Origin of the sequence: Brevibacillus borstelensis (genome assembly GCF_003710865.1) — a bacterium.
In the GTDB taxonomy this organism is placed as follows: domain Bacteria; phylum Bacillota; class Bacilli; order Brevibacillales; family Brevibacillaceae; genus Brevibacillus; species Brevibacillus borstelensis.
This window is the reverse complement of sequence record NZ_RHHO01000038.1, coordinates 57,672-173,014: the sequence shown is the minus strand read 5'-3', so window position 1 is coordinate 173,014 and position 115,343 is coordinate 57,672. Positions and strand designations below refer to the sequence as shown.

The 115,343-nt window shown below is 53.9% G+C and carries 106 protein-coding genes, 1 pseudogene, 1 riboswitch and 1 other annotated feature (1 of these 109 only partly in view); of the genes and pseudogenes, 24 read left to right on the top strand and 83 right to left on the bottom strand.

Annotated elements, in window-relative coordinates; all coding sequences use genetic code 11:
• Positions 1-45: 45 nt before the first annotated feature.
• Together icd and citZ are read right to left on the bottom strand one after the other, a co-directional pair.
• Positions 46-1,329 carry an NADP-dependent isocitrate dehydrogenase gene (gene icd / locus EDM54_RS19290; protein WP_003387989.1) on the bottom strand — a complete coding sequence of 428 codons (1,284 nt, stop codon included), beginning with the start codon at positions 1,327-1,329 and terminating at the stop codon, positions 46-48.
• Between the two features lie 152 nt (positions 1,330-1,481).
• Positions 1,482-2,594: a citrate synthase gene (citZ, locus tag EDM54_RS19285; RefSeq protein ID WP_003387990.1), complete on the bottom strand. Its 1,113-nt coding sequence runs from the start codon at positions 2,592-2,594 to the stop codon at positions 1,482-1,484.
• Between the two features lie 423 nt (positions 2,595-3,017).
• Here citZ and ytvI point away from each other — a divergent pair, with 423 nt between their 5' ends.
• Entirely contained in the window at positions 3,018-4,148 is a 1,131-nt protein-coding gene (gene ytvI, locus EDM54_RS19280; protein ID WP_003387992.1) for a sporulation integral membrane protein YtvI, read from the top strand.
• Between the two features lie 44 nt (positions 4,149-4,192).
• Here the strand turns inward: ytvI and EDM54_RS19275 are convergent, their stop codons facing one another.
• Positions 4,193-4,591, bottom strand: a complete 399-nt coding sequence (locus tag EDM54_RS19275) for an FxsA family protein (RefSeq protein WP_003387993.1) — start codon at positions 4,589-4,591, stop codon at positions 4,193-4,195.
• Positions 4,592-4,593: 2 nt separating this feature from the next.
• A complete protein-coding gene (locus EDM54_RS19270) occupies positions 4,594-5,025 on the bottom strand; it encodes an acyl-CoA thioesterase (protein ID WP_003387995.1) in 432 nt (143 codons plus the stop codon).
• A gap of 194 nt (positions 5,026-5,219) precedes the next feature.
• Here EDM54_RS19270 and EDM54_RS27065 point away from each other — a divergent pair.
• Positions 5,220-5,456: pseudogene (locus EDM54_RS27065) on the top strand (NIPSNAP family protein); the annotation flags it as partial.
• Positions 5,457-5,507: 51 nt separating this feature from the next.
• Positions 5,508-5,996: an NUDIX hydrolase gene (locus EDM54_RS19265; protein ID WP_031932235.1), complete on the top strand. Its 489-nt coding sequence runs from the start codon at positions 5,508-5,510 to the stop codon at positions 5,994-5,996.
• Between the two features lie 63 nt (positions 5,997-6,059).
• Here the strand turns inward: EDM54_RS19265 and nrdJ are convergent, their stop codons facing one another.
• From nrdJ to EDM54_RS26780, 10 genes are all read right to left on the bottom strand, one after another.
• Positions 6,060-8,315 (bottom strand): ribonucleoside-triphosphate reductase, adenosylcobalamin-dependent, encoded by a 2,256-nt coding sequence (gene nrdJ / locus EDM54_RS19260; RefSeq protein ID WP_031932234.1) that lies wholly within the window; start codon positions 8,313-8,315, stop codon positions 6,060-6,062.
• A 460-nt stretch (positions 8,316-8,775) separates the two neighbouring features.
• On the bottom strand, positions 8,776-10,530 hold the full coding sequence (gene pyk / locus EDM54_RS19250; RefSeq protein ID WP_003387999.1) for a pyruvate kinase: 1,755 nt from the start codon (positions 10,528-10,530) through the stop codon (positions 8,776-8,778).
• A 31-nt stretch (positions 10,531-10,561) separates the two neighbouring features.
• Positions 10,562-11,521 carry a 6-phosphofructokinase gene (gene pfkA, locus EDM54_RS19245; RefSeq protein ID WP_003388000.1) on the bottom strand — a complete coding sequence of 320 codons (960 nt, stop codon included), beginning with the start codon at positions 11,519-11,521 and terminating at the stop codon, positions 10,562-10,564.
• Positions 11,522-11,741: 220 nt separating this feature from the next.
• On the bottom strand, positions 11,742-12,698 hold the full coding sequence (accA, locus tag EDM54_RS19240) for an acetyl-CoA carboxylase carboxyl transferase subunit alpha (RefSeq protein ID WP_024983173.1): 957 nt from the start codon (positions 12,696-12,698) through the stop codon (positions 11,742-11,744).
• A 2-nt stretch (positions 12,699-12,700) separates the two neighbouring features.
• A complete protein-coding gene (gene accD / locus EDM54_RS19235) occupies positions 12,701-13,609 on the bottom strand; it encodes an acetyl-CoA carboxylase, carboxyltransferase subunit beta (RefSeq protein ID WP_003388003.1) in 909 nt (302 codons plus the stop codon).
• Positions 13,610-13,630: 21 nt separating this feature from the next.
• Complete coding sequence (locus tag EDM54_RS19230) at positions 13,631-13,813, bottom strand: hypothetical protein (protein ID WP_003388005.1); 183 nt, start codon at positions 13,811-13,813, stop codon at positions 13,631-13,633.
• 85 nt (positions 13,814-13,898) lie between these two features.
• On the bottom strand, positions 13,899-14,570 hold the full coding sequence (locus EDM54_RS19225; protein WP_003388006.1) for a FadR/GntR family transcriptional regulator: 672 nt from the start codon (positions 14,568-14,570) through the stop codon (positions 13,899-13,901).
• 91 nt (positions 14,571-14,661) lie between these two features.
• A complete protein-coding gene (gene ystJ / locus EDM54_RS19220) occupies positions 14,662-15,906 on the bottom strand; it encodes an NADP-dependent malic enzyme (protein WP_003388007.1) in 1,245 nt (414 codons plus the stop codon).
• A gap of 156 nt (positions 15,907-16,062) precedes the next feature.
• The gene (locus EDM54_RS19215) at positions 16,063-19,491 is read right to left on the bottom strand and encodes a DNA polymerase III subunit alpha (protein ID WP_024983171.1); all 3,429 of its coding nucleotides are present in this window, start codon (positions 19,489-19,491) and stop codon (positions 16,063-16,065) included.
• Between the two features lie 255 nt (positions 19,492-19,746).
• Complete coding sequence (locus EDM54_RS26780; protein WP_221175480.1) at positions 19,747-19,839, bottom strand: putative holin-like toxin; 93 nt, start codon at positions 19,837-19,839, stop codon at positions 19,747-19,749.
• Between the two features lie 181 nt (positions 19,840-20,020).
• On the opposite strand from EDM54_RS26780, the gene EDM54_RS19210 reads away from it, so the two are divergent.
• Positions 20,021-20,332, top strand: a complete 312-nt coding sequence (locus EDM54_RS19210; protein ID WP_003388009.1) for a YtpI family protein — start codon at positions 20,021-20,023, stop codon at positions 20,330-20,332.
• A gap of 443 nt (positions 20,333-20,775) precedes the next feature.
• Here the strand turns inward: EDM54_RS19210 and EDM54_RS19205 are convergent, their stop codons facing one another.
• Both EDM54_RS19205 and EDM54_RS19200 read right to left on the bottom strand, forming a co-directional pair.
• Complete coding sequence (locus EDM54_RS19205) at positions 20,776-22,086, bottom strand: DRTGG domain-containing protein (protein ID WP_003388010.1); 1,311 nt, start codon at positions 22,084-22,086, stop codon at positions 20,776-20,778.
• Positions 22,087-22,293: 207 nt separating this feature from the next.
• Positions 22,294-23,451: a DUF445 domain-containing protein gene (locus tag EDM54_RS19200; RefSeq protein ID WP_003388011.1), complete on the bottom strand. Its 1,158-nt coding sequence runs from the start codon at positions 23,449-23,451 to the stop codon at positions 22,294-22,296.
• Positions 23,452-23,544: 93 nt separating this feature from the next.
• On the opposite strand from EDM54_RS19200, the gene EDM54_RS19195 reads away from it, so the two are divergent.
• The 6 genes from EDM54_RS19195 to EDM54_RS19170 all read left to right on the top strand — a co-directional run bounded on the left by EDM54_RS19195 (position 23,545) and on the right by EDM54_RS19170 (position 30,161).
• Positions 23,545-24,960: a YheC/YheD family endospore coat-associated protein gene (locus EDM54_RS19195; RefSeq protein ID WP_122958642.1), complete on the top strand. Its 1,416-nt coding sequence runs from the start codon at positions 23,545-23,547 to the stop codon at positions 24,958-24,960.
• Positions 24,961-24,964: 4 nt separating this feature from the next.
• Positions 24,965-26,044, top strand: coding sequence for a YheC/YheD family endospore coat-associated protein (locus EDM54_RS19190; protein ID WP_039071185.1), 1,080 nt, complete (start codon positions 24,965-24,967; stop codon positions 26,042-26,044).
• A 15-nt stretch (positions 26,045-26,059) separates the two neighbouring features.
• Positions 26,060-27,433 carry a YheC/YheD family endospore coat-associated protein gene (locus tag EDM54_RS19185; RefSeq protein ID WP_024983170.1) on the top strand — a complete coding sequence of 458 codons (1,374 nt, stop codon included), beginning with the start codon at positions 26,060-26,062 and terminating at the stop codon, positions 27,431-27,433.
• A gap of 38 nt (positions 27,434-27,471) precedes the next feature.
• Entirely contained in the window at positions 27,472-28,785 is a 1,314-nt protein-coding gene (locus EDM54_RS19180; RefSeq protein ID WP_003388015.1) for a YheC/YheD family endospore coat-associated protein, read from the top strand.
• A gap of 6 nt (positions 28,786-28,791) precedes the next feature.
• Complete coding sequence (locus EDM54_RS19175; RefSeq protein WP_003388016.1) at positions 28,792-29,262, top strand: GNAT family N-acetyltransferase; 471 nt, start codon at positions 28,792-28,794, stop codon at positions 29,260-29,262.
• A 170-nt stretch (positions 29,263-29,432) separates the two neighbouring features.
• Positions 29,433-30,161, top strand: a complete 729-nt coding sequence (locus EDM54_RS19170; RefSeq protein ID WP_122958641.1) for a hypothetical protein — start codon at positions 29,433-29,435, stop codon at positions 30,159-30,161.
• A 72-nt stretch (positions 30,162-30,233) separates the two neighbouring features.
• Here EDM54_RS19170 and EDM54_RS19165 read toward each other — a convergent pair whose 3' ends face one another.
• From EDM54_RS19165 to EDM54_RS19150, 4 genes are all read right to left on the bottom strand, one after another.
• The gene (locus EDM54_RS19165) at positions 30,234-30,782 is read right to left on the bottom strand and encodes a hypothetical protein (RefSeq protein ID WP_024983168.1); all 549 of its coding nucleotides are present in this window, start codon (positions 30,780-30,782) and stop codon (positions 30,234-30,236) included.
• 132 nt (positions 30,783-30,914) lie between these two features.
• Positions 30,915-31,463, bottom strand: coding sequence for a peroxiredoxin (locus EDM54_RS19160; protein ID WP_024983167.1), 549 nt, complete (start codon positions 31,461-31,463; stop codon positions 30,915-30,917).
• A gap of 42 nt (positions 31,464-31,505) precedes the next feature.
• Positions 31,506-31,751: a glutaredoxin family protein gene (locus EDM54_RS19155; protein ID WP_003388021.1), complete on the bottom strand. Its 246-nt coding sequence runs from the start codon at positions 31,749-31,751 to the stop codon at positions 31,506-31,508.
• Positions 31,752-31,776: 25 nt separating this feature from the next.
• Positions 31,777-32,700 (bottom strand): NAD(P)/FAD-dependent oxidoreductase, encoded by a 924-nt coding sequence (locus tag EDM54_RS19150; RefSeq protein WP_003388022.1) that lies wholly within the window; start codon positions 32,698-32,700, stop codon positions 31,777-31,779.
• A 289-nt stretch (positions 32,701-32,989) separates the two neighbouring features.
• Between EDM54_RS19150 and EDM54_RS19145 the strand changes: the two genes are divergently transcribed.
• On the top strand, positions 32,990-33,940 hold the full coding sequence (locus tag EDM54_RS19145; protein ID WP_122958640.1) for a cation diffusion facilitator family transporter: 951 nt from the start codon (positions 32,990-32,992) through the stop codon (positions 33,938-33,940).
• 198 nt (positions 33,941-34,138) lie between these two features.
• Here the strand turns inward: EDM54_RS19145 and EDM54_RS19140 are convergent, their stop codons facing one another.
• Complete coding sequence (locus EDM54_RS19140; protein WP_122958639.1) at positions 34,139-34,555, bottom strand: VOC family protein; 417 nt, start codon at positions 34,553-34,555, stop codon at positions 34,139-34,141.
• A gap of 323 nt (positions 34,556-34,878) precedes the next feature.
• Here EDM54_RS19140 and nhaC point away from each other — a divergent pair, with 323 nt between their 5' ends.
• Positions 34,879-36,225, top strand: a complete 1,347-nt coding sequence (gene nhaC, locus EDM54_RS19135; RefSeq protein ID WP_031932227.1) for a Na+/H+ antiporter NhaC — start codon at positions 34,879-34,881, stop codon at positions 36,223-36,225.
• A gap of 1 nt (position 36,226) precedes the next feature.
• Here nhaC and EDM54_RS19130 read toward each other — a convergent pair whose 3' ends face one another.
• The 10 genes from EDM54_RS19130 to EDM54_RS19085 form a co-directional block, all read right to left on the bottom strand.
• Positions 36,227-37,441 (bottom strand): sensor domain-containing diguanylate cyclase, encoded by a 1,215-nt coding sequence (locus EDM54_RS19130; RefSeq protein ID WP_003388026.1) that lies wholly within the window; start codon positions 37,439-37,441, stop codon positions 36,227-36,229.
• A gap of 63 nt (positions 37,442-37,504) precedes the next feature.
• The gene (locus EDM54_RS19125) at positions 37,505-37,837 is read right to left on the bottom strand and encodes a DUF3870 domain-containing protein (protein ID WP_003388027.1); all 333 of its coding nucleotides are present in this window, start codon (positions 37,835-37,837) and stop codon (positions 37,505-37,507) included.
• A 332-nt stretch (positions 37,838-38,169) separates the two neighbouring features.
• Positions 38,170-39,072: an N-acetylmuramic acid 6-phosphate etherase gene (gene murQ, locus EDM54_RS19120; RefSeq protein ID WP_003388029.1), complete on the bottom strand. Its 903-nt coding sequence runs from the start codon at positions 39,070-39,072 to the stop codon at positions 38,170-38,172.
• Positions 39,065-40,051: an N-acetylglucosamine kinase gene (locus EDM54_RS19115; protein ID WP_024983163.1), complete on the bottom strand. Its 987-nt coding sequence runs from the start codon at positions 40,049-40,051 to the stop codon at positions 39,065-39,067. Before EDM54_RS19115 ends, murQ begins: the two co-directional genes overlap by 8 nt.
• Positions 40,038-40,862: a carbohydrate ABC transporter permease gene (locus EDM54_RS19110; RefSeq protein ID WP_122958638.1), complete on the bottom strand. Its 825-nt coding sequence runs from the start codon at positions 40,860-40,862 to the stop codon at positions 40,038-40,040. The genes EDM54_RS19115 and EDM54_RS19110 overlap by 14 nt, the downstream gene beginning before the upstream one ends.
• A 95-nt stretch (positions 40,863-40,957) precedes the next feature.
• Entirely contained in the window at positions 40,958-41,905 is a 948-nt protein-coding gene (locus EDM54_RS19105) for a carbohydrate ABC transporter permease (protein WP_024983162.1), read from the bottom strand.
• A gap of 75 nt (positions 41,906-41,980) precedes the next feature.
• Positions 41,981-43,303: an ABC transporter substrate-binding protein gene (locus tag EDM54_RS19100; protein WP_122958637.1), complete on the bottom strand. Its 1,323-nt coding sequence runs from the start codon at positions 43,301-43,303 to the stop codon at positions 41,981-41,983.
• A gap of 38 nt (positions 43,304-43,341) precedes the next feature.
• A complete protein-coding gene (locus tag EDM54_RS19095; RefSeq protein WP_031932223.1) occupies positions 43,342-44,388 on the bottom strand; it encodes a serine hydrolase domain-containing protein in 1,047 nt (348 codons plus the stop codon).
• 17 nt (positions 44,389-44,405) lie between these two features.
• Positions 44,406-45,257, bottom strand: coding sequence for a MurR/RpiR family transcriptional regulator (locus EDM54_RS19090; protein ID WP_024983159.1), 852 nt, complete (start codon positions 45,255-45,257; stop codon positions 44,406-44,408).
• Between the two features lie 145 nt (positions 45,258-45,402).
• Complete coding sequence (locus EDM54_RS19085) at positions 45,403-46,662, bottom strand: outer membrane protein assembly factor BamB family protein (protein ID WP_024983158.1); 1,260 nt, start codon at positions 46,660-46,662, stop codon at positions 45,403-45,405.
• Between the two features lie 297 nt (positions 46,663-46,959).
• On the opposite strand from EDM54_RS19085, the gene EDM54_RS19080 reads away from it, so the two are divergent.
• Complete coding sequence (locus EDM54_RS19080) at positions 46,960-48,252, top strand: amidohydrolase (RefSeq protein ID WP_122958636.1); 1,293 nt, start codon at positions 46,960-46,962, stop codon at positions 48,250-48,252.
• 202 nt (positions 48,253-48,454) lie between these two features.
• Here the strand turns inward: EDM54_RS19080 and EDM54_RS19075 are convergent, their stop codons facing one another.
• Positions 48,455-49,717 (bottom strand): MFS transporter, encoded by a 1,263-nt coding sequence (locus tag EDM54_RS19075; protein WP_003388040.1) that lies wholly within the window; start codon positions 49,715-49,717, stop codon positions 48,455-48,457.
• Between the two features lie 161 nt (positions 49,718-49,878).
• On the opposite strand from EDM54_RS19075, the gene EDM54_RS19070 reads away from it, so the two are divergent.
• The gene (locus EDM54_RS19070) at positions 49,879-50,658 is read left to right on the top strand and encodes a MerR family transcriptional regulator (RefSeq protein ID WP_122958664.1); all 780 of its coding nucleotides are present in this window, start codon (positions 49,879-49,881) and stop codon (positions 50,656-50,658) included.
• Between the two features lie 131 nt (positions 50,659-50,789).
• On the opposite strand, the gene EDM54_RS19065 is transcribed toward EDM54_RS19070, so the two are convergent.
• Positions 50,790-51,248, bottom strand: a complete 459-nt coding sequence (locus EDM54_RS19065; protein WP_003388042.1) for a TspO/MBR family protein — start codon at positions 51,246-51,248, stop codon at positions 50,790-50,792.
• A gap of 86 nt (positions 51,249-51,334) precedes the next feature.
• On the bottom strand, positions 51,335-52,066 hold the full coding sequence (locus EDM54_RS19060; RefSeq protein WP_227277591.1) for an ankyrin repeat domain-containing protein: 732 nt from the start codon (positions 52,064-52,066) through the stop codon (positions 51,335-51,337).
• Between the two features lie 122 nt (positions 52,067-52,188).
• Between EDM54_RS19060 and EDM54_RS19055 the strand changes: the two genes are divergently transcribed.
• Complete coding sequence (locus EDM54_RS19055) at positions 52,189-53,058, top strand: LysR family transcriptional regulator (RefSeq protein WP_122958635.1); 870 nt, start codon at positions 52,189-52,191, stop codon at positions 53,056-53,058.
• A gap of 4 nt (positions 53,059-53,062) precedes the next feature.
• Here the strand turns inward: EDM54_RS19055 and EDM54_RS19050 are convergent, their stop codons facing one another.
• The 4 genes from EDM54_RS19050 to EDM54_RS19035 form a co-directional block, all read right to left on the bottom strand.
• Complete coding sequence (locus EDM54_RS19050) at positions 53,063-53,755, bottom strand: metal-dependent hydrolase (protein ID WP_031932216.1); 693 nt, start codon at positions 53,753-53,755, stop codon at positions 53,063-53,065.
• 106 nt (positions 53,756-53,861) lie between these two features.
• Positions 53,862-54,497 (bottom strand): cyclase family protein, encoded by a 636-nt coding sequence (locus EDM54_RS19045; RefSeq protein WP_039071193.1) that lies wholly within the window; start codon positions 54,495-54,497, stop codon positions 53,862-53,864.
• A 223-nt stretch (positions 54,498-54,720) separates the two neighbouring features.
• On the bottom strand, positions 54,721-54,933 hold the full coding sequence (locus EDM54_RS19040) for a hypothetical protein (protein WP_039071194.1): 213 nt from the start codon (positions 54,931-54,933) through the stop codon (positions 54,721-54,723).
• Between the two features lie 150 nt (positions 54,934-55,083).
• Complete coding sequence (locus EDM54_RS19035; RefSeq protein WP_122958634.1) at positions 55,084-55,917, bottom strand: sugar nucleotide-binding protein; 834 nt, start codon at positions 55,915-55,917, stop codon at positions 55,084-55,086.
• Between the two features lie 157 nt (positions 55,918-56,074).
• On the opposite strand from EDM54_RS19035, the gene EDM54_RS19030 reads away from it, so the two are divergent.
• Entirely contained in the window at positions 56,075-56,749 is a 675-nt protein-coding gene (locus EDM54_RS19030) for a MerR family transcriptional regulator (protein WP_003388050.1), read from the top strand.
• 131 nt (positions 56,750-56,880) lie between these two features.
• Here EDM54_RS19030 and EDM54_RS19025 read toward each other — a convergent pair whose 3' ends face one another.
• The 10 genes from EDM54_RS19025 to EDM54_RS18980 form a co-directional block, all read right to left on the bottom strand.
• Positions 56,881-58,356 (bottom strand): sodium:solute symporter family protein, encoded by a 1,476-nt coding sequence (locus EDM54_RS19025; protein ID WP_003388051.1) that lies wholly within the window; start codon positions 58,354-58,356, stop codon positions 56,881-56,883.
• The gene (locus EDM54_RS19020) at positions 58,357-58,554 is read right to left on the bottom strand and encodes a DUF3311 domain-containing protein (protein WP_003388052.1); all 198 of its coding nucleotides are present in this window, start codon (positions 58,552-58,554) and stop codon (positions 58,357-58,359) included.
• A 76-nt stretch (positions 58,555-58,630) separates the two neighbouring features.
• Positions 58,631-59,812, bottom strand: coding sequence for a M20 family metallopeptidase (locus tag EDM54_RS19015; RefSeq protein WP_003388053.1), 1,182 nt, complete (start codon positions 59,810-59,812; stop codon positions 58,631-58,633).
• Positions 59,813-59,846: 34 nt separating this feature from the next.
• Positions 59,847-61,076 carry a Zn-dependent hydrolase gene (locus EDM54_RS19010; protein ID WP_024983146.1) on the bottom strand — a complete coding sequence of 410 codons (1,230 nt, stop codon included), beginning with the start codon at positions 61,074-61,076 and terminating at the stop codon, positions 59,847-59,849.
• A 314-nt stretch (positions 61,077-61,390) separates the two neighbouring features.
• Positions 61,391-62,185, bottom strand: coding sequence for a CPBP family intramembrane glutamic endopeptidase (locus tag EDM54_RS19005; RefSeq protein ID WP_031932214.1), 795 nt, complete (start codon positions 62,183-62,185; stop codon positions 61,391-61,393).
• Complete coding sequence (locus EDM54_RS19000; protein WP_003388056.1) at positions 62,182-62,829, bottom strand: SdpI family protein; 648 nt, start codon at positions 62,827-62,829, stop codon at positions 62,182-62,184. Before EDM54_RS19000 ends, EDM54_RS19005 begins: the two co-directional genes overlap by 4 nt.
• A gap of 5 nt (positions 62,830-62,834) precedes the next feature.
• Entirely contained in the window at positions 62,835-63,110 is a 276-nt protein-coding gene (locus tag EDM54_RS18995; RefSeq protein WP_003388057.1) for an autorepressor SdpR family transcription factor, read from the bottom strand.
• Positions 63,111-63,254: 144 nt separating this feature from the next.
• A complete protein-coding gene (locus tag EDM54_RS18990) occupies positions 63,255-63,725 on the bottom strand; it encodes a hypothetical protein (protein ID WP_122958633.1) in 471 nt (156 codons plus the stop codon).
• Positions 63,726-63,797: 72 nt separating this feature from the next.
• Entirely contained in the window at positions 63,798-65,096 is a 1,299-nt protein-coding gene (locus EDM54_RS18985; protein ID WP_003388059.1) for a helix-turn-helix domain-containing protein, read from the bottom strand.
• Positions 65,097-65,224: 128 nt separating this feature from the next.
• Complete coding sequence (locus EDM54_RS18980; RefSeq protein WP_003388061.1) at positions 65,225-65,773, bottom strand: HXXEE domain-containing protein; 549 nt, start codon at positions 65,771-65,773, stop codon at positions 65,225-65,227.
• A 142-nt stretch (positions 65,774-65,915) separates the two neighbouring features.
• Positions 65,916-66,178 (top strand) — a binding site (T-box leader).
• Positions 66,179-66,237: 59 nt separating this feature from the next.
• Between EDM54_RS18980 and trpS the strand changes: the two genes are divergently transcribed.
• Positions 66,238-67,224, top strand: a complete 987-nt coding sequence (trpS, locus tag EDM54_RS18975; protein ID WP_003388062.1) for a tryptophan--tRNA ligase — start codon at positions 66,238-66,240, stop codon at positions 67,222-67,224.
• A 299-nt stretch (positions 67,225-67,523) separates the two neighbouring features.
• The gene (locus tag EDM54_RS18970) at positions 67,524-69,236 is read left to right on the top strand and encodes a glycoside hydrolase family protein (protein WP_122958632.1); all 1,713 of its coding nucleotides are present in this window, start codon (positions 67,524-67,526) and stop codon (positions 69,234-69,236) included.
• A 332-nt stretch (positions 69,237-69,568) separates the two neighbouring features.
• On the opposite strand, the gene EDM54_RS18965 is transcribed toward EDM54_RS18970, so the two are convergent.
• From EDM54_RS18965 to EDM54_RS18935, 7 genes are all read right to left on the bottom strand, one after another.
• Positions 69,569-70,405, bottom strand: coding sequence for a helix-turn-helix transcriptional regulator (locus EDM54_RS18965; RefSeq protein WP_031932209.1), 837 nt, complete (start codon positions 70,403-70,405; stop codon positions 69,569-69,571).
• Between the two features lie 185 nt (positions 70,406-70,590).
• Complete coding sequence (locus EDM54_RS18960) at positions 70,591-75,009, bottom strand: DUF8508 domain-containing protein (protein WP_122958631.1); 4,419 nt, start codon at positions 75,007-75,009, stop codon at positions 70,591-70,593.
• 306 nt (positions 75,010-75,315) lie between these two features.
• Positions 75,316-75,804, bottom strand: coding sequence for a ferritin-like domain-containing protein (locus EDM54_RS18955; RefSeq protein WP_024983139.1), 489 nt, complete (start codon positions 75,802-75,804; stop codon positions 75,316-75,318).
• Between the two features lie 83 nt (positions 75,805-75,887).
• Positions 75,888-77,261, bottom strand: coding sequence for a class II fumarate hydratase (locus EDM54_RS18950; protein ID WP_024983138.1), 1,374 nt, complete (start codon positions 77,259-77,261; stop codon positions 75,888-75,890).
• A gap of 198 nt (positions 77,262-77,459) precedes the next feature.
• Complete coding sequence (locus EDM54_RS18945) at positions 77,460-77,774, bottom strand: antibiotic biosynthesis monooxygenase family protein (protein ID WP_024983137.1); 315 nt, start codon at positions 77,772-77,774, stop codon at positions 77,460-77,462.
• A gap of 120 nt (positions 77,775-77,894) precedes the next feature.
• A complete protein-coding gene (locus tag EDM54_RS18940) occupies positions 77,895-78,197 on the bottom strand; it encodes a hypothetical protein (RefSeq protein ID WP_003388068.1) in 303 nt (100 codons plus the stop codon).
• A gap of 156 nt (positions 78,198-78,353) precedes the next feature.
• Positions 78,354-79,649: an NCS2 family permease gene (locus EDM54_RS18935; RefSeq protein ID WP_024983136.1), complete on the bottom strand. Its 1,296-nt coding sequence runs from the start codon at positions 79,647-79,649 to the stop codon at positions 78,354-78,356.
• Between the two features lie 133 nt (positions 79,650-79,782).
• Between EDM54_RS18935 and EDM54_RS18930 the strand changes: the two genes are divergently transcribed.
• The gene (locus EDM54_RS18930) at positions 79,783-80,667 is read left to right on the top strand and encodes a LysR family transcriptional regulator (RefSeq protein ID WP_003388071.1); all 885 of its coding nucleotides are present in this window, start codon (positions 79,783-79,785) and stop codon (positions 80,665-80,667) included.
• A 154-nt stretch (positions 80,668-80,821) separates the two neighbouring features.
• Positions 80,822-82,345, top strand: coding sequence for a glycine betaine uptake BCCT transporter (locus EDM54_RS18925; protein ID WP_024983135.1), 1,524 nt, complete (start codon positions 80,822-80,824; stop codon positions 82,343-82,345).
• Positions 82,346-82,433: 88 nt separating this feature from the next.
• On the opposite strand, the gene EDM54_RS18920 is transcribed toward EDM54_RS18925, so the two are convergent.
• From EDM54_RS18920 to EDM54_RS18885, 9 genes are all read right to left on the bottom strand, one after another.
• The gene (locus tag EDM54_RS18920; protein WP_039071197.1) at positions 82,434-82,883 is read right to left on the bottom strand and encodes a 2-thiouracil desulfurase family protein; all 450 of its coding nucleotides are present in this window, start codon (positions 82,881-82,883) and stop codon (positions 82,434-82,436) included.
• A 23-nt stretch (positions 82,884-82,906) separates the two neighbouring features.
• Positions 82,907-83,842, bottom strand: coding sequence for a type I pantothenate kinase (coaA, locus tag EDM54_RS18915; RefSeq protein WP_003388075.1), 936 nt, complete (start codon positions 83,840-83,842; stop codon positions 82,907-82,909).
• A gap of 598 nt (positions 83,843-84,440) precedes the next feature.
• On the bottom strand, positions 84,441-84,881 hold the full coding sequence (locus tag EDM54_RS18910) for a Dps family protein (RefSeq protein ID WP_024983133.1): 441 nt from the start codon (positions 84,879-84,881) through the stop codon (positions 84,441-84,443).
• Positions 84,882-85,001: 120 nt separating this feature from the next.
• Entirely contained in the window at positions 85,002-85,931 is a 930-nt protein-coding gene (locus EDM54_RS18905) for a S66 peptidase family protein (RefSeq protein ID WP_039071199.1), read from the bottom strand.
• 144 nt (positions 85,932-86,075) lie between these two features.
• Positions 86,076-87,779, bottom strand: a complete 1,704-nt coding sequence (locus EDM54_RS18900; RefSeq protein WP_122958630.1) for a peptide ABC transporter substrate-binding protein — start codon at positions 87,777-87,779, stop codon at positions 86,076-86,078.
• Between the two features lie 160 nt (positions 87,780-87,939).
• On the bottom strand, positions 87,940-88,311 hold the full coding sequence (locus EDM54_RS27060) for an AAA-type ATPase lid domain-containing protein (protein WP_443092634.1): 372 nt from the start codon (positions 88,309-88,311) through the stop codon (positions 87,940-87,942).
• On the bottom strand, positions 88,206-89,306 hold the full coding sequence (locus EDM54_RS18895) for a sigma-54 interaction domain-containing protein (RefSeq protein ID WP_255320277.1): 1,101 nt from the start codon (positions 89,304-89,306) through the stop codon (positions 88,206-88,208). The genes EDM54_RS27060 and EDM54_RS18895 overlap by 106 nt, the downstream gene beginning before the upstream one ends.
• 28 nt (positions 89,307-89,334) lie before the next feature.
• Positions 89,335-90,093: a response regulator gene (locus tag EDM54_RS18890; RefSeq protein WP_024983129.1), complete on the bottom strand. Its 759-nt coding sequence runs from the start codon at positions 90,091-90,093 to the stop codon at positions 89,335-89,337.
• Between the two features lie 6 nt (positions 90,094-90,099).
• Positions 90,100-91,578 carry an ATP-binding protein gene (locus EDM54_RS18885; RefSeq protein ID WP_003388083.1) on the bottom strand — a complete coding sequence of 493 codons (1,479 nt, stop codon included), beginning with the start codon at positions 91,576-91,578 and terminating at the stop codon, positions 90,100-90,102.
• Positions 91,579-91,813: 235 nt separating this feature from the next.
• Here EDM54_RS18885 and EDM54_RS18880 point away from each other — a divergent pair, with 235 nt between their 5' ends.
• Positions 91,814-93,019, top strand: coding sequence for a TRAP transporter substrate-binding protein (locus EDM54_RS18880; protein WP_039071202.1), 1,206 nt, complete (start codon positions 91,814-91,816; stop codon positions 93,017-93,019).
• 68 nt (positions 93,020-93,087) lie between these two features.
• On the opposite strand, the gene EDM54_RS18875 is transcribed toward EDM54_RS18880, so the two are convergent.
• From EDM54_RS18875 to EDM54_RS18825, 10 genes are all read right to left on the bottom strand, one after another.
• A complete protein-coding gene (locus EDM54_RS18875) occupies positions 93,088-95,196 on the bottom strand; it encodes an ABC transporter ATP-binding protein (protein ID WP_122958629.1) in 2,109 nt (702 codons plus the stop codon).
• A gap of 5 nt (positions 95,197-95,201) precedes the next feature.
• Positions 95,202-96,953 (bottom strand): ABC transporter ATP-binding protein, encoded by a 1,752-nt coding sequence (locus tag EDM54_RS18870; RefSeq protein ID WP_122958628.1) that lies wholly within the window; start codon positions 96,951-96,953, stop codon positions 95,202-95,204.
• A gap of 283 nt (positions 96,954-97,236) precedes the next feature.
• A complete protein-coding gene (locus EDM54_RS18865) occupies positions 97,237-98,205 on the bottom strand; it encodes an MraY family glycosyltransferase (RefSeq protein ID WP_024983124.1) in 969 nt (322 codons plus the stop codon).
• A 155-nt stretch (positions 98,206-98,360) separates the two neighbouring features.
• Positions 98,361-98,675, bottom strand: coding sequence for a DMT family transporter (locus EDM54_RS18860; RefSeq protein ID WP_003388089.1), 315 nt, complete (start codon positions 98,673-98,675; stop codon positions 98,361-98,363).
• Positions 98,675-99,022 carry a DMT family transporter gene (locus tag EDM54_RS18855; protein ID WP_003388091.1) on the bottom strand — a complete coding sequence of 116 codons (348 nt, stop codon included), beginning with the start codon at positions 99,020-99,022 and terminating at the stop codon, positions 98,675-98,677. The genes EDM54_RS18860 and EDM54_RS18855 overlap by 1 nt, the downstream gene beginning before the upstream one ends.
• 85 nt (positions 99,023-99,107) lie before the next feature.
• Positions 99,108-99,206: riboswitch (guanidine-I (ykkC/yxkD leader) on the bottom strand.
• Positions 99,207-99,357: 151 nt separating this feature from the next.
• Entirely contained in the window at positions 99,358-100,632 is a 1,275-nt protein-coding gene (locus EDM54_RS18850; protein ID WP_003388093.1) for a TRAP transporter large permease, read from the bottom strand.
• Entirely contained in the window at positions 100,620-101,111 is a 492-nt protein-coding gene (locus tag EDM54_RS18845; RefSeq protein ID WP_003388095.1) for a TRAP transporter small permease, read from the bottom strand. The genes EDM54_RS18850 and EDM54_RS18845 overlap by 13 nt, the downstream gene beginning before the upstream one ends.
• A 92-nt stretch (positions 101,112-101,203) precedes the next feature.
• Positions 101,204-102,223 carry a TRAP transporter substrate-binding protein gene (locus EDM54_RS18840; protein WP_003388096.1) on the bottom strand — a complete coding sequence of 340 codons (1,020 nt, stop codon included), beginning with the start codon at positions 102,221-102,223 and terminating at the stop codon, positions 101,204-101,206.
• A gap of 288 nt (positions 102,224-102,511) precedes the next feature.
• Positions 102,512-104,047: an SLC13 family permease gene (locus EDM54_RS18830; RefSeq protein WP_122958627.1), complete on the bottom strand. Its 1,536-nt coding sequence runs from the start codon at positions 104,045-104,047 to the stop codon at positions 102,512-102,514.
• 57 nt (positions 104,048-104,104) lie between these two features.
• Complete coding sequence (locus EDM54_RS18825; RefSeq protein ID WP_255320276.1) at positions 104,105-104,377, bottom strand: cupin domain-containing protein; 273 nt, start codon at positions 104,375-104,377, stop codon at positions 104,105-104,107.
• Between the two features lie 91 nt (positions 104,378-104,468).
• Here EDM54_RS18825 and EDM54_RS18820 point away from each other — a divergent pair, with 91 nt between their 5' ends.
• The 3 genes from EDM54_RS18820 to EDM54_RS26240 all read left to right on the top strand — a co-directional run bounded on the left by EDM54_RS18820 (position 104,469) and on the right by EDM54_RS26240 (position 106,461).
• Positions 104,469-104,744 (top strand): L-lactate permease, encoded by a 276-nt coding sequence (locus EDM54_RS18820; protein WP_024983463.1) that lies wholly within the window; start codon positions 104,469-104,471, stop codon positions 104,742-104,744.
• 453 nt (positions 104,745-105,197) lie between these two features.
• Entirely contained in the window at positions 105,198-105,686 is a 489-nt protein-coding gene (locus EDM54_RS18815) for a hypothetical protein (RefSeq protein ID WP_024983464.1), read from the top strand.
• Positions 105,687-105,747: 61 nt separating this feature from the next.
• Positions 105,748-106,461: a hypothetical protein gene (locus EDM54_RS26240; protein WP_141334143.1), complete on the top strand. Its 714-nt coding sequence runs from the start codon at positions 105,748-105,750 to the stop codon at positions 106,459-106,461.
• 337 nt (positions 106,462-106,798) lie between these two features.
• Here the strand turns inward: EDM54_RS26240 and EDM54_RS18810 are convergent, their stop codons facing one another.
• From EDM54_RS18810 to cobI, 9 genes are all read right to left on the bottom strand, one after another.
• Complete coding sequence (locus EDM54_RS18810) at positions 106,799-107,245, bottom strand: hypothetical protein (RefSeq protein WP_024983466.1); 447 nt, start codon at positions 107,243-107,245, stop codon at positions 106,799-106,801.
• 108 nt (positions 107,246-107,353) lie between these two features.
• Positions 107,354-107,998 carry a precorrin-2 dehydrogenase/sirohydrochlorin ferrochelatase family protein gene (locus tag EDM54_RS18805; protein WP_024983467.1) on the bottom strand — a complete coding sequence of 215 codons (645 nt, stop codon included), beginning with the start codon at positions 107,996-107,998 and terminating at the stop codon, positions 107,354-107,356.
• A gap of 5 nt (positions 107,999-108,003) precedes the next feature.
• Positions 108,004-108,795 carry a uroporphyrinogen-III C-methyltransferase gene (gene cobA, locus EDM54_RS18800; protein WP_003388100.1) on the bottom strand — a complete coding sequence of 264 codons (792 nt, stop codon included), beginning with the start codon at positions 108,793-108,795 and terminating at the stop codon, positions 108,004-108,006.
• A complete protein-coding gene (gene cobT / locus EDM54_RS18795; RefSeq protein ID WP_051567343.1) occupies positions 108,792-109,847 on the bottom strand; it encodes a nicotinate-nucleotide--dimethylbenzimidazole phosphoribosyltransferase in 1,056 nt (351 codons plus the stop codon). The genes cobA and cobT overlap by 4 nt, the downstream gene beginning before the upstream one ends.
• On the bottom strand, positions 109,795-111,339 hold the full coding sequence (locus EDM54_RS18790) for a cobyric acid synthase (protein ID WP_238986209.1): 1,545 nt from the start codon (positions 111,337-111,339) through the stop codon (positions 109,795-109,797). The genes cobT and EDM54_RS18790 overlap by 53 nt, the downstream gene beginning before the upstream one ends.
• Before the next feature lie 175 nt (positions 111,340-111,514).
• Positions 111,515-112,894, bottom strand: coding sequence for a cobyrinic acid a,c-diamide synthase CobB (locus EDM54_RS18785; protein WP_031932194.1), 1,380 nt, complete (start codon positions 112,892-112,894; stop codon positions 111,515-111,517).
• On the bottom strand, positions 112,891-114,033 hold the full coding sequence (locus EDM54_RS18780; RefSeq protein ID WP_122958625.1) for a cobalt-precorrin 5A hydrolase: 1,143 nt from the start codon (positions 114,031-114,033) through the stop codon (positions 112,891-112,893). Before EDM54_RS18780 ends, EDM54_RS18785 begins: the two co-directional genes overlap by 4 nt.
• A complete protein-coding gene (cobM, locus tag EDM54_RS18775; protein WP_003388106.1) occupies positions 114,030-114,812 on the bottom strand; it encodes a precorrin-4 C(11)-methyltransferase in 783 nt (260 codons plus the stop codon). The genes EDM54_RS18780 and cobM overlap by 4 nt, the downstream gene beginning before the upstream one ends.
• Positions 114,809-115,343, bottom strand: the 3' portion of a protein-coding gene (gene cobI, locus EDM54_RS18770) for a precorrin-2 C(20)-methyltransferase (RefSeq protein WP_003388108.1). Its footprint extends 182 nt past the window's final position; the window shows 535 of its 717 coding nt (coding positions 183-717); its start codon lies beyond the right edge, outside the window; its stop codon occupies positions 114,809-114,811. The genes cobM and cobI overlap by 4 nt, the downstream gene beginning before the upstream one ends.

Sequence of the window (115,343 nt, the reverse complement as noted above, 5' to 3'; positions counted from 1 at the left end):
GTTTGCTAATGGTCCCAGAAAGCCTTTTTGCTCGGTACTTTACACTTACATGTTTTTGATCAGGGCGTCAGCGAACTCGGAGCATTTCAGCTCGGTTGCGCCTTCCATCAGACGTGCGAAATCGTAGGTTACGGTTTTCGCGGAAATTGTTTTTTCCATGGAGTTGATGATCAGATCTGCCGCTTCGTTCCAGCCCAGGTGACGGAGCATCATTTCGCCGGAGAGGATGACGGAAGACGGGTTCACTTTGTCCAGACCGGCATATTTCGGAGCAGTACCGTGAGTCGCTTCGAAGATTGCGTGTCCAGTCAGGTAGTTGATGTTTGCGCCAGGAGCGATACCGATACCGCCTACTTGTGCAGCCAGCGCGTCGGAGATGTAGTCGCCGTTCAGGTTCAGTGTAGCTACTACGTCGTACTCAGCCGGACGAGTCAGGATTTGCTGCAGGAATGCATCGGCAATCACGTCTTTTACGATGATTTTGCCTGCTGCTTCTGCTTCTTTTTGCGCTTTGTCAGCGTCGCCGCCTTCTGCTTTGATGCGGTCGTATTGCGCCCATGTGAATACTTTGTCGCCGAATTCGGCTTCAGCTACTGCATAGCCCCAGTTTTTGAACGCGCCTTCGGTGAATTTCATGATGTTGCCTTTGTGTACGAGGGTTACGGATTTGCGCTTGTTGTCGATCGCGTAGTTGATCGCTGCGCGAACCAGACGCTCGGTACCTTCTTTGGAAACAGGCTTGATGCCGATACCGGATGTTTCCGGGAAGCGGATTTTCTTCACGCCCATTTCGTTTTGCAGGAAGTCGATTACTTTTTTCACTTCCGGTGTACCTTCAGCCCACTCTACGCCAGCGTAGATGTCCTCGGTGTTTTCGCGGAAGATCACCATATCTGTCAATTCAGGATGTTTTACCGGAGAAGGAACGCCATCGAAGTATTGAACAGGACGTACGCAAGCGTACAGATCGAGCTCCTGGCGCAGCGCCACGTTGATGGAACGGATTCCGCCGCCGACTGGTGTAGTCAGAGGGCCTTTGATTGCGATCAGGTATTCGCGAACAGCAGTGAGGGTATCCTCAGGCAGCCACTCGCCGTATTGGTTGAAGGATTTTTCACCTGCGAATACTTCGAACCAAGCGATTTTCTTTTCGCCTTTGTATGCTTTTTCTACGGCTGCATCCAACACGCGAACAGATGCATTCCAAATATCAGGACCCGTACCGTCCCCTTCGATGAACGGGATGATCGGGTTGTTCGGTACTACCAGTTTGCCGTTATCTACTGTGATCTTTTGGCCAGAAGTTGGCTGCGACAAGTTTTTAAACACAAGAAATCCCTCCAGTATATGGAAAATAATGGTAGAAAAATATTTCCAGACGTAGGAGAACTACCACACTCGGTGGTAGTTCTCAAGCAGGTGCTTAGGAGTGTGGGCCCGCTATGGTGCCGCCTCCTCCACGATCGGAATAGCAAGGGTCATTAGCGGCGGTCGATTGGCACGTAGTGCTGGTTGACCGGTCCAGTGTAGTCGGCGCGCGGACGGATCAGGCGATTGTTTTCGTACTGCTCCATGATATGCGCAGTCCAGCCGGACATTCGGCTAATCGCAAAAATCGGCGTGAACAGATCGCTTTCCAGTCCGAGAGCGGTGTAAACGGAAGCGGAATAGAAATCGACGTTTGGCTTGAGGCCTTTTTCGCCAGTCACCATTTCTTCCACCTTGACGGACATCTCATACAGCTCTGGACGTCCGATTTGAGCGGTGAGCGCTTTGGACATTTGCTTCAGCCATTTCGCGCGCGGGTCTCCGTCTTTGTACACGCGGTGTCCGAAGCCCATGATTTTGTCCTTGTTGTCCAGCTTTTGACGGATGTAGGATTCCACATTGTCCATGGAACCGATTTCTGCCAGCATGGCTGCTACAGCTTCGTTGGCTCCGCCGTGCAGAGGGCCCTTCAATGTGCCGATCGCCGAAACGATACCGGAATAGATATCGGTCAAGGTCGCTACAGTCACACGCGCTGCGAACGTAGAAGCGTTGAACTCGTGGTCCGCATGCAGAATCAATGCTACGTCAAATGCTTTTTCTGCGGTTTCGGTAGGCTCTGCACCAGTCAGCATGTACAGGAAGTTTTTTGCAATCCCGTAAGACGGATTCGGAGCGACAGGTTCCAGTCCCTTGCGCATACGTGCATACGCTGCGATCAGGGTTGGGGTTTGAGCCATCAGGCGAATCGATTTCCGGTAATTGGCCTCAGGAGTCATGTCCTGCGCTTCTGCGTCGTAGAGCGCTAGCGAAGAGACAGCTGTGCGCAACGCCGCCATCGGGTGTACGCCTTTTGGATAGGCGCGAATGCTGTCGATTACCTCTTTCGGTACCGCAGCATTTTCGCCCAGTTGCTTTTTCAAAGCATCCAGCTGATCGCGCTTCGGTAGGGCTCCATGCCAGAGCAGGTACACAACCTCTTCAAAGGTAGCGTTTTCAGCGAGCTCGTCGATGTTGATACCTCCATAGCAAAGTACCCCATCGACAATCGAACAGATCGAAGATTGAGCGGCGACCACGCCTTCAAGTCCGCGAGTAGCTGTCATGTAACTCTCTCCTTTTCCACTCTAAGCTATATGAAATTGTCCTGGTGGTTCCTTTTACGACCACCCTCCGCACATGAATGATTGACAAATCGGCTTACATAATCATTCGCTTTTATAAAAAACGCGTATATCAGGGAGGAGAGACCCACGGGTCCTGCTGCTGCATGGTTATAAAAAGAATCCAACCATAATTCGACACAATTATAAAAGATTATTGCGATTTTGTGAATGATAAATGTACAAGATGCAAAAAAGCCGGTGTATATGGCAAAGCTTGCTTGCACCTACCAGCATACTGCATAATAGTTACAAAGCGGTCACGATCGTTTTTTCACGCTGATCGGAGGGACAGCCGCCTGGAAACATTTATGAAAACAACGAATCCATCTCTCTATTCCTCCGTGGATAGAAAGGAGAGTACTATTGAACCGGCATAACTGGGTTGAACGCCTCTTTCAAATCATTCGGTTTTTATGGGTTTGCCTTGTCATTTATCTCGGCTTCAAGCTCATTGTATTCGCATCACCTTTACTGTACCCATTTCTAATCTCCTTAGTCATCGCACTTGTCATTCATCGGCCTGTGACGTTTTTGACCAGAAAGGCCAAGTTCCCCCGGTGGCTGTCCGTAACGATCGCCCTCCTTCTTTTAATCGCGATTTCCGGCGGCGTCGTCACGCTCGTCATCACCGAGACAGTCGTAGAGATTGGAGAATTGGCGAGAAAGCTTCCCGGATTTTCCAACGAGCTTGCTCAATACCTGCAGCGGACGATTTCCCAGGATTTTCTGACCGGCCTGTATGAGCAGATTCAATGGTTCTACTCGCATCTGGACCTTGCGTACAAGGATAAATTGGACAACACGATCAGACAGGGAATTACATCGATTACGCAAGCTGGACAGCAGCTCATTGTGCAGTTTCTCGATGGCTTGAAAAACTTCCTCGTGTCGCTGCCGAACCTGGCGACAGTGTTCGTGATTTCCTTGCTCGGCGCATTTTTCATTGCCAAGGATTTCTTCCTGTGGGAAGAGCGCTTCAGAAAGCTTCTCCCAAACGGCGTCAACAACCGGCTTGACGAGATTTTCAAGGATCTGAAAGCCGCTTTGTTCGGCTTCCTCAAAGCCCAGCTTACGTTGATTTCGTTGACAGCTGCCATCGTCATCATCGGCCTTTTGATCCTGCGGGTCGAATACGCAGTCACGATCGGACTGATTACCGGTCTCGTTGATCTGCTGCCGTACCTTGGCACAGGGACGGTATTTATCCCGTGGATCATTTACCTGTTTTTCAAAGGGAACTACAGTCTGGTCATCGGCTTGTCGATCCTGTACGGAGTCGTGCTGATATTCCGGCAGATTATCGAGCCAAAGGTCGTTGCCGAAAACGTCGGATTGGACCCGCTGCTAACGCTGGTCGCTCTGTTCGTCGGCTTGCAGATTTTCGGATTTCTCGGCCTCATCATCGGGCCTGTTTCCCTGGTGTTGATCAACGCGCTTGTAAAGGCGAAAGTATTTACCGATATTTGGAGGTACATCAAAGGGACCGAAACGTAAGAAAAAGGAGGCGACGGCCTCCTTTTTTGCTTGTTTTTATGATGTCAGCGCCGGAAGAAGAAATGAACCCGCCCGGAAGAGATCAGCGACCACAGCCATCTTTTTATGAAGTGGCGAATAATCATCCGTGTATAGGGAACAAGGAAAATGACTCCGACAACATCGGAAAAGAAGCCTGGCATCAAGAGCATAATCCCGCCTGAGAGCACCAGCGCTCCGTCAATCAGGGTCTCTGTAGGCATTTGGCCTCGGGAGAGCTGCAGCTGGAGCATCCGCATGACCTGCAGCCCCTGCTGCTTGGCCAGCCACGCTCCGACAAAGCCGGTCAAAATCACCAGCGCGATCGTATACCATGGACCGATCACCTTTCCGACCGCGATCAGCCCCCAGAGCTCTACCGCGGGAACGACGATAAACAGAACAAGCAATATGCGAAAAAGCATGGCTATTTCCCCCCAGCACACCGCTCTTCCAGCAGCGCGTATACCTCCGGCACCACGCGGGCCAGCCGGATCGGCTTCATCTCCATCGTTGTAAACGCATGCTTGGTCTTGCCTGCAACGAGCAGTTGTTCGTCAGCCACCCGGTATATTTCATAACCGAACGTCAATCGGACCATAGACAGCTCCTCCAGCTGCGTCCTGATTTCCACCCAGTCATCGTACCGTGCCGGCTGCTTATACGATAACGAGACGTCTGTAACGGGCAAAAGGATTCCCTTTTCCTCCAGACTCCGATAGGTCACGCCAGTCTCGCGAATAAATTCAGTCCGTCCCACTTCAAACCAATTGAGGTAGTTCGCATGGTAGACCACTCCCATCTGGTCCGTTTCACTGTACCGAACACGTATCCGATGCGTATAAACAGTCGAGTTCAACGCGATCGCCCCTTTCTATCCTTATTGTATCACAGACAACACCTTTTCTACTTCTTTTGCCGACTCGATTATCGGCGTCGCCCTTTCGTCATTCCGCTTCTTTCCCAACCCGGCGGCTCCATCCGGGAAACGGTTTTTGCACTGTTGCGTCTATCATACAGTTGGAAAAAATAGAAAAAGAGAGAAGGGATCAAATGCTGTACCGCCGACGTACCTATCAAATTGATCCAGCCAGACAAGCGGCATTTCAGTCATTTTTCCAAGAATACCTGCTCCCTGCCCAGCTCAAGCACGGTGCCCGGCTGGTCGGACGATGGTCGACAGAGCGCGGCGACGAAGTGACTGCCATCTGGGAGTACGACAGCATGGAAGCGTATGAAAGAATCGAGAACGCTGTCAAGTCTGACGAACTGCATCGCCTGGCTCAAGAAAAGCGCAACAGCCTCGAACCGTTGTACCTGTCATGCAAACAGGACTTCCTGATTCCTGCCAGCACCTACAACCCGCCCAAGCACATCGTGGCAGCTTTCGGCTATATCACGAACGACGACGGCGAGGTCCTCCTGGTGAAGGCCCGAAATCGTCAGGATACATGGGAGCTGCCCGGCGGACAGGTAGAGGTCGGCGAGAGTCTGCTGGATGCTGTCATCAGGGAAATCAGAGAGGAATCCGGCATCGAAGCCCGGCTCACGGGCATCACCGGAGTCTATCACAACGTAAGCAGCGCCATCGTCGCTGTCGGCTTTCGCGGAGTCGCCATCGGGGGCTGCTTGCAGACATCGGAGGAGACCACAGATGTCCGTTTTGTCAAACTGACAGAGGAAAACCTGCATGAATACATCACCCGTCCCCAACTGGCCAGCCGTACGCTCGACGCCCTGACAAAAGGCTCTATCTGCTTGGAGATGTTTCGGCTGTCCCCCTATGAGCTGATCTACCGGATGGAAGAACCGACAGCCGCACCGCAATAGCAAAAACCGGAGCAGAACGATTGCGCCGTTCTGGCTCCGGTTTCTTCATATCCATGTATGCGATTAACGAATCGGGCAAGCCCCTGTCTCGCACGAATCTGCCGTCGAAAGATCGGAGTCTCCCCCTCTTTCGAACATTTGCAGAATCGCCGGATCAAACGGCTTCATGCTCGCCTTGAGCGCTTCGTACTGTTCTTTCGTGCACGCTTCGTAAGGCGCCAGTTGATAGGTTCCTCCGTCCAGCTGCAGGAAGGATACCCCGACGAAGTTGTCCCAATTGCTGTAGACGATCTCCTCTACCTCGTCCCACTCCTCTGGACGGACGGTAATGGTGTTGGACGAGTTGTGCTCCGTGTACTCTTTTTGGAAACGGAAGTAGGTGTCAAACTGGCGTTTGGCGTTTACTTCATTTTTCGTCTCGCGCGCACCGGAAGCAACCGGGAAATCGATTACCAGCGTACGGGCATTAGCCATGCGCTCCTCATGGGTTTCCCCAGGCGTCCCCACCTCGGGATGAACCGTCCAGCCCAAAGTCTGAACCGCTTTTGCCAACGGATCTTCGGCATTGATCCGAATCCGGCGAATGTAGTACGGAGAATGCGACCAGTGCAGACCGCTGGACACGCCTCCAGCTACCTGGGAGAGCGTTCCTTCCGGCTTTACTGTTGTCACCAGCAGCGGCGAGTTGACTCGCAGCTCATATGCATAACGGTCGGCCTCTTCGCGGGCTGCATTGCCGAGCAGGCGGAGCAGCTCGACTTCTTGTTCCTCCGTATATCCCAGCGATGCGATCGCATCCTTGACGCCTGTCAGAGAGGTTCCCAGCAGTCTGTCGCGCTGTTGAACGACATCCCAGTGAGGCAATTCGAGCGTCACCAGAGTCATGCGCAGGCCGGCACGTGCCGATTTGCGCTGTGCATCCAGAAGTCCGTCCAGATCGAGGTATTTGGAGCCGTCCGGACTCTCTTTTACAAATTGGACCAGGTTGACAGTCGTCAGGTTGCACACGCCGTAAGAGTCCAGCAGGATTTCGGCGCAAGGATTGAGGCCTTCCGCATTCGGACGGCGGCGGTTGGCTTCCTCCAGATTGACGAAGCCCGGTTCGCCCTCCAGCTGCATCATCGTGAATACGAGATGCAGGAACTCGCGGCTCGGCATTTGGTTGAACGCGATCGAGTTGTTGGACATGCGGCGGTGATCCAGACCGAAACGGCCGTCGCCCACCTTTTGGATGTTGTCAAACCAGGAAGGCTTTTTGTCGCCGAGCAGCTCTCCCACTTTTTGGTGATGGGCGATCTGCTGCTCTGTCCAGAAGCCGTTGATGCCGTATTTGGCAAACAGGCACTCATAGTCATCGTGGTCGAACAGGAAGATCTCTGCCGTACGGCGAACGCCGCCCACAACGACGTTTGCGCCGATCAGATTGCCGATATCGAGGACGTGGATCGGGCGAATCTTGCCGTAGCCTTTCTCGTCGACTTCGATCGGATCAAGGGAAGCGTCAATCTGGTTTTTCAGCACCTTGTCGATGCCTTCGAACATTTCGCGAAGCGGTTCATGGCCGCTGGCAGTTCCGCCAAAACGCTTCAGGCGCTCGCCTTTTGGCCGTACGCTGTTATAGGAAATCTTGACAGTATGAATTTGCTCATATGCAGGGTCGGTCAAAATATGCAGATAGTGGCGGAGCGATTCGACCCAGCCTTCCTTGCTGTCGCCAACGTAAATTTTGGCGTATCCGTTCCCCAGCACCTTCAGCTCGGAGCGCTCCAGTCGCTGATGCATCGGCAGCGGCTTGTACTCGGAAGAAAGCAGAGTGACATTCGTCCGGATCGGAGCCAAGCCTTCAGCCATTTGCTTTGTGCACTTGAAGCCCACTCCTGTTCCCACCAGCAGCAGGTAAAAGAGGTCGCACAAATCTTCCCAGGATTTGATGTTCAGGAAGGAGCAGTTGAAATTGGCCAGCGGATACAGATCGGCTACGCCATTTTCCGCGCCGCCAACCCAAAGTGTGCGTCCGGACAGGAATTGCTTCAGGTTGAACATGTTGTCAAACAGACCCTCGGCCTCTGTCTCCAATTCACGCAGATCAGGGGTGAGTCCGATTTTAATCATATGCTGGTAAGCCAGCTTCATATTGTAGTCGATCGAACGACGGCAGGTTTCTTTCCACGTCTCGCGTCTGCCGAGCTCAGGGATAAACCGGGAGTAGGTGCGATAGTAGACAAATTGCCCCAACGGGTTCATATGTAACGGAAAATCCGGGTATTGATTCAGGAAATCATCCCGCAGAAAACGGGTTCTTGTTTCTGTTGCCAGCATTTCGGTTCCTCCTTCTGATATAGCCAAACTACGTCCGATGTACCTGTCCGTAGCTACGCGCTTGTGCCCACATCTTGTCTTGCAATCTCTCTTTCTAGTTAACTATGTTTCCCCCAAAAACACAATAGATTTTTCTATATATTGTGCGAAAGATTTTTCGACAACACAATATATTGTGTTTTCCGCAAAAAACAGGACTTGACAAGCTTTTGCTGACAGACGATCAAGAGCAGGCGAAAATCCAATTTTACCAGATAAAATTGTGATTGGCACCCCTCGTCCGATAGGAACATATTCCTAATTGGACAAGCGTGCGACACAAAATACTCACTTCCTGCCTCGAACAAACCATACTTTTCTCCTATAGACTACCAGCGGAAGATAGACAACAAGCACGACAAAGAGAGGGTACATATCGGCACCCTCTCCCCATTATATGGAAAACACTTTTGCCTAGTTCCTACAGTACGCGTGCATGTCCGGTGTAAATGTGGCCACGCTCTGCATCAACAGTCACGGTTTGACCGTCTTTCAGCAAGTCCGTAACCTTTTTGACGCCTACGATGACCGGTACGTTGAGGTTCAACCCGACGATTGCGGCATGGGACGTTAGTCCTCCCTCTTCCGTAATAACTGCCCCCGCTTTTTCAAATGCAGGCACCATATCGGAGTCTGTCCCGATCATCACGAGAACGCTCCCCGCTTCGGTCTTTTCCAATGCTTCAGCAGCCGAACGGGCAACGACAACCTTGCCACTCACGATTTTGCGGCCGATTCCCTGCCCTTTCGCTACAATGTCGCCAATTACGTGGATTTTCATCAGATTGGTGGTTCCGACCTCCCGTACCGGAACGCCTGCCGTAATCACGACCAAATCGCCGTGGCGAACGAAGCCGGCCTCCAGTGATTTCTGCACGGACAGCTCCAGCATCTCATCCGTTGTATTGGCTACTGTTCCGAGCACCGGATACACACCGTTGACCAGGGCCAGTCGGCGCATGACGCTCTCATGCGGAGTGACCGCCACGATCGGGGCCTTCGGACGATATTTGGACACCATTCGGGCAGTGTGTCCGCTTTCGGTAGCCGTAATCACCGCTGCCGCGTCCAGATCCAGCGCCGCATTTGACACCGCCTGGCTGATGGCGTCCGTGATCGTCACCTGTTTTTGCACCGCGTGAGCAAACAGAATTTCCCGGTAGTTCAGCTCTTGTTCCGCTCTGACCGCGATCCGGTTCATCGTCTCCACAGACTCGACCGGATACTTCCCTGCTGCCGTTTCGCCGGAGAGCATGATCGCGTCGGTGCCGTCAAAGATGGCGTTCGCCACATCGCTTGCCTCGGCCCTTGTCGGACGCGGGTTCCGCTGCATGGAATCGAGCATTTGGGTAGCGGTAATCACCGGTTTCCCCAGATCGTTGCATTTCTTGATCAGCTGTTTCTGTACGAGCGGCACTTCTTCTGCCGGAATCTCGACGCCAAGGTCGCCGCGCGCCACCATCAAGCCGTCGGCAACAGCGAGAATTTCATCGACATTGTCTACGCCTTCCTGGTTCTCGATCTTGGCGATGATGTCGATTTTGGCATGATGACGCTCCAAAATCTCGCGGATTTCCAGAATGTCCGATGCCTTGCGGACAAACGAAGCTGCGATAAAATCTACGCCTTGCTCGATGCCGAACACAATATCCTGTGCGTCCTTCTCCGTAATGCCCGGCAGATTGATCTTGACGCCGGGCACATTGACACCCTTTTTGCTCTTCAGTGTACCGCCGTTTTTGATCTCGCACACAATTTCGTTGCCTTCTACTTTTTCTACAAAAAGTCCGATCAAGCCGTCGTCGATCAGGATCGTGTCTCCAGCCTTTACGTCGCGGGGAAGCTCCGCATATGTAATGGAGACGCGTTCGGCTGTGCCTGCCACTTCCTCTGTCGTCAGGATCATCCGATTCCCTTCGACCAGCTCGACAGAGTCTACACCGAGTGTGCCTGTCCGAATCTCCGGCCCTTTGGTATCCAGCAGGATCGCTACCTGTTTGCCTGTCTCCTCGCACGCACGGCGAATATTCACGATGCGCGCGGCGTGCTCTTCATGCGAGCCGTGGGAAAAATTTAGCCGAGCTACGTTCATTCCTGCGTGAATCAGTTTTTTCAGCGTCTCGACTGATTCGCTGGCAGGTCCAATGGTACAAACGATTTTTGCTTTACGTAACACAAGAAGTCCCTCCTAAGCTATGTGCTCCCGATTAAATGGAGAGCGTACGTGCCAATTGATAGATGGATAAGTCAAGCTGATGCTTTTGTGAAAGTGCTTCCTGGAAATCGACGTCGACGATCACATTGTTGCGAATGCCTACCATGCGGTCCCGTTTTCCTTCGATCAGCAGATCGACCGCTGCAGCTCCCATTCGGCTGGCGAGCATCCGGTCAAATGCAGTCGGCGAGCCTCCCCGCTGAATATGGCCAAGCACGGTTACACGCGTCTCCAGGCCGGTCAGCCTTTTGATCTCGTCAGCGTAATAATTCGCGCTGCCTACGCCTTCTGCCACGATGATGATCGTATGTTTTTTCCCGCGGCGGTGTCCCGATTCGAGCCGCTCTACGATATCCTCGATATCATTCTCCGCTTCTGGGATCAAAATAGACTCCGCCCCGGCTGCGAGACCTGCCCACAGGGCAATATCTCCGGCATCCCTGCCCATCACTTCAATGATGTAGGTACGCTCATGCGATGTGGCTGTGTCCCTGATCTTGTCAATGGCTTCGACAACTGTATTCAATGCGGTATCAAAACCGATGGTGAAGTCCGTGCAAGGGATATCGTTGTCGATTGTGCCGGGAATACCGATTGTCCTGACACCCTTTTCGGACATTTTCTGGGCCCCCCGGAAGGAACCGTCACCGCCAATGACGATCAATCCTTCGATTCCGCGTCTGTTCAGTTGATCCACCGCTTTTTGCTGCCCGACTTCGGTCTTGAATTCTTCACTTCGCGCTGAATAGAGGATGGTTCCGCCGCGGTGGATGATATCACCGACCGAGCCCAGCGTCATTTCCTGTATATCGCCATACATCAAACCCTCGTAGCCATGATACACGCCATACATTTGAATCCCGTGGTACGCGGCTCGCCTGACTGCTGCGCGCACGGCTGCGTTCATGCCGGGTGCATCCCCGCCGCTGGTTAAAACTGCAATTTTCTGCATGGAAACCACCTCATCCATTCTTTCCGTCATTAGGATGCCTTGAAACCAAAACAGTATGTACGATATTCCCTTTCTTACACGCTGTATTAGTCACAAGGACATATCTGTTACACTCACGGGAGCAATGTGCTATACTTTTAGAAAGATCTGACAAGTCCCGGTTACGAATACGATTGTATCAGATTTTATCGACAGAAAAAAGCAAAAAGCGCCCCCCATTTTAGAGGGAGGCGTAAGAACCGATCTGTTTAAATTTCTCGTAACGATCCTGTATCAATTCTTCTGGACTGAGCTGTTCTAGCTGTTTCAGCCCTTCCAGCAGCTTGGCCTTGACGAGAGAAGCTTGCAGCATCACATCGCGGTGAGCGCCGCCAAACGGCTCCTCGATGATGTCCTCGATAACTCCCAGCTCCTTCAGATCGGGAGCCGTGATCTTCATCGTTTCCGCCGCGCGCATCGCCAGACTGGCATCTCTCCACAGAATGGCCGCCGCGCTTTCCGGTGCGATCACGGAGTAATAGGAATTCTCCAGCATATAGACGCGGTTCCCCACTCCGATCGCCAAAGCTCCGCCGCTGCCGCCTTCACCGATCACGACACAGATGATCGGCACGCGAAATCTCGCCATCTCCAACAGGTTGCGGGCAATCGCTTCGCTTTGCCCCCGCTCCTCCGCCGCTTTCCCCGGATACGCCCCCGAGGTGTTGATGAAGCAGATGATCGGACGGCCAAATTTGTCAGCCTGCTGCATGATGCGGAGCGCTTTGCGGTAGCCTTCGGGATGGGCCATACCGAAATTGCGCTTGATGTTGTCCTTTGTATCTTTGCCTTTTTGGTGCCCGACAATGGTAACCGGACGTCCGTCCAGCTTGGCAATGCCCCCGACAATCGCCAGGTCGTCTCCGAATAAACGATCACCGTGCACTTCCAGAAAATCAGTAAAAATATGATCAATGTAGTCCAATGTGGTGGGTCGCTCCGGGTGACGGGCGAGCTGTACGCGCTGCCACGGCGTCAGGCTTCCGTAGATCTGTTCGGCCAAATCCTTGGCCTTCTGCTCCAACCGCGCTACTTCTTCGGAAAAATCAATCCCTTTTTCTTCGGTGAACCTGCGCAATTCCTTGATTTTATCCTGCAACTCCACCAATGGTTTTTCAAAGGGAAGTTCGTTCGCCATCTTTATACTCCCTCCCGAATCGTGTGCATCTCAACGAGCTTGGATAGCGTCGAGCGCATGTCCTTGCGATGCACAACCATATCGAGTTGCCCGTGATTCAGCAAGAACTCGGCTGTTTGAAAGTCTTTTGGCAGCTCCTGACGGATTGTCTGCTCAATTACGCGTCTGCCGGCAAAGCCAATCATCGCTCCAGGCTCGGCAATATTGTAATCGCCAAGGGAAGCAAAGCTGGCAGAGACACCCCCGTAAGTAGGGTTGGTCAGGACAGACACGAACAACTGGCGTTCCCGGTCCAGCTTTGCCAATGCCGCGCTTGTTTTCGCCATCTGCATCAGACTGAGCACGCCTTCCTGCATCCGCGCACCGCCTGAAGCCGAAAAAAGGATAAAGGGAAGCTTGCGCTCTGCAGCCTGTTCGATCGCCCTCGTAATTTTTTCACCGACGACCGAGCCCATGCTGGCCATGCGAAAACGCGAATCCATTACGCCGATAATGACGCGCTGCCCATCCAGAAGCCCTTCGCCTGTCATGATTGCCTCTTTCAGATTCGTCGCTTCCATATCCTTTTCCACTTTTTCCAGGTAGCCTGGGAAGCCAAGCGGGTTGGCTGTCACCAAATCCGTGTCGAATTCTTCGGTCAGCACGCCGTCGTCAAGCAATGCCGCAATGCGCTCCGGCGCCGACATCGAAAAATGGAACTGGCATCCCTTGCAAACGCGGAGATTCTTCTCCAGGTCCTTGGAGTAGTGAATCGTTCCGCAATGCGGACACTTATTCATCAGTCCCTCGGGAACTTCCTTGCCTTTTGTGACGGCTTCGACAGCGCCGTCAGCCTGGGGAGTTCCACGCGATATTGTTTCCGAGGGGACTGTAGCAAATTTGCGCTTTTTACCAAAGAGATCCTTAAGCACAGTTACACCTCACCTTTCCCTTCAGTGAAGGATCGTGCCGAGTACTTCCTGGACTTCGTGTACCTCGCTCTCGGGGACGAGAATCTCGTACTGTTTGGAGACCTTCGCCTCGCGAACCTTTACCAGGAATCCTTCATCTGTCAATCGTTGCTGTATCCGTTCCGCGATTTTTTCGCTGGGAGCGATATAGATGACCGTCCACATGGTGGCTTCCTCCTTGATCGTCCAATACAGGTCTGCATCATCATATCACAGCCCCAGCAACTGCCGCAAATCGGGCCGGGAGAAGTCAGAGCTTGGAGTTTTCCAGATGCTTTCTCATCCGTTCTACAGCCTGCTCCTCGTCTCCTGCTCGTATCGCTTCCATGATCTGACGATGCTCGTTTACTGCTGATCTGGCCCGTCCTTCACGGGAGAGCGATTCACTGCGGACAGAATCGCTGTATTCCACAAGCGGCGCCCAAATCCGGTGGAGGATGGAATTGCGGCTGGAGCGGCAGATTACGCGGTGGAACTGGTAATCCTCTTCAGTCGGAATTTCTCCCTGTTCGATCCGCTCCTCTGCCGCAGCGAGGATCCGCTCCATTTCTTCAAAGTGCTTCGCGGTAGCCCGGCGGCAAGCCATCCGAACCGCATCCAGCTCCAGGACCTGGCGCATCTCAATCAAATCTTTTTTCGTTTTGTAATCCCGGAGGATAAAAAAGCCGAGAATATCAATCAGGCGGTTGTGACGGTAATGCTTTAAAAAGGTGCCTTCTCCCCTGCGGGTTTCGATCAGGCCAAGCAGTTCCAATGCCCGCAGCGCTTCGCGTACAGACGAACGGCCGGCACCCAGCTGCTCGGACAGCTCCCGCTCGGAGGGCAGCTTGTCACCAGGACGCAAATTTTTTTCTTGAACGATCTGATGGATTTGCAGGAGAATGCCTTCGTATACCTTTCTCTCCTGTAGCGAATCAAGCATCCTTTCGCTCCTCCTCCCCGATTGCCTTCGGTGAAGCACCCTCCAAGGATCGCTTTGTCCCGGAGGGTGTTAGTCACATGACGTCCGCAATTTACGCTTTTTGATAGGAAATGGCTGTCAGCGCCGCCGTTTTTTGGCGGATCGCCTCCGGATCGACGGAAAGGCGAGCTACGCCTGTCTCCATCGCCGCTTTTGCCACGGCCGCAGCTACCTGTGGAGCCACGCGCGGGTCAAACGGAGCCGGAATTACCTTGTCCGCAGACAGCTCTTCGGCCGAGATGAGGTCGGCGATGGCGTAAACGGCTGCCAGCTTCATCTCTTCGTTGATTGCTGTTGCGCGCGTATCGAGCGCGCCGCGGAAAATGCCCGGGAATGCGAGTACGTTGTTTACCTGGTTCGGGAAGTCGGAACGGCCCGTACCGACGACAGCCGCCCCAGCCGCTTTCGCCTCTTCCGGCATGATCTCGGGAGTCGGGTTTGCCATCGCGAAGATGATCGCGTCGCGGTTCATCGATTTCACCATTTCCGGCGTGACAGCGCCGGCTACCGAAACGCCGATGAATACGTCAGCGCCCTTCATCGCATCAGCCAGATTTCCTTCCAGCTTTTGGCGGTTGGTGATCTTCGCCATTTCTTCCTTGATCGGGTTCATGCCGAACGTACGGCCTTCGTACACGATGCCTTTGGTGTCGCACATGATGACTTCCTTCACGCCCATGGACAACAGAAGCTTGATGATGGCGATCCCCGCTGCCCCGGCCCCGTTGGCTACGACACGGATTTCTTCCAGCTTTTTGCCGACAACGCGCAGGGCATTGATCAGACCGGCAGCAGTAACGATTGCCGTACCGTGCTGGTCATCGTGGAAGATCGGGATATTGGTCTCGCGCTTCAGGCGCTCTTCTACCTCGAAGCAGGCAGGCGCCGCGATGTCTTCCAGGTTTACCCCGCCAAAGGTCGGCTCCAGCATTTTTACAGTTTCGACGATTTTGTCCACGTCGGTTGTATTCAGGCAGATCGGGAACGCGTCAACGCCTGCGAACGACTTGAACAGGACCGCCTTGCCCTCCATAACCGGCATAGCGGCCTCAGGTCCGATATTGCCCAGTCCGAGTACGGCTGTACCGTCGCTGACAACGGCTACGAGGTTTCCCTTCATGGTGTACTCGTATACTTTCGCCGGGTCGTCGAAAATCTCCTTGCAAGGCTCGGCAACACCTGGGGAATATGCCAGGCTCAGATCGTGCGCATTGCGCACCGGCACCTTGGTTACAGCCTCCAGTTTCCCCTGATGTTTTCTGTGAAGTTCCAGTGCTTCCTCTCGTAAATTGGACACAAGTACCACTCCATTCTTCATTTGTATGTATGTTTGGGCTATCTATACTGAACCTGCGCTTAGTGGTCAGACCACTTTTTTAAATTATGTTCTCATTATAGCAAAACCGTTTCTCCTGTAAACCTCTCGAAATCGGCAAAAAAGGGAGGACTTTGGTCATCCTCCCCCGTTTACGGGCAATTCTTTTTGAATTACGCTGTCACGTCCCACAATTTCTCGCGCTTGCTCCAAAAATGACTCGTCCACCTCTACCCGAATGGCATCCGGAAGGCGAATTGTCCGTCTTTTCCCCTCGTAGTACAGAACGACGGGAATCGTACCTCTTTTTTCGACAAAAAGGCGCTGCAGGCTGTGAAGCGTCGAATCATGCTCCTGCTCTGCCGATATTTTGACAAACAACACGGGTTCCATGGATGGCTTGGGCAGCGAGGCGGCATCCCAAAAGCGGTTGGCAATCAGCTTCACGATGTCGTCCTGATGATCGATCCGCGCCTCTGCTACGACGACCTGCTCTTTTTTCAACAGCTCCGCGTATTTGGCATACACCTTTGGAAAGACAACGGTCTCCACCTGGGCTGTCTTGTCCTCTAGCATGAGAAACGCCATCGGCTCCCCTTTTTTGGTCTGGATGCGCTTTTCCTCCGTAATCATGCCGACGATCTTGACGGTCTGCTCCCGGGAACATTCGGACAGAGCCGATACGGCGTGCACCTCCGGCCGGTTGAAGAGATGCGAATACTGATCCAGCGGATGGCCGGACAGATAGACGCCGAGCAGATCGCGCTCCTCCTTCAGCTGCTGGCTGCTGGAAAAAGGCGGCACCTCCGGATATTCCGACGGCTGACGGAGGGAATCCGCTTCGCTGTCTCCGGCAAACAGGTTGAGCTGGTCGGCATCCCGTTCGCTTCGCTTGCTTGTCGCCTTGCCCATCGCCTCGTCCAGGAGCACCATCAACTGGCTCCGGTGTCCCGGCAGCGAGTCCAGCGCGCCGCAAAGGATCAATGATTCGACGACCCTCCTGTTGACCAGTCGTCCGTCCACCCGGGCACAGAAGTCAAACAAGTCGCGGTACGGCCGTTTTGCCCGCTCCCGCACAATCGATTCAATCGCTCCGTAGCCGACGTTCTTGACGGCTGCAAGGCCAAAGCGGATGGCATCGCGGCTGACCGTAAAGTAAGCCTCGCTTTCATTTACATCAGGCGGCAATACCTGCAAATGCAGGCGGCGCGCCTCCTCCGTGTACTCCGCAATTCTCGTCTGGCTGCCGATGGACAGCGAAAGGAGGGCAGCCATGAACGCGAGCGGATAGTTGGCCTTGAGATAGGCCATGTGATAGGCAATCATCGCATAAGCGACGGAATGGGCTTTATTGAATCCGTAATCGGCAAAACGGACGATCAAATCGTAAATCTCGTGGCCAAGCTTCTCCCCGTAGCCTTGGCGGATACAGCCGGCGACGAACTTTTCCCGCTGCTCGTTTAACAGCTCCCGCTTTTTCTTGCCCACGGCGCGCCGCAGTATATCCGCTTCGCCCAGACTAAAGCCAGCCAGTCGGGAGGAAATCTGCATGATCTGCTCCTGGTAGATCATGAAGCCATGCGTTTCCCTCAGAATCGGCTCCAGATCGGGATGAGCATACTGAACGGAGCTCTCTTTGTGTTTGGCCCGGATGTACTGCGGGATAATCTCCATCGGCCCCGGACGGTACAGCGCCAGTACGGCGATGATGTCATCGAGTCCGGTCGGCTTCAGGTCCCGCAAAACATTGCGAAAGCCGGTCGACTCCAACTGAAAGACACCGGTCGTCTCTCCGCGGCTGAGCATCTGGAATGTCTTCGGATCGTCCGGCGGAATGTTCTCCAGGTCCACGTCTACGCCAGCCTGGCGCAAATGCCGAAGCGCTTCCTGAATAATGGTAAGGTTGCGCAGGCCGAGAAAATCCATTTTCAACAGCCCGATTTCCTCCAAATCCTCCATCGGAAACTGTGTCAGGGCCAAGCCTTCACTGCCTGTCTGCAGCGGGACATACGCAGTCAACGGTTCAGGGGCAATAACCACTCCCGCCGCATGCGTGGAGGCGTGACGCGGCAGCCCCTCTACTCCCTTGGCCGTCTCGATCAACTGGCGTGCCTGGACATTTTCCGCACACAGCTTGCCGAGGTCCGGATTGAGCTGGAACGCTTTGTCGATCGTCATTCCCGGCGACTGCGGGATCATTTTCGCCACGCGGTCTACCAGTGCCAGCGACATGCCCAGCGCCCTGCCTGTGTCGCGGACCGCTGCACGGGCGGCCATCGTTCCAAAGGTAATGATCTGGGCAACGCGGTCACGTCCGTATTTGTCCGCTACATAGTGGATCACTTCATCCCGCCGCTCCACGGAAAAATCGATGTCGATATCAGGCATCGTGACCCGCTCGGGATTGAGAAACCGCTCAAACAAGAGGTTGAACGCAATCGGGTCGACATTCGTGATCTTGAGGGCGTAGGCGACCAGACTGCCCGCCGCCGATCCCCTTCCCGGTCCCGTCGCGATTCCTGCTTCATGAGCAAAACGCATGAAGTCCCACACGATCAGAAAGTAGTCCGTAAAGCCTGTGCGGGTAATGATGGACAGCTCATGATCGAGCCGTTCGCGGATTTCATCCGTCATCGTCCCGTAACGCTCGATGCAGCCCCGCTCGCACAGCTCGCGCAAATATGCTGTCGGATCCTGTCCTTCCTCCAGCGGATATTTCGGCAGGATGTGCTGTCCAAACGACAATTCCCATTGGCAGCGCTCCGCAATCTCTACCGTATTGGCCAGTGCACCAGGCACATGGGCAAACAGCTTGGCCATCTCCTCGCCGCTTTTCAGATAGTACTGGTCCGTCTCGTAGCGGAAACGGTTTTCTTCATCGACCGTTTTTCCCTGTCCGATCGCCAGCAAAATATCATGCTCGCGGTGCTGCTTTTGGTAGACGTAATGGACGTTGTTCGTGACCACGAGCGGCAGTCCCAGCTCATGACCGAGTCTGAGCAGGCGCTGATTGAGGCGGCGCTCGATCTCCAGCCCGTGATCCTGCAGCTCCAGATAAAAATGCTGCGGGCCGTATACATCCCGGTACCACAAAGCTGCCCGTTTGGCCTCCTCCGCATCGCCAGACAGCAGAGCTCTGGCCACCTCTCCTTCCCTGCAGCCGCTAAGAGCGATCAAGCCTTGCCTATGCTTCGCCAGCGCCTCTTTATTCAAACGGGGCAAAATAAAATGACCATCCGTGCCTGCGATTGTGGCCAGCTTTAAAAGATTGGCGTACCCTTCCTGATTTTCTGCCAGCAAGACCAGATGGCTGGGCGGCGGCGCACTCCGGACCCGATCCTGAAGGTTTCCTTCTATTACATAGACCTCCATCCCGATGATCGGCTTGATCCCCGCTTCTTTACAGGCCTTGTAAAAGGGGACAGCCGCATACAAATTGGCATGGTCCGTCACAGCCAACGCTTTCATTCCCAGCTCTGCGGCTCGCTGCACCAGCTTCTCCACTCGTGCCGCCCCGTCGAGCAAACTGTATTCCGTATGCACATGCAAATGCACAAAGGGGGTCATCTCGATTCTCCCTTTCCTGCTTTCCCGTCTTCTTTTTCTTTCTCTCTTCATTATAACGAAGTGGTTCCCGATAAAAAACGCTTCGGTCAAAGACCCCGCATCCGCGCGGCCTGCCTTTACAATCACGCGTGCGGAAGGTATAGTGAAAGAAAAGGACCGAAGCGTTGCCGCGCTCCGGTCAAGTACAATCGGTGCCCGCAGAGGAGCGGCCCGCCGGAAAGAGGTAGCTCGCCGAAAAGATCCGTCAGGTGCGAGCTACTTCTTTTTGTTGCTCAGATCATGGGTGACGAGTAGAACGACCAGGGAACCGAAAGACAGCATAAGACTGATGGCTTCGAATACAGTCATGGCATCACCCCCCTTCCTTCCAAAGTGGGGATGAGCTCGCTGCCCCTGGCAAGCTGTCCGGATTGTACAAGAAAATTATACCACAAAGTATAACCAGAACAAACATTCCCATACCCGATTTGACCTGTTTTGCAAACTTTAGTAGGATTATCCTAGATTCCAGGAGAGGATGAATCCATTTATGTGGTTTGCTACCTATATGACGGGCGTGATCGCATCGTTGGTGGCCAGCGTCTATTACAGCGTGACAGCCCGTCAGCGAGGCATTCACCCGCTCGTCTCCAGAATGACGCTCGGCAAAATGAATATATCGCTCGGGGTATTGGTCACCTTGTTCGGGTTGAACCAATTTTCCTTTGATGAGCTGGACAAGATTCGGATCTTTGTCGCTTTGCTGCTCCTGTTCGTCGGAGTGATCAATCTGGTCCTGGGCACACGCAACTATCTCCGCTATCGGGCTGCCTGGCAGGCGGAAGTGAAGAAAAGCTCCTGACCATGGTGGAGCTGTAAGCTTTGGGGCTTGCGCGCCTTATCCTTTTAAAACGGGAAGCTTTTCCTTTATTCCCATCCGTTTTTTCTGGCTAAACGTTTTTTTCTTGCGCTATAATGGGCGTGTGTGACATTCTATGCTTCAGACAACCGGAGAGCTGTGCCGACGGTTGTCCTTTTTATTTTCTTGGAAACGATTTCCACTCTCGTTCGTAATACATAGCAAAACGAAACTGTTATGCAGGGGGGCTTGGACTGTATGCGCAAGCAATCACCGAATCATTTACTGCTCTACCTGGGGTATGGACTGATCGGTTTCTTCGGCTTTCTGGTGTTCGTTGGCATCATCAACTTCCTCCTCAGCAGCGCCAGATAAATATTTGCGAGAAAAAAGGAAGGCGAGCATGTAGGCTCCCTTCCTTTTTGTTTCATCTATTCGGTTCGATCCTACCGGTCAATAATCTGTGCAGTCACCATCGCCTGCCCTACCATTTGCTCTCCTTGATAGACGGACACTTCGACTTTCCCGAAGCGCCGGCTGATGTCGAGCAGACGCGGACGGACGTGAATCCGGCTCTCCATCTGAACCGGCTTCAAGAAGTAGACGGTGATGTTTTCCGGCACCATATCCCCTTTTCGGTGGATGCGCAGCAGGTTGCAGCCGACCTCAGCGATCACGGTCGTCATGATGCCGCTGGCGATTGTCCCCAGATGGTTGGTCATTTGAGGCGTAACCTCTCCCGTATAGACGATATCCTCACCCTGCCGCTCTTCGCGGAAATGGGACATGATCAAATTGGGGAAGGTCTCGCTCATCTGCGGCTGCTTGGCCGTGTACTGGAGCGCTTTCAACACGTCGTTGCGGCTCAGCACCCCGACCAGCTTGCGGTAATTGTCCACCACCGGCAACAGCTCGATTCCTTCCCACACCATCGTATGGGCGGAAGACGCAACAGAGACTCGCGGCGAAGTGGTAATCGGATTTTTCGTCATCACCTTGTCGATAGAGGCCGTTTGATCGTGGCCGATGATGTCCTTGGACGTCACGATTCCGATCAAGCGCATCTGCTCGTCCACGACCGGAAAACGCGTATCGTGGTACAGCTCCGTATACTGATGCCACTTGGCTACCGGATCGGTAGGCAGCAATACCGGCGTCTCTGCCAACGGCTTCAAAATATCTTCGACCATTACGATCTCTTTTTTGATCAGCCTGTCGTAAATGGCCCGGTTAATCATGGCGGCGACTGTAAATGTGTCGTAGCTCGACGAGATGATCGGCAGCGCCAGGCGGTCCGCCAGCTGCTTTACCTCTTCACTTGTATCGAAGCCGCCGGTAATCAAGACAGCAGCCCCTTGCTGCAGCGCGATTTTATGTGCTTGATAGCGGTTGCCGACCAAAAGAAGGCTGCCCGCATCGATATAGCGCATCATCGCTTCCAGCTGCATGGCGCCGATGACGAATTTGTTCAGCGTCTTGTGCAGTCCTTCCCGGCCCCCGAGTACGTGGCCATCGACGATGTTGACGACTTCGGCAAACGTCAGCCGCTCAATGTTTTCCTTTTGCTTTTTCTCGATCCGGACCGTCCCGACACGCTCAATCGTGCTTACATATCCTTGTGTCTCCGCTTCCTTGATGGCACGGTAAGCCGTTCCCTCGCTGACATCCAGATCTTTGGCGATTTGGCGCACCGAAATTTTTGACCCGATCGGTAACTTGTCTATATATTGAAGGATTTGTTCATGTTTGGTTGCCATCTGTTTCGTGCCCCCCTCCCCTTTCTCCATACACGCAATCTCCTTGGAACAATATACCCGATGAGCGGACAAAAAAAAAGGGTAGCTTTTCGGCTACTCCGGCAGAAAGTATATCATTAAGGGGGTTTTCATCGTGTCTTTATCTTACCCCTGGAATATTACAGGATGATTACAAGCCGTTTACAGTTTCGTTTCAATGTGACAAAACTACCCAAACAAAAGGGATAACAGGCCCTGCACAAGCCCGATCATGCCTCCGAGGATGAATCCGAGTACCGTAATCATGCGAAATTCCCGTCCCGAAATGCCGACAACCATCTCTTCAATCCTCTCGATCGGGAAACCTTCCACCTGCCGTGTTACGATCTCGCGGATCGGAAGCCTGTCAAACAGCTTTTCCACGTTTTTCTCAAGCGTCTCTACCAGCCAGCCGGATACCTTGGGGATCAGCACTGTAGTGACTGTCCCGCGGAGCGGGGCCAACAACTCAGACAGAGGCTTGTCTGCCCAGCGGAGCACTTGCTCCTCCAATTTGTAGAAGGCTGCATCCGACCATGACTGGATTTGCTCGCTCCCGATCCAATTCTCCACATCTCCGACTGTCTTGTCCAGCAGCTTGTCGGCTTCTACGCGCAGGACCTCATATATTTTCCGGGCCAGGGCCGGATTGGTCAAAAGCTCGTCCAGCGCAGGCAGAAGCTTTCCGATGATCTTTTCATCTCCGAGGAACATATTGACCAGACCGCCGAACATCCCCCCGCCACCGCCGACGAGTCCGCGAATCATCTGCTGCAGCGTTTGCAGGCCCTCCGGGGAATGCAGATAGGCGCGTGACTTTTCCAGAAAGAGGCGGCTCACTTCCTCCAAAGCCGTTTCCAGCTTGGCCATCCCCGCTTCGGGAATCATCTGGCGCAGCGGTTTTTCCCGATATTCGGCAAGCCGGGATTGAAGCCACTTCTCCCAGGCCTGTTTTACCGGCAGGCGAATATGCTCGCTGATACGCCCATTTTCATCGATTGCTTGCGGATACAAAGTCTGTGTCCACTGGTGTAGGGTGCGGCTGTCCTCCATCCATCCCCGGGCCGCTTTCTCCAGCCACAAGCTCAGATTTTGCTCCATTTCTGCTTGGGCGAGAGCCCTTTTCACACCCTCCTTGGTCAACAGATGCTCTTGGACCAATCGTCCCATCTGAACCGCGATCTCATCCCGTCTGCGCGGGATCAGCCCAGGCGTAAAAGGCACTTGCCACCTGCCGATTCGCCATGGGCGATGGGGGCGAAACAGCATGCGAATAGCCAGTTCATTCGTAATGCCGCCGATGGCGGAGCCCACGATTACGTTTATTGCCAGCATCCAAACGTTCATCTACATTAACAACCTCTCTTTTCCGCATGGAACCAAAGTAAGTGCCTGCTCATAAAATAGACCAACTTCATGCCTGATGGGAAGGGGATTGCCATGTCGTATGTTCCAGTCATTTTGCAATCGTACGAACCCAAAACAGACACCGACCTGTACCTGCCCCAGGCGCACATGCGCAAATGGAATCTCACACCGTCTTCGGTCACCGTTCAATTTGGCAGCAAAACTGCCAGGGCCAAAGTGAGCGGCCTGCAGCAAGCCCGAAATTCCCTGATCCGTCCGTCTCTTGCCCAGATGCTTCATCTGCCCAAGGGAGTTCCCCTGCTGGTACGTTATCAAGCGAGCCAGCAGCGTCTTGTTTTTGGACCCTATCTGGGCATACTCGTATCCGCGTACAATCCCCAGTACTCTTTATCCCCTTTTGGCGGACTCACCCCGTTCTTCAATGAGGTGGCCGACAGTTGCCGCAAACGCGGGGGAATCGTTTGCATCTTCCGGATGCAAGACGTCAATTGGAATACCGGGATTGTAAGGGGTATGGTACGGCAAAATGGGCAATGGAGGCAAGTGATTCTGCCGCTTCCGCAGTGCATCTACAACCGCGTGGTATCTCGCCGGCGAGAGCGCAGCGAAGCGATGAGCGACTGGATGCAGCGGTGCAAGGAAGCAAATATCCCGTTTTTTAATGAACAGTTTCTGAATAAGTGGCACGTGCATACCGCTCTGGAAAACGAGCCGGGTGCTTCCGAGCATCTGCCCCGCACCATCCTCTATCAAAGCAAACAAGACTTGGAAAGCATGCTCCAGTCCCACAAGACGGTATATGCCAAACCGGTAAACGGAAGCATGGGGCGGGGAATTGTACGCATTCGCCGTACAGGTGGCGGCTATCAGCTAAGCCGCTCCGGCGGCGGCTCCAGACAGTTTGGAAGCATCAGCGACCTGCACCGTCATCTGTATCAGCAAACCAAAGGCAAGAAATATTTGCTTCAGCAAGGGCTTTCCCTCATCGGCATCCAGCAGCGTCCAACCGATTTTCGAGTGCTGGTGCAAAAGGACCGGCAGGGTGCTTGGGGAATCACTTCGATGGTCGCCAGGCTGGGACAGAACCGGGTCGTATCCAACGTATCCCGCGGCGGCTCCATGGCTGCACCCGCCTATGCTCTTCGGATATGCGGTCCCTGGATGACAAGTGCGCGCCCGACCGTCCAAACGTTGCGCAGCGTTGCACTCAAGCTGTCACAGCTGCTGGAACAATCGCTCAGTGGCCATTACGCGGAGCTTGGGATCGATCTGGGAGTAGATGTCCGCGGACACGTCTGGCTGCTCGAAGTGAACAGCAAGCCTTCCAAGACGACAAACTCCCTCCCGATGCAAGGCGGAGAAGACGGAACGTCCAGACGGGTGCGACCATCCGTATTGCGGATGCTTGACTACTCCTCCTACCTGAGCGGCTTCCCGCGGTCAGGGAAAAGCAAATCAGAAGCACGCAAGAAATCAAGACGAGGGTGACCTTATGTTGGCAAACCAAAAAAGCCTGGGCATCATTACGATTTGCCGCGGCTCTTCCTTTGTCGAAAAAGGGTATTACAAAAAATTGACCTTGATCGGTCGCAAAGCCGGTATCCGCGTGTTCGTCTTTTCTCCGCGCCAGGTGGATTTTTCCACACGCACGGTGACAGGGTTTGAATATCGCGACGGCAGCTGGCGGAGCGGAACCTTTCCGTTGCCCGCCTATATCTATGACCGCTGCTTTGTTGGTCCTTCCTACCGCCACTATAAACCATTCGTAGAGAAGTTGCAAAACGATCCATCCATCACGTTTTTGGGGCATGGGCTGTCGGGAAAATGGCAGGTGCATCAGATGCTGATAAAATCGCCTCTGCTTGCAAAATGGCTTCCGCCTACGAGCCTCTTTTCCTTCCCCAAGCTCCAGCAGACACTCAAGCGGCACGGCTCTGCCATCATCAAGCCGATTGCCGGCACACATGGAATCGGTGTGGTGCGGATCGATCAGACCGGAGACAGCTACCATCTCACTGGCCGCAATCTGGAAAATCAGCCTTTCTCCAAAACGATTCGCACCCAGAATGGGTTAAACACCTATTTGGCCGGATTTATCGGCGGACGGACGTTTCTCGTACAGCCCTATCTCTCCCTGCATACACCAGACGGCACGCCGTTTGATGTCCGCGTGCTGGTACAGAAAAATGGAAACGGCGAATGGGAAACGACCGGAAAAGCCGTACGGCTGGGAAACAAGCAAAGCATCACGTCCAATTTACACGGCGGAGGAAAGGCGGCCCCGCTGCCGATCTTTCTCGCCAAGCACTTTTCCGAGAAGACCAGAAGCAAAATTGAGATGCAGCTCGATCAGTTAGTAGCAGAACTGCCTCCCTTTTTGGAGCTTGAACACGGCCGACTTGTCGAGCTTGGGATTGACGTCGGCATCGATACGTCAGGGAATATCTGGATCATCGAGGTGAACAGCAGGCCGGGGCGTACGGTTTTCCGAATGATTGATGATCCCAAGGCAAGGCTTCATTCCATTACTCAACCGGTCCGCTACGCCCGTTATCTTATGAAACATGCGTAGGAGGTAAATATAAGCATGGAATCGATCAGAGTGCGGCTCCGCTTCCTGTCTTATCCCCATTTATCCGGCATTATCCTGCCGTCTGCACTTGTTACGAAGCTGCAGCTTCGTCCACGGCAAAAAATCAGGATTTCTCTGGGGAAACGGGAAGTGGTGGCTACCATTTTTCAAGACCGTCGTAATCAAGAAGGCAATGTCGTCAAAGTAACCAGCATGCTGAAAACAAATTTGGGCATCCCGCACGGTGGTCTGATTCAGTTGAAGAAGGAAGGAGAAACCCTGCGGATTGGTCCCGCAATCGGCATCGTCACCACTGGCCTCAAACAAAACGCCCGCCAACCGATTGGCCAGCGCACATCATTTTTCCAAAAACTGCTCCAGGCCCAGGAAGGAAAAGGCGTCTTCTACTTCATCTTTGCGCCAAATGAAGTCGACTGGGAGACCAATCGCGTGAATGCCTGGTTTTTGCGGCCGAGCAAGCAAGGCGGATACATCTGGAAAAAGATGAATACTGCTCTACCAGATGTGGTTTACGACCGGATACCGTCTCGGTCAGCCGAGCGCCATGAAGCAGTTCAGGAATTCAAGCTGAAGCTGGCCAATTATTCAACGCCGATGTTCAATCAAGGATTTTTCAACAAATGGGGAGTCCACCAGCTCCTCTATCCCAACCCGGAAGTAAACGAATTTATACCCGAAACGTACCCTTCCCCGTCTTTAGCCACTGTCCGCTCGCTGCTGCGCAAGTACCCGATCGTCTATCTCAAGCCGAAAAACGGCAGCTTGGGCTACGGCATCGTCAAGATCGTTCACTCTCCCGGCAAAGGATATGACGTGTCCTATCACAACGGGGGAGGAAATGTGAAACGGCGCTTCACAACCCTGTCCGCACTGTACCAGCATGTCTTCCGTACGCGCCGAGCCAGCGCCTACCTGGCCCAACAGGGAATATCGCTGCTGACATTCCACGGCCGTCCCTTTGACTTCCGGGTCCATCTCCACAAAAATCTGCAAAATGAGTGGGTCGTATCCTGCATGGCCGCAAAGGTGGCCGGTTCAGGCAGTGTGACGACGCATGTCCGTACAGGCGGCACGGTAATCCCCGGAGACGAGTTGCTGAACTACTTGTTCGGCAAGCAGAAAGGCCTGATGAAAGAACGCGTCTCGCAAGCAGCGATCCGGTTGGCGACTGCCATCGAACAGGCAAAAGGGATGGACCTCGGCGAGCTGGGTCTGGATATGGGCATTGATACGCACGGACATGTTTGGATGTTCGAGGCCAACTCCAAGCCTGGACGCTCCATCTTTAAGCATGCCCGGCTCAAACAAGCGGACATTGAGTCGAGAAACCTGCTGGTCGACTACAGCTGCTACCTCGCCAACTTTTGACAGACGACCAAACCACCGTACAGGAAGGAGGAACACCCATGCCTCAACTGCGCTCCGGGTGGTTGACCATCTTCCCCGGCGGCCGTTGGTTTTTGCAGTTACCGCGTCAAAATCTTCATATCCTGCGCGGACGCAAACAGCTGTACTCCAGACTGGGAGCGTTTGATACGCCCAAACGCGTGTACCTCGGCCTTCCCAAACGGCAGCCAGGCCGCATTCGCACCCGCATCAACTGGAGAACAGTGAATGACACCCTGAAGCTGGGCCCGTTGATCGGGATTTTGACAGTGGGAAACGGTCAACATTTTTTTGGCAATCGACAAAACTTTAAAGACATTGCTCTCTCCGGCAAAAAGCTCGGTGCTCTCGTGTATGTCTTCACTCCGCAAAGCATCAACTGGGACAAAAAAAGCGTCCGCGGCTTCCTCTACGACGAACAACAAGATCACTGGCTGGAGGCAGACCTTCCCTTTCCCCATGTGGTGTATAACCGCATTCCTTCACGCAAAGCGGAAAAACGCTCGGATGTGCAGGCGACATTGAACCAGATCGACAGCTTGCAAAATGTGACGTTGTTCAACCGCTGCTTTTTCGATAAGCAAAAACTGTTTCAAACGCTGAGCAATTATACCGAAGTAACCCCTTTTCTTCCGGAGACAAAGAAGTTTGATTCTCTCCAACGCTTCCGTCTGTTTTGCAACCAGCATCGGTTCGTATATCTAAAGCCGGTACTGGGGAAAGCAGGAGAGGGAATCATGCGGGTGGAGCACAAACGAGACCACTGGCTCGTACAGCGGCTCAAGGAGCAAAAAGCCGTTACACGCCAGTTTTCTACTCTCGAAGGTGTTTGGAAGCATGTAAAAGGGCACACACGCGGCAAGCATTACATCATGCAGCAGGGAATCCATCGGGCGCATTACTTGAGAAAGCCATTTGACGTCCGCGTTCTGGTCCAAAAAAACGGCAAAGGGGAATGGGGAGTGACTGGCATCGGCATTCGCCGGGCAGGTATCCAGAGCATAACGACCCACGTCCCGCGCGGCGGCTCGATCCACTCTCTGGGAACCGTCCTGCGAGCGATCTTCAAGGAGGATGCCGGCAAGATTGAAGGCAAAATAAAGGAGACGGCCTTGACCATTGCCTCCGCTTTGAATCATGCGATTGAGGGACTTGCAGAAATGTCGATGGATATGGGGCTGACAAAGGAAGGGCAGCTTTGGTTGTTCGAAGCAAATGCAAAGCCGGAAAAATTTGACGAACCAACGATCCGACGGACCTCGCTCTCCAATCTGATCCACTACTCGCAATACGTCTCCCGGCTCCAGAACAATCGGGAGCTTGCTTCGGGGTAGCACACAATGAAAATCATCAAGGTGTCCCCCATTGCCTTGACATCAATCAAAGCTACCCTGCTCCGCTTTGTCAGGCTGGAGGGTGAACGCCGGATTACGGCAGAGGCGCGCGACTGGCTGGCAGAGCTGACTCCGGAAAAACTGAAAAGACAGGAAGCCGTCTTGCTTGCAGCTGTCGAAGGAAAGCGTCTGGTCGGCTTGTTCGCCGTCTCCAAGTGCGGGCTCGCCCACTCGTTCCTTGTCGTCGACAGGCGGAGACGAGGGCACGGAATCGGCAAGGCGATGGCTTCCCGGATGTGCAGGCTGCTGCCCAAGCTTTATGTCAGGATCGCGATCGACAACGAACCGAGCCTTGCTTTATTCCGCAGTCTCGGATTTGCGCCGGCAAAAGCATGTATCGGCCCTACCGGCAAGCCTACTCTATGGCTCGCATACGGCCAATGGACTCCCGAGGATTTGCAGGTGTCTGCGGGGTAGTGCCCTTCTGCCCTTACTCTCCCAAGCTGACCGCTTTGACCGGTACCTTGGGAGAGTTTTTTTGTTATGCAGATATTTTCACAAACAGCACAAATCCGAATTCTCTTTTAACAGGGGGGGATGAATCAGCTACTAAACATTGGAAAATATAGTTAATGGAGGTGGTCAAAATGACCTTTCAAAATTACTTGCCGATCCAACAAGCTCCTTTTTCCAGCTCTGCCAACGCCGTTTTTCAACCCGGATTTGCCGGTACGAATGCACAAGAGGTCCGCTACTTGAATAACGGTGGACAAATTCCGGCAGCATCTACATACGGAGCTCCTGTGCAAGGCGGTTTTGGCGGGGTACAAGCTGTTTTCCAACCTGGCTTCGCCGGCACGAACGCCCAAGAGGTACGTCAACAGAACCAAGTCGGATTCGCTTCCTTTGGTCCTGGCGCAGGCTATCAGCAAGCCGCATTTGGCTATCCGCAAGCCCAGGCTGGCTATCAGCAGCAATTCGCCGGATCGGCACAATCAATCTTCTCTCCTGGTTTTGCCGGTACGAATGTACAAGAAGTGCAGGCCCGGAATAACACCTCCTTTGGCGGAGGCTTCAACAATGCCTATACAGGCTTTGCCGGACCCGCAGCAGGCAATGTCGGCAGCATCTTCTCTCCCGGCTTCGCTGGTACGAACGTTCAGGAAGTACGCCATCTGAATCAGCCAGGCTACTCGTCGTTCGGTGCAGGCTTTGGCTTCCAGGCGCAGCCGCAGCAATCGTTTGCAGCGCCGTTTGGCGGCAGTGTACAAGCTGTGTTCCAGCCAGGCTTCGCAGGCACGAACGTGCAAGAAGTACGCGCTCTCAATGCAGGCCAGCAAGCCCCCTATGCCGGTTATAATTTCGCTGGCTTCTAAATGAAACTACGCTTATAGCGAGCAAGACCGTCTGGATGCGAAGTCCGACGGTCTTGTTTTTGCGCTTTACGTCTACTCGCTTTCGGCACGTACTGCCGCAATCGCTTCGTACAGGGCATGCAAGCTCTCCAGGCTTTGATTGTCCACTGTAAAAAGGATCTCTCCAAACTGGTACAAATCCCGTTCTGCTCCCGGCAGTCGCCGATTTTTGGGATCGCCTTCCCATTGGGCATCTACGCATTTTTCCGGCTGCTCAAGGTAATGGCGGACGTTGACATGGGTTTCCAGCACGCCCCGAAACTGCTCCATGATCCGGGCGTGTCGTTCATCGTTTTTCGCCAGACGGTAGAGCGCCATTTCGATCTGCAGCCAGCACGTTACATAGAAGTGAAACTCCAAAAACAGCGTCGTCAACGCCCCGTTAACCGCCTGCTGCCGCTGTTGCCGTTCATCCTCCTTTGCGCCTGTCCACTCTGCCAGCGCCCGCTTCACATCCGCTTTCTTCTCCTGGATCAGATCGTAGTGGTTCACAGCTCCCCGGTAAAATTTGCGGACGATGTTGTAGAGCATCTCCGGTGTGCGCGGCGGCAACCCCTGGTACCGGTTTTGTACATCTCGCATAAGCAGCTCGCCTCTTCTCTTCCTTATTCTCGCTGACGGCTTTTCTTTCTCTCATTGTACCCTACCAGCTAAAAAGAGCAAAAGCCCGCTGATGGCGGTCAGCGGGCAGGGGTTTGCTACTATGGGTACTGCTTACAGGGTTTTCATGCCTGGCTTCCAGTTTGCCGGGCAAAGGCCACCAGCCTGCAGCGCCTGCAGGATGCGGAGCGTTTCGTCAACGCTGCGGCCGACGTTCATGTCGGTAACAACCTGATAGCGGAGAATGCCTTCCGGATCGATGATAAACAGTCCGCGGTGAGCGGCACCGGTCTCTTCATCCAGAACGCCGTAAGCTTCCGCAGTCTTTTTGGTGATGTCGCTGGCAAGCGGAAAGTTGACTTCTCCGATGCCTTGTTGGTCGCGAGGGGTGCGAATCCATGCGCGGTGAGTGTGCACGCTGTCTACCGATACACCCAGTACTTCGCAATCCAGATCCTCAAATTCCGCGATGCTGTCGCTGAAGGAAGTCACTTCTGTCGGGCATACAAAGGTAAAGTCAAACGGCCAGAAGAACAGGATCAGCCACTTCCCTTTGTAATCCGCCAGAGTCGCGCGCTCCTCCAGCGTCTCCAGATTTTTTGTGGTCACCATATTAAAATCAGGTGCTTTTTTTCCTACTTGCAGTTGTACGCGATCGCTCATTGATGTCCAGCTCCTCTCATTTTTACAGATGTCTGTTCCTGATTATTCGGCAGCTTCTAGCGCAGCCAGCGCTTTCTTGATCCGATTCGGGTTGAAGCCGAGAATCTGCTTTTCGCCGATCAGTGTCAACGGAACAGACATCATTCCGAGACGGGCCAGCTCTTCGCGGTAGGCTTCATTCTCGTCAATATTGCGTTCATCATAGGAAATGTTTTGTTCTTCCAGATACGTTTTCAGCTGCTTGCAAAAACCGCAGTTTGTGCTGGAATATACGATTGCTTGTGCCATGTTCACTCTCTCCTTGCCGAGGGTTTTATTTGTATTGGGGAACGATCTTGCTCCGTTTGTTGATATACCTGTCGACAGCCATGGCCGCGATCGCTCCGTCAGCGGCTGCCACCACTGCTTGCTTGACAGGCGTTTTGCGAACTTCGCCCGCGCCGAATACTCCCGGCACAGAGGACTGCATAAATTCATCCAGGATCATGAAGCCTTCATCATCAAGCGGTACCTGATCTTCGAGAAAATCCGTTCCGGGCTTGCTTCCCGAGAGGAAAATAAACACTCCGTCCACCGAGACGAGCTCTTCCCTGCCATCTGCGTGGCGTATTTGAACACCTTCGACAGACTGCTCTCCGACAATTTCCACGGGACGAGTGCGGAACAAAAATTCCGTTTTGGGCAGCTCGGGTACTTCGTCTACCCCTTGGAGCTCTGCCCGAGGTACGATAAAGACAATCTTGTCTGCAAACTTGGTCAGTGCATGCGCCTCTTCCAGTGCTTCCTCAGAATCCCCGATCACCGCAACACTTTTTCCTTGGTAAAAAGCTCCGTCGCACGTAGCGCAGGTACTGATGCCTCGGCCCAGCAGCTTCTCTTCGCCCGGGAGCATGCGGTTGCGCCCCTTCGAGCCGGTTGCCACAATCACGGCCTTAGCCTCGAATGTGCCGTCTGCGGTGTAGATGCTTTTGACTTCATCCTCCACATCCACAGCGGTAATCGTTGTTTGCAGGAATGTCGCACCGAAGCTCTCCGCCTGCCTGCGCATAATATCCAGCAGCTCTTTTCCCGTCATCTCGCCTTCCGCCCCTGGGTAGTTGGCGATTTTATGTGTCAGCGCCAAGGCCCCCGTATTGGGTGCTTTGTCGATCACCAGTGTCTTTAAGTTGCCGCGCGCCGTATAAATCGCTGCAGATGCTCCTGCTGGTCCACCGCCGATGATGATTACATCGTACATGCACGCATTCACCTCACGATCCATATTTTATAATGATTATTAACTAGTAACAGTTATCATTTTACCCAATACAATATAAAAGTCAATATCTTTTTGTAATTATTTTAAATAAAGGGCAAATTGCTCTTGCTTCTTTCCAAAAGATGCATTACTTTTTAAAGGAGGAAACTGTTCAAAAATCACCCAAAATGAAAATCCAGGTAACGAACGCTGCCACTAGATGGCAGCTTTCGCGCTTTACAGGGGATGAAACTGTTTCTCACTTCATATATGAAAGGAAGACATGCCGATGAAAAACATGGATTATCACCATCTCGATCACGTCAAAGACCAGCAGACATCCAAAAAGACACTGTGGATTACGCTGTTCATTACCCTGTTCTTCACCATCGTTGAAATCGTTGGCGGACTGCTTTCCAACTCGCTCGCGCTCCTGTCGGACTCCGCACATATGATCTCGGACGTCCTGGCGCTCGGACTGAGCATGACAGCCATCTACATGGCCTCGCGGAAACCGAACAGCCGCTATACCTTTGGATACCTGCGTTTTGAAATCATCGCATCCTTTCTCAACGGAGTGGCGCTCGCCGTCATCGCGGTCGGAATCTTCATCGAGGGGATCAAACGGATGATCACTCCGCAGGACGTGGATCTCAAGCTGATGCTGACGATCGCCTCCATCGGCTTGGTCGTCAACATCATCCTGACCGTCGTCTTGAGCCGCAGTTCGAAAGAAGAGGAAAATTTGAACATCCAGAGCGCCCTGTGGCACTTCATTGGAGATTTGCTCAGCTCGGTCGGGGTTATCCTGTCCGCCGTCATCATTTACTTTACCGGCTTCACCATTTTTGACCCGTTGATCAGCATGGTAATCGGCGCGATCATCTTTACCGGCGGAGCCAAGATCATCCGGGCATCGTACCTGATTATTATGGAATCCGTTCCGGAAAAGTTTGACCTCGAAGAAATCCGCCAGGACATAGCGGCGGTGGAGGGTGTCGAGGACGTGCACGAAATGCATCTTTGGGCAATTTCGACTGACCATTATTCGATTACCGCCCACGTGTTTGTCCGCGAAGATATTCAGCCGTTCTGCGTTATCCTGGCAGTGAATGAGACTTTGAAGAACAAGTACGGCATCAATCACTCCACGATCCAGGTGGAGCATGCGCAATTCCACGATCACGGAGAGTACGGGAAGATGTTTCTGCAGCAGCGGGAGGAGCAGTTTTCTTCCTGATCCGATTGCTTTGCGTCCTGGCTGGCAGCCATTGTCAATAATAAAAGCCGCTTTTCCGGGATTCCGGGAAAGCGGCTTTTTGTGCGAGTCGGCACCTGTTCATATTTGCGTGTGGAGATGGCCCGCCAAGCTGCCGGCGATAGCGTGCTCGTGCTTCTTCGCTTCTTTGCTTTTTTGCTTTTTTAGCTTATTCGCTTCTTAAACGGCTTCGCCGCCGCTTTGATCCATATACATGACTTCCCACAGATGGCCGTCCATATCCTGAAAGCTCCAGCCGTACATAAAGCCGTGGTCAAAGCGGTCATTTGAAGCTTTTCCGCCTGCTTCCAGCGCTTTGTTCACAATCTCATTGACCTGCTCCCTGCTCTGGGCCGATAACGCCATAATCACTTCCGTCGTTTTTGTTGCATCGGACAGCTCTTTTTTGGTAAATGTCTGGAAGAAGCTCTCGACCAGCAGCATGACAAAGGTGTTGTCATTGATAATCATGCAGGTAGCATTCTCATCTGTGTACTGGGGATTGAATTCGAATCCGATTTTCGAAAAAAAGTCGATGGATTTGTTCAGATCCTTTACTGGAAGATTCACAAACGTCATTTTCGCTTGAAGTCCCACGATCAATCACCTCTACGTTATTTTTTGCGGTTGGTTTGGCAAGATAGGCCTATTCTAGCATGTGCCTTTTGGCTTCATTTCTTATGAATTGCTATGTTTGCAATCTGCAGACAAATTCGTTTCCTTTATTCGAGACTTTCTGCCAATTAGACGAATATACTGTTTACATAATTATTTTGCGATTGCGAAAACTGCCGAACGCATTGACGTATTCAACCATTCAAGCTAAAGTACCCCTATCGCTTGAACGCGAAAAAGCGAAAAAGCACAAAAGCATAGCCGCACAAAAGCGGCGGTGCAGACGAGTAGGAGTCGTTATTGCCATGAACAAATCGATCACCTTTGGGCAGAGCCTCTCTGTTTTGCTTGTTGTCTTTGCCATATTGTTTCCCGCCCTGTTTTTCGGAAAAGCAGAGCCTCATATGCCATTATTGACCGCTCTCGTAGCATCCGCGGTTTTTATCCGCCTTTTCGGAGTGACGTGGGAGGAGATGGAGGAGGGCATTATCAAAGGCGTTCAGTCAGCTGTCGCCCCCCTGCTCATCCTGTCTCTCATCGGCATCCTGATCGGTGTTTGGATGATGAGCGGGACGGTGCCGACCATTTTGTATTACGGGATTTCTTTGATTTCGCCGGAGTATTTTACGATCAGCGCTCTGTTTTTGACCATTCTCGTCTCAACAGCCACAGGAAGCTCCTTTACGACTGTCAGTACGGTCGGGGTAGCGTTGATGGGGGTAGCCACTGCACTGGGGATGGACCCGCTTGTTACGGCTGGTGCCGTCATTTCAGGGGCCTGTTTCGGGGACAAAATGTCTCCGTTGTCCGACACGACGAATTTTTCTGCGGCTGTAGCCGGTGTTCCCCTGATGTCGCACGTCCGTTTCATGACCCGAACGACGGTACCTGCGATTGTCTTGACGGCTGTCTTTTTTGCCTTTCAGGGCCAGCCTGACGCCGTCAATCTGTCCAACATCGCGCTTATCCAGGCGGAGCTGGAGAAGCACTTCTCGCTGTCGGTCTTTACACTGCTGCCCGCTGTGGTCGTGATCGGGTGCTCCCTCTGGCGCAAACCGATCCTGCCCACGCTGATCGCGGGTATCGCCAGCGGAATTGTTACCGCAGCCATATTCCAGGGAGAACACTCGCCGCTTGCGTGGCTTTCCGTGATGCAGAACGGATTCCACGGCGAGTTTTCAAATGAAATCGTCGGCTCGATCGTGAACCGCGGCGGGCTGTTGTCGATGACGTGGTCGCTGTCGTTGATTCTGATCGCCCTTTCGCTAGGCGGTCTGTTGCAGCGAAGCGGAGTCTTTCATGCCCTCTTTGGTTCCTTGCTCAAGCGAATCAGGCACGAGGGCGGCATCATTACCATGGCAGGCTCGTCCTCCATACTCGTGAACGGGTTGACTGGCGAGCAATACCTTTCCATCCTGCTGCCGGGGCAGATGTTTCGTGATTCCTTCGAATCCAGAGGCATTTCTCGCGTAAGGCTCTCCCGCACGCTGGAGGATTGCGGTACGCTGATCAATCCCCTGATCCCATGGGGCGTAAGCGGTGCATTTTTCACTTCCACCCTGCATGTGGCAACACTGGATTATTTGCCGTACGCCCTGTTCCTCTGGCTGTCGCCGCTCTTTACCTTTTTGTTTGCCTGGATCAGGAGATAAGTTATCCCGCTCCGTAAACGGTCGCACAGTTTTTCCCTCTTTTCTTGGAGCGGTACAGCGCCTCATCCGCGGCCCGTTTCAATCCGTCCGCGCTGTCGGCATGATCGGGATAAAGCGCGATCCCGGCACTCACTGTTGCCGGGATGAGCCGCCCTTGATAAACCAGCGGGTGTTTGTACAGGTATTCACGGATGGCGAGCACCTTGTCCATCATTTCGCGCAGGGTTGCATCGGGAGAGAGAAGCATGAATTCGTCGCCGGCGTATCGGTAGACGCTCTCCCCTGCTCCCGCGTTCACTTTCAGCGCCTCGGCGATACAGCGGATCAACTCGTCTCCTACGTGATGACCGTATTGGTCGTTCACTGCTTTCAAATGGTCCGAATCCAGCATGATCAGTGCTACGGATGACTGCCCCTCTTCCAGAAGCTTCTCCAGATCGCGGTGAAAAGCCCGATAATTCAGGATTCCGGTCAAATCATCCCGAAAGGACATCTGGTACATCCGATCGTACAGCCTCGCTGTCTCGACCGCGCTGGCTACTTGAGAGCCGATGATTTTCAGCAGTTCCTCGTGCTCTTTTTTGTAGGCAAACTCCCGATACGATTGCGCGGAAATGACGCCTTTCATCTGATTCCCCAGCATCAAGGGGACAAAAATGCACGTATTTGTGTCGCTTTCGGGATTGCCCCAACGAACGGCAGAGGCGCCCACTGTTTCATCCCGGGAGGTTCGGAGATGTACGGTTTCACGAGTCGCAATCACTTTGGAAATAATCCCTTCCCCGTAAGGAAGCGTGATCGGACCGTAATTGACTCCTGAATCGATACTGATCGGGATTTGAATTTCACTGTCGCCTTCTTCGTAAAGCGCGATAAAAAAGGCATCCGTCCTCATTACACGGGAAACCAGCTCAAAGGCCTTCGTGAGTATCTCTTCCTCATCGTAGGTTCTGGAAAACGTGTGGCTGAGGTCATGCAGTATTTTCAAATGCTCGGATAGCCAGGACAAATGTGCCACTTTTTCATTTAGTTTGACTATTTTGTCCAGAATCTGCTCGTGCTGCTCCAGTTCGGAAACACCCAATATCCCTCCCAGTTCCCGAGAGATTGCGAATATTTCTTCCCGGTCAACAGACTCGATATGGTTTAGCCATTGGTTGTACCGATCGAGCAATCGCTTTACGGACTCTTCCCTTGACCACGTATTCTCTACCATGCACTACCCCCTCGTACACTCGGGCAATCCAATCAATTTTCATTGCAATCTAGGAATTCGGAATCAGGACTGCCTTTTTGTCTCCAGAAAGCGTTCGACCGCAGCCCTTATCGCCTGCAATACAGCCCCTTGTCCCGGCGCCAGAAAACGCTCCTGAACGACCTGGGTGATCTCCGTCATCCCGCCTGCAACCGACCTGCCGCGAAGCAGGCCGGCTAAAAAATCGCTGGTCTTATCCATCACAAAGGTAAAGCTGGCGTCACAAATGACTTCCTTCTCTACATCGATGATGAGCACGCAGCCAACTACTGAAGATACTTCATACAGAGTCGTTCCTTTTGGAATTTGAGCAAACCCAGCCGTAAGTACAGTTTTTGCTTGAGACCAGTCGGTCATCTGCCTCTGCCTCCCTTTTACTTCCGTGTCCAGGAGTGTTCCCGCCTGTTCGATGCATCTATTTGTCGTGTTCCTTCCCCCGTGGGACGAGAAAACGGCTACCCCGGTTGTTGGAAATAGCCTATCGCCTTTTCTTCTACTAAGTACAACCAATATTACCCTATTCCCTCTGTTCTTACCATCCCTAATGCAGTTTGCGTTGCGAAATCTTCTCCCAAGTCGCAACTTGCACATGCGCTGGCAGTTCAGCTTCGTTTACAGTGAACGAAAAAAAGAGGCACCGATATCGATGCCTCAAACGCATAGCCTGTATTTCACTCATAATTATCTCTCTACCTTTTTTCCATGGCCAACCGCAGCTTTCCGCCAGCCTGGTTCAATCGCTCCCGTGCTTCTTCTGCCGAAAGTCCGGTCTGCTTCATCACGATCGCTACCCGGGCGTCTCCGCCTGCGAGCGTGATATGCCGCTCCGCCTCCTCGTAGCTGGCCCCCGTCACCTCCATGACGATGTGCTTGGCCCGCTCCCTGAGCTTCTGGTTGGTCGCCTGGACATTTACCATCAGATTGCCGTAAACCTTGCCGAGGTGAACCATGCTGGCTGTCGTCAGCATATTCAGCACCATTTTTGTGGCCGTGCCTGCCTTTAACCGCGTTGAGCCGGTCACCACCTCGGGTCCGACCACGATGTTGATCGAGACGTCGACTCCCTGGCTGATGTCGGGGGTAGGATTGCAGGACAGCGAGATCGTCACAGCCTGTCTCGCTTTGGCTGCCTCCAGTGCTCCGATGACATAAGGTGTCCTTCCGCTGGCGGCTATGCCCACCACTACATCACCCGCGCGGACACCGCTGCGCATCACGTCTTCTTTTCCGAGTTCTGCCGAATCCTCCGCTCCCTCGATCGCCTCCACCAGCGCATCAACCCCTCCGGCGATCACGCCCCGGACAAGCTGCGGATCTGTGCCGAACGTCGGCGGGCATTCGGAAGCATCGAGGACTCCCAACCGTCCGCTCGTACCGGCGCCAAAATAGAAGAGTCGCCCTCCGTCCTCCAGCGCACGCGAAATCAAATCGACTGCCCTGGCCACCTGGGGCAAAACCTGCTCGACGGCATGCGCTACTTTTTTGTCCTCTTCGTTCATCAGTGTCACAATCTCCAGGCTGGTCATCTGGTCCAACGCTTCACTAGCTGCATTTCGCATTTCCGTAGTCAATTCATGCAAGTTTTCACCCATGGGCGTCCTCCTCTGCTCCTTCTGTTTGCTTCCCTGCAAGTCTTTTTTTCATCTGCTCATCGATTGGCAGCCCGGCCCGCAGCAAAGCTGCAGCCAGGCATCCCGATACGGGAGTTGCCTGCGGAATGATTACATCAAAGCGGGCCATTTCCAAAAGTCGTCTTCTCAGCATCGTATCTGACTCCAGCAGCCCGCCTGCCAGAACGACAGGCATGCTGCTGGAAGTCCGCGTCCGGCATGTCTCGACCAGCTCCAAAAGCGAGCGGGCAGCCTGGTTGATGCAACGAATCGCTGCTTCGTCGCCGCATGCAGCCGCCTTCTCAGCCAGGACGCTCGCTTCAGCCAGGTCCTTGCGGGGGTTTGGCGAGCCGTACAAGCGGGCGATCAATTGATCGGGCCGGTCGATTCCAAAGTGGCGATTCAAAAGCTCGCTCAAAAGCGTCGGAGCCCCGCGGCCGTCGAGTGCCCGCAATACAGCAATGACCGCCTGTCTGCCCAGATCATAGCCGCTGCCTTCATCCCCCAAAAGATACCCCCAACCGCCGACCCGATGGCGCTCTCCCGCAGGTGTCAGCGCGTAGGCGATCGAACCGGTACCGGCAATCAACACGATACCCGGCCCGCCCCACGTACCGGAATAGAGGGCACCTGCAGCGTCATTGTCGATGTGGAGACGTCCTCCCCACGACGGTCCGAATGCGCTCTCAATCCAGCCTTTTACCTCTGGCCGGTCAGCACCCGCTATGCCGAGGAAGATCCCCTCCACGTCATCCGCCGTACCGCCAGCCTGTACGATCAGTTCGTCTATGAGCTGACGCAAGGTGTTTTCGACCTGCGGCCAGGGCCGGGAAAGCGGGTTCGCACCTTCTCCGACGGCAAAACCGACAATCTCTCCCGTTTCATCACAGATCGCAGCCTTGGTTTTGCTGCCACCTCCATCCATTCCGATAAATAAACGTCGCGCCTTATTTAACTGCACCAGCCGTCAACCCTTCCATAAATTGCCTGGATGCTATCAAAAATACCGCGATCATCGGCAAGGCAGAGAGGGTCAAGCCTGCGAACAGCAGACTCCAGTCCGTCTCGTACTCGCCGAACAGCACCATCATCCCCACCGGAATCGTTTTCAGCGCTTCATCCTGAATAAAGATCAGCGGAAAAAAGAAGTCGTTCCAGGCATGAATAAAGTTAATGATTACGACCGTCCCCAAAGCGGGGCGGATGAGCGGCAGCAGGACTCGCCAAAATACCTGAAAGTGATTGCAGCCGTCGATCCTCGCCGCTTCCTCCAGCTCCACAGGCAGCGTCCGAAAAAAGCCTGTCAAGATAAACACGGAGATCGGGATGCCGCTGGCCGTATAGATCAAAATCAGCGACCAGAGCGAATTGAGCAGCCCCAGCTTTTTCATCAGCAAAAAGAGCGGGACGATCCCGAGCTTGATCGGAATCATCAGCCCGAGCAGAAAGAAGAAGTAGAGCAATCCCGTCCATCTGTACGAAAAACGCGCCAGATAAAAAGCTGCCATGGCGGACGTGACCGTGATCAGAAGCACGGATGTGACACTGACCACGACGCTGTTCATTAGAAAATCGGCAAAGGGCACGACCTCCCACAGCTTCCGGTACGTGTCCAGACTGAACGTCTTCGGCAATGCCAGCGGACTTGTGAAAATCTCCGCATTTGTTTTAACAGACGAGCTGACCATGAGCACGATGGGATAGAGGGCTACCAGTACGAAAAGGTAGGCAAAAAGATACTGCAGGGAACGTCTGCCGATGCCAGCTCTCATGCCGCTCTCCTCCTTTTGGGCGGCATATCTGCTACATGCCGCTTTGAATCACGCCGCTTTTTTGTAGTCGAAGGCCTGCTTCCTGGTTGTCTGGATCAGTGCTGGATTTCACGCTTACGCATCACCCTGAGCGAGAAAGCCGATACGGAGGCTACGATGAAAAACAGCACGACGGCAAGTGCAGAGCCGAGTCCGATGGAAACATCCCCTGCTCCTCCCGAACCGCTGAAGGCGAGCCGATAAAAGTAGACCGCGAGCGTATCGGTAGAGTGGAACGGCTCTCCCATCGAGCCTTGCATCGCATATACCAGCTCAAAAGCTTCAAACGCCTGAATAAACGTGAAAATGGTCATGATCGTGATCGACGGCATCATCAGCGGCAAAATGATGCGTCCCAGCATAGTGATCCCCTTGGCTCCATCCAGCCTCGCCGCCTCGATCAGCTCCTCCGGGATGGATTGCAGGCCCGCGAGGAAGATCAGAACGGCAAAGCCGATCCCGAACCAGCAATTGACCAATATAATCGCAAGCAGTGCTGTATCCGGGTCCCCCAGCCATGGCTTGGCCCACTCCTCCAGCCCCAGCTTTGCCAGGAACGTATTGAGCGCCCCGTAGTTCGGATTCAGGATCAATTTCCACAAAAACCCAACCACAATGACGGAAAGCAGCCGCGGCATGAAGTACGCAATCTTGAGAAAGCCCGCTCCGCGAATTTTGCGATAAATCAGAAAGGCGAGGATAAACGCAATTCCGTTCTGGACGACCATCTCGACGAGAAAATAGATGACGTTGTGTCCAAAGGCATTCCAGAACAGTTTGTTAAACGGCTCCACCTGAAACAGCGTCAGGAAATTTTGCAGGCCGACAAACGCTCCCCGGGCTATCCCTTTCCACTCGTACATGCTGTAGGTAAAGGCAGAAAGGATCGGATAGACAACGAACAGTGTATACAAAATGAAAGCAGGGAGAGGGAACAGATGCAGCAGCCAGCGCGCCTTCGATTTCCTTTTTGGCTGTACATGCTCCCGCTCGGGTACGCCCATGACGACCACCCCTTGTATGTCGGCGGCAAAGGGCTGAGTGACCAGCCCCTCTACCGGCCGAATCCATTCTCTTTGTTATTTTTTGAATGTGGGGAACCAGCTCGCCGCCGATTTCTGCACCTCTTGGCTCACCTGCTCCGGTGTCAATTTGTTCAAGTACATGCCTTGCAGCGCGTTTTCAAGCGTTTGCTTGGTCGTCGGATTGCCTTCTGCAAAGTGGACCACCATCAGGTAAGGGGTCGAGCTGCTGGCTGACAGCTCCGCCATTTTGTTGACGAGCGGATCGCTTGTCGTTACACCGGGGATGGCACTGATGCGTTTGAATTCGTTGGCAAACAGCTCACCGAACTTCTTGCTGGCCATAAACTCGAGAAACTTGAGCGCTTCCGCTTTATGCTTGGACTTTGCGTTGACCGCGTAAGAACCGTCTACCCACGTCGTCAAAACGGTTTTTCCGTCATCCGTCGGCATCGGGAAGAAATCGAGCGGCAGATCGGGATTCATTTTCTGCAATCCTTCCAGCTCAAAGCTTCCGTTAATGAACATAGCGGCTTTCTCCGTGAAGAACATCGTCCGGGTGTCATTCAAATCAAGTCCAACAAAATTTTCCGGGAAATAAGGAACCAGCTCTTGCATGCGCTGAATGGATTTGACGAATTCAGGGCTGGTAAAGTCAGCTTCTCCATTCAGGATTTTACCTACGAAAGCATTGCCATTGTACGTTCCGGGAGCGATGACGCCGTGGCTGAGCGAGAGCAGCCAGCCTTCCTTGGCTCCGAAGGCAAATGGCACCACACCTTTGTCTTTCAGCGTCTTGGCCGTATTGATCAGTTCGTCCCAGGACTTCGGTTCACTCAAACCGTTCTGTTCAAACAGTTTCTTGTTGTAATAAATTTGTGTCGAGTTGAGTGAGAGGGGAACGCCGTACACTTTTCCATCTTTGCCGGTAGAAGCTGCAAGTACGTCCTTCGAGAAATTCTCGATGCCTGGCAGTTGATCCAGCGGCTCCAGATGCCCTGCTTCGGCAAGAGAAATTCCGGGAGCGTACGGGCGAAGCTGCAAAATGTCAGGGCCGCTGTCGCTCTGCAGAGCAGTGTTGAGTATGGTGTTGTACTCCGTTGCCTTGAACGGCTTGAAGTCAATCTTGATGCCGGGATTCTCTGCTTCGAAAGCCTGAATGATTTTTTTGTAGCCCTCAGCGTCCTCCACGCGCCAGCTGTGCATGGATAACGTCACTTGCTCAGCCCCGCCGCCAGCGCTGCTGCCTGGATTGCCGGTCTGCCCCCCGCTCTGTCCATCTCCGGCAGGCGAACTATTCGTCCCTCCGCTGCATCCGGCGAGCACCAGCATAGCAGTCAGCATAGCGGAAACAAATGCGCGAGATCGGTACCTCCTCATCCTCTTTCATCCCCCTTTTTTCCACTGCTTTGGCTTTATTAGGTCAGGCTCTTTTTGAGTTGAGCCGTGACTGCGTCATGCAGAACAGGACGAAGCTTGCGCAGGCTGTGGTCCCGTCCCAAATGAACCGCATTGGTCAAAAAGACGACTGCCAGCTCCTGTTCCGGATCGATCCAGAGACTCGTTCCGGTAAATCCCGTATGCCCGTAGCTGGAGGGAGAAAAGCCGGAGCCGCAACTGTTGCCGCCCTCATGACCGTTTATCTCCCAGCCGTACCCGCGGTTTCCTCCCTTGCCTTCCGTGTGGTTGCGGATCGCTTGGCTTCGGATTTCCCCGGAGATTAGCGGCGGTGCGCCGGTCATCCACATCTGTGCATAGCGGCAAAGGTCATCCGCCGTCGCGAACAGGCCGGCGTGGCCTGCTACCCCGCCCATGACAAAGGCTTTTTCGTCATGAACCTCACCGGAAATGTACCGGTTTGTCAGACGGCAAAACTCCGTAGACGCAATATTCGGAAAAAAATTGGCATACGGACGGAAACAAGTCTGTCTCATCTGGAGCGGCGTCCATACCCTTTTCTCGAGAAACTGGTCAAAAGGCTCATGGGTGATCTTCTCGATCAACAGCCCCAGCCAGATCATGCCAATGTCGCTGTAGACGACGCACTCTCCCGGGGCGTGTGCCAACGGAATTTCATAGAGCAAGTCCGGCAACGCGATAGAGCCGTCACGCCTGCGCTCCGCAAGGTCTGCGGGCAATCCGGACGTATGCGTCAACAACTGGGCGATCGTAATTTCCCGCTTTTCTTCCGGGCAATCAGGGAAGTATCGGGAAAGCGGATCGTTTTCGTGAAGCAATCCTTCCTGCAGCAAAAGCAGTACGGCAGGTAGCGTCGCCGTCACCTTGGTAAGGGACGCCAAATCGAACAAGGTATCCGCTGAAACAGGCCGCCCCTGCGGGGTACAGCTTGTTTTGCCGACATCGGCGGCATAGATTACTCGTCCTTTTCGCATAATGCGCAAGGCAGCGCCCGGCACTAGTCCTTCCTCCACCCACGTCCGCAGCAATTGTCCAACCGCTTCCATCCTCTGCTCCCCTTTTCTCACGACCGCTTGGTACGGCTGACAGCCAACCGGGTCTTTTCCAGTAGTGGAATCACTTCTTCCTGCTGTCTGCTGACGAGGGTAATAAACAAAATATCAATCACATTCAGCTGCGCAATGCGGGACGCCATGGCCCCGCTGCGGATGCTTTTCTCCACGGAGCTGGTGAACAGCCGGATATCGGCCAGCTCCGCGACCGGCGAGGGACCGAATTTTGTCAGCGTAATAATCGTCGCGCCCTGCTGCCTGGCCTCCGTGAGCGATTGGATGATGTCCTCTGTTTGTCCCGAATAGGAAATGCCGAAGGCCACGTCCCTCTCGGACAGTGTGACTGCCGAGGTCAGCTGCGCGTGAAAATCGGAGTATGCTTCGCACCACAGATTGATGCGGGAAAACTTTTGCCGAATATCAGCGGCGATGACGGCAGATGCGCCGACTCCGTACACGTCAATCTTGCGGGCTTTCGCCAGCGCATCGACGGCCCTGGCAACCTCTTCTCCCGACAGAACGGAAAGCGTATCCTGAATCGACTGGATATTGTTCCAACTGACCGCCTGCATGATCGACTCTACCGAGCCTTCCATCATGATTTCCTTATAGCTGCCCGTCGCCGTCTGTTTATTCAGATCACCGGCGATGCGCAGCTTCAACTCCTGGTAGCCCTTCATGTTCAGAGAACGTGCCAGCCGGATAATCGTCGCCTCCGAAACACCGCTCAACTCCGCAAGCTTTTGTACCGAAAGCTTGACCACCTCTTCCGGATGGGCGAGAATAAAATCCGCCACTTTCCGTTCGGATGGCTTCAAGTCCTCCAAAATGGCCTGCAAACTGACAAGACCTCCATGTAGCATCCTCACACCGACCTTTTACCAAATCTTACCTACATTGTATGAAATTTTATTTCCATCGTCAATTAGTCGATAATAAATAATATTACAGCACCGAACAAAAAATGTCCCTCTTTATCAAACGCAGAGGGACATTTTTTTCGCTATGCTAGTTTCTTTTTTGTTGGATCGAAATGATCCCCATGCCATCCGCAGTCATGAGCACCGCTCCGTTTTTCCCGGGCCAGACTTTGCTGAAAACAAACTCCGGATCGTTTCGCACCAGAATAAACCTCTCCTTGCCATCCTTGTCGAGTCCGTACAAGTTTCCGCCGTAATCGGCAAAGTAGAGATTTCCCTCTGCATCCGAAAATCGTTCCCAACTGACGAACCCTGTCTCTCCCTCAGGTGTGTGATAGCTCCACAACACCTTTCCCGTCCGGTCTATTTTTCCTATGGTGTTATTGCTGAGGGGAATGTAGTAACCGCCCGTTCCATCATTCGGGATGCCCAGCTTGGACAGGATGTCATGATCTACGGGTGCCTCAGCGATATCCTTGCCGTCGGCAGCGTTAAAGAAGTGAAGTCCTTTTTCCCCCAGTACGTAAACGATACCATCGGACGAATAGTACTGGTCTCCCCAGTCGAGCCCTTCTCTTTTCCACCTGATCTTGCCAGCTTCGTCCAACCCGATAAACGTTCGCCCGTCCAACCCGACGACCAGCGTGCGCTTGGACTCAACCCAGTCGATACTGTGCACGCTTGGGAACAGTGCTCCCTCCTGCAATGGGACTGTACTCAGAATTTCTTTGTTGCTCCAGCGTACGTTTCCTTCCTTGTCCACTGCCGTGACGCCTTGATCGGTGAGCAAAAAGAACGTGCCGTTACTGGCCACATCGAAATCCCGGTAGCTGCGGCTGAGCATATATGGAAACTCGATCGCCCGAAGCTCTTTTCCTGTTTTATCCACTACAATCACATAGCCGGGCGCTTCCCATTCGTACTCCAGCGTGTTGTCCCAGATGACGTACAGCAGTCCGTCACGCCCCATCTCCAGATAATGGGCCCAGTACATCCACAGATCGCTTTTGCCCAGCAGCTTTCCTTCTTGATCGAGACGATAGAGAAAACCGTCCGCCCCGGTCACATACATGATCCCTTGTTCGTCGGTAACCACGTTGGAGAGATATTCGTTTTCCAGCGAGTTTTGCCACTTTACTTCGTACTTGTCCCCACCCTTGAGAATTAGCGCCTTGCTTTCTCCATTTTGCGAGACGATAACGGAGGTCTTCACCTCGGGCAAAGAGACCGTTTCCGCAGTTTGCGGCTGCCCTGCTTGAGTCTGGCCGTGTGCAGCAGTCGGCAGAATCAAGGCGAGTGCAAGCGCGAGCAGTGCGACTTTTGTCTTTGCCCCTGTCCTTATGTTCATCAACGCAGCCCCCAATGCCAAAAATTTCCGTTCCCTACTCCATCTTACTTTCCTCCCGGTTTGCCTTATTCCTGCTTTGCTTCCTCTTACTTTTGCTTTTCCGCTCCTTTCCTCCTGGTTTGCTCCCGTTTTTTTCCTGGTTTGCTCCTGGTTTATTCCTGCTTTGTCCCTATTTGTCCCTGCTTTATCCCAGCCGGCTAACCCGGCGCAAAAACCCGATTTTTCCGATACTCTTGACCTTTCCGCCGCGTCAACCCTTACACTTGAGCTCGCAGAATGGACGAAGGAGGAAATGGAATGAAACGTATCTTGATTAAAGAAGGCACCATTTTGAGCATGAAGGAAGGCGAGCAGGCCTTTACCGGCGATCTGCTGATTGAAGGGGATAAAATCGCGATGGTGGCCCCGATGATCGACCAACCCGCGGATCAAGTGATCAGCGCCAAAGGCATGGCAGTCATGCCCGGTCTGGTCAATGCCCACAATCACGGGGCGATGTCGCTTCTGCGCGGCTTTTCCGACGATCTGAAGCTGATGGATTGGCTGGACAAAAAAATGCTTCCGGCCGAAGCGAGGATGACGGAGGAAGACGTCTATTGGGGGACGAAGCTGGCGATCGCGGAAATGATCCGCTCGGGCACCACCACGTTTGCCGACATGTACGTCTGCATGGATGCTGTAGCGAATGCGGTCGTGGAAAGCGGCATGCGGGCCTCGCTCACTCGCGGGCTGGTGTTCCTGCAGGATGACGGAGGCAGGAGAATGCGGGAAGGAATCGATCTGGTGGAAAAATGGTCTGGTGCCGGTGATGGCCGCATCACCACCATGTTCGGTCCGCATGCCCCCTATACCTGCCCTCCTGAACCTTTGCGCGAGGTAATTGCGCTTGCGCGTCAGCGGCGCATCCCGCTTCACATCCACCTCGCGGAAACCAAGGAGGAGACCGTGAAGATTCGGGAAAATTACGGCGAGACCCCTACCGAATACCTCTACCATCTCGGCATGTTCGAGCATACGCACGTCCTGTTGGCCCACGCCGTCCATCTCACCCGCAAGGATATCGGGTATTTGCGCGGCATGCGCGGCGGTGTCGCCCACAATCCGGTGAGCAACCTCAAGCTTGGCTGCGGCATCGCGCCAGTCATGGAGTTCAAGCGGCAAGGCATCACGGTCGGGATGGGCACAGACGGGGCGGGCAGCGCCACGACACTCGACATGTTCGCCGAGATCAAGGCGGCCACCTGGATGCAAAAGCTCGACTACGGCGATCCGACTCAGCTTTCGGCAGAGGAAGCGCTCCGCATGGCGACGATTGAGAGCGCCAAGCTGCTCGGCATCGACCATGAGGTTGGGACGCTGGAAGCGGGGAAAAAGGCCGACCTGATCCTGATCGACTTGAATCAGCCGCACCTGCAGCCCATTCACAATCTGTTTTCACTAGTTGCCTACAGCGTCAATGGCTCAGACGTCGACACCGTTATCGTAAACGGACAAATTCTGATGAGACAGCACCAACTGACGACCCTCTCCTGGGAGGAGATTCAGCGGGAAGCCGCCAGTCGGGCTGCCCGGTTGGTAGAAGGGCTGTAGGGGAAAACGAGAGAACGAAACAATGCCGTCCTGTCGCGGGACGGCTTTTTTCATTTATGATGGCGGTATTAATATATGGCCTCACCCTTTTCCTCTCTCCCGACGGTACCGGCTCGGGCCATGCTATTCTCGATATCCCGTTTTTTGGTTTTGCTTTTGCACGGACGTTTGTTTGACTCCGATGATCTGCTTGTTCCCGTCGTTATTCTCGGGATCGGCATGGTGCTGAAGCTGCTCGTCCATCTTCTCTATTTGCAGTGGCAGGCCTCGCTTTGCAAAACGGCAAAACGATCAGTGCTGCCAACAGAAAGCATATCCCTGCCGCGCCATAGATGAGTTCCAGCGGGAGCGTCCTGGCTGCTATGCCGGATACGCTCATCATCACTACCATCGAACCGGTCATCAGCGGCGTCCGAATGCCGGTAACCCGGCCGATGTATGCTTGTTCGGTGTGCATCATGACCAGAGCGTTGTTCCCGATGAAAATGGCAGGTTGCAGAAGCGCGATCAAAAACTGGGCCGCCATCGTCAGCCATAATACAGTAGACAAGCCAGACAGGATGATGCCAGCCGCATTCACAGCCAGCCCAAGCATGAGAAATCGCTGAGGCGCTATCTTGGCGGCCAAGCGAAAGGTCAACAGCCCTCCGATGATTTCGCCGACACCGTATGGGATTGTCATCCATTGCAAATCCTGTGCGGACAAACCCAGTCTTTCCGTGACGAGAAAGATTCCGAGCGGAGATATCAAACCGACGCCGAGTCCAACTGCCAAGAAGCACAGGTTTAAGGAGACGAGAACTTTTTTCGCCGCGACGTAACGGATACCGTCCACCATGTCTTGCATCACCGATGTCTGCATGCCCCTCTCGCCAGCGCCAGCCTGGTTGTCAGGCGGGATAAAAACCATCGCACACGCCGAGAAAAGAAAGGCTATCCCCGTCAGCAGGATAGAAAGGTAGATTCCGAGAGCTTGATACGCGATTGTGCCGAGAATCGGCCCGAGAACCATAAAGATGGAAAATACGGTTTGCAATAGCGACATGCCAGCCTGGGCCTGTTCGGCCGGCACGTGCAGCTTGAACAGCTTCATCCCGGCAGGCTGCGTGATTTGCGATAGGACAGCGGAGCCGCATGTCGCAAAAAACACAGCCGCCCACATCCCTGATTCGAGTGCAAGCAGCACGACGCCAACTGAAAGGGCGCTTGCCAGTTCAGACCAAATGATCGTCTTTTTCGGACGCCACCGATCCGCCAGCACCCCGCCAATCAACGAAAAAAGAAAGATGGGCGCGTATTCGGCAACCGAGATCATGGATACGGCAAAAGCGTCTCCGCCGGTTCTCTCCATGACATAAAAGAGGATGGCGAAATTTCGTATCCATATTCCGAGCTGGGAAAACACGTTTGCGATGAGGACCATCCGTATAAACGGGTTGCGCTGCAGCATTCCGAAAGTCGGCATGTTCATATTCCTCCCCTTGCTGCCATCTGGCAGGTGAATGTCGCATTCACTCTACCTCCTCCTGCAGCAGGAGAGTCAAACGTTTTTTTCCGTATTCAGAATGTCTTGACTCTGACCTAGGAGGAGCCTTTACGCTATGAACAGAGAGGAGTGGGATGAAAATGCTCTACACGGTAAAAGAAATCGCCGCGCTGTCAAACGTAACGGTAAAGACTTTGCATCACTATCACTCCATCGGCCTGCTGCTGCCATGTGAGATTAGCGAAGCGGGGTACCGCCTGTATGGAACAAAAGAGCTGGAGCGTCTGCAGCATATTTTGTTTTACAAGGAGCTTGATTTCCCGCTGGAAAAAATCATGCAACTGCTCGAAGGCGCCCCTGATCGGCTGTCCATTCTGGCCAGTCAGAAGGAGCTTCTGCTCGCCCGCAAGCAACGGCTGGAAAGAGTCATTCAAACGCTGGACGAATCGATTTCACATGCCGAGAACGGTGAACAGATGAATCAGGCAGAGATGTTCAAGGGGTTTTGTGACGAAGAGGAGTGGATGGAGGCACTGGCCGAACAAAAACGGTATTTGGAGGAGACCTATGATTTTTCTCTTCCTTCCATCGACTCGTCCGAGGTCCCGGCGATGAACCAAATGGCGCGGGAAGCGAAGCGATTTACGGATGGAATGGCGGATTTTCTGGCGAAGGGCGTCAAATTTGACGATGAGAGTGTACACAGGCTGATTTCCGAGCATATCGCCTTCTTGAATCAGAGCGGACATGCGACCAGCGCTGACGATTTTGCGGCACGAACGCGCTTTTTCCTGGATGACGACTTTCACCGAAAGATGCTTGAGGAACAGCAGACAGGTCTTGCTTACTATTTATCCACTGCTGCGGAATCATTTGCAGCCAAGGAAAAAAGTGGGACTGAAGCGAAAAAGTACGACTGAAGCGAAAAAGTACGACTGAAGCGAAAAAGTACGACTGAAGCGAAAAAACCGCCGCAACCACTGATCGTTGCGGCGGTTTTCCATGCTTCCAAGCATCCATGCAATATTCAAACAAGGTGAGAAACATCCACCTATCGATTGAGCAAAAAGACCCCCCAAGACAGATACACCGTGTACAATGCCCACAGCAAATAGGGGATGAGCAGATAGGCCGCCGCCCGCTTGCGGGGCCGGATCATTTTGATCAGCAGCCAGGTGGAATAAGCGACAAGCACGGTGTCTGCCGCCGCTGGCAAGAGCAGATGCTTCTCTACGAAAAGCCAGGTAAACACCTGAACGACTGCCCAGTTGATAAAAAACAGCAGCAGGGTTTCTCCATCCATTTGCCGGCTTCTGGCCAATTGGACAATCGATAACGATATAAGTGCATATAAGATTCCCCACACGACGGGAAAGACGCTGGCGGGTGGAGTGCCTGGCGGTTTGGCAAGCGCCTCGTACCAGGCCCCACCCTCCGGATAAAGAAAGCCTGCCCATGAGTATATCGCATAGAGGGCGAAAAACAACAGCGCGGAGGTACCGATTTTCACCGCACATCCCATCCTTTGACATCTGATCTTCTTGCCATAGTTTATGAGACGTGCCTTCGTTTCATCACGATTTGTCCAACGGGATTTTAACGTCCTCCGGCTTTGATCAGCATCTCTTCGATTTCGCGGTATCCGCGCTTTTTCGCATGGGCAAGCGGCGTTACCCCGTCCTTGTCGGGAATATTCACGTCGGCTCCGTGATCGATCAGCAGCTGCACGATCTGCTGATGGGCCTCTCCTCCGTCGCTGAGCACGATCGCTTCCATCAGCGCTGTCCAGCCCAGATTGTTCACGTGATTGACATCTACACCAGAGCGGGCGAGCAGCTCCTGTACAACTTCTACATGCCCTCTTTCCGACGCAGGGATCAGAGCTGTCCCGCCGTATCTGTTGGTGAGCTTCGGATCGGCACCCGCATCAATGGCCAGCTTGACGATATCCAGAAGTCCCTCTGCCCCCGCATACAAAAACACGTTATCCAGGCGGTTGTCCCGGATATGAATATCGGCCCCGGCTTCGATGAGCGCTTTGACCGTTTCCGCGTGATTGCCATGCGTAGCTGCCAGCACCGCCGTCCGTCCTTTTTCATCCGCAGCATTGATGTCCGCACCTTTTTTGAGCAGCTCCAGCACCGCAGCCGTTTCCCCTTTTTCCGCCGCCTTGATGAGCTCCTGGCCCATATTTTCCTGCACCACTGTTTGTCCACTCTCCTTTGCTCTATTCTGTGCATCCTGCAGAACTTCCCCTGTGCTTGCAGGCTCCCCGCAGCCTGCCAGAATCAAAAAAGAAGAAAAGAAAGTCACAGCCAGACGGATCACGAATCCTTCCCTCCCTTTGCTCATTCGCTTCCTTAATGCTATCATGGCAATTGATATACGAAAAATATTACTTTCATTATAAATAATTACTTTTCCCATATATTATTGAAGGGGGAGTCTCGGTGGATATCAAACAGCTTCGCTACTTTATCGCCATTGCAGAGGAGAAACAAATTTCTGCGGCTGCCAAGCGGCTTCATCTCGCGCAGCCGCCGCTTAGCCAGCAGTTGATCAATTTGGAGAAAGAGCTGGGCGTCGCCCTGGTCGTCAGGCACGCCAGAGGTCTGGAGCTGACAGAGGCGGGACGCATCCTGTACAAGCACGCCGTCAAAATTGCCAGCCTTGTGGAAGAGTCGGAGATCGAGGTAAAAGAGGTAGGCGAGGGCACGAAAGGGACACTCAGTATCGGTGTCAACACGCTCTCTTCCGAGCTATTGCCCATACTGTTGAAGCGGTTTCAGGAAAGCTATCCCCACGTAACGTACAAAATCCAGCAGAATGAATCCGATCAGCTTCTGAAAATGGTAAAAGAAAAAGCCATTGAGCTGGCGATCATCAGGCTGCCGCTTGAACTCAATGACTTTTCGATCCTGCATCTAAAGACGGAACCGCTGCGCTTCGCCAGCTCCACTCGCATTCCCGGCTCATCCGCGACAATCACCTACGAGCAGATTTGCCATCATCCGTTGTTGTTGCCCAGCATCGAAGGACTCGGCGTGTACCACTTGATCCTCGAGGAATTCTCCCGGCGCCGATTGGAGCCTGTCATCCTCGGCGAATGCTCGGATATCGCGGTCCTCTTGCAATTGGTTTCTTCCGGCTTTGGGGCGACGATCGTACCGGAAGTCGTTCTCAGGATGCACCCCGGGCATGATCTGCAGGTGTTCGAGATTGCGGATGCGACGCTCGCCGCTTCATCCGGCGTCATTTGGCTGAAGGACTATTACTTGTCAAAGGCGGCACAGAACTTCCTCGATCTTTTGAGAAAGTAACGCCTTACAGACGTGTCGACTCTCCCGGCTTCAGCGCGGCCCCGTCGATTCCTTTTTCTTTCAGGCTTTCGACAAATGCCTTCCCGTCCTGCTTGATCGGCGGGAACGTATCATAGTGCATCGGCACGACGAACTTGGCTCCTACCCACTCGGCCGCGGTTTTGGCATCCTCCGGTCCCATCGTGAACACATCCCCGATCGGAAGGAAAGCTGCGTCGATGTCGTGGCGCTCGCCGAGGAGCTTCATATCTCCAAACAGTCCGGTATCGCCCGCATGATAAACCGTCTTTCCGCCCATCGTGACGATAAAGCCGCCCGGCATTCCCAAATAAACGATACGCGTATCTTCTTCAAAAACCATGCCCGAGCTGTGGAAGGCTTGGGTCATTTTTACTGTACCGAACGGAAAGGAAGCGGAGCCTCCTAGGTTTAACGCCATCGTCTTGGCACCTTGCCATCCCAGGTAGTTGGCCAGTTCAAACGTAGCGATGATGGTAGCGTCATTTTGCTTCGCCAATTCTACGGCGTCCAAAATGTGATCCTGGTGTCCGTGCGTCAAGAGAATGTACTGAACCCGAATATCGGACAGCTTCGTGGCAGCAAGCGGGTTTCCGGTGATGAACGGATCGATGATGATTGAATGTCCTTCGCTGGTCAGTTGGATACAAGAATGACCGTGATACTGGATTTCCAACATGTGCATTCCCTTCCTTCTTCGCAATCTACTATTCATTCCTGATGATAGGTGGGAATGTCAGCCATGTCAAATCAGTTGGCGCATGTTGTTTCAAACATTTGAATAATCAGTCAAACAGAACCGCAAAGGCTCTCGTAAAAGCGCCGTCGCTCCCTTTAATCTTGAGCGGCGCAGCCGCGAAGAAGACGCGCTTGCGGTCAATTTGCTCCAGGTTTTTCAGGTTTTCCACGATCCCCAGCTTGTTGCCGAGAAAAATGTGGTGAGCGGGGAAGTTTTCAGTCTCGATCGGGTCGGGAGAGATGAAGTCGAGCCCGACTGCCCGAACTCCGCGCTCCACCAGCTCCTTGGCCAGTTCTTCTCCGAAGTAAGGGTAGTCGGTTTCGTAAGCATCCGTCCCCCACTGCTTGCTGAGGCCCGTACGGAACAAAACGATGTCTCCCGGGCGAATGTCCGCGCCTTCCAGAACAGCCGGACTCATTTCCCGCTGTCCGTCGAGGTGGACGTCCACGATCACAGCTTCGCCGACAAAACGCTCCAGCGGGATTGCCTCGATGGTCTCGCCATTTTGAATAAAATGGGCTGGTGCATCGCAATGCGTTCCAACGTGAACGACTGCGTGAAAGTCGGTCACCTGAAACCCGTCCGACTCTACTTGAGAAACCTGCTTGAACTCAGCAACCGGCTGACCCGGGTACTGGGGCATTCCTGACTCGAGCACTTGCGAAAGATCGATAATGCGCATGAGACCCTCCATTTTCCCAACTTTACAAGTCGGAATAGTATGTGTTTTGCTAATATTATCCAATCCCAAAAGCGCTATCGCAAGTGTTTTTTCTGCCCTCCGCGTATGTTTTTGCTCTTCCGTCCGATTATGTAAAAGGCTGCGAGAGCCGACAGCCAGTCCGTTCCTTCACGGCTTTCGCAGCCAGTCCGTTCCTTGCCGGCTTGCGTTTGACACTACCGGCTTACGAGAGGAGATTGTCTTTGTGATGGGGATCCTTCAATTCGACGAGCGCGATGATTTTCGAGTCCCGAATGACAACGCGCTTGCCTTCATTGTCCCGCAGAATCAAGGTAGAGTTTTTCACATCCACCAGTTTGCCGACGAAGGTGCCATTCACTGTATCGACCTTCACTTTTTCCCCTTCGAGCTTTTTGGCCTGATCACGAAATGCCATGGTTGATCCCTCCTTTACCTGCATCCTATGTACATGCAACGCCATTCAACCAAAGCAAACGTGGATTTTTCTCCAAAATGTGCAGCCACCCTTTGGCAATGATCCCGGGTGACATTTGGCCGTTTACTCTGCCTTGCTGGACGTTCGGCACTATACAGAACGAAAGGACGTATGCAAGCTGCGGCAGGCCAATGATGTATCCAGCCTGAGGTCGAGCTTGATCCCTTTGTTTGCCGCGTCTTCCCTACTTATTTGGTCTTCTTCTACCAGGGCCGGGTCGTATCCAAAGCGAAGCGCTGTCTTCTGTGCAAAGGTGTAATAGCTCTCAAAGCTGCTCGGTCCCACATGCAAAGTGCCCGTCCACTCGCTTCCGGCCAGCTCCAGCAAAGCGTCCGCGAGATCCTCCACGTGGATAAACGTGCGAAGGACATTGCTGCTGCGGACAACCCGCTCCCCTTTTTCCCATGCCTCTGTCAACTGGCGCACGCGATTGTCCCAGCGCCCGTCCGCATCCGGCCCGTAAATGGGACCTGATCTGACGATAGCATGATCCAAATGGCCGCTCCTCACCATCTCCTCGCCGGCAAGCTTGGCATTGCAATAAGCCGCCAAGCTGCTGTCCCTGTTCCAGAAGGAAGGAGCGTCCCGTTCCTGGTACGGTCCTTGAGCCCCTTCAAAAACGCCATCAGTCGACACGAACAGCAGCCTTGTCGCTGGCGAAATATGGGAGAGAACTCCGGACAGCCCCTTCTGAATCAGGGCAGTTTCGTTCTCTCCGCTCATCACTGCCCATATCACCACATCAGGATTCGCTTGCCGGAGCAGCTCTGCACAGGCGCTTTCTTCCCTCAAATCTACCTGACTGTACTGCGCATGGAGGTTTTGAAAGCACGTCCCCGTCACTTCCCATCCTTGCTTTTTTCCGTTTTCAACGATCTTGGAACCAAGATAACCGCTCGCACCGAGGATCAATAGTCGTGACATGAATCCTTTCGTTCCTCTCTTTATGGGTTATGGGACGAACCCTGATAGAATTTGTCGTACGTTTGCAAACAGGAGTTTACTTAGTGTCAGCGAAGTGTACAAGCATAATCATTTCACAATGTTCGGAATACTTTTGTCAGAACGGGAGGGAAGTCATATGAAGAACGTGATCGAACTGGTTGCCAAGGAGAAAACCTACTCCGGACGTGAACTGGCCGAAATTCTCGGAGTCGGAGCCAGCACGCTGCGAAAGTGGAGCATGCTCCTGGAGCAGCAGGGGTACCGGTTTTTGCGGGACAGTCAAAACCGCCGGGAATACAGACAGTCGGATGTCGACGCACTGCGCTCGTTTTATCAGTTGACAAAGGAAAACCTGATGCCGCTCGAGGAAGCGGCGCGGACCGTAGCCGGACGCACTTCCTTTCAACAGACCAAGCGGGAAACTGCCGCTTCGCTCAGCCTTGTTCCCCCGGTCGTGCCCTCTGCCGGCTCTGCACCTTTCCCGTCAAACCATTCGGCTGCACTGTCTGCGAGCACATCCGCTGCTTTGGCTCTTCGGACCAGCGCCCATGTCGATCGGCTGGAAGAGAAAATCCACTCTCTCGCCCAGCATGTACAGCATCAGGATGCAGTTCAGATGGAGCTGATGGAACGCTTGGAAAAGCAGGAAGCGTACATCCGCAATAGTCTGAAGGAACGCGACCGCCGCTTGATGAAAGCCATGAGCGACATCATCGAAGCCAAGCAGCAATTGGCCCAGCTCCGCGACGAGCAGCGAAAAAAATCGATCTGGCACCGCTTGTTTCGGACACAGTATGATTCGTCGCTTTGAATCGAAAACCTCTTGCTGTTTTTGTCCCTCCGTATCGCTGCCGACCCGCATAGAAACAGGGCCGCTCCGATTGTACAGTCATCTCCAATCGGAACAGCCCTGTTTTGTTGTTTGTCTCGGAAAACCAGTGCCTACGCTGCGTTGATAGTCTCGTCGTTTGCCCTCGCGCTGCCTTTTGTAGCGAGGCTCACAACCGTCGTCACTGCAAGATTGACGACCAGTGCGATAATGCCGACGTTCAGATCTTGAATGGACTGCGGCAGGAATGGGAAGAGGGTGCCGATCGTGATGCCGCTGATCGTGACGATCGCAACCGTTGCCACACCGGCGATGATACCGGCTGCCGCTCCCTGCTTGCTGACAAAATTGCGTTTGGACAGGCTGAACAGAAGCGCAGGGAAGAGCTGGGTAACGAGACTGTAGCCCATCAGCAGCAGGGTGACGAGTGTATCTCCGCCCTTGAATGTAAAGTAAAGCGAGATGAGCGCGACTACAGGCACCAGATAACGGGCCAGCTTGGATACCTGTTCGTCCGTCGTCTTCGGTGCGAATACCTTGTACACGTTTTTCGCAATCAGCGTCGACGAGGACATCAGAATCATCGACCCCGGCACGATCGCTGTCAACAGCCCCGCCGCGCCGATCACCCCGACAAACCAGGGATCGAAGGTTTGGATAGACAGGCGCAAGAGTGACATGTCGCCATCCGCCCCTTCCAGTCCGGGCACCTGCAGGATCGCGGCAAACCCTACGAAGAAGACGAACAGCAGCACCAACTGGTAAAGCGGCATGACGATCGCGTTTTTCCGGAAGACCTTCTCATTTTGAGCAGAGTAGACCGAACCGAAAGTATGAGGCCACATATAGAAACCAAGCGCTGTCAGCAGAACAGTAGAGACAAACCAGGACGGACTGAGGCCTTTTTCCGGCAGAGCGACAAATCCTGGCTTGGCCGCTTCGACAGCCTGAAACATTTCGGTGATGCCGCCATAGTAGTGGAACGGCAGATAGAGACCGAGGAACACAACCACAAACAGAATCATGATGTCTTTGACCACAGCGGTCCACGCCGAGCCGTGGATTCCGGAGATCATCACGTATACCGTGACAGCCATGGTCCCGATCCAGATCGCCGCCGTGTTTGAGATGCTTCCGTAAGAAGCCTCTGCCACGATCAGCCCCAGGCCTTTTAGCTGGAGGACCAGATACGGGATGAGCGCCACTACCCCGACGATTGAGACGAGGACACCCAGGTACGGGCTTTTATACTTGCTGACAAAGAAGTCGGACTGCGACATCAGCTTGTTCTCTTTTGCGTAGCGCCAGATGGCGGGCAGCAGCCAGTACGACATGATATAGGCGAGACAGCCATAGCCGAGAATGTAGAAGGTCGGCCCGCCTTTGCCATATGCCCAGCCGCTGCCGCCCAGGAACGTAAAGGTGGTGTAAATCTCGCCCGCCATCAGCAGGAATACAAATATCGTTCCGAAGCCGCGTCCCCCGACGGTCCACTGCTCCAGGTTCATATCCTTGCCGCGTTTTGCCTGAATCCCGAGAAAGAGAGACAATGCCAGGAATCCGAAAATGATCATCAACGCTGCATTCATCTAGGAGTCACCTCTCTTGTTCGCCGGGTCCAGCTTGTAGATGATCGCCATAATGACAGAGGTCAGGACGACCCAGAGGACGATCCAAAACAGAAGGAAGGGCAGTCCGAGCACGTAAGGCTCTACTTTATTGACAAATCCGATGCAACCGAGTATTCCGATAAACGGCAGCAAGGCTAATAGATGAATCAGTTTCATGGGCAGCAGATCCCCCTTTGTCTGTCGATTCCTGCGATTTGCAACCGTTCGGAATCTTCGGTTTTTTCATGCAAATCTATGCCATGACGATTTTATGGGCGGCATTGACGAAGATCTTCACGCCTACCTCCAGCGCATCTTCATCTACCGTGAAGCGCGGGTGATGGTGCGGATAGACGATGCCCTTCTGCTGGTTGCCTGCGCCTACGTAGAAGAAGCAGCCCGGAGCTTTTTGCTGGAATGCCGAAAAGTCCTCTCCCCCCATGTTCGGCTTCATGTGGTCGATCCATTCCTCTCCCAGCGTCTCCGTGACGATGCTCTCCATCAGACGGGTCACTTCCTCGTCATTGATCACAGGACGATAGCCGTATTCGTATTTGAATTCATAGGTGGCTCCGTGGGCCTCGGTAATTCCTTTGACGACGCGTTCCATCAGAGCCGGAACGGAATCGCGAAGCTTTTGGTCAAAGCTGCGAACAGTGCCGCAAATGCTGACCGATCCCGGGATGACATTGTGTGTCGTTCCGCCGATAAACTGGGTGACGGAAATGACCAGATTGTCCAGCGGATCGGTATTGCGAGAGACGATGTGCTGCAGGTTGGTGACCACCTGTGCCGCTATGGCAATGCTGTCGACCGTCTGATGCGGCAGTGCTGCGTGCCCTCCCTTGCCGGTGATGGTAATGTAGAAGGTATCCGGTGCGGCCATCATCGGACCTGGGCAAATCCCCACTTTGCCAAATTCCATTGGCGCCCACAGATGGGTCCCGATGACCATGTCCACGCCGTCCATGACCCCTGCCTGCACCATTTCCTCCGCCCCGCCGGGGAAAAGCTCCTCCGCGTGCTGGAACAGGAAGCGGACCTCGCCTTTGATCCGGTCTTTCATCCCTGAGAGAATTTTCGCCGTGCCGAGCAGCATCGCCGTATGTCCGTCGTGACCGCAAGCATGCATCACGCCGGGATTCGTGGAGACAAACGCAAAGGTGTTTTCCTCCGTGATCGGCAGGGCATCCATGTCGGCCCGCATCGCCAGAACACGCCCGGGCTGTGAACCGATCAGCCGCGCCATCACGCTTGTCTTGGTCGGTCTGGTCACGTCCAGGTTGCCGAACGAAACGAGCGTGTCGTAGACGAACTGGGCCGTTTTTTCCTCGTGAAACGAAAGCTCCGGATTTTGGTGCAAATAACGCCTCCACGCGATTACCTGCTCCTTGAGCTGTTCCGCTTCTTGATTGAGTGTCGCTGTCGTCGTCATTCAAATACGCCTCCCTAATGAAATTCGTGCTTTCCTACGCCTTCCCGGCGAGTGAGAGAACCGTGCGGTACAGCACATTGGCTCCGTCTGCACAGTCTTCCTTGGTGGTATATTCAGCCGGATTGTGGCTGATGCCCTTTTGGGAACGGGCAAAGATCATGCCAACCGGACAGAGGCCGGTCAACTGCATGCAATCATGTCCGGCACCGCTCGGCATCGTAAACGGTTCAAAGCCAAGCGACTCGCACGCGTCTTTGGCAGCCTGCTGAATTTCTTCGGAGCAGATGACCGGCGGTATGCGCTGCAACAGTTCGATCGCGAGCTGAATGCCTCGCTTTTCGCATATTTGCTTGGCAACTCTGACAATTTCGGCTTCGACGCGGTCAAGTACCGCCTGATCCACATCGCGAAGGTCCAGCGAAAACTCCACTTTTCCCGGGATGATGTTCACGCCGCCGGGATATGCCTGCAGCTGTCCTACCGTACCGACGGCTGTTCCCGTTTTGCCCGCCTCCTGCTCGATCGCCAGCATGATTTCTGCTGCCGCCGCCAGCGGATCGCGGCGAAGCGTCATCGGTGTGGCTCCCGCGTGCCCGGCTTCCCCCTCGAGGATGAACTTCACCCACAAAGGACCGGCTACACCGCTTACCACCCCGACCGACAGATTGCGGCTCTCCAGCACCTTGCCCTGCTCGATATGCAGCTCGACGTACGCCTTTACGCTCCCCTTCGGACGAGCGGCTTTGCCGATCGCATCGGGATCCAAACCGTTCTGTCTCATCGCCTCGGCAATCGAGATGCCGTCCTTGTCGCAATGCTCCAGCTCGCTTCTTTCCAATAGACCGGCGATGCCGCGGCTTCCGATCATGCCGTAGCTGAAACGGGTCCCCTCTTCATCGGTAAAGGCGATCACTTCGATGGGATGTTCGGTGGCGATGCCTTGCTCGTTCATCGCGTGCAGGATTTCCACGCCAGCCAAAACGCCAAGCGGACCGTCGAAGTTTCCGCCGTTGAACACAGAATCGATGTGCGAACCGACCAGGACGACAGGCGCTTCCGGATTGCCGCCTTCTTTTCTGCCGATCAAATTGCCTACCTCGTCCTCCCGTACGGCAAGCCCCGCCTCAAGCATAAAACCGCGAACGAGATCTTTTGCAGCTCTCTCTTCGGGTGTAAAAGAAAGTCTGGTAATGCCGCCCGACTCTTGTTTGCCGATGTCACTCAAACGCATTAACCGATCCCACAGCCTGTCCGGATTGATCATACGCTTTCACCCCTTTTTCTTTACGCAATTAACGGTTGATTTACGGTTGTGTCCATAATTGTATAATAGTCTGTCAATTTTGAAAAGAGGGAAATATTTTGGGGATTATTGGAAGTCCTTTCCGGTGTTGCGTGTTCTTCCTGGCGACCGAGGAAAAAGCGGTCCTCTTGATTTCAGTCGTGGTTTAAAAAAACGGTCAATCAGGCCTTGGTGAAGGAGATGAAAACGGCTGAGGAAGAAAAACGGTTTGGACATAGTAAAAAAAGAGCCGGGACTGCTCTTCACGAGCGCTCCCAGCCCTTCCGCAGGCAAAATCATCCTAGAGCAGCAAGCACAAGCGCCACAAGTGTCATCACGACATGTGCCGCCGCGTGGGCGACCATGGCTGCTTCCAGGCTATGCTTCCAAAACAGCCAGCCGAAAAGAATTCCGCCCACGGCATTCAGCAGGATGGTACGGATGATCAGCATAGGCGTAAGCGGAGCGAGGACGGCCACCGCTCCCAGATGTCCGATGCCAAACAGCAGAGCGCTTATGACAATAGCGGTGACCATAACCGCAGCTCCCGGAATCTCTCTCCCCCGCTGGAACAGGCGCCAGCCGAGCCACGCCAGGAGCGACATCATGCCCCAGCGCAGCAGCAATTCTTCCGTAATGCCTCCGTACAGCATGGCGCTGATGGTAAAGGAGAGATCCCGCGGAGGCGCCCCGCCCGCAAGGCTTGCGGGCAGCCACGGCTGAAAGAAAATGTCGAGCAGAGGCAAAATGACCGCTGCCGCGATGCCAAAAACGATGGCAGCAGGCATCTGCGGACGCAATCGGCTCCAAAACGGCTCGCCTTTCGTCGCCTTGTCGGCGACAAGCGATGTCAGCCCGACCCGTGGAGCCAGCCATGTTCCCACAGCAACCGAGATCGCCAGCAGGATCAGAGGCTGCAGCATGGACAGAGCGGCCAGCACCGCTACCGGCATGTCAGGCAATCCGGGCACATTTTGAAGCTGCCTGACAGATGTGGGAACGAGTGCAATCACGCCGATCAGTCCGGCAACAAACAGGGGCACATATGCTTTGCCGTATGAGGGGTAGCCGTGCATGCTTCCACTTTTCATCCCTTCGTCCCCTCCAGCCTGCGATACGCCATGTAAGAGTAAATGACCGGTACCCCGACGGACAAGCCGATCACGACCAGCAGCGGCCAGCTCGCGTCACGCATGGCAGGGAGGAATGCCGACAAGATCGCAAACAGTCCCGCAATTACCCAGAGCGGCCCCGACATCCGGTGGGTTTTGCGCCACACCTCTTCGCTCGCCAGTGTCCATGGCGTTTTGATTCCAATGAAATAATTGCTTCTCACCTGCGGCAGATAGTTTCCGATCACGAGCCAGAGGACCCCGATGATCAGGTTGGCAAATACGTCCGCGCCTATCGCCCGCATCCCGAGGTTATAAGCCAGCAGATGGCTGAAGGCTGCACTCAAAATCAGGACGGTGAGCAGCCGGATGATGCCGTACGCTTTCTCGAATTTCTCGTAATTTTGCTTCTTCGGGTCAATTTTGCGGGTATATGCAACGATTGCAAAAATCACGATGCTGATCAGAATGTAGGTCAAAAAGAACGTTCCTTTGCTTTGAAAACCGTCCGGCTCCCCGCCCGGCCCAAAGTGGATGACCATCTGTTCGGGCAAGTCCTTGTACGTAAACAATCCGATGAGGATGGGTACCAACAGGATCATGATACTGACCGCTTGATTCATGCCTTTCACTCCTTCTCAGGTTTCCGGTCCCCAATAATCTCCAAAAACCAGCCCATGACATCCTGCACAACTGTCGTATTCAAGGAGTACACGATGTTCTGCCCCTGCCGCTCATCCAAAATCAGCTTCGCCTGTTTCAATGAACTGAGATGATGGGAGATGCTGGGCTTTGTCATGGCAAAGTGATCGGCGATTTCGCCTGCTGTCATATCTCTCTCCTTCAACAGCCGGATGATTTGTCGGCGCGTAGGGTCAGCCAGCGCTTTAAAGGTATCATTCACAAAACCACGACCTTTTTGGGAACATAAAATCTTGGTTATTAGACATTTAGACAATCATCTAAATATCTAATTTAAAAGTATGCCATTTCTCGGCTGTTGTCAATCGCTGTTTTGTTCCTCCAGGAAATGGCATCTGTTTTTTGTTTAAGAGATTGGCGCGCTCTGCTTCGCATCCTTCCGTTCCGCTTTCCGAAAACACCCGATAAGTATATAGCCGAAAACGATCCCGCAGATCGCCGGGAAAGTCGAACCGCCGCAGCCCAGTACGGTGGAAGCAAATGGCAAATTGCTTCCGACAGGAGAAAAATACAGCCAGATAAAAAGCGAACCGTACAGAGACGGGACTCCGACAGCAATGAATTTCACCCAGTCAAAGCTCCAGGCCGCTGGCTGTCTGCAGGTGCGGACAAAGCCGGGTATCCCGAGCAATATCCCGATGATGACAGGAAAAAACGCAGAGTAGACAAGAAGCGGCATCGACTTAAATGTCACTCTGACCTGCTCCTGGAGAAGAACTTGCACACGCAGCATCTGCAAAATAAGAATGCCGCAGAAAATCGAATACGCCAAATAACTGACAAAACGCCGCCACTTGCTCCCCTTCCACGTGCCCACCCTCGTTCCCCCTTTCCTCTTTCCGCCGAAAGTCTCGTGAGGACCTGTTCGAAAACACGCTCAAACTCTCTCTCAAAGCTCGATCCGATACACCTTTCGCGGCCTTCCTCGCGGATGCGGACTCTCTTCACCGACGACGGTCGCAATACCCTTCGTCTCCAGCTCGATCAGGATGCGGCGGGCGCTGCGCGGCATGATCTGCATGTGCATGGCCAGCTCATGCGCGTTGATCTCGGCCGAGCCGCGCTTCTTCAAAATCGATTGAAGCTTGCTGAGCGTCTGTACGCTAAGCGACGTCTGCCGGCTGATCTCCTGGAGCTGGCCGGAAGCGCCGCTAAACGTAATTTGCTCGCTTTTCCCCAGAGGTCCGGCGATTCGCTTGTCGTCGAAGAACACCATCCAGGAGCCCGGTCCGCTCTCCTTGGCGTGGAGCAGCGCCGTTCCTGCGTGGATTTCCGCTTCGTAGGCCGTCTTGCCGATCCCGATGCCGCAGGTGACCATCTCGTCCTGGATGCCCGACAGCTCTTCCAGGCGGGGAGCCGCCACAAAGTCACGGGTAAAGTCTCTCAGGATGCCTCTTGTCGTAAAAATGACGTACCGGCCCGGCCCCGCAATCTTCAGGGAGCCTTGCAGCTGCTTTGCGTAGCGCAGCAGCTTTTCCGTCGATTTGATCTCCAGATTGTACAGCTCGTCTGTAGAAAATGTTCCGCTGGTCAAGCCTTTGAACGAATCGATCTCCATCATCTGGACGGCAATCTGCGTATCCTTGAACTGAAGCATTTCATAGGTCCGCAGCAGCATACTGAGGACGGCCTCTACGCCTGCGCGGGTCGGCAATACGCGGTAAACCGGCACCCCGCGTCTTTCCAGTTCCATCTGGGCTGTTCGCAGGCAAGTGACGGCCGCCTTCGTCTTGCCTTCCCGCCACAGCGTCTCGTGGTAGTCAGCCAGCTCGCTTGCATGAATCGCTCCCGCGTACGATTTCAGCCAGATTCGGGAAGTGGAAAGACCCGCCTCCTCCAGCAAACGCGAAAACTCGTCAGACGAAAACGTATCAAAGCTGAGCTCGCTGACAGTAATGCTTTTCTCGTGAGAAATATGGAGCAGTGTCCGGTACAGGCTGGCGCCGATATGCGGAACATAGGCCATCGGCGTCTTGATCCTGCCCCATTCCTTTACCATGGAATACGGCACCTGGCCGGAGAACAGCCACATGTCCGCCTGGCCCACATGAGGCTCGAGCAGGTCAAAAATTTCCTCTTCCGTCCAATAAACGATGGGAAGGCATTCGATCTCGGCATAGTCATTTACGACGGAACGGATGATATCCAGTGAATCATCGGCTCCCATGATCCCCAAACGCAGCTTCAAGTAAGCTCCCTCTTTCGTGCTGGCAGTCTTTTTATCCTTCCTCTTACCATAGCAAATTTGCGGCTGAGAGGGAATCAAGTCAAAGACCAATGAACAATAAACAATGGACAATGAATATTGATAATCGCTTATTGCTTCACCAGACGCTCGCCTAGCCAGTGAGCCGAGAACAAAACCGGGATGATCAAAAGGACAAACGGCAGGGTGGAAAACAACAGCTCCCAACTGACCGCTCCCGATGCCAGCAGGCGATAATAGGCGTACGAGGAGTACGGCAATATGACCACTACCGCCGTCACAACTCCGGGGGTATAGCTGCCAAGAAGGATCGACTGCCCCACATGGGTAAAGACATGCAGAAACATGACATGCACGCACACCAGGTAAAAGGGCAAATAAGCTCCGGTCGACAGCGTTGTCACTGCCAATACCGTAGCGCTGGAGATGACGAGAAAGATACAGGCCACTGCGGCAGCAAACTGCGCGGTATTCATCGACAGGGACGGCTCTAAAAAACGGGCTGCTTTGGGCGGAAGCACCTTGAGCACTCGTTCCCTGTTTCCGGCCAGCCATTTTTCTACCGTGATGATCTCCTCCAGATCGTGGCAAATAAAAGCGATCGGCAGCAGCCATAAAACAACGGATAGCTCCCATATGGAATCAAGCCACGCAATCATGTCCTTTCCCCCTTTACTTCCTTAAAACTAACTTTTGAGCTATATAACTTATGAGTTAGTTTTATACCTGATGAATCTTGCTGTCAATAATCCGGTTGATTTTTTTTTCAGTTGAGAGTAAAATAACTCCTCAAAGGATGACAACTCGGCGATGAGGAAGAAGAGTAGACATCACAGGAGACTTAAGAGAGCTGATGGTTGGTGCGAATCAGTGTCAAATGGATGTTGAATGGGCTTCCGAGCTCCAGACCGAACCCGGGCTTACCGGCAGTAGGCTCTGGCGTGAATAGTCCACACGTTACAACGGGCACCGTATCACTGGTACGGGTAAAGAGATTCCACGCAAGCACGGTCTGTGTTTGCCCGGAATAACAAGGGTGGCACCACGGTTCATTCGTCCCTATTCGGACGAATGGACCTTTTTTATTTTTCGTTCCCATTTTGGAAAGGAGAGAAATGTTGACATGAAAACGATTTTTTCCGGCATTCAGCCCAGCGGTATCCTCACGCTAGGCAACTATCTTGGAGCGATGAAGCACTTTGTGCCGCTTCAGGATGAATTCAACTGTTTTTACTGCATTGTCGATCAGCACGCGATCACCGTGCCGCAAGAGCCTGCCGTACTGAAGGACAATGTGCGCCGTCTGGCCGCGCTCTATTTGGCTGTCGGCCTGGACCCTGAGAAGGTCACCCTGTTTGTTCAATCCGAGGTTCCTGCTCATGCCAAGCTCGGCTGGATCATGCTCTGCACCTCCTACGTCGGAGAGCTGGAGCGCATGACACAATTCAAGGACAAAGCTTCGGGACGGGGCGAATCGATCCCGGGCGGCCTGTTGGCATATCCGCCGTTGATGGCAGCCGACATCCTCTTGTACAACACCGATTTTGTCCCTGTCGGCGAGGATCAAAAACAGCATCTGGAGCTGACCCGCGATCTGGCTGCCCGCTTCAACAACCGCTACGGCGAAGTCTTCAAAATTCCGGACATTCGGGTGGCCGAGGTCGGCGCTCGCATCATGTCGCTGCAGGACGGCACCAAAAAGATGAGCAAGTCCGACCCCAACCAGGGCGGCTTCATCTCGATGCTGGACGATCCCGACACCATCGTCAAAAAGGTGAAACGGGCGCAAACGGATTCCGAAGGCTCGATCCGCTTCGACAAAGAGAACAAACCGGCAATTTCCAACCTCTTGACCATCTACTCCCTCTGCTCCGGCAAATCGATTCAGGAGCTGGAAGCCATGTATGACGGCAAAGGATATGGAGCGTTCAAAACCGAACTGGCCGAAGTAGTGGTCGAAACACTGAAACCGATCCAGGATCGCTTCCACAAGCTGTTTGGTTCGCCGGAGCTGGACGATATTCTCACCGCTGGCGCCAAAAAAGCGGCAGATGTGGCAAACGAGATGCTGTACAAGGCAGAGAAAGCGATGGGCATGGCCCGTCTGTAATAGACCATTTTCCGTATACGACAACCGGATTGAATCATTCAGATACAGGGCTGCCCCTCTTTTCCTTCGCCGTGACTGCTGTCGCGGCGATCCGGGAGGGTCGGCCCTGTTTTTTTGTTCCGTCTGCTCTTTGGGTTCTTTTTCACAAGAAACTAGTCTTTTCTGTGCTTGTGAGCCATTGCCTCCCTGTACTACGATGGTAAAAATTTGTTGCCGAGACTCTTATTCGTTTCGGCCGACACGGCAAGAACTTCACCTGATGACAGCCTACTACGCATTTTTGATGGAGGAACAAAATGATGAGACAGTCCCGGTTTTTGTACGTGCTTCTCTGTGTAGCAGCGAGTATTCTCTTCGGCTTTTCCTCTCCCGACAAAACCAAAAAAGCGACGTGGATTTGGCAGGCAGAGCTGATCGATGCCAAGCGGCAGGACATTCTCGGATTTGCCAAGCAAAACGGCATCAACACGATCTATCTTCGCATCGAAAGGCAAAAGCCGTTCGACTACTATCGCCCGTTTCTGCAAGAGGCGCATGCAGCCGGTATCGAAGTGCACGCCTTGGGAGGACACCCCGCCTGGGCTCTTGCCAGCCACCGCGGACGCATGCTGGACCTGCTGGATTGGGTATCGCGCTACAACAGCGAGGCCGACGCCAAAGAACGAATCGATGGGGTGCACCTCGACATCGAGCCCTACCTCCTGCCCGAGTGGAACACCGATCAAGCAGAGGTGCTGAAGCAGTGGACGGCCAACATGAAAGCTTTCGTCGAGCAAGCCCGGAACGATCCGGCGCTGGAAGTAAGCACAGATCTCGCCGTTTGGTTCGACAACATCCCTGTACCCGGGGTTGCGGACACCACTCTTAGCGAATGGATGATCGATACATTCGACCACGTTACCTTGATGGCTTATCGAGACAGTGTGGATGGACCCAACGGGATCGAGGCGCTGGTCTCAGATGAGCTTGGCATAGCGGATCGGCTCGGAAAACAGGTTCTCGTCGCGGTAAACGTAAAGGAGATGCCCAGCCAGCGGCACACTTCCTTTTACGAAGAAGGGCCTGAGGTCATGGAGCGGCAGCTAGACCTGGTGGAGAAACGACTGAGCAAGCACCCTTCTTTTGCCGGAACAGCCGTTCATGATTACCGCTACTGGCAGAGTCTGAACCAGACAGAAACACCGCCTATCCAGCCGCTGCCTCACGACAAGCCTTTGCTCGGTACATACGTGTGGCATGCGGATGTAGCCATTACCCAAGCGGATGAAATCGTTTCCTTTGCCAAACAGGAAGGCATCAACCTGTTGTATGTCCGGCTCGATCTGGAGCAGCCTTTCGAGGCATACCGCGAACTGGCAGGAAAAGCGGCAGCGGCGGGTATCGAAGTCCACGCGATGGGCGGCCACCCGGTATGGGCGCTGGAGGCAAACAGGGAACGAATGCTGAGGCTGGTCCGCTACGTAAAAGCGTACAACAGGAGTGCCGCACCCGAAGAGCAGTTCCGCGGCATTCATCTGGACATCGAGCCGTACGTCCTCCCCCTTTGGCGGGAAGATCCGGAGGGCGTATTGAAGCAGTGGATGAGCAATATCGAAGCGTTCGTGTCCGAAAGCAAGGAAGGCGGCGGCAGCCTCGTGACCAGCAGCGACCTTGCAGTCTGGCTGGACCGCTTTCACGTGCCAGGCGATCCCGACACGTCTTTCAGCAAATGGATGATTGAGCAGCACGACCACATCACGCTGATGGCTTTCCGCGACCACGCCGAGGGTGCAGGAGGGATTGCCGCCATTGTCCAGGATGAGCTGCGGTTTGCCAATGAACTCGGCAAGGAGATGATCATCGCTGTGGAGATGAAGGAAAGCCATGAGGGGAATTATGTCTCTTTCCACGAGGAGGGAAAAGCGGAAATGCGGCGGCAGCTAGACATGCTTCCCGGGCTTTTGGAGGAGCATTCTTCTTACAAGGGGAATGCGGTTCATGCTTATGAGTATTGGCAGAGAGCGAAAGAGTAGGCTTCTCAGTCGGGTTTAAAGAAATTTGCTTTAGCCGGGCTTTGAAGAAAAAGCGCTTGGATCGGGCTTTCGGGGAGGAGATGAAACGAAAGAGAAAACGCTCAGGGTACAGTGGGACACTTGCCGGGGGAGTGGACTGGCCGGCTCCACTCCAAAAGCGGAACGCGTCCAAAAGCAGCGATTTCTGGGGGTGTCTCAGAGGTTGGACGCTAAGTGCGTGTTCCGCTTTTTCCATTCCGCCTGGGTAGGTGTCCCAAAGACCTTTGCTTATTTCTCTTTCGTTTCATCTCTACAACTGCAGGTCTTTCACGGGCTTATTTAAAGTCCTCTAGTCAGATTGCACCGATGGCCTCTTGTCTGTTTCCGTCGTCTGGCAGACGCTCGGCCTCGTCCAAAAATCGCGTGATCAAAAGGGGCAAAGAGACGAGAACGGGTGGGTCATACGCCTTTGGCGGCCGCAGGAAAATCCGGGTGTCGCCAAAGAACTGCCCTTCTTTCACGCGAATGGCTCCCGCCGCTTTTCCGCGCAGATTGTTGCGGGGAAGGAAATACTCCATCAGCGGTTCATCCCAAGTGAACGCCGCCGCCAGCAGGTAGTAGGTCCCATCGGCAACCGGTGGCAGCCAAAAGGAGCCGGATTGAAACACCATCGTGCAGGCTTTTGGCGTACCCATGGGAATGGGCTTGGCGAAAAGCCCGATACAGATCAAGCCGTCAAAGCTGTCAGGGGCCCATACACTGCCGCTGATTCCGACCGAAGGCGATGGCGGACAAACGGCTTCTCTTTCGTTCTCGTAGTGCTTTCGTACACGCTCCTTGCAGACGTCCATATGCTGGCGGAATTTTTGCGGCGAGATGCCGACCAGCTTGGCAAAACGGGTGGAAAACGTGCCAAAGCTGCTGTACCCCACCCGCTGTCCGATTTCCGTAATGGGCAAATCGCTCGTCGCAAGGTATTCCTTGGCCCGGTCAATCCGGAGGGCAGCCAAAAACTGACGGGGCGGGACGCCGGTGACCGATCTGAACATGCGGTCGAAATGGAAGGGGCTGTACATCGCGATTTTCGCCAGCTTGTTCAGAGTCGTGGAGGAATCATCCATTTGATTTTGCATGGCGCCGATGACTTGTGTAACCGTTTCGGTGTGTGATTCATTGTGATGATCCGTCACTTGGTTTCCGCCTCCATTTTCCCATGTTCCAGTATAATCGTTTCTCTCCCATTTCTATCACACTCCGCAAAAATTGTCCAAATTGTCTTGCGTTTGGGGTAGTCGTTCATTGTGCCTTCTTTGACAGCAAAAAGGGTCCCCCTCCGTCTGCGCGAGACGTTGGGACACCCTCTGCGTTTCCCACTCTATTTCTTTTTCACACTGACCTGGACATCGACTGACTTGCCCCCGTAGGTAATCGTGATCACGGCCTTGTCCTTGTCCTTGGCCGAATCCGAGACCTGGATCAATCCTTCGTCGCTGACGGCGACGAGCTCGGGATGATCCGATACATACTCGATCTGGGCGTCTCTGGTCACATCGTGTTTCCCGCCATTGCCCAGATTGGCTGTGACCTGGAGCTGTGCTTCCTCGCCGGGCTTCAGCTTGTAGTTGCGATCCTTGACGATCAGGGCCCGCACCACCGGCGGCTTTTCCTGCTCTTTTTGCTCCTCTCCCAGCACCAGAGGTCCCGCCTTTTCCGTCGTAAATACGGCGACATCATGGGTCAGGGTTACTCTTGCCGGATTGCCTTTTTTGTCTGTGAGTGGTTTCCATTTTTCATTCTCATACAGAAACACCTTCACATTCCGCGAGACTTCCGTTTTCACGGGAATTCCCAGCATGGCGGCGCCTTCGTCAAGGCTTTTGACTGGCTCTCCGTTTACCTTAAGCTCCCACGTATATACTTCGCTTGCCGCCTTGAAAGCTGCAGGGGCCTCGGGAGAATCAGACGGCTCTACTGTAATGCCCAGACGCTCGCCCTCGAAGCTGTCGATCGCGTCTTTTGACAGCAGCACCCATGCTCCGCTGGCGTCCTCCAGACGGGCGGTCGCTTCGATCTCGGCCAATCGCTCCGTCACCTCTTTGCCGAGCGTGACCGCAGCTTCGGATTGGTCTTTTTCCTCATCCGCTTTCAGCACCTGTATGGACAAGGATGGCTCGAATCCGACTTTTTCGTCCCTGTCATCGAACGCCTTATCGAGGGCTTCCAGTACCAAGAGAACAAGCTTCACCTGTTCGTCCCCGGCATCCAGCTCCTCGCCCCGCTCCACAGCAATGACGCCGGCCTTTGCAAGCAAAGTATCGGCAACAGATTGCAGCTGCTCCAGCAGGTCGTCAGTCCGTTCATCCTCGTCAATGGACAGAACGACTGTCTCCAGGAGAGCCTGCAAGGCCCCAAGCGCCTGTTGGCCAGCTTCATCGTCTGTCAGGGCTCCTGAGCGAATGGCAGGCTCAAAAGCCCGTTGCAGGAAGTCCGCTGTGAGTGCCGACAGCGTGCTCTCGTCGACGATCCCTCTTTTTGTTTGCTCGACGACTGCCTTCAGTACGGTCTGGATCGTATCCTCGATAGCTGCCCATTTGTCTACTGCCTTTATGCTCGAAGCTCCGATCAGCTTTTGCAGGCTCTTTCCAGCAAGATCTGCCTGGCTGAGGACGCTCTCCTCATCTGCAGCCGAGAGAATTTCCCTTGCCGCTTGCCTGTTCAACGCCTTCTGCTTCTCCAGCGTGACATCTCCGGGGTTCGTGTCAGAGCCCGGCAGCTCGATTTGCACCAGCACCGGATCATGATCGCTCACCCGCCCGTCCTCTTTCGTAAAGTCGGCATTGATGTGAATGATGTCGATCTCTGCTTTCTCGGCAAGGTGATTGCTTACGAGAATGTGGTCCAGTACCTGAGCATTGCCTTGATAGTTATACGTGTACTGCTCGCTCAAAGGCAGCGTGGTTATCATGTTGGTCAGTTCGTCTCCTTCGAGCACCTGCAGCGGACGGGAGAATTGAAAATCGTTGAAATCTCCCAGCACGACTACGTTTGCCTCAGGATCAGCCTCGTAAATCTCCTTGACAAAGCCATTGACGACCTTGGCGATCTCGACGCGCTGCTGTTCGCTCACCAGAACAGGCGGCTGCTTCACGCCAAACAGTGCATCGTCTCCGCCCTTTGAGTTAAAGTGGTTGGCAATGACAAACACCGGCTTGCCGTCAAAAATAAACTCGGCAGCGAGCGGCTTACGGCTATCGTAAAATGCCGGGTTGAGCGGGTCGATGCGTCCAGGATTGTGGGAAAGGCGGGCTGTCCCCTGTTCGGCTTCGACCTGTACGTCTGTCACCGCATCACCTGCCGGACGGTCCGCCAGACTGACACGGTCTGGATTGTAGAGGAAGCCGACGCGAATATTGCCGCCCGGTTGTCCGCCGTCCTTTTTATTCTCCGGGGCAATATCGACGTAGCGGTATGCTGCTCCCCCTGCCCGCACGATGGCGTCGATCAGCGCCTGGCCCGACTGGCTGGCGTCTGTCACGCCGTTGTCTGGGGGTCCGTTGTTGTCCTGCATCTCCACTACGCCCACGATGTCAGGCTGCTTCAGATTGTGAACGATAGATTCTGCGATACCGTTTATCTTGTCGGCATTGTCCCGGGCGGAGAAGTTCTCGATATTGTAGGTCGCGATGCTCAAGCGGTCTTCGGCAGGCTCGAGCGTGGTCACCTCCCGCTCGTAGCCGCTATCTACGACGGCAGGCAGGGGCTCCGTGTTGTACAGCTTGAAGTTGGCAAAGCTGTAGTCGATCACCCCGACGATCGGCCCGGCGAACGCATCCCCCACCTTGACCTCGGGAGCTCCCGCAACGAACTTGTCGGCAATGGTAATTCGCTCGGGATTGTAATTGTCTGCCGCAATCGGGATACCTCCGGCAGGAGTGCGTTCTTTATCGGGATTCGCCTTGTCAGAGAGAATGACGAATTCCACACTCGGCGGATTGGCAAAGGTCTTGGTCGCCCCTACGACGCGCGGCTGATCGACCCGAACGAGCATTCCCTCCAGGCTTTCCCAGAAGTCGATGCCGTCTTCTTCGGGATCAAAAAGGGAGAAGCTGTCATTGTCGATCACCGTTTTCGGGTATGGATAATCGCCCTCGCCCAGAACGACCGGAGCAGGGAGCGGCAAGCCCCTCTCCTTGACTGCTACGGAAGCGGCGTCGATTTCCGTCAGCGTCAGGTCGGTCGCTTCCCGGCTCTTGCTGACGTATTCCTTGACCGCTCCGCTGACCTCTACTCTGTCGCCCGCCCGGACATTTGCACCCGGTTCGTAGACATAGATGCCTTCCGAAGTGCGAGGGTCGTTGTCCGGCTCAGGGTCCTGCATGTAGAACCCGACCGTTCCCGAATTGCCGTTTACCACTGCTGTCACTATGCCCTCCACGCGGGACACGTTTGCTCCCTCATACGGAGAACGGTGCCCTTTGCCCTGAATGTCGCGGATGCGCAGGGCGTCCGGCTGGCTTCCACCATCGCCGATCACGTCTTCGGCCAAGCGGGGGACCAGCTTATACTCGTTAAAATCGTAGGTGACGACCCCGGTCAAGCGTTCGTAAAACGCCCCCGGCTTGAGCAGAGCAGCATCGTACGGCTTGGCAATGAAGGCCCCATGCGGATCGGTCAAAGTGACATTCCCTTTGCTGTCCCTTGCGCCTGCGGTCACATTTTTGATTGTGACCAGCTCGGCCTCGAACTGTTCCCCGGCTGCAGCGCTAAAGTCTGTCGAGATGACCTCCTGCGGCTCGGGGACGCCCGCGTTCTCCTGTACGATCACGACATCGCTTGTGCTGGCCGGCTCGATCTGCGGCAGCCCGTAGTAATCATTCACTTTCCCGGTTGCCCGGACTTCATCGCCGATCCGAACGATATTGCCGAGACCCGCCGCACGCACCAGCATGCCCGCCGTCTCGTCCTGCAGAAAGACGTTCGTCTTGCCGCCAGCTTCGAAAGCGGCAGTGACAATGCCCTGGACGGATGCAAGCGTTCCCGAAGACGACGTCCGCACCTCGCTGATCGGCTTGACCTCCGGCACCTCTCCTCCCGGCTCTCCGCCGCCTTCTCCCGGCTCTTCCGGGGAGCTCTGGCTGTTCTGCGGCTGCGGCTCCCAGGCGAGAAAGTCAGCGCCGTTATGATCCGTATCCCAGGCGCTGCCTTTCCCGGGCACGAATCCGGACTCGCTGCTTTTCCGGACAATGCTTTTCGCAGCCGAAGGAGCGGGGGCCGGGCTTTCTCCCTCGTGCGCATTTGCCGTTCCGTAGCCGACAAAATCGATCACGGCCAGATCAGTCACGGGATTGCCGGAAAGCGCTGTCGCATGACTGACCAGCGCTACTTTTCCTCGCGTGGCGGAAATGTTCGTGCCGCCGGTCGCATCAGCGCTGGGGAGGGCACTTCCATTGGCTCCGCCGCTCGCCAGCCGGACGAGGTAGTAGCTGTGGGCGGAAATACTGCCCGACAACGGCGTTACGAGCCAATTTTCCCTGTCTGCAGCGGCGTACTGAACGGACCAGTTGTTCAGCGAAACGGCTTGTCCGCTCGGATTGTACAGCTCGACGTAATCGTGCTGGTAAGTTGCCCCGCTGTTCCCGCCAGCGCCGTAAATCTCGCTGATCACTACGTGCCCGGCGACAGCGGCCTCGGCTTTTGGCGCAAGTCCGAACGGCAGCACTGTCGCAATCATGAGCACTGCGGCCAGCACCAGGTGACGCCAGCTCCGTTTTCCCTTCCTCATCAACGGATTCATCGTGTACTTCCCTCCTTGATTGTTTTTGCGGTTCTTATCCTGATTCTATAGAACTTGTCTAAATGTTATGTAAATTTTACGCAAAGATTTGTACACTCCTCCTGTTTCCAGCAAAAAACCGCCTAAAGCCATGTTCTGGCTTCAGACGGCTATGACTGTAGCACTATCGCACGATACCGCCAGCTCCGACTTTCTTCCGTTGCGGCTCTCCCACCAGCCCGTTTCGTCGTTGCATGGCCGTGGTCAAACCGTATGTGCTCCCCTGTTGCGAAGGCTCCTCCTCGGCTGGCCGCCTCAGACACGCCATCACTTGTTTTTGGCATACAGCCAGTTGTAGTAGCTGGCATGTTTTAACTCATCCGTCATGATTTCAAAAATCGTGTCCCGGTACTGCTGCGGTATATACCGGTAGATGGTGCGATATTTTTCAAAAGCCTTTAATTCGCCCAGCAACGCTTGTTCAATTCCCTCCAGATAGCTGGCAGGTCTCTGAAACGTCTCTCCCTCTTCGCTCATCCCGGGACGCTGCCCTGCCAATTGGGTATACAGCTGCCGGAAAAGCCTCCGATGCTTCCGCTCGTCATCGCGAATGCCGGTGATGACGTCCTTCTCCTGCTGGGTCGGCGCAACAGTGATCAGGTAGTCGTAAAAAAGCTCGTCGCTGCGCTCACCTGAGATGCCTTCCTGAATCATCCGCAACACAACAGCTGCCCGATCATCATGGCGGTCCATCGCCACAGGCCAAATCGGCGCATAAGTGGCATAGCCATACGGTCCCCACCAATATCCGTTCATATATCCTGACTCCTTCGCTTTTTCCCTGTCAGGATATTCGCCCGCTAGGCTGATGGAGCATGTTTGAAAACGAAAAAAAAATATCAAACCATTTTTTCCGGCCGCAGCGCCTCCTCAATGTCCGGCGACCAGAGCCCTGCTTCCCGGATGACCTGCACAAGTGTCTTGTTTTCCGAAAAAGCTTGCTTGGCCAGAGCAGCTGCCTTGTCGTAACCGATCAGCGGGTTGAGCGCCGTCACCAGAGAAAGACTCGCTTCCATCCACTTGGCGCATTGGACTTCGTTTGCTTCCAGCCCTTCCAGACATTTTTCCCGCAGCACATCCAGCATATTGCTCAGGATCGTGATGGATTGCAGCAGGTTGTAGCCGATCACCGGCATCATGACGTTGATCTCCAGCTGGCTTCCGCATCCCGCCACCGTCATCGTGGCGTCATTGCCGATGACTTGTGCCGCCACCATGTACGACATCTCCAGCATCACCGGGTTGACTTTGCCCGGCATGATCGACGAGCCGGGCTGCACCGCGGGCAATTGAACCTCAGCCAGGCCGGTGCGGGGACCGGAGCTCAGCAGACGCAGGTCGCTGGTCACCTTGATGACGTGCACGGCCAGCTCCTTTAACGCAGAATGAACCTCCAGAGCGGCAGCCGTATTTTGCATAAAGGCAAAGCGGTTGCGCGGCTGGGCAAAAGGCAGGCCGGTTCGTCTGGCAATTTCCTCGATGGCGAGCTCGGCATACTGCGGGTGGGCATTGATCCCGGTGCCGACAGCGTTTCCGCCGAGTCCGATCTCATACAGCCGCTCAGCCGTCTGCCGGATGCGTTCACGTGCATTTGCAAAGCTTTGCGCGTAGCCGGAAAATTCCTGTCCCATGCGAATCGGGACGGCATCCTGCAAATGTGTGCGCCCGGCCTTGATGATCCCCATAAACTGCTCGGACTTTGCCCACAGCACTTTTACCGTACGGTCCAACGCAGGCAAGAGCTCGTGCTGGACCAGCTCTGCACCGGCGATGTTGATCGCGACATGTATCGTGTCATTGGTAGATTGGGCCATATTGACGTCATCGTTCGGGTGCACAAGCATCTGATCGATTTGTCCGCCCAAAAGCTGGGTCGCGCGGTTGGCAATCACTTCGTTGGCGTTCATGTTTTGCGAGGTTCCCGCCCCCGCCTGAAAAGCGTCGACGACGAACTGGCCGTCCCACTTTCCCTCGATCACTTCCTCTGCCGCCTGGATGATGGCCCTGGCCTTCCGTTCATCTAGCTGGCCGCAGGTCATATTGGCATGAGCCGCGGAAGCCTTGATCAGTCCCTGCGCACGGATAAAAGCCCGCGGCAGCCTGAGTCCGCTGACAGGAAAATTTTCGACTGCACGCTGTGTCTGCGGGCCGTACAGGGCATCTGCAGGGATTCTCACCTCTCCCAGGGAGTCTCTTCCGATACGTACTGACATGCTGTCCACTGGTGTTGACCCTCCTTTGCGATCGCTCTATGATGCACACCCTATTCTTCCCAGCAGCATTTCATGATATGTTTGGCTTCTGGGAGCTTGCAGCTTATGGAGGGGCTTTTGGGATCGTTTTGGCAAAGCTTGAGGAGGAAAAGGACATAGAAAAACGCGGGTGTTCCCTGAACGGGCTCCCGCGCTGTTTTACGCTTTCTTGACCGCTTTTACATCGTAGACGCCGTGTGCGACGCTGATCACATGCTCCGGCTTGGGCTTGCCTCTGCTCTGTCTGTGGCCTTCCAGATGAGCTTCGCTCGTTTCCCACTTTTTCCACGCTTCTTCCGATTCCCAGCGGATCATGACGATTACTTCCTCGTCTCCTCTGCGCACCTTTTTAACCAGAACGCTCAAATCGATGAAGCCTTCGGACTTCTCAATCTCTCCCGCCTGGCTGAACCGGTTCACGACCAGATCGGAGGTCCCTTCCTTGACCGTAATCGTTTTCGTTTCTATAAACATGAAGCACACTCCTCTTCGCACAATTGAAAAAATATGGTGTGTCTTCATTTTAGTTGATAAAGATTATCATTGTCAACAAATAACCCGGGCAGCTTACACTTCTCGCCCGGGGCCTATCCTTTACGTTGAAAAGAAATAAAATGCGCCATATACAAACAAATTTGGCAATGCCGCAAGAAAGAAGAAAGATGTCCACCTGATCCTGCTCTTGTTGTCCTTGTGCTCTTGCTGGGGCTGTTGAAAATAGGCCGGTGGCTCGGCGGTTGACTGAAGCGAAGAGAAGCTGACTAGCGCACCTAGTGTAAACAGAATGGCAGCCGAATAGAACGTCCAGGTCATAATCCATTGGTAATCGTTTTTTAGAAGTCCGGCGAGAACAATCAAAAGCGCTATAGCGCAGCCTGTAGTTAAGGATTTTCTCATAGCTCTGCCACATCCCTGTTTTTATTTCAATCCCTTCTCTCTACCATAATCGTTTTTGTAAATAATGTAAATATTTAGAATTACAAAGAAAGCAAAAACGTCTCGCTTTCCACAGGAAGTCCGAGACGTTTTTAACAGCAGCCGTGCAGCAGCCTATCAAGTCAGCATCGGCAGTACCATATTGAGCAAAAACAACCCTGCAACGACGTACAAAAGCGCGGGCACTTCCTTGCTTTTCCCCAATGCTACCTTCAGCAGCGGATAAGCGACGAATCCGAAGGCAATCCCGTCAACGATGCTGTAAGACAGGGGAATCAGGGCAATGATGAGGAAAGCGGGAAATCCCTCGGAAAAATCGCGGAGATTGATGTTCTGCACGTTTTGCAGCATCAACGCCCCGATGATGATCAATACCGGAGCGATCGCGCTGTCCGGAATCAGCTTGATGGCCGGCAAGAACAGCAGCGACAGCAAGAAAAGCACTCCCGTGACGAGAGAAGCTAGTCCAGTACGAGCTCCCGCTGCGATTCCCGCAGCAGACTCCACGGTCGAAACCGTCGGACTGGTGCCCAGGATGCCGGACAAGGCGGACGAAATTGCGTTTGCCTGCAGACTGCGGCGAAACTTCTCGGGCTGTCCTGCCATTTGCGTATGTCCGTGAACCAGGCCGATGTTTTCAAACACGATCACCATCGCCAAGGAGAACGTCGCCACCCAGAACGGAAGCGTTGCGATGTGCGAGAACGAAAATGCGGCAAACACCTCACCGTAGGAATCAAAGGAAATCCCGGACATGCCTTGTCCCGGATGAACCAATCCGGCAAGCCAGCCGATTCCTGTACCTGCGGCGATCCCGATCAAAAAGTTTCCGGGGACGTTTCGGACAAACAAGACAAGCGTCAATAGCAGAGTCGCAAGCGTAACCCATACCTGTGGATGGGAAAGGTCACCGAGCGCTACAAAGGTGGAGGGATTGGTCACGACCAGGCCGCCTTTTTGCAGCCCGATAAAGGTGAGAAACAATCCGATTCCAACCGTAATCGCTTCCTTGAGCGAATCGGGAATGGCGTTGGACAGCACGGTTGCCGCTCCCGTAAAGGCAATGGCGGCAAAGATGACCCCCGACAGAAAAACAGCGGCCAGCGCTTCCTGCCATGGCAAGCCCATCGTATTGCACAGCGTGTACGTAAACAAGGCGTTGATCCCCATCCCAGGGACCAAAATCATCGGGGCATTGGCCCAAAAAGCCATCAGGATCGATCCGATAAAGGCGGTCAGCACAGTCGCCAGAATGCCGGCTTCGAGCGGGATGCCGGCATCCTCCAAAACGGAGGAATTGACTGCGACGATATACACGATCGTGACAAAGGCGATAAAACCGGCCATTATTTCTTTTTTTACAGTGGTTTGACTCGCTTGCAGATGAAATATCCTCTCCAACAAACTGCGCACATATGTCCCTTCTTTCTCTCTGTTGTTGCTCATGTAAGTTTCCGAAACATATGCTAACATAGCTCTATCGATATAAAAAATATTTGTTTTATCTCCGTATCATACGTTTTACATATGAAAGGCAGGCAGACTCATGGATATTCGTCAATTGCGCTATTTTATCGCGATCGCAGAAGAAGGCCAAATCACCGGAGCAGCCAGACGCTTGCGTATGGCCCAACCACCGCTCAGCCAGCAATTAAAGCAGATGGAAGAGGAGCTGGGTGTCGAGCTAATCGAGCGCTCTGGAAAAAAAATCGCGCTGACACAAGCGGGCGTCACCTTGTACAAGCAGGCATTAAATCTTGTCCACCAGATGGAGGAAGCCATATCCGAGGTGAAGGAAACGGGCGAAGGCGTTCGCGGGACTCTGTCTGTCGGCGTGAGCGCCCTTTCCTCCTACCGCTTGCCCGAGCAAATCCGCCAGTTTCGGGAGCGCTATCCGTTGATCACCTACAAGGTGTGGAAAGGAGACACACAGCTTCTCAGCCAATGGCTGGAGCAGCGAACGGTCGAAGTCGCCATCGTCAGGCTCCCCCATTCGCTGGCGCATTGTACGACAATCCCGCTTTTGGAGGAAACGTTTGTCCTGATCGTTCCCGTTTCTTCTCCGCTCTCCCAAAAAGATAGTATCCATATGCGGGAAATCGCTGACCACCCTTTGATCATGCCCAGTACGCCCGGACTCGGCATCTATGAGCTTTTGGTCAAGGAATTTGGCCGCCTGGGCGTGACTCCGCATGTGATCTGTGAATGTCCTGACCTCTCGCTGATCGTCAGTATGGTCGGGGCCGGGGTTGCCGCTGCGATCGTCCCCCGCTCTGCTTGGGAGACGCAGGGAAACGCCAATATCAGCCGTCTGGAGATCACTGGCACCTCGATCACCTCGTCGTCCGCCATCGTCTGGCAGACGGAACGCCATCTCTCCAAGGCAGCACGCCATTTCATCGAGATGTTTGCTCCGATTCCGGAGCAATAATCGGCCCGCATGTGAAAACGAGATGGTTCTTTTTAGCCACAGAGGATAAACAAGCCCGGTTCGTGGGATTCTATACCACTGATATCTTCCATTTTCGATTTCGGCTTCCTGACATTGCATTTCATCTCGCAAAGTCCGACAAAGGAGGGCTCCCATGACCTTTGCCATCTCATTGGCGGTGGTGCTGCTGTTTGTTCTCTGGGGCTTTTTTTCACCGTCTCAGCTTACAGAAACAGCGACCAATGTCCTGCATGCTACGACTTCCAATTTTGGCTGGTTTTATCTTCTGGTTACCTTCTTTTTCCTCGTCTTTTGCATTTTCCTGGCCTTCAGCAAATACGGCCAGATTCGGCTCGGGGACGATGATGACGAGCCGGAGTATTCGGCGGTTACCTGGTTTTCCATGCTGTTTAGCGCTGGTATGGGAATCGGGCTTGTCTTTTGGGGCGTCGCCGAGCCTGTGTCCCACTATTTTTCCCCGCCCGTCGGCGTTGAAGCCGAAACATCCGAGGCGGCCCGTACAGCCATGCGGTACGCTTTTTTTCACTGGGGGCTTCATCCCTGGGGGATTTATGCCGTCATCGCCCTTTCCCTGGCCTACTTCCAGTATCGCAAAGGCGCAAAAGGCTTGATCTCCTCGACGTTTTACCCCCTTCTGGGTGACAGGGTAAACGGTCCCATCGGCAAGCTGATCGATATTCTCGCCGTGATCGCAACCGCTTTTGGAGTCGCAACCTCCCTCGGATTGGGAACGCTGCAAATCAACGGCGGATTGAGCCATCTTTTCCAGATTCCGAGCAATATCACGGTCCAGATAACGATTATCGCCGTCATTACCGTCCTGTACCTGTGGTCTGCTACCTCCGGTCTGGACAGAGGGATCAAAATCTTGAGCAATACCAATCTGGTATTGGCCTTGGCCCTTTTGCTGCTCACTTTGATTTTTGGCCCGACCGCCTTTCTCTTCGACAACTTTACCAACACATTGGGAAGCTATTTGCAAAATCTCGTCTCCATGAGCATGCGGCTTATGCCTTTTACCGAAAGCAACTGGATCGCCAACTGGACGCTGTTCTACTGGGCCTGGTGGATTGCCTGGGCGCCTTTTGTCGGCACATTTATTGCCCGGGTATCCAAAGGCCGAACGATCAAGGAGTTTATTATCGGCGTCCTTCTGGTGCCGACTGTGCTCAGTTTTATTTGGTTTTCTGTCTTCGGAGGAACCGCTCTCCATCTGGAGATCTACGAGCACGCCCCCATCGGCGACGCGGTAAAGCAGGACGTCTCCAGCGCTCTTTTCATTACGCTGGAACAGCTCCCGATGGGGATGATCCTGTCGGTGGTCGCCACCCTTTTGATTATCATTTTCTTCATTACCTCGGCCGATTCCGCCACATTCGTCCTGGGGATGCTCTCCTCGGGCGGCAAGCTGGATCCGCCCAATCCGGTAAAAATAACCTGGGGTATTCTCCAATCCTCTACCGCTGTCGTCCTTCTTCTAAGCGGCGGGCTGGAAGGACTGCAGACTGCATCTATCGTCGCTGCGCTGCCCTTTGCGGTTATTTTGACCCTGATGTGTTTCTCTTTGCTGCGAGCGCTGCAGGAAGAGGATCGCGCGATGAGGAAAAAGCGGCGGGAGCAGGAAAAGAAGCTCAGGAGGCTGCTTGAGCAACTGTAGGAAAGATCCCAAACGCAAAGATGACCTGTCGATTGACATAAGCAATCAACAGGTCATCTTTGTCTATGCCCAAAAGGCATCCGGTTCTTTATTCGGAACGGCTCATTTCAGAGCGAACGTCAATCCCGTTTTTTATAAGCAGTGCTGCTGTTACCCCTACGCCTGCTTTTTTCCGTCCGGTAAACGTACCATCGTACACGTTTGAACTGCCGCAGGATGGACTGTTTTCCTTCAGGATTGCCGACACTGCTCCTGCCGTCCGGGCGAGCTGCAGCGCCTGCAGAGCTCCAGACTTGAATTCCTCCGTGACATCTCGGCCCGTATTATCGACAACCTTGGCGCGGCCCTCCCAGACGTCAAACCCGTCTCCCCCGATGATCTCGGCCGGCGGACGGGGCGTAGGCAAACCGCCCATCTGCTCCGGGCAAACAGGAATCGCTTTGCCTTCCTTCAACAGATTTTCAATCGTTTCATCCAGGCATGCCCCTTGATCATAGCGGCATTTACAGCCGATCAAACAGGCGCTCACGATTTGCATTCGCAACCACTCCTACCGGGAGATTACAGCCTTCTCAACTTCACTTTTTGTATCATATGATCCTCTCCCTTTTCCAGGATGAGGCGGGCACGTCCGCGAGTCGGCAAAATATTTTTCCGTAGGTTGATACCGTTGATCTCATTCCAAATGCTGGTCGCAACCTGGGTAGCTTCCGTATCGGACAAGCTGGCGTAGCGTTTAAAATACGATGCGGGGTCGGAGAAAGCCGTCTGGCGAAGCAGCTTGAAGCGGTCAATGTACCACTTCTTGATCAAGTCCTCCTGCGCATCCACGTAAATGGAAAAGTCAAAGAAATCGGAGACGAATACCTCCGTCAGCCTCCGCTGATTTTCATCGAGCGGGGTTTGCAAAACGTTCAGTCCTTCGACGATCAAAATATCCGGCTCCCGCACGATCTGCCATTCGTCCGGCACGATGTCATAGACCAGATGGGAGTAAACAGGAGCAGCCACTTCGGAAACTCCCGATTTGACGTCAGACAAAAAAGAAACGAGACGACGGGTGTTGTAGCTTTCGGGAAATCCCTTGCGCTTCATCAATCCGCGCTCTTCCAAAATGCGGTTCGGATAGAGAAAACCGTCGGTCGTCACCAAATCCACCTTGGGGTGATTGGGCCAACGGGATAAAAGCGTTTGCAAAATTCGGGCTGTTGTACTCTTGCCTACTGCAACACTGCCGGCGATGCCGATGATAAACGGCACTTTCTTTTCCAGATTCCCCAGAAATGTATGTGTGGCCTGATACAGCTCCTGTGTGGCTCCTACATGCAGATTTAGCAGCCGGGAAAGCGGTAGATAGATGTCTGCCACTTCCGTCAGGGACAGTTTTTCATTCAACCCCTGCAAACAGGCCAGTTCTTCATCGGAAATGGTCAGCGGCGTGGATGCCCGCAGTCCTCTCCACTGCTCGCGACTGAACGTAACATAAGGCGATGCCATCGGAGTTGTACATCCTTTCTTCGTTCGGTATGCTGTCTTGCCGTTTATTCCTCGTTTATTCCTTCCATAGTGTAACACCTGTGTCTTCTCTTGGGAACAATCCGTTTGCACTTTGGCTTGCCGGTTCGGATTGGCGGAACTATGTTGCTTGGGAGAAAATGGCGGTTGGACAGGCTTTTGTGGAAGAGATGAAAACGGGAGAAAATACTCAGGTTCGGTAGGACACTGCTTGGAGGCAGTACTGTCCGGCACCAGGCCAAAAGCGGAACCGCGTCCAAAAGCGGATGAGTCAGGAGGCAAATCAGGTTGGACGCTGAAGGAGTGTTCCGTATTTGGCCTGGTGCCTGGGATGTGTCCCAAAGACCTTTGCATTTTCTCCCGTTTTCATCTCTACAGCAGTTGGTTTCATTCGCTTATTTCGCTTTTTTCTTGAGGGTCAATGGTTCCCAGTAAAGATTGCCGAATTGCGTGAAAGCATGATTGGCAAGACTTGCTGAGAAAGGGAAAAACCCGCCGCCGTTTGTAGGCTGACGGGCTGCTAGGTCAATCGTATTGTTGGCGTTATACGGTTCGTGTTTTGAATACCTGCATTTGTTTCCTATTTGCCGAGAAACGCCTGGAGCATCCATACATGCTTTTGCAGGCTGGAACTTATTTCCAGAAGCATATCCGAGGTGGCTTCGTCATTTTCCTTTTCTGCCACAGACATGCCTTCCTCCAGCTCGCGGATGACTGTTTGGAAGTCGGCGACTACAGCTTGCACCATTTGCTCGGCGGACTCGCCCCCTTTGCCCTCCTCGAGGCTGGCCGCCTCCAGACAGGCTTTCATCGTCGAGACGGGCTTTCCGCCGATTGCCAGGAGGCGCTCCGCCAGCTCGTCCACATAGCCGGCTGCTTCGTTGTACAGCTCTTCAAATTTGGCGTGGAGCGTAAAGAAGTGCGGCCCGTTCACGAACCAGTGATAATGGTGCAGCTTTATGTACAGAACGGACCAGTTGGCGATCTGCTTGTTTAAAATGCCGTGCAGGGTGTTGCTCATTTGTCATTCATCCTTTCGGGGTAGTGGATAGTGTCTACACTTCAGGAAAACATCTACAGACAACTAGTAGTCTTTCGCCCCGAGCAAATGATTATACCTTCCAGAATGGGTGATCAAGTGTCATCTCGTCACAGCCTCTTCGATCACCAGTTTGCACGCATCCGCATCCAATCGCGCCTGCACGCCGAATGGCAAAGCGATATTGCAAGCGCCGTGCCCGGCCTGTAAATTCCAGATCGTCGGCTTCCGATAAGGCACGACGATATTTTTGAAGACATCGAGAACGGAAAAGCCATCCCGTTTTTTCGGAACGCAGTTTTCCCACGTACCGATAATGATTCCGGCGCAATCCTCGAAGGTTCCGGCAAGCGCCAATTGCATCAGCATTCTGTCGATACGGTACGGCTCTTCGTCCACGTCCTCCAGAAACAGCAGCTTGCCCCTCGTGTCCAATTGATAAGGCGTACCGGCCAAAGCTGCGACCAGCGAAAGATTGCCGCCCACGATCGGACCGCAAGCCGCGCCGCCGACCAGACAACTGATCTCCTCTCCCTCGGGATTGATGATCTCGCCTAGCGGATCGGGACAGGTCATCGCCCGGAGCAAATAATCGCGCGACCACGGGTCCAGCTCGCTGGCAATTCCCGCAGAGGCCATCGGGCCGTGCAGAGTGGCAAGACCCGCTTCCTGCATAAACACGGTGTGCAGGGCCGTGATGTCGCTGTAGCCGATAAACAGCTTGGGGTTGGCAGCGATACAATCGTAGTCAAGCAGGGGCAAAAGCTGCGGCGTACCGTATCCGCCCCGCAGGCACATGATCGCATCTACCTCCGGATCGGCGAACATGCAGTTGATCTCCTCTGCGCGAAGCTGTGGGTGCCCTGCGAGATAGCCTCCGTATGTTTGACGGCAGCTCTCGCCCACTTTCACCTGAAACCCCAACGCCTCCAGATCGGACTGCGCCTTGGCCAAAACCTCCGGGGTGGCAGGACTGGACGGTGCCGTGAGCCCGATCGTATCTCCGACCTGCAGTGCTTTTCCTTTTCTCATCCCGTTTTCTCCTCTCAGTATGGACTCGCGCCGGGAGGATAGAGCCAGCTTCAGCAGACGACATCCGCTTCGCGCTTCCAATGCGAAGCTTTGCTACTGCTGCTTTTGGCCATACCACAATTTCTCGTGCGCGAGTCTTGCATTCTATTCTTTATAGGCCCATTTGAAATCGATTTTGCTCAGCGAATCGACGCGAACCCCTTTTACCTTTTCGCTCTGAACCCAGGCATTGACGTCGCTGAAAATGCCGGTCAGCGGCATCTCCTCCATCAGGAGCGCCTCGGCCTCCAGCAGGATTTGCCTTCGTTTTTGCTCGGCTGTCTCCCGATACGACTTTTTGATCAGCTCGGTGTAGACCGGATTGTGCCAGCGGGTAATGTTGCTGGAGCTGTACTTCTCGATAAATTTTTGCAGGAAATTGACCGGATCATTGTAGTCAGCCGTCCAACTGGAGCGGGCAATCTCAAAATTGCCCTGCTCCTGGTCGTCGAGGTATACCTTCGTTTCCTTGTTCACCAGCTTCACATCCACGCCCAGCTGCTTTTTCCAGACAGCTTGCAGGGCTTCGGCAATCGCCCTGTTGCGATCATTGGTATTGTACAGGTAGCTGATCCTTGGCAGCCTGGAGATGCCCAGCTCCTTCATCCCTTCGGCCAACAGTCTTCGCGCCTCCTCCGGCTGGTTGTCTGCGAAAAAACCATCCGGCTTTAGCGAAGCGGTGATCGGCGTGATGCCCATCAAGGGCGTCTGGCCTGCCTGCCCGATGTTGTCAGCGATTTCCTTTCGGTTGATGGCATAGGCAAACGCTTTGCGTATCTTCGCATTGGTAAAGGGCGGCCGTTCGGCGTTGAAGCGGATATAGTACGACGTCGCTTTCGGTTTGGCGACGAGCTTCCCCTCCCGACGCAGCGGCTCCACGGCATCCACAGGCAAGCTGCTGATCGGCCCGCCTGCCCAGTCCAAATCGCCGTTCTCAAACATGGCAAGCTCCGTATTGGCATCGGAAATCATCGAGAATTCGATTCGCTCCAGCTTGACGACGTCACGCTCCCAATAGGTGTCATTCTTGACGAGGACCAGCTTGTTCTTGTGCTCCCACGTATCAAGCTTGAACGGGCCGTTCCCGACCAGTGTTTTCGGGTCCTTGGCCCAGTCCGGGTTTGATTCTGCCACGTTTTTATTGATCGGCATCAAAAAGGAGACCAGTGTCGGAAAGAAGGGCATCGGGTGCTCCAGCACAACCTGCAAGGTTTTGTCATCCAGCGCCTTCACGCCCACATCGTCTCGCGCAGCCTTCCCTGCCGCAAACGCCTGGGCGTTTTTCAAGCTGTAAAACTGATACGCTGCCTGCGAGCCTGTCTTCGGGTCCAGGGCGTGCTTCCAGGCAAACTCAAAGTCATGGGCTGTAACCGGATCGCCGTTGCTCCACGTCGCATCCCGCAAGGCAAACGTATACGTCGTTTTATCATCCGAGACCTTCATGTCCGACGCGATGGAATTGATCGGGTTTCCCGCTTCATCCAGCCTTGTCAGGCCGTCAAAGATGGCGCGGATGACAGCACCGGAGACAGTGTCCTCGGCAAACGTCGGGTCGAGCGTAGCCGGCTCCTCCATGTTCATCCTGAGTACCTGCAAATCACCGGTGGCGAAAACAATTTCACTATCAGAAGAAATTGTTTCATTCACAGCAGAAGCCGATTCGCCGGTGGGCACCGATGGCTGAGCTGAGCCTGCCGCCCCCGGCGCCTGACTCCCGGCCGGTGCAGAGCTGCTGCTGCCCATGCAACCGGCCAAACATACTGCCAGCACAAGCAAGGAACTGAGTCGAAACGAAGCTCGCCGTCTCAAGATCACATACCTCCTGCTTTTTCGTGTTGAAATATTGCAAAAACTGTACCAGGATCATCGGCGCTTCCAACGACTCCCCTATTATTCACAATCGAATAGACTTTGGCACAATAAAGCAAAAAAGAAAAGCAGACAGGTATGCATATTTGCATGGATCGATTCAGGAAAGAATCGCGTGCTTCCGCAGTTTTCTGCTCGCGCTCGGCTGACTGATCCCCAGTGCTTTCGCCACCTTGGTGGTCGTCTTGTGGACGTCGTATGCACGCTGCAGCAACTGCTTTTCCACTTCTTCGATCGCCTCCTGCATCGAAAGCATCCGCTCGACCTTGATGCCTTTTCCCGCTCCTTTGGCTGCCTCACAAATATATTGCGGAATTTGATCCGGCATGATCAGCACATCGTGAGAAGTAACGACCAGCCGCTCCATCACGTTCTCAAGCTCGCGGACATTCCCCGGCCAGTCATACTCCTCCAGGATCTGATGGCACTGATCGCTGAGCTTGCGGTGAAGACCGTACTTGCCGGCGAACAGGTTGAGAAAGTAGTGAACCAATACGGGAATTTCCTCTCTTCTCTCCCGCAGCGGCGGTATTCCAGCGGAACGACGTGAATGCGGTAATACAGATCCTCGCGAAATTTCCCTTCATCCACCATTTGCTTCAGGTTTTTATTCGTCGCTGTGATCAGCTTGATGTCAACCTTTTTCGGTCTGGTGCCGCCTATCGGGGTGATCGTTTTTTCCTGCAGGACATTCAACAGCTTCACCTGAAGATTGAACGGCAGCTCCCCGATCTCGTCCAAAAAGAGCGTGCCCCCGTCTGCTTTCTCAATCAACCCTGCCTTGCCGTCCTTGTCAGCCCCTGTAAAAGCCCCCTTCTCGTAGCCGAACAGCTCTGATTCCAGCAGGCTCTCGGGTATCGCGCCGCAGTTGATGTGAACAAAAGGCCTGTCTTTTCTCGGACTGCGCTCATGTATATACTTTGCCAAAACGCCTTTTCCCACTCCGGATTCGCCGAGCAGGATGACCGAGGAGTCTACCTGTGACAGCTTGTCCGCCATAGAGGCCACCTGCCGCATGCTCGGACTTCTGTACACCAGGCCGTTTTCGCCGCCGGCCAGCCTGTTCTGTTTGGCGATTTCCATATGGTACAGGGTGCCCAGATATTTGTTTTCCTCCAATTCCTGCTGCAGCTTTTCCTGATCGGTAATGTCTGTGGAGGTATTCACGACGCCAAGCAGGCACCCCTGACGGTCGAAGATGGGCGTCCCGACCACATACAGCTTGCGTTTTTGCTGTGTAGTCTGAATCGTATGAACCTTTTTTCGCTCCCGAATCACTCTCATCGTGATCATCGGAGTAAAATACCCCTGCCGGTAAAAGTCTTCGATTGGCTTGCCGATCATCTCGGCTGGATCGATCCCGAAAAACTCCCCGTAGCGTTCGGAGCAGTACAAGGTTTTTCCTTCCGCGTCCGTAATATGGACGATGTCGAACAGCGAGCCCAGCACATCTTTGTAATCGATCATTGGTGTTTGACACTCTCCTTCGTTTCGCTCAGGCCTTCTGCCCGGCCTCTGCCAAAACGTAGCGGTTCGTCGGCCGGCCTACTCCGCCGTAAGACACATCTCTTTTGACGCGTCCGGACTTCTCCAGGAATTCCAGATAGCGCCTCGCCGTCACCCGGGCAATGCCTACCCGCTCGGCCACCTCTTCGGCAGACAGCGGCGTCTTGTTGGCCCTAAGCTGACGGGCGATTCTCTCCAATGTATCCATGTGCAACCCTTTGGGCAGGTCTTTTTCCCTAAAGGCTTCGCCAGAAGAAACGCCTTCCACACCAGACACGGCGTCTGTACTCCGTCCCTCGATACTTGTCCGGAACAGCAGCTGATCGACTTCCTCCTGCGAGACCGTACCGTCCGCCTCCAACTGCTTGCGATACAAGCGGTAGCTTTCCAATGCCTGCTTGATCCGCTCAAACGTAAAAGGCTTGATTATGTAATCCACAACGCCGCTCCTGAGCATCGTCTGAATGGTCGGCTTGTCCTTGGCCGCTGTAATGACAATCACATCCACCGCCTGATTGGACGCCCGCAGCTCCTGAAGAGTCCGTACGCCGTCCTGGACGGGCATGAATACATCCATAATGACGAGGTCTGGATTCAGTTCCTGGACCAGTTGCACCCCTTCGCCCCCGTTGGAGGCAACCCCCTCGACCTTGAACGGTGAAACGCGCTCGATAAATTGCCGGTTTACCTCCTGCACCATCGGGTCGTCCTCGATGACTACTACGCGAATGGCCGTTTGATTCTCCATTCTATGCTACACCTCCTTCATCGGGAACGTGATCAAAAAGCTCGTCCCTTCACCGGGCTGGGATTGGCAGCTCAGCTCGCCCCGTCCTTTTTTTACGATTTGATCGACCAGGTACAGCCCCAATCCGCGATGTTCCGTTTGCTTGCTGGAAAAGCCCCGCTCCAGCATGTGCTGCTGCACGTCATGGTCCATCCCGATTCCGTTGTCATCGACCAGCAGCGAGCACGATTCCTCGTCTTGCGCAATGCTGATGAACACCTCTTTGTGTTCCCTGTCGGACTGCTCCAGGGCATCAAAGGCGTTTTCGATCAGATTTCCCAGAATCAAGACGAAATTATGATGATCCAAATAGGGCGGAAAGCTCTCCAGGTGGCTCCGCCTGTCGATGACGACACGTATCCCCAGCTCCTTGCCCCTGCTTACTTTTCCCATCAAAAGACCTGCTACGTTGTCGTCCGCAATGCGCGCGCTTAAAAAGGAGGTCAGCTCCTCCTGCTGGACATTCATGTCAAACAGGTACTCCAGCGCTTTCTCCTGCTGGCCCAGCTGCAGCAGTCCCGCGATCGTATGCAGCCTGTTCATATGCTCGTGATTTTGAACACGGAGGGCCTCGACAAATTCCCTGACCCCGGTCAGCTCCTCCGCCATCCGGGCGACTTCCGTTCTATCCTGAAAGATCGCCATCGCTCCGACTACCTTTTCGTCCACTTTGATCATAAACCGGTTGGACCACAAGAGAGCGTTGCCGACGTGAAGCTCGTGATCAAAAAAGTTCTGCCTTTTCTCCAGTACCTCCGGCAGGGCTGTATCGCGGATCACTTTGCGAATCGGCTTTCCCAGCACATCTCCCTCGATATGAAAAATTTGCTTGGCTTTGTCATTGCAGATCGTGATGCGCTCCTGAATGTCGATCGCAACCACGCCTTCCCGCATGGCGTGAAACGCGGCGGTCCGCTCGACGAGGATGCGGGAGATTTCCTCGGGCTCCAGATTGAGCATCTGTTTTTTGATGTGGCGGGCGAGCAGATACGATCCCCAAATCCCGAAAAACAACGAGAGGAGAAATGTGATGACGATGTTCTCCCGCTGTTGGTAAATGATCTCCCAAATGCCGGGCAATACATGTCCGACGATCACGACGCCGACCTGCTGATGCTGCGAATCCATCAGCGGGACATATGCCCGCAAGGCCGTTCCCATTTCTCCCCCGACCTTCTGCAGGTAGCTGTGCTCGGCAAAGGCAGCTTCCGCATGCTTGTCCTGAAAAACCGTGCCGATCCTCGATTCCAGAGGGTCAGAGAAGCGGATGCGGTCCATGTTCAATACGACGATATAGGTGACGTCATTGACGATCCGGATACGGCGGACGGCGGGATTAATGGTTTTCCAGCCGTCCGGCTCCTGTATGCTTTTCTGGATGGACTGGATTTGGGCCACGGTCCGGGCCGTCGTCATCAAGCGCTGTCCCAGCTCACTTTCCGTCATGCGGATAATGCTTCCAAGAAGAATAATGCCGCCGATCAGCAGAGAGAACAAAACGATTCCGACCGATAGAAGAGTGATTTTTCCCTTAATTTTTAATTGTTTAAACAGTGAGGTTCTTCCTTTCCCATGGGGTTACCTGTTACCATTATATCGTATCCGCCGCATACGTCCTCGAGAAAAGAGAGGTTGAAATCGAAAAAGCATTGGCAACAAAAAAAGTAAGCAGGTGTCATTCATGAAATCATTTCTCAGCATTACGTTGGTCGTCGTTCTCGGATTTTTGAGCGCGATCCTGATCGGGTTTCGCACCGACCTGCCTTTTTCTCCACTGGCCTATGACGAGGAGCAGGAGGGCTTGCAGGATCGGCTGATTATCAAATTCAGTCACGTTGTCGCGGAAAACACGCCAAAGGGGCTCGCTGTCGAGCGCTTTTCGCAGCTCGTCAAAGAAAAATCCAACGGACGTATCGAGGTGCAGGTCTTTCCAAACGGCATCCTGTACTCCGACATTACGGAATACGATGCCCTGCGAAACGGCGACATCCAGATGATCGCCCCCGCCTTTTCCAACCTTGCCGACAAAATTCCCGAGTGGTCGGTTCTCGATCTGCCATTTGCCTTTCGGGACGAGACGGATGTGGAGGAGGCCTTCAACGGGGAAATCGGAAGACTGCTGTTTGAAAGCCTGGAGCCTTTCGACATGAAAGGAATGGCCTTCTGGAACAACGGCTTCAAGCAGATGACGAGCAATCGGCCGATCCGCAGGCCGGAGGATTTCAAAGGACAGCGTTTCCGGATCATCCAGAGCAAGGTGCTGGAAGCCCAGTTTCAGGCGCTTGGGGCGAAAGGGTACGGGGCCCCGTTTACAGACGTGTATCAAAAGCTCGCCAGCGGCCAGGTGGACGGCCAGGAAAACACGATCTCCAATATTTATACGAGGAGACTGTATCAGGTCCAGCGGTACATGACGCTGAGCAATCACGGCTATCTCGGCTATGCCGTCATCATGAACAAGCAGTTTTGGGAAGATCTCCCGCCGGAAACGCAAACCATCATCCAGGAGGCCTTGAAGGAAACGACCGCGTACAGCAACCAGCAAGCTCTCGCCATCAACGAGCAGCAGTGGAACCAGCTCCAGAAAATGCCGCTGGAGATCCACAAGCTGACAGCGGAAGAAACGGAGGTATGGCAAGCGGCGATGAAGTCGGTCTACGATGCTTTCGCTCCGGTCATCGGCCCTGCCATTATGAAAGAGCTGGAAGAGCTGCATGCGAAACCAAAAAGACGCCGCATCGCCAGAAAAGAGGGCAAGCGCTTTCCTGAAGTAATTCCCAATTTATGGAATCAAGAATCGAAAGCGCTGTCATTATCGCAGTCTGAACTGCTCCTTGCGAGCAGCAAAACGGTTGGTTCCCGCATCTTATTGCGGAACTGCGGGTAGTCTTCTCATGCGCAAAAACAGGCAAAGGACCGGGCAGCTTATTGTCCGGTCCTTTGCCGATTGCGTCGCTATACGGTTCGCGGTGACAGCGAGCCTGCCTCCACCGCAGTCAACTCCTGCTCCCCCTGCTGAAGCTGATACATCTGATAATACTTGCCCCCAAGCTGCATCAGGGTATCGTGGTCACCCCGCTCGACGATTTCGCCTCGGTCCAATACGAGAATCAGATCAGCGTTTTTGATCGTCGAGAGCCGATGCGCGATGATAAACGTCGTCCGGCCCTTTTTCACCACTTCGAGCGCATCCTGGATTATCGCTTCCGTCTCCGTGTCGATGTTGGAGGTGGCTTCATCCAGTATGAGAATCGCCGGGTTAAAGGCAAGTGCCCGGGCAAAGGAGATCATCTGCCGCTGCCCCGCCGACAAGGTGCTTCCCTTTTCGATCACCGGCTCGTCAATTCCTTTGGGCAAATGCTTCAATACCCGCTCTCCGCCGACTTCAACCAACACCTTTTCCACCTGCTCCCTGGAAATCGAATCGTCTCCGAGCGAGACATTGGATGCGATCGTGCCCGTGAACAGGAACGGGTCCTGCAAAACGATTCCCATGTGATCGCGCAAGGTTTGGCGAGGGACGTCCTTAATATCGACCCCGTCTATCGTGATCCGGCCGCGCTGCACGTCATAAAAGCGGAACAGCAGATTGAGGATGGAGCTTTTCCCCGAACCTGTATGGCCGACGAGCGCCACGGTCTGTCCGGGCTTCGCTTCGAATGCAATGTCTTTGAGAACGTACTCGTCGTCCTTGTAGGCAAACCATACGTCCTCAAACTTGACGTGTCCTTTGTATCGCTCGATTTTCTGATCCGACACTTCCTCCCCTTGCTCGTCAAGCAGGACGAATACCCGCTCTGCCGACACTAGCGCCGTCTCCAGATTCGGCAGCTGATGGACGATGCGTACGACGGGCTGGAACAGCCGGTTCAGGTAATCGACGAAGGCGTACAGCACGCCGAGCGAAATGACGCCTTCCACCCCCGAGATGGAAATGCCGCCAAAATACCAGATCAGGGCGATAAAGGCGATATTCCGAATGACTCCGACCAGATTGTGACCGGTCATGGCATTCAGGCTGAGCAGCTTGCTTTTGTACGTAAAATGCCTCAGATTGTACGTTTCAAAATCCTGCAGCGTCTTTTTCTCGGTGCGAAACGCCTTGATGATGGCGATGCCCTGGATCGTCTCATTGATCATACCGTTGATCTCGCTGACGGTCGCCCGGATCACCTGGTTGAACCGCTTGGCGAACCGGCGGTACACGTAGATCCAGACGCCCAGAAGGGGAACCATAAACAGGCAAATGGCCGCAAGCTGGCTGTTTAGCATGAACAAGGCGGCGAATACCCCGACCATATAAATGATGCCGGAGAAGAAATTGGCCAATACGGTAACGTACAGATCGCGAGTTGATTCGGTGTCGTTTGTAATCCGCGATACGACCTTTCCTGCCGGCAAATTGTCGAAGTAGTGAATCGGCAGCTTGTTGATGTGGGCAAACACGTCCATCCGCATCTTTCTGACAATCCGGTTCGCGGTAGCCTGAAGCAGGTATCGTTCGCCATAGCTGAAAGCAGCGGAAATGATCAGCAGGCCAAAGTAGAACACGCACAACTGGATCAGACCGCTCATTTCCGGTTGAAAAAACGGGTAAAGCTCCCCCGTTGCCAGCTTTTGTGCCGCGTAAGTCCGGGTTTCCGTTCCCTTCGTGATCGCGAGCTGCCCTTCCGGCGTAATGGTCCTTTCGCCGTCAAGCAGCACGGGTTCGCCGACAAAGTAATAATCCTGCTGCACCTGAATCACCCTTGCTTCCGCACCGCGGGGCTCTCCCTCGGAAAAGTGGTCGGCGCGTTTGTACAGCTTGCCGCCGTAGGATACCGCATACGGACCTTGCTGCTCTGTCACATACCAGGGCTGCTCGATGCCGGAGATGTGCACATCGATCATCCGCTTGGCGATCAAGGGGCCTGCCAGATCTGTTCCCACCGCCACGGCGAGCATCAGCAGCGCGGCGAGCAGTTGCCATTTAAAAAGCAGCGCATAGCGAACGAGCCGCTTGCCCGTTTTGGCCACATTGCCCGGGGTCCGGTCTATCTCCAAATCATACAGTTCCGCATCCATCTCCCTCACCTGCTCCCTGTCAGTTTTTCTTCTACCTGCTGGCGTGTGAACTGTTCCTTGTACCAGCCGCCCAACGCCATGAGCTGATCATGTGTTCCTTCCTCGATGACACGTCCTTCATCCAGTACCAAAATGTGGTCCGCATGCTGTACAGCCGAGAACCGGTGTGTCGTAATCAGCGTGGTTTTGCCAGCTCTGGCCTTGCGGATATTGGCGATGATTTCCGCCTCTGTGCGCCCGTCGACCGCCGACATCGCATCGTCCAGAATGAGGATGTGCGGGTCGGAAATGAGTGCCCGGGCAATCGAAACGCGCTGTTTCTGGCCGCCGGAAAGCGCTACGCCTTTTTCCCCGACCAGCGTTTCCACTCCTTTGGGCAGGTACTGCAAATCCTTTTGGAATGCGGAAGCAGCCAGGGCATAGGCAAACTCCTCCTCGCTCGCATCGCTGTTGCCCAGCAAAATATTGTTCTTTACGGATCTCGAGAACAAAAACTGCTCCTGAGGGACATAGCCGTACCATGATTTCAGCTGGTCCATGTCGATTTTCTCCAACGGAACCCCGGAGATTGTGATGCTGCCTTCTCCAGGCGGATATTCGCGCAATAGCTGCTTGACCAGCGTTGTTTTGCCGCTTCCTGTTCGCCCGACAATCCCCAGCGTTTGCCCTCTCTCCAGCGTGAAGCTGATCTGCTGCAAATTGTCGACAGTCGAGGTCGGATAACGAAATGTTACGTTGTGAAACGCAATCTGTCCGGGTGCCTCGAGCGGTATCGTCTCTGTCGGTTCGGGAACATCAGGCTGGTAGCTGAGTGTCTCGTTTACCCGGTCGAGCGAGGCATTTCCCCGCTGCATGATGTTGATCAATTCGCCGATCGCGAACATCGGCCAGATCAGCATCCCCAGATAGACGTTGAAGGAAACGAGCCCGCCGATTGTCAGCTCATTATGAAACACGAGATGTGCCCCGTAGCCGAGTCCGATCATGTAGCTGACGCCGACCAGTATTTTGATCGTCGGTTCAAACAGCGCATCGATGCGGATGACAGCCAGGTTCTTTTGGAGAACATCCCCTGTGACGTCGGCGAAATGCCGCTCCGCCGCCCTCTCCTGGACGTACGCACGGATCACCCGGATGCCCGAAATCGTCTCCAGCACACCATCGTTCATCTCGCCGAACGCATTTTGAGCGGCCGTAAACCGCGAGTGAATCCATTTGCCGTACATTCTGATCAAAACCGCCATGATGGGCAGCGGCAGGATCGCAGCGAGCGTCAGCTTCCAGGAAATGAACGCGACCATCGTCACGAGCAGCGTCGCCATCCAAATGGTGGAATCGAACAAGGTCAAAATCCCGATGCCGGCCGTTTGCGCTACTGCCTGCAGATCGTTCGTGGCGCGGGCCATCAGGTCGCCCGTTCGGTTTCGTTCAAAAAAAGTGGGCGTCATCTTCAAAAAGTGCCGCATCAGCCGTGAACGCATCAGCCGCTCAATGGTAACCGCCCCTCCAAACAGCTTGTAAAACCACACGTAGTTCATCCAGTATGTAACGATGGTAATGCCCAGGAGCAGCAGCAGCGTTTGCGTCACCCCCGCCCACGTCAGCGCCCCGAGCTGAATCGAGTCAATCGACTTGCCCACCAGCATGGGCGGAACCACCTCCAGAATGCTGGTGATCACGAGCAGCGAAATGGCAAGCGTGTACCGTTTCCATTCCTGCTTGAAAAACCATCCGAGCTTTTGCATAACCGTGATCATGCTTTTCACTCCCCTCTCTTTGGTCCTGCGTCAAAAAACAAAAAAGCACACCACGCCACCGCAATGTGCTTTGTCTGAAAACGAGAAAAGCGCACGCCACGATAGGCCGTGACCTGCGCATAACAAACGGAAAGGAATTTTTTGTCACATGAGTAAGTTATCACGGATGGGAATCAATGTCAATGTTCTTCTATTAAAAATTGTTGATGGCCATCTCATAACAAAACAAAGAGCAGAATCGTCTGCATGATTCTGCTCCCCGTCCGTTGCGAGCGCCGCGCTTTTATACCTGCAGCAGCAGCAATATGATCGATGTCAAGCTGAAGCAAACACTGATCAGGCAAAGAAAGGCCACTACCTGTTTTTGATTCATCCCTGTCCGCAGCAAGCGGTAATGCGCCTGACTGGCATCCGCTTGATAAATCGGCTTGCCTTGCAAAAAACGCTTGGTGACCACGAACAGATTGTCAAAAATCGGCACTCCCAGCGCCAGGATCGGGATAAACAAGGAGAGGACCGTCGCCTGCTTAAAGGCTCCATCCAAAGCGATGACCCCGAGGATAAACCCGAGAAACGTCGCTCCCGCATCCCCCATAAACACCTTGGCTGGCGGCTTGTTGTAGCGCAGGTAGGCGACTGCCACTCCGACCAGAACGATAGCCATGATGGCGGAGGTGTTTTGTCCTTTTACCAGAGCCACAATAAACAGCGTTCCGGCCGATATGGCGGAAAGCCCTCCGGCGAGTCCATCCATGCCGTCCGAGAAGTTGATGACCGTCGTCACCCCAAAAATCCAGAGGATGGTCAAAATAAACTGTAACCAAACCGGAAGCAGCACGTACTCACCACTGAGCGGATTGTAAAATCCTGTAAAGGCAATGCCGGACGCGTAGACAAGCACAGCCGCTGACAGCTGGACAATCAGCTTTGGCAAAGCAGAGAAGTCTTTGCCCTGCGTCTTGTACCAATCGTCAACCGTTCCAATGATCAGAAGCAGCAGGCCGCCCGCGAGTACGGCAATCGTCTGAACCAAGGTTTCGTCCGAAAACAGCACATAAGGCACGGCAAACCCGATATAAATCGCGTAGCTGGCCGTAAGCGGGATCGGCTCCCGATGAATTTTTCGCTCGACATCCTTTCGCGGCTTGTCCACAAAATCGAGCCGGAAAGCCAATTTCCCCAGCGGCGGAATCAACAAGTACACGATCACAAATGAAATCAAGAAAGAAAGTACGTAATAAATCGTCACCATCTCCTACAAAATAGGGACTGTCTTTTCCGTTCATTATAGGGAATATGCGGAATTTTGTCGATGCTGTTTGTCTGAAAAATCTTGCCTTGACCGTCAATCCGCCGTCGTGACTGTCTGTATCCGTGTTTGTGGATGAGATTGAGGCTGTCAGCGATTTACGAAATCGCCTTGAGTCCAATTGCGGCCCCCAGCACCATGCAAATGAACAGGATGCGCCGCCAGTCTTTCGACTCCCCATAAAGGAGCATGCCCAGGATGGCCCCGCCCGATGCTCCGATGCCGGTCCAAACTGCGTACGCAGTCCCCATCGGCAACGTCTTCATGGCCAGAGACAAAAACAGAAAGCTGGCGCCAAACCCGAGAAGCATGTAGACGGTAGACAGCCAATTTCGGTCGCGGTGCATTTTATTGATCATGGCCACCCCGATCATTTCAAAGATGCCTGCCAATACAAGAAAAACCCATGCCATCAGGACTCAGCTCCTTCCTGTTGCCGCTTTTTGTCATCGGTGACCAGCTTGAGTCCTACGACACCGGCCAGCAGCAGCAAAATCAGCAATATCTTTGCCCACTTAAACGGCTCGCCAAAGAAGGCGATCTCGGCAAACACGGTGCCTGCTGTACCCAATCCGACGAACACGGCGTAAACCGTCCCTACGGGCAGCTTTTTCCCCGCCATGATCATCATGTAAAAGCTGATGTAGATGGCGACGGCCGTTCCCAGCCACGTCCAGGCGTTGTACGCATGCTTCAAGCCAATCACCCAGAATACCTCAAAAAATGCCGCAAAAAATACCTTTGTCCACTCTCGATTCACTCATCTTCCCCTCCTCACATGCAGCTTTCAGCGCTCGGACCTTGCGCAAACAAAAAAAACCGGGCATATCGTCAATTCATAACGATACTCCCGGGCTTTTGTCCCTCCGTGTCACAGCGAAGCGCTGTGTGTTTTCTCTCGGACCAGACCAGCGATTCGCTGCGGAACCCTAGAAAACAATGCTTGCATGTTTGATTTGCTTTAAAGAATAGCAGACAGGAGATTTGTGAGCAAACACCCTTTTTTCTGCTGGGAGAGAAAGATGCAGCATCTCATCGCTTGGGGACTGTTTTTCTCGTTCTCTCTCTTCGATTCTCCTTTTTTTGACAAGAGCTTCAGTTCGCCATCTGGACCGGCAGCCACAGCGACAGGGACGGCCAAATGATAATGATGACCAGTACCAGCACCATCAGGGCAATGAAAGGCATAACGCCCTTTACCACTTCCTCGAGCTTTTCCCTGGTGATGCCGCTCACCACGAACAGGTTGAGTCCGACCGGCGGCGTGATCATGCCAAGCTCCATGTTTACCGTCATGATAATGGCAAAATGAATGACGTCGATGCCAAGCAACTGCAGGATCGGCAGGAAGATCGGCAGCGTAATCAAAATAATCGATGTCGGCTCAAGGAACATCCCCATGATAAAGAACAGGATGTTGCATGCAATCAAGAATGTCCACTTGTTGACGTCGCCCTCCATGATCCATGCCGCAATATCCTGCGGCACCTGGGCGTTGGTCAGGTACAGGCCAAACACGGTAGCGCCCGCGATGATGAAAAAGATCATCGCGCTCGTATTCACCGTTTCCCGCAGGATGGCTTGCGTGTCCTTCCAGGAAATCTGGCGGTAGACGAACACCGCCATGATCAGGGAGTAGACACACGCGACAACAGAGGCTTCCGTCGGAGTGGCCACGCCCATGTAGATCGTGCCGAGAATCAAAAAGGGCAGGAAGGCGGCAGGCAGCGCCCTTATGCTCAGCTTGATCCGCTCCTCCCAGCTCGCTTTGGGGAGACGGCCAAAATTTTTCACCTTCGCGTAAATGATTGCGGCAATGACCAGTACTAAAGTCAAAAACAGTCCGGGCACAAAACCGGCCATAAACAGCTTTCCGATCGATTCCTCCGCTACAGTCCCGTAGACGATCAGCGGAATCGACGGCGGAATCAATATGCCAAGCGTTCCGGCTGCGGCAACGAGGCCCATCGAATACCGCTTGCTGTAGCCTGCTGCCACCATCCCGGGGATCATGATCGCCCCGATGGCGGCAGCTGTCGCCGGGCTGGAGCCGGAAATCGCGGCAAACACTGCGCACGCCAGGATCGTCACGACGGACAAGCCGCCGGAATAATGGCCTACCCATGCCCGCAGCGCATCGATCAACGCTTTTGAAATCCCCCCGCGCGACATCAGCACCCCGGCCAGGATAAACCCGGGAATCGCCATCAGAGTCGCCACATTCAGTGCCGAGAACATCTTCTGGGGCAGAACATCCAGATTAAAGCCGCTGTCCAGCAGCGCCAGCGAAGCGGAAAAAACAAGGGCGATCGCGACCGGCACCCTCAGCAGCAGGAGCAGGAAAAAGAGGATAAATACTATCCATTCCACTCAATCTTCACCTCTTTTTTCAGACTGGCCAAGAGTTTTTCCACGAAGCGATAGCCGAGCATCAGTCCGCTCAACGGAATGACGAGATAGACGATCCACAGATAAATTCCGACGTCAGTCGATTGCTGCTGCGTGACCCAGTACAGCGAAAGCAGCTTTCCTCCAAAAAAGATAAAACAAAGGCAAAAGAGGGCACCAAGCGCATTTGAAAACACGTCAAACGCCTTTCGCAAGGCTGGAGAAACGCGGTCGTACACAATGTCGACCTGGATGTGATGGCCGTCCCGGAGCGCGACAGCAAACCCTGTCAAGGCTCCCCAGACAACAAAGTAGGTGGAGATTTCATCGATCCACGCTTTGGGACTGTTAAACACATACCGGCAAACTACTCCGTAAAAGATCAGCGATACACCGATGACAATCAGTGTCCCTGCAAGGTAATCCTCGAAAGTGGCATATCGCTCCCGCCATTTTGACATTGTATCTACCTCCCCCGGTCATTGGTTGGAAGAGAAAGGCACCTTGCTCCCTTTAGGCAGGTGCCTTTCCTGGCTTTCCATTTTCCCCTGAATTACAGCTTTCTGGCTCCGTCGATGATCTCTTTTCCGACCGTCTCGGCAAACTCGCTGTAAACCGGCTCCATCAGCTTTACGAATGCCTCGCGCTCGGACTCGCTCAGCTCGACAACCGTCATGCCGGAGTTTCTCAGGTTGTTCTCCGATTCTTTATCCAGCTGCACAGCCAGCTCGCGCTCGTATTTTGTCGCTTCGGCCATGGATTCGTCAAACGCCTTGCGGAACTCTTCCGGCAGCTCGCTGTACCATTTTTTGTTTGTCAGGACGATGTAGTCGAGGCGTCCGTGGTTGGAGACGAGCAGATGTTTCTGCACTTCCACGTATTTTTGCGTGTCGATGTTGTTCCAGGTGTTTTCCTGGCCGTCAACGGTTCCCTGCTGCAGGGCGGTATAGGTTTCACCGAAAGGAATGGTTGCTGCACCGGAACCGAGCGCTTTAAACTGCGCTTCCAGTACCTTTCCTGCCTGCGTCCGGAATTTCAGGCCTTTGAAGTCCTCAGGCTTTGCCAGCGGCTTGTTTGCGGTAAACACCTTAAACCCGTTTTCCCACATGGCCAGGCCCAGCATGTTTTTGCTCTCCAGCGAGCCCAGCAGCTTTTTGCCCAGCTCTCCGTCCCAGAACTTGATCACCGAGTCGTGGTTTTTAAACAGGAACGGCATGTCGACGATTTGGAAAGCCGGATTGAAGCCGACCAGCTTCGTCGCGGAAGGTGCGATGATATGAACGTTCCCCGCCTGCAGCGCTTCCATCTCGTCCTTGTCGCCGTAGAGCTGGGAGGACGGATACACCTCGACCTTCACTTTTCCGCCCGTCTTTTCCGCCATCAGCTCGGCGAATCTGGTAGCAGCCTTGCCTTTCGGGCTGTCAGCCGTCGTAACGTGAGAAAACTTGATGATCAACGGTTTTTCCGGTGTATACGCCGATGCATCCTGTGTCTTTGCGCCGCCGCAGCCCGCAGCCGTCAGCATCAGCACAGACAGACAGCCTGCCAGTGCAGCCTTCCATCTTTTTTTCATAAGAATACCCCCTACTCTTTTTCCTTCCGCCATGAAAGCGTTTACCAAAAATATTGTAGTAAATTTTGGAATCATTATAAATATTGTGTTCTTATTGTTCTTTTTGGTCATTTTGGTCACGGCGAAACCGGCATGGAGCAGGGATTCGGAGCGGAGAGAAGGGTCCTCTTCTTGTCTAGCAAATGGAAAACATGACAAAAAAGCGACTGGATGCCAGCAGGGCGCCAAAAAACAGCCGGCAGATCAGTCGCTCTTTTTTTGCAATTACCGTGACTATGACTATCTGAACTAATAATACCCGAGCCATTTCCACCAGGTCAGCGCCATCAGGAATGTTAGGCCCGTCGTTACGAGTGTCAGCCAAAAGCCGGGTACAAAGAAATCCTGCTGCGTCACCCACCCTGTCCCGTGCACCATCACGCCCGGAATCGTCTCGACAACCAGAATAAATCCGTACAGACTGGTAAGCCCGGCAACAAAGGCGAGCAGCAGCGCCGGAGAATCGGGGGAGTGGGCCGCCAACGCCATCACAACAGGCACGGTGGCGATCACCGCCGTGGATACATTTGACGTCACCTTGTGGATCAGTTGTGTCAGCACAGCCACTGTCAGCACTGCCAGCGCGGGATTGGAAAAGAGGTACAGCGTCAAATCGGATTCCATCCATTTGGACAAGTAACCTGTCACACCTGTCTCGTACAGCGCCCTTCCCAGCGACAGCGTGACGCCAAGCATCACCAGCGGAGCAAATTTGACATCGAGAATCTTCTCCCAGTCCGCCACCTTGATCCCCGGCCACGCCATCAGAACAGCTCCGATCAAGGCGGGAATGACCGGAGGCCACCCGTGAACGCCTTCCAGCGCCCACAAGAAGCAGACCCCTGCGAGGATGCCCATCAGCCGTTTTTCCCTGGAGCTGACCGGTCCCAGCTCCGCGATCAACTCTTTCATCTTTTCCTTCAATCCGCTGGGCATCGGCTCTTTCACGGGAAAAGAGCGATACAGCACCCACCAGGATGCCGGGATCATGATCAGCCACATCGGCAAAGCGAGCACGAGCCAGTCCGTATAGGTCACGTGTGTCTGCAGATAGGTGTTGATCAAATCGACCGTAATCACGTTTCCAAGAGCTGCCGGCAGGACAGCCGTTCCGCTTATTCCGCAGCCGATCACGACACCCATCATCAGCTTTTTGCCGCGGACATCCCCCGCTTTTACGCCGAGAATCGACGTGATGGAAAAAACGATGGGCAGCAGCATCGCCGTACGCACGGCAGCGGCGGGAATGAAAAAGGCCATGACCTGGGGAACGAGGATGATCCCGGCGAGCACGCCCCCTTTTTTCTCGCCAAACCAGTAGAGCAGCTGATACGCCAGCCGCTTGCCCAGCGGAGTCTGTTCGACCCCGCTCGCAATCATCATGCCTGCAACGATAAGAAAGATAGCAGGCGATGCAAAGCCAGACAGGATCAAATCCGTGGAAACCGCTCCCGAGATCGGCAGCAAAAACAGAACCAGCACGGCGGTCATCGAAAAAGGGATCGGCTCCAGCACCCAGAGCACGATGACGGCCAGCGTAATCGCAAGGGTGACCCGAGCCCCATAGTCCATGTATGCTTCGAGTCCAAAATAGACGAGGACAAAAGCGAGGACAGACAAGGCAAACCAGAGCAGCTTTCGCAGCGCCTTCCGCCGTTTGGCTGTCGCCGATTCCGGCCTGTCTGCCGTCGATTTCGGGCTAGTTGCCACCGATTCCGGGCTGACCGCATCAGATTCTGGCCTAACTGCCTCCTCATCCGGCTGCCGATTTGTCATCGTGGACATAGGCTTACCCCCAAAAACGCATTCTTCGTACAGGATAGGGTATCCCTTTTTATTTGTCTATCTATTTAGAAGATTCATATAAACCTCTGACTTCTGCTGCCTGACTGATCTGCTGTTAGTAGAGTCATTTACGGGATAATCGCTAAATGGCATGTCCCCGACATTGATAAAACGGTGGGGAATATCCGCCTCAAAGTAGAGCGAATCCCCTTCTTCCAAAATCGTATCGAGCAGGCATTCGCCAAGCACGGCCCGCATCCTCCCTTGAGTGACGACCAGGTATTCCTTTACACCTTTTTGGTGTGCGACGGATGTTATCCGCCGCTTCAATGACGGATACGCTGGCCCAAGCCGCAGCCACTTTGTTTGGCGGTGCCTTTATGTTCTTCTCCTCGGTGATCGGCGGGATGGGCGGCGCTTTTTGACCAGAAGCAACACCGGTTCTAATGCGATGTTTATCAAGCTGCAGACGCAAACGGCCACGCAGCTGGGCATTTCCCCCGAGCTGGTTACCTATAGACAAAATACGGCATCTTTCCACTCTATGCTGGCTTCTCCTTCTCGCGTCCTGCTCGGTGTCACCGTAGGGGATGTAAAAGAGAGGGAGCATGAGTTGCTCAAGAAAATCACTTTGATTGTGCTTAAAACGATCTTCCGGGTCGTTCTCGGCCTCGTGCGGATTCAGTTTTTTTCGTAACAGGCTTTGCGATTTCCATTTCCATTTGCATCAAAAACGAGGCGGCTCACGGGGTTCAATTCGCACGGCACGTCCTTTGGCGCATTGCCGGCCGGCCAGTCGTTTGCATTCTGCTTTCATCCATACATTTGATAATTTTATAACACTAAAGCGAATTCATAATTTACCCTTTTTTTCCATACTTTATAATGGTATATTTTAAAAAAACAATTTGATTCCCTATCTGAAAATCAGTTAATCCCGTTATCTCCTCCCGAATTTCTAACTAGCCATTATTTCCCCAATGACTGCGAATAAAGAAGCTTCCCGAGCCTATTGTATAAACGAGTCTTTGCTGATGAATGTTTGCTGCATCCATTTTCTGTTTTTATATTCGATTGTAAAAAACTGATACATTCCTGCTTTGTAATAAAGTCGCAGACACAACACTTTGGAAGAAGGGAGAAGAGTATTATGAGGTATTTGATGCTTGTATTAATGATATTTGTTATCCTTTCTGGTTGTTCATTAGGTAGTAAAGATAGTTTAATGTGGTTTTCTTCACCCGATGCCGCAATTCAAAATGGTATTAAACTAGAAAGTATTAATGAAAGTGATTTGTTGTCAACAGTAGAAACAGACGGCGAAACACTACTTATTTTTAAGCAAAATGTACCCGAAGGAACGATAGTTGGTGTTGCAAGTTTAAGCAAAAAAGATGGACAATTCGCATGGTATAGAGAGAACGATCCTGTATTAGTAAAACGTCTGAATGAAACCGCATCACCTGCTATAACATGTGAAATTAATACTCAATCAAAGAAAACCTTCTACGTTTACCTTGGAGTTACAAGTACTATCGAGAATAGAATCAGCCTTAAAAACGGAAGTAAGGTCCAGCCTTCTATTGATAAAAATAGCGGGATCTACTATTATGTTGAATCCGCAAATGACAAAAAATAGCTGTTCCATTTTTTAACTTTTAATAGTATAATTTGAATAAATTGGTAAATGAGGGTATTAAATGAAAAAGATTCTGAAATTTTTGTCTCTTGGTATTAGTTGCACACTAAGTCTATTGGTCTTATCTTCTTCAGTAGTAGCAGCAAGTGGTAAGGAAAACAGAGCTTATCAAGAAATTAACAGAGAAAATGCTTTTATCGACCCATCAACCGGTCTGCTTATCACCCCACTAAAAGAGGTTGGTGGCTATTTAGTACCAATGACCAAAGAGGAATATATATCTAATACAACGGATTTACACACCCAAAACAACCAGAGAACAATCCCTACAAATAATAAAGCTAATACGATAAATCCTGCAGCTGATTATCGCGAATACTACACCTATACTGAAACCACAAATTCAACTGAGTGGAGTAGAGATTGGATACAAGTTACTGATGGAATTAAATGCACATCAACTGGTGGATGTTCCCTTGGTAAGACTGTATCAGCACAAGTCAGTCACTCTTTCAGCGCTTCTGTAGGTGCAGAAAAAGACGCGATTTCTGCCGGAGCCTCCTTTACTTGGCAAAAAACCTATTCATCTACTGATCACTATACCTTTAACTTAGCTTTGGGAGAAAGAGGATATATCGCATTCGTACCCAGATTCAAGAAAACTGAAGGAGTACTATATAAATATTCTAATTGGGATGGTCTCCTATCGAAAAAAAATGCTTGGGGCCTGTCTCCAAATGGCGGGTACTATACTTTTGTCCACACAGATTATTAAAAATAAGTTTTTGATTTCTGGGATACAAGACAGAAGCTAGTAGACAAGCATACTTATGTGTTTAAAATACAGCCAATTAGACTGGTAGAAAAATATATACGGCGACCACTACTCGGTATTCCACCGGGAAAGGTCGCCGTGTTTTCTTAGAATACTTATTCTCTATAGATGGGTATTAACCATTACTTAATCTCACTAGCAACATACAAATCTCACATTTCTCATGATAATGCTTCTTTATTCATTCATTCTTCGCTCCAAGCTTGTTTTCAGCGATTCTTCGTGGACCAGACAGCCAACAGAACGAGAGCGAACTAAAAAAATGTTCTGCACACCGCTATTCCTTAATCTTAAAAGACGCTTTGATCCCCGATACCTCGGCAAACATCGCCTGGTATTCCCGCTCCTTCTCGGCATCGCCCAAAATCCATTGCACATCGGTCGGCGTGCTGAACGAGTATACCTTGTCATCCGTCTCGCCGATTTTCTCCAAGTGAATGACCGTCGTCAATTCCTCGCCGTCCTGCTTCCATTCTTCCTGGCTCCAGACTCTGACTTCGCACAGAATGCCGCCGGGCTGGTTTGCTTTGCTGGAAAAGATGATCTGGTTTTCCGTCTCTGTCACCTCGTATTTCCCTTCCCAGCTTTTTGGAAGCTGCAGCGTAAAATGATGGGTAGTGTTTTCGTACAAGATGCTCTTTGTATCCTCGCTCTTTTCTGAGCATGCTTGCAAAAAGAAAAGCGACAGGAACGCCAAACAAAATCCAAGGAATCGGCTTCTCATGAAAATGTCTCTCCTTTACAATATGGCGGATTTTCTAGCCCTTGTTGGAGAAGACGGAGCGGACTGTAAAAAGTTTCCTGTCCCTGCAATAAAAAAACCGGCCGCCATTCAGGCGCCGGTCCATCTCGTTTGTTCGATTAATTTCTCTGCCTCGAGGTCCCTTCGCTCCCGCTCTCCTGTTCTCGTCCAGTGCAGGAAGCGATCATCCAGCAATTCCGAGAGCAGCTCGCGCTTGCGCATTTCGTCCAGCGACAGAGCCAGCACGCGGCTGCGCATCGCTCCAAGAAACGCCGTATATTCCACGTATTCGGGACCGAACTGCGTCTCCACCTGCCGGCGCAGCTTCTTGGCCAATCCCGGATTGTGCCCGCCTGTCGAGATGGCGATCTGCAAATCTCCCCGCTCGACAACGGAAGGAACGGTAAAGCTGCACAAATCCGGTCTGTCGACGACGTTCACCCATTGGTGAGAGCCGCAGGCTTGATACACGGCCAGATTGACAGCCGGATCGTTCGTCGCCGCAATTACGATCACCGCTTCCCGTACGTCTTCCGGAGAAAACGGCCGGCGAAACAGGACAAGACTACCTGCCCCTGCCCATTCTTCAACTGCTTGGGAGCACGACGGACTCACTACGGCCACATCCGCTCCGGCAGCGAGCAGACTGCCGATCTTCCGCTCTGCCACCTGACCGCCGCCGACGACGAGGCAGCGTTTCCCCTGCAGCTTGGCCATCATCGGATAGAGGCGCATATCCCTCACTCCATCCGCTCAAACCAGTTGATCTTCTCTCGCATGTTGACGACGTCGCCCACCAGAATAATCGCCGGGTTGGAGATATGCGGACCTGCCGCCAGCCGTTCTTCGATGTCAGCCAGCGTGCCGGTCACAGTCGTCTGCTCGGGCATCGTTCCCCAGGCGATCACGGCGACAGGCGTTTCCGGTGCGCGGCCGTGGGCGATCAGCTGTTTGCGGATGAACGGGAGATTGCCCACTCCCATGTAAAAGGCTACGGTATCGATGCCTTTCGCCAGCGCCTGCCACTTGTCGCTGACGGCGTCCTGTGCGTCTTCTGCTTCCGCCGTTTCCGCTCTGCCCTCGCGCAAATGCCCGGTGACCACTGCAAATGACGATCCGTACTCCCTATGTGTCACCGGAATGCCCGCGTAAGCCGGAACAGCAATGCCCGCTGTCACGCCGGGAACGATCTCGAACGGAATGCCGAGCTGCGCCAGATGCTCCGCTTCCTCGCCCACTCTGCCGAATACGCACGGATCGCCGCCCTTCAGCCGGACGACCGTCTTGCCTTCCAGCGCCTTTTCTGCCAGCAAGGCGTTGATCGCCTCCTGCCGCATCGTGTGGTTGTCCGGAAGCTTGCCGCAGTAGATGCGCTCAGCATCGTCCGGGGCGTGCTCCAACAGAGCCGGGTTTGCCAGCCGGTCGTAAATCACCACATCTGCCTGCTGCAAGCACTCCAGACCTTTTACGGTAATCAGCTTCGGGTCGCCGGGACCCGCTCCTACGAGGTAAACGCGGCCAGTCTTGCTCACTCGCTGCTCACCCCCGCCTCATCAAACGTAGCCATCTCCCGCAGCATCCGCGTCGCCGCCTCGACGATCGGAAACGCGACCGCCGCTCCGCTGCCTTCCCCAAGCCTCAGGCCAAGGTCCACAAGCGGCTCCTTTCCAAGTGTTTGCAGAGCAAACGCATGGCCCGGCTCCTGTGAGCGATGTCCGCCCAAAAGGTACTCGGCAGAAACCGGGCAGAGGCGAACGGCGAGCAAGGCAGCGACGGTCGAAATGAAGCCGTCAAGCAGGACCGGGACTCGTCTTGATGCCGCGCAAAGGATGGCTCCGGCCATCGAGCCGATCTCCAGGCCGCCTACTTTGGAGAGCGCGTCGAGCGGATCGCCCGCGTCAGGCTGATGCAGGGAAAGCGCTTCTTTCACCACCGCTTTTTTCTTTTGCCATTTCTCGTCGGAGACTCCCGTTCCGCGTCCGACCAGCTCATCCGGCTCCGCTCCCGTCAAGGCAGCGAGCAGAGCGCTGCTGGCGGTCGTATTGCCGATGCCCATCTCACCGACGATCAACAGCTTTGCCCCCTCGTCGATGATCGCCTCGGCGCTTTCAAATCCTATCTGCACGCACTGCTCCGCTTCCTCGCGAGTCATCGCCCGCTCGCGCAAAAAGCTGGCTGTACCGGGCCGAACTTTCTTCGTCCAAACGCCGGGAGCATCCACATCGACTGCGACGCCGACATCGACGACGTGTAGCAGGGCGCCGATCTGCCTGGAAAATACATTGATGGCTGCCCCTCCGTGTGCGAAATTGGCTACCATCTGTGCAGTCACTTCCTGCGGATACGCAGAGACCCCCTCTGCCGCCACGCCATGATCGGCGGCAAACACAAGGACGCCGGGCGGAGTGACCGCCGGAAAGGGCTCCCCTGTCATCGCAGCCAGCTCCACAGCCAAGCTCTCCAGTCTGCCCAGGCTGCCGAGCGGCTTCGTCAGTTGATTCACATGCCTGCTTGCCTGCTGCGCTGCCTCCTCATTTCGCGGTTGTACCTGTGCCAGCTTGTTCTTCCAATCTGCTGTGTTCATTTACGCACTCACTCCCCTGAAAAGCTCTCATCTGCTCTTCGATGATGTCCAGACGCACATGGCTCCTGACGGTATCTGCGATCAAATCGAATCCTTGCTCTCTCAACGCCACGAAAGAAGGCCGCTCCGTGATCGGAGCCAGTCCCTTTCTTTTGCGAAGCGCATTGAGCAGGCGCATCCGAAGCGGATCGCTGTGAAACAACCCGTGAAAATACGTGCCAAGCACACGGCGCTCCTCATCGCAATAGCCGTCCGTGCGATCCTCCAACCGGATAAATGGAGATGCCTGTCCGGTAAAAACAGAGCGGCCCATGTGAATTTCGTAACCATCCAGAGGGATCTTCTCTCCGGCAAAAGCGGCGACTCCCCTCGACAAAACGGTCGTTTTGCGCTGCTCCATCGTCGTTTCCATCGGAATCAGCCCCATGCCGGCTGCTGATTTCAGTGGAGACTCCACCCCTGCCGGATCGTAAATCACGCTCCCCAGCATCTGGTACCCGCCGCAAATTCCCGCCAAAAAGCTGCGTCCAGCCCGGTGCAAATCCAGAATCGACTGCTCCAGCCCGGTCTTTCTCAAAAACAGCAAATCTTCCAGTGTATTCTTGCTCCCCGGCAAAATGACCAGGTCAGGCTCGCCCAGCTCTTCCGTGCGGGTGACAAAGCGGACGCGGCAATCCGGCTCCACGAAAAACGGATCAATGTCGGTAAAATTCGAGATGCGGGGATAGCGGATGACCGCGATGTCAATCTCCCTCGTCTTTTCCGCCTGCCCCTGATAGCGGTGCAGAATCAGCGAATCCTCCGCATCGATCCACAGGTCGGGAATAAACGGAACGACGCCGAGCACCGGCTTGCCTGTATAGCGTTCAAACCAGTCCAGCCCCGGCTGCAGGAGCGACAGATCGCCGCGGAACCGGTTGATGATCACTCCGATCACCCGCTCGCGGTCTTGCGGCTCCAGCAGCTGGAGCGTTCCGACGAGACTGGCGAACACGCCGCCGCGCTCGATGTCGGCGACGAGAATGACCGGCGCATTCACCAGCCGGGCGACCCGCATGTTGACGAGCTCGCGGTCATTGAGGTTCACTTCCGCGGGACTGCCGGCTCCCTCGATGACAATCCGGTCATAGGATGTGGCCAGTCTTTGATAAGCGTCTTCGATCACGCGCAAGCCCTGGTCGTAAAACTCGGTCCGGTAGGCCATCGCTTTCATGTTGCCGTACGGCTCGCCGTTGACCACGATCTGGGATTCCGCATCCCGGGTTGGCTTGATCAGAATCGGATTCATATCTGTCGTGGCGGCGATGCCTGCCGCCTCGGCCTGAACGCCCTGCGCCCGTCCGATCTCCTTGCCGTCTATGGTCACGTACGAATTGAGCGCCATGTTTTGCGATTTGAACGGTGCTGTCCGGTATCCGTCCTGGGCGAAAATGCGGCAAAACGCTGTCGCGATCACGCTTTTCCCGGCGTCGGAGCTGGTTCCCTGGATCATCAGCGGCAGGGCTTGGGATTTTTTCTCCTTTGCCGGAGCCGGAGCGTTCCCCGGGAGGCTGGCAGGCGCTGTTTGAACGGTTTCGCGAGCTGCGCTGTTTGCAACTCCGGCTCCATTCGCGCCAGGCATGCCGCTGCCTGCAGACTTAGTTCCGCTGCGGTCAAAAGCTCCATGATCAGCCACGCCTCTTCACCTCCAGGCACCGCTCCACCCAACGCTTCGCCAATGCCGGATTGGAGGCAAAGTGCAGGTGGGTGTAGCCCGCGACGAGATTGTCTTGTGCGTACCCTTCCGGCTTGGTGCCGCGCAGCCCTTTTGTTTCGTAGGCATGCGGCAGTTCCTCGTCGGCTGCGAAAGTCGAGTAGTGGAATTCATGCCCTTTCGCCTGCTCGTCCGGTCCGATCAGGAAGTTGCCCGCTTTTCCGGTGACTTCGCGGTAGCCGAGAGCAGCCAGGCGCTTTTGCATCGATACCTTTCCCGGGATCAAACCGGCCATCGGGTAGACGCTGCCGTCGGTCGTCACGATCGCCTCAGTCAAATACATGAACCCGCCGCATTCAGCGAGCGTAGGCAAGCCGGAGCGGATGGCATTCCGAAACGATTCCAGTACGGCTGTGTTTTCCGACAGCTCCGCGGCAAACTCCTCCGGAAAGCCTCCGCCGATGTAAAGTCCGTCGGCATCAGGCGGCACAGTCTCTCCGGCAAGCGGAGAAAAGTAGTGGAGCCGGGCTCCGTACGCTTCCAACAATTCAAAATTCTCCGGATAGTAGAAATGAAACGCCGGGTCTTTGGCGACGGCGATCTTCACCCGCGGGGATTGGCTGGAAACGGAACCAAACATCCGTGGCTCCACCACAAGCTCCTCAGCCTGGGCCAGCTCCCAAATGCGGGCCACGTCGACTGTCTCCGCGATCAGGTCGGCAAGCCTCTCAAACAGCGGGGCCAGCTCGCCGCGCTCGACGGAAGGCACCAGGCCGAGGTGACGCTCCGGAATCTCCAGATCGCTCTCCCGCTTCAAATAGCCCACGACGGGGACGCCGCACTCCTGCTCGATCGCTGTTTTGACGATCTTGAAATGCCCTTCGCTGCCGACCTTGTTGGCGATTACCCCGACGATGCGGGCCTCCCGGTTCAGCATTTGAAAGCCTTTGACGATCGCCGCGGCACTCCGGGCCATGCTCTGCGCACCTATAACCAAAAGGACCGGAGATTGGGTCAGGATACTGATTTCCGCCGTGCTCCCCTTGTCATTTGTCGGGTCCTTGCCGTCGTACATGCCCATGACGCCTTCAATGATGGAAATGTCGGCACCCCGGCTGCCCCGGGCAAAGATTTCTTTCATCGTATGATGATCCAGCATCCAGCTGTCCAGATTGCGGGAAACCCGCCCGGTCACGGCTGTATGGTACGTCGGATCGATGTAGTCTGGTCCGCATTTGAAGCCCTGTACGACATGGCCTTTGCGCTTCAGGGCGGCCATCAGGCCGATGGTCACGGTCGTTTTTCCCGCCCCGCTTCCCGTACCCGCAATGACGAGACGACGGCTCTTGCTCATGGTCTTCCCTCCCCGCCATACGGCATCAGGGCGACGGAAATGGTCACGTTGCCCGACTTTTTCTTCGTCAGCACGAGCTGGTCGACGCCCGCATACAGCTTCGCGGCCGGTTCGCTGACGCCATACGCGCCAGTAAACTTGTACACGGTCTCGGACGGCTCCTCCAGCTTCACCGTGTTCAGCTCCTCCGGGGAATACCAGACGAACGGCCAGCCGTATTTGCTGCAAACCTCTATGAGTCCCTCTTCATCCTTTTTCAGCTCGATCGTGGCCAGAGCCTTTACGCTCTTGATGGAGAAGCGAAGCTCAGCCAGCGTTTCCTTGATCACCGACTCGATTTCATCGGCGGAGGTGCCGCGGTTGCAGCCCATCCCGAGCACGATCACCTTGGGCCTGTACAGAACGCCGTTTTCCAAAATGGCCTCTTCCTCCGAAGACAGGATTCTGTGGGTGACGACCAAAGCGCCGTGCGGCTCGGCAGCAAGCGCTTCCGAAATCGTATCGAACACGTGGATGGACGGGGGCATCGGCGTATCATGCATCCACCAGTTGCGCTCGCCCGACTCTACGACGACAGCGACCTTTTCCTCGTTGACGACCGAGGCGCTGACCGGCGTCAATTTTTCGTCCGACTCCCACTCCCAGCCGAAGCGGCGGCCAAACAGATCAACGGGAATCGTCTTCTGCACGTCGGAAGCCGTGGTGATGACCGGATTTGCGCCCAGTACAGCAGCCACTTCCCGGGCCAGCTCGTTGGCGCCGCCCAGATGCCCCGACAGCACGCTGATCACGTTTTCTCCTCTGTCGTCTATGACGACGACCCCGGGGTCTGTTTTTTTGTCCTGCAAGATGGGGGCGATCATCCTGATCACGGCCCCGAGGGAAATGATCAGAATCAGTCCTTTGTAAGCAGGCCAAAGAGCGGGAAACAGCATCCGCACGCTGTTGTTGAACATCTGGATGCCTCTGGCTTCCTCGTCTCCTTTGGCAAACTTGCTCATGTAGTACAGGTCGCATCCGGGAAAGGTCTGGTGAAGGTTGCGGGCCATCTCGACGCCGTGCTTGGTGATGGCGACGATGGCGTACTCGCCTCTCTGCCGGATCGCCGGGATTTCTCCTTCGGTCAGCTCGATGTTCATCCTTCTTTCACACCTTTTCTGTACCCGTGCGTAAAGGTTTTATCGTACAGCTTGGAGCGATGCTGCTCGCTTTTGGCGTGGATGTCGGGGTCCAGCGCCCAGCCGGCCAAAATCATCGCGTGGGAGCGGATGCCGTTCTTGCCCATATCCTCATCCAGGTTCCTCAGCGTCGTCCGCACGATGATCTGATCCGGCCAGCTTGCGCGCTGCACCACAGCGACTGGCGTATCCAGACTCCAGCCTGCCTCCGTCAGCTCGCGGACCACCTTTTTGGTCAACGTCGCGCTCAGGAAAAGCGCGATGGTGCAGTGATGCTCAGCCAGCGCCCGCAGCTTTTCCCGCTCCGGCACAGGCGTCCGTCCCTCTGCACGGGTCAGGATCAACGTCTGGGTCAGCTCAGGGATAGTCAGTTCCGCTCCGACTGCCGCTGCCGCCGCGAAGACGGAGCTGACGCCTGGGACGATCTCCACCTCAATGCCCGCTTCTTTCAGCAGTGCGATTTGTTCCATCGTCGCTCCGTACACGGACGGATCGCCGGTGTGCAGACGCACGACCGTTTTTCCCTGGCGGATGCGGTCGACGAGCAGTCCCACCATCTCTTCCAGCGCCATCCCCGAGCTTTGCAAAACTTCTGCCCCCGGCTTCGCCTTTGCGACCAGCTCGTCGTTTACAAGCGAATCCGTGTACAGGACGACATCTGCCGATTGCAGCAGCTTCAAGCCTTTTACCGTGATCAAATCCGGGTCTCCCGGTCCTGCGCCAACTATGTACAGTTTCATCCCTTTTTCACCACCATCAGCGTGAGATAGCCAAGCTCTGCCCGCTCCAGCTCGCGGACATTGGTCCAGATCATTTCCTCCGAGGAGGTGACTTTGGTTGCCACTGCGGCATGATCGACCAAGTCCAGCTCTTTGAGCAGCCCGATGATCATTGGCAGCACTTTGGCTACCTTCAGGAAAATGACGCAGTCGTGCTCTTCAATCGCTTTGCGCATCGCTTCGCGGTCTTCTGTAGCCGGAATGATTCCGATCTGTTCATCGCCGTCCGCGAGCGGCAGATTGAGGCGGGCTGCCGCGCCGAGAAAGGACGAAATGCCCGGCACCGACACGACCGGAACCTCCGGGTATTTCTCCTTCATGACGCGCATCATGTGAATGAATGTGCTGTAAAACAGCGGGTCTCCCTCTGTGACAAAGGCGACATCCTTCCCTTCGCGAAGCCGCTCCCAGACGATGTCGGCAGTGTTGTTCCACTCCCGCTCCAAAATGTCCTTGTCCTTGGTCATCGGAAAAACGAGGCCGAGCATTTCC

Coding starts and splice junctions, on each gene's coding strand:
- EDM54_RS19070 (WP_122958664.1), top strand. CDS start 49,879: ATGCTCTACACGGTAAAAGAAATCGCCGCGCTGTCAAACGTAACGGTA.
- EDM54_RS18920 (WP_039071197.1), bottom strand. CDS start 82,883: ATGCAAATCGTGAGCGCCTGTTTGATCGGCTGTAAATGCCGCTATGAT.
- pfkA (WP_003388000.1), bottom strand. CDS start 11,521: ATGCAGAAAATTGCAGTTTTAACCAGCGGCGGGGATGCACCCGGCATG.
- EDM54_RS19000 (WP_003388056.1), bottom strand. CDS start 62,829: ATGAATCAAGCGGTCAGTATCATGATCCTGTTGGTACCCATCCTCATC.
- EDM54_RS19005 (WP_031932214.1), bottom strand. CDS start 62,185: ATGAAAAGTGGAAGCATGCACGGCTACCCCTCATACGGCAAAGCATAT.
- EDM54_RS19125 (WP_003388027.1), bottom strand. CDS start 37,837: ATGACCGACTGGTCTCAAGCAAAAACTGTACTTACGGCTGGGTTTGCT.
- EDM54_RS26240 (WP_141334143.1), top strand. CDS start 105,748: ATGAAAAAGATTCTGAAATTTTTGTCTCTTGGTATTAGTTGCACACTA.
- EDM54_RS19145 (WP_122958640.1), top strand. CDS start 32,990: ATGAAAAACATGGATTATCACCATCTCGATCACGTCAAAGACCAGCAG.
- EDM54_RS19085 (WP_024983158.1), bottom strand. CDS start 46,662: ATGAACATAAGGACAGGGGCAAAGACAAAAGTCGCACTGCTCGCGCTT.
- EDM54_RS18840 (WP_003388096.1), bottom strand. CDS start 102,223: ATGAAAAAAAGATGGAAGGCTGCACTGGCAGGCTGTCTGTCTGTGCTG.
- EDM54_RS18955 (WP_024983139.1), bottom strand. CDS start 75,804: ATGAACGGATATTGGTGGGGACCGTATGGCTATGCCACTTATGCGCCG.
- nhaC (WP_031932227.1), top strand. CDS start 34,879: ATGAACAAATCGATCACCTTTGGGCAGAGCCTCTCTGTTTTGCTTGTT.
- EDM54_RS19100 (WP_122958637.1), bottom strand. CDS start 43,303: ATGAGGAGGTACCGATCTCGCGCATTTGTTTCCGCTATGCTGACTGCT.
- EDM54_RS18845 (WP_003388095.1), bottom strand. CDS start 101,111: ATGTCAAAATGGCGGGAGCGATATGCCACTTTCGAGGATTACCTTGCA.
- EDM54_RS19160 (WP_024983167.1), bottom strand. CDS start 31,463: ATGAGCGATCGCGTACAACTGCAAGTAGGAAAAAAAGCACCTGATTTT.
- EDM54_RS19015 (WP_003388053.1), bottom strand. CDS start 59,812: ATGACGACGACAGCGACACTCAATCAAGAAGCGGAACAGCTCAAGGAG.
- EDM54_RS18865 (WP_024983124.1), bottom strand. CDS start 98,205: ATGGTGACGATTTATTACGTACTTTCTTTCTTGATTTCATTTGTGATC.
- EDM54_RS18945 (WP_024983137.1), bottom strand. CDS start 77,774: ATGTTTATAGAAACGAAAACGATTACGGTCAAGGAAGGGACCTCCGAT.
- EDM54_RS19275 (WP_003387993.1), bottom strand. CDS start 4,591: ATGCTTTTTCGCATATTGCTTGTTCTGTTTATCGTCGTTCCCGCGGTA.
- EDM54_RS19150 (WP_003388022.1), bottom strand. CDS start 32,700: ATGTACGATGTAATCATCATCGGCGGTGGACCAGCAGGAGCATCTGCA.
- EDM54_RS19215 (WP_024983171.1), bottom strand. CDS start 19,491: ATGACCCCCTTTGTGCATTTGCATGTGCATACGGAATACAGTTTGCTC.
- coaA (WP_003388075.1), bottom strand. CDS start 83,842: ATGGCATCGCCTTATGTTACGTTCAGTCGCGAGCAGTGGAGAGGACTG.
- EDM54_RS18960 (WP_122958631.1), bottom strand. CDS start 75,009: ATGAATCCGTTGATGAGGAAGGGAAAACGGAGCTGGCGTCACCTGGTG.
- EDM54_RS18970 (WP_122958632.1), top strand. CDS start 67,524: ATGAGACAGTCCCGGTTTTTGTACGTGCTTCTCTGTGTAGCAGCGAGT.
- EDM54_RS18905 (WP_039071199.1), bottom strand. CDS start 85,931: ATGAGAAAAGGAAAAGCACTGCAGGTCGGAGATACGATCGGGCTCACG.
- EDM54_RS19190 (WP_039071185.1), top strand. CDS start 24,965: ATGTTGGCAAACCAAAAAAGCCTGGGCATCATTACGATTTGCCGCGGC.
- EDM54_RS18890 (WP_024983129.1), bottom strand. CDS start 90,093: ATGGAGAATCAAACGGCCATTCGCGTAGTAGTCATCGAGGACGACCCG.
- EDM54_RS19095 (WP_031932223.1), bottom strand. CDS start 44,388: ATGGAAGCGGTTGGACAATTGCTGCGGACGTGGGTGGAGGAAGGACTA.
- trpS (WP_003388062.1), top strand. CDS start 66,238: ATGAAAACGATTTTTTCCGGCATTCAGCCCAGCGGTATCCTCACGCTA.
- EDM54_RS19045 (WP_039071193.1), bottom strand. CDS start 54,497: ATGCGCATTATCGATCTTTCGCAAGTGCTCGAGTCAGGAATGCCCCAG.
- EDM54_RS19075 (WP_003388040.1), bottom strand. CDS start 49,717: ATGCCGACTTTCGGAATGCTGCAGCGCAACCCGTTTATACGGATGGTC.
- cobT (WP_051567343.1), bottom strand. CDS start 109,847: ATGAACACAGCAGATTGGAAGAACAAGCTGGCACAGGTACAACCGCGA.
- EDM54_RS19130 (WP_003388026.1), bottom strand. CDS start 37,441: ATGGTAGAGAATACGTGGTCAAGGGAAGAGTCCGTAAAGCGATTGCTC.
- EDM54_RS18810 (WP_024983466.1), bottom strand. CDS start 107,245: ATGAGAAGCCGATTCCTTGGATTTTGTTTGGCGTTCCTGTCGCTTTTC.
- EDM54_RS19040 (WP_039071194.1), bottom strand. CDS start 54,933: ATGGCATTTCGTGATCAGGCCAAAAAGCTCGAAGGGGAAAAAGTGAAG.
- EDM54_RS18885 (WP_003388083.1), bottom strand. CDS start 91,578: ATGACGGAAAGTGAGCTGGGACAGCGCTTGATGACGACGGCCCGGACC.
- EDM54_RS19080 (WP_122958636.1), top strand. CDS start 46,960: ATGAAACGTATCTTGATTAAAGAAGGCACCATTTTGAGCATGAAGGAA.
- EDM54_RS18780 (WP_122958625.1), bottom strand. CDS start 114,033: ATGAACATCGAGCTGACCGAAGGAGAAATCCCGGCGATCCGGCAGAGA.
- EDM54_RS19195 (WP_122958642.1), top strand. CDS start 23,545: ATGTCGTATGTTCCAGTCATTTTGCAATCGTACGAACCCAAAACAGAC.
- EDM54_RS19230 (WP_003388005.1), bottom strand. CDS start 13,813: ATGTGGACGGTCATCTATATCGCTCCCAGCGAAAAAATCGCGGAACGG.
- cobM (WP_003388106.1), bottom strand. CDS start 114,812: ATGAAACTGTACATAGTTGGCGCAGGACCGGGAGACCCGGATTTGATC.
- EDM54_RS19030 (WP_003388050.1), top strand. CDS start 56,075: ATGAAGAACGTGATCGAACTGGTTGCCAAGGAGAAAACCTACTCCGGA.
- EDM54_RS19025 (WP_003388051.1), bottom strand. CDS start 58,356: ATGAATGCAGCGTTGATGATCATTTTCGGATTCCTGGCATTGTCTCTC.
- EDM54_RS19175 (WP_003388016.1), top strand. CDS start 28,792: ATGAAAATCATCAAGGTGTCCCCCATTGCCTTGACATCAATCAAAGCT.
- EDM54_RS19210 (WP_003388009.1), top strand. CDS start 20,021: ATGTGGTTTGCTACCTATATGACGGGCGTGATCGCATCGTTGGTGGCC.
- EDM54_RS18790 (WP_238986209.1), bottom strand. CDS start 111,339: ATGATCCAGGGAACCAGCTCCGACGCCGGGAAAAGCGTGATCGCGACA.
- murQ (WP_003388029.1), bottom strand. CDS start 39,072: ATGGGTGAAAACTTGCATGAATTGACTACGGAAATGCGAAATGCAGCT.
- EDM54_RS19050 (WP_031932216.1), bottom strand. CDS start 53,755: ATGTTGGAAATCCAGTATCACGGTCATTCTTGTATCCAACTGACCAGC.
- EDM54_RS19110 (WP_122958638.1), bottom strand. CDS start 40,862: ATGAGAGCTGGCATCGGCAGACGTTCCCTGCAGTATCTTTTTGCCTAC.
- EDM54_RS18815 (WP_024983464.1), top strand. CDS start 105,198: ATGAGGTATTTGATGCTTGTATTAATGATATTTGTTATCCTTTCTGGT.
- EDM54_RS18925 (WP_024983135.1), top strand. CDS start 80,822: ATGACCTTTGCCATCTCATTGGCGGTGGTGCTGCTGTTTGTTCTCTGG.
- EDM54_RS19090 (WP_024983159.1), bottom strand. CDS start 45,257: ATGCTACATGGAGGTCTTGTCAGTTTGCAGGCCATTTTGGAGGACTTG.
- EDM54_RS18880 (WP_039071202.1), top strand. CDS start 91,814: ATGAAATCATTTCTCAGCATTACGTTGGTCGTCGTTCTCGGATTTTTG.
- EDM54_RS19020 (WP_003388052.1), bottom strand. CDS start 58,554: ATGAAACTGATTCATCTATTAGCCTTGCTGCCGTTTATCGGAATACTC.
- EDM54_RS18785 (WP_031932194.1), bottom strand. CDS start 112,894: ATGAGCAAGAGCCGTCGTCTCGTCATTGCGGGTACGGGAAGCGGGGCG.
- EDM54_RS18805 (WP_024983467.1), bottom strand. CDS start 107,998: ATGCGCCTCTATCCGATGATGGCCAAGCTGCAGGGGAAACGCTGCCTC.
- EDM54_RS18950 (WP_024983138.1), bottom strand. CDS start 77,261: ATGTCAGTACGTATCGGAAGAGACTCCCTGGGAGAGGTGAGAATCCCT.
- EDM54_RS18940 (WP_003388068.1), bottom strand. CDS start 78,197: ATGAGAAAATCCTTAACTACAGGCTGCGCTATAGCGCTTTTGATTGTT.
- EDM54_RS26780 (WP_221175480.1), bottom strand. CDS start 19,839: ATGACTGTATTCGAAGCCATCAGTCTTATGCTGTCTTTCGGTTCCCTG.
- citZ (WP_003387990.1), bottom strand. CDS start 2,594: ATGACAGCTACTCGCGGACTTGAAGGCGTGGTCGCCGCTCAATCTTCG.
- EDM54_RS18875 (WP_122958629.1), bottom strand. CDS start 95,196: ATGGATGCGGAACTGTATGATTTGGAGATAGACCGGACCCCGGGCAAT.
- nrdJ (WP_031932234.1), bottom strand. CDS start 8,315: ATGCTGGCAACAGAAACAAGAACCCGTTTTCTGCGGGATGATTTCCTG.
- EDM54_RS19180 (WP_003388015.1), top strand. CDS start 27,472: ATGCCTCAACTGCGCTCCGGGTGGTTGACCATCTTCCCCGGCGGCCGT.
- EDM54_RS18895 (WP_255320277.1), bottom strand. CDS start 89,306: ATGATCGATTACAAAGATGTGCTGGGCTCGCTGTTCGACATCGTCCAT.
- EDM54_RS18980 (WP_003388061.1), bottom strand. CDS start 65,773: ATGATTGCGTGGCTTGATTCCATATGGGAGCTATCCGTTGTTTTATGG.
- EDM54_RS19225 (WP_003388006.1), bottom strand. CDS start 14,570: ATGCTTGATTCGCTACAGGAGAGAAAGGTATACGAAGGCATTCTCCTG.
- EDM54_RS19155 (WP_003388021.1), bottom strand. CDS start 31,751: ATGGCACAAGCAATCGTATATTCCAGCACAAACTGCGGTTTTTGCAAG.
- EDM54_RS19200 (WP_003388011.1), bottom strand. CDS start 23,451: ATGAACGTTTGGATGCTGGCAATAAACGTAATCGTGGGCTCCGCCATC.
- EDM54_RS19035 (WP_122958634.1), bottom strand. CDS start 55,917: ATGTCACGACTATTGATCCTCGGTGCGAGCGGTTATCTTGGTTCCAAG.
- EDM54_RS18860 (WP_003388089.1), bottom strand. CDS start 98,675: ATGGCATGGGTTTTTCTTGTATTGGCAGGCATCTTTGAAATGATCGGG.
- EDM54_RS18930 (WP_003388071.1), top strand. CDS start 79,783: ATGGATATTCGTCAATTGCGCTATTTTATCGCGATCGCAGAAGAAGGC.
- EDM54_RS18910 (WP_024983133.1), bottom strand. CDS start 84,881: ATGAGCAACACCCTGCACGGCATTTTAAACAAGCAGATCGCCAACTGG.
- accA (WP_024983173.1), bottom strand. CDS start 12,698: ATGGCGAACGAACTTCCCTTTGAAAAACCATTGGTGGAGTTGCAGGAT.
- EDM54_RS19170 (WP_122958641.1), top strand. CDS start 29,433: ATGACCTTTCAAAATTACTTGCCGATCCAACAAGCTCCTTTTTCCAGC.
- EDM54_RS19010 (WP_024983146.1), bottom strand. CDS start 61,076: ATGATCAATCCGGACAGGCTGTGGGATCGGTTAATGCGTTTGAGTGAC.
- EDM54_RS19205 (WP_003388010.1), bottom strand. CDS start 22,086: ATGGCAACCAAACATGAACAAATCCTTCAATATATAGACAAGTTACCG.
- EDM54_RS19165 (WP_024983168.1), bottom strand. CDS start 30,782: ATGCGAGATGTACAAAACCGGTACCAGGGGTTGCCGCCGCGCACACCG.
- EDM54_RS19105 (WP_024983162.1), bottom strand. CDS start 41,905: ATGGGCGTACCCGAGCGGGAGCATGTACAGCCAAAAAGGAAATCGAAG.
- EDM54_RS19185 (WP_024983170.1), top strand. CDS start 26,060: ATGGAATCGATCAGAGTGCGGCTCCGCTTCCTGTCTTATCCCCATTTA.
- EDM54_RS18870 (WP_122958628.1), bottom strand. CDS start 96,953: ATGATCACGGTTATGCAAAAGCTCGGATGGTTTTTCAAGCAGGAATGG.
- EDM54_RS18830 (WP_122958627.1), bottom strand. CDS start 104,047: ATGTCCACGATGACAAATCGGCAGCCGGATGAGGAGGCAGTTAGGCCA.